This window comes from Brucella haematophila (assembly GCF_005938105.1).
GTDB classification, from domain to species: domain Bacteria; phylum Pseudomonadota; class Alphaproteobacteria; order Rhizobiales; family Rhizobiaceae; genus Brucella; species Brucella haematophila.
In genome coordinates this window covers 1-115,343 of record NZ_VCPE01000012.1, presented here as the reverse complement: position 1 = coordinate 115,343, position 115,343 = coordinate 1, and the positions used below count along the sequence as shown (strand labels likewise).

Below are 115,343 nucleotides of genomic sequence, written 5' to 3'. Positions count from 1 at the left end.
GTCAGCCCGGGCATTGCTTTCATCACGGTTGGCGCGGTTTTCCTCGCCATGACGGGTGCGGAAGCGCTTTATGCCGATCTCGGCCATTTCGGACGCAAGCCCATCGTGCGCGCCTGGCTGTGGATCGTGTTTCCGTGTCTGGTGCTCAATTATTTCGGGCAGGCTGCCTTCATCCTGTCGCATGGCGAGGCGGCTGCGTTGCCGTTCTTCCAGATGTTGCCGAGCTTCGCGCTTTTGCCGATGGTGCTGCTGGCGACGGCTGCAACTGTGATCGCCAGTCAGGCCGTCATCACCGGCGCTTATTCCGTGGCGCGACAGGCGGTGCAGCTCAATATTTTGCCGCGTCTTGAAATTCAGCATACGTCTGAAAAGCTGCATGGGCAGATCTACATTCCGCGCGTCAATCTGCTGCTCGGCCTTGCCGTGGTCATTCTGGTGCTGGGCTTCGAGAAGTCGACCAATCTGGCCGCTGCCTACGGTATCGCGGTTACCGGCAATATGCTGGTGACGACCGTGCTGCTCTATATCGTCATGACGCGGATTTGGAAGTGGCCCGTAGGCCGCGCCCTGCCTTTGATGCTGGGTTTCCTGCTGATCGACATCATGTTCTTCAGCGCCAACATCATCAAGGTGCATGAAGGCGGCTGGGCTTCGATTGGCATTGCTGCCGTGCTTGTCATCATCATGTGGACATGGGTGCGGGGCACGCGACACCTGTTCCTCAAAACGCGCAAGGGCGAAGTTCCGCTCGATCTCATCGTCGAGCAGATGGCCAAGCGTCCACCAACGATTGTGCCGGGAACAGCGGTCTTTCTGACAGGCGATCCGAAAAGTGCGCCCACCGCGCTGATGCACAGTCTGAAACACTACAAGGTTCTGCATCAGAACAATGTCATTCTGACCGTTGTCACAGCTTCCAAGCCGTGGGTCTCAAGTGCGGATCGTGCGCGCGTCTCGCAATATAACGAGCGCTTCATGCAGGTGACGCTCAAATTCGGCTATATGCAGCAGCCGAATATTCCGCGCGCTCTCGGCCTTTGCCGCAAGCTCGGCTGGAAGTTTGACATCATGACGACGTCTTTCTTCCTGTCGCGACGTTCGCTCAAGGCGTCGGTGCATTCGGGCATGCCTTTGTGGCAGGACAAGCTGTTTATTCTGCTGGCGCGCACGGCATCGGACGCGACCGAATATTTCCAGATTCCAACCGGGCGCGTGGTGGAAATCGGCACGCAGGTGAATATCTGATCCGGAATTTGCTTTAATCACCGTCTGTCTATGAGGGCGTCATCTGAGAATTTGATTCCGGATGACGTCCTAATTTTTTGTTTTTCCTACTATTTTTACGCGAGTGTATGGTTCAATCGCGCTATCGGCAACGGCATCTTTAGTACAAGCCTTTACCGTCCTAATTTTTCAAAAATCTCGCTTGACCGTCCATGTGGCAAGGTCTAATAGAATGGGAACCGTACCGTACGGTACAAGAGGAGGAAGTGACCCGTGACTGATGGTAGCGACGAATTGCAGGCTCAAAAGCAGCAGGCTCTTTCGCCGCGTCAGAACGATGTTCTGGAGCAGGCGTTGCGCCTTCTTGTCGAGGGCGGAGACCGCGCTTTGACAACGGCGAGCATTGCGCGTGCCGCCAACTGTTCCAAGGAAAGCCTCTATAAATGGTTTGGCGACCGTGACGGTCTTCTGACGGCGATGGTTCGCTGGCAGGCCTCCAAGGTTCGCGTTGTGCCGCTGGCGCGCGAGAAGCTTGATGCGGAGTCGCTTTTCTCAAGTCTGGAGCACTTCGCCCGCGACTGGTTGCTGGTGCTTTCGGGGCGCACGTCGATCGCGCTTAACCGTCTGGCGGTCAGCCATGCGGCATCGGGCAAGTCGGCGCTGGGCGATATCGTTCTCTCCAATGGACCGGTGGCCATGGCCAAACGCCTGAAGCCGATCCTTGAAATGGGGATGGAAGCCAAGCTGCTTGCTTTCGACGATATCGATGAAGCATTTCGCACGTTCTTCGGGCTTGTGGTCCGGGACATGCAAATCCGGTTGCTGTTGGGCGACCGGTTGGAACTGACTGACGACGTGGTCATCCGGGACGCCCGGCGCGCCACCAAGCAGTTTTTCGCTCTGTATGGAGCCTAATCAGATCGGCTGACGCAAGAAGGCCAGAGAATAAACTGGAAACGAAGGGAATAGGAAATGCGCGTTTATTACGACCGGGATGCAGACGTTAACCTGATCAAGTCCAAGAATGTGGTTATCGTCGGCTACGGCAGCCAGGGCCGCGCCCATGCGCTGAACCTGAAGGATTCCGGTGCTGCCAACGTGCGCGTCGCCCTTCGCGAAGGTTCCGCAACCATCAAGAAGGCTGAAGCTGACGGCTTTCAGGTGATGAGCGTTGCCGATGCCGCCAAGTGGGCCGACCTGATGATGATGGCGACCCCGGATGAGCTTCAGGCTGACATCTACCGCGACCACATCCACAGCAACCTGCGCGACGGTGCTGCGATTGCTTTCGCACACGGCCTCAATGTTCATTTCGGCCTCATCGAGCCGAAGAAGTCGGTCGACGTTGTCATGATCGCACCGAAGGGCCCAGGCCACACGGTTCGCGGCGAATACCAGAAGGGCGGCGGCGTGCCTTGCCTGATCGCCATCCATCAGGATGCTTCCGGCAATGCCCATGACCTCGCTCTGTCCTACGCTTCGGGCGTTGGCGGCGGTCGTTCGGGCGTCATCGAAACCACCTTCAAGGAAGAGTGCGAAACCGATCTGTTCGGTGAGCAGGCTGTTCTCTGTGGCGGCGTGGTCGAACTGATCCGCACCGGTTTCGAAGTTCTGGTTGAAGCCGGCTACGCACCGGAAATGGCTTACTTCGAGTGCCTGCATGAAATGAAGCTGATCGTGGACCTGATCTACGAAGGCGGCATCGCCAACATGAACTACTCGATCTCGAACACCGCTGAATGGGGCGAATACGTCACCGGCCCGCGCATCATCACTGCCGAAACCAAGGAAGAAATGAAGCGCGTTCTGAAGGACATTCAGACCGGCAAGTTCACCTCCGATTGGATGCAGGAATATCGTGCAGGTGCTGCTCGCTTCAAGGGTATCCGCCGCAACAACGATGCGCACCAGATCGAAGAAGTTGGCGAAAAGCTCCGCGCCATGATGCCGTGGATTGCAGCGAACAAGCTGGTGGACAAGGCTCGCAACTAATCGTTCGAGCTTCCATGACGAGCAAAAAGAGGGGGCGTTTCAAACGCCCCTTCATTACTTGACGCTGAATGGTTGGATTGATCGCGATTAAGCCGCGAACGAAAAGAACCAAAACACAGCGCCAGCTTTCCGTTTCATGCACGTCGAAGGCTAAAAGAATTTCGAATAGCTTTATTCCATAGAAGCATGGGAAAAGCTGTTCTCGTTGGTTTAAAATTGCGCTAGAGCTTCCCCCTATTAGCTAGGGTTTGAGGAGATCTGGCGAGTGGATTGAATTTGACGTTTGAACCCCGGTTGACATAGATGCTGCTTCAAACGTCAAATTCGAAAAATCCACTAGATACATAAACTTGCTAGTGGTCTTTATGATTCCAACATTTGCTCAGCGCTTGAGCCGAGGGATGCAAATGTTGGAATCAGACCACTAGTACGAATTCCATCAGATGGATGGTTAAGTCTAATTGAGGAGATTTCCCGTGTTGGACTGGGAAAATGTTTTTGCAACGCGCTCCAAACGCATGCGCGCATCGGAAATCCGTGAACTTCTAAAGCTTCTGGAACGTCCGGACATTATTTCTTTTGCCGGTGGCATTCCCGATCCGGCGCTGTTTCCGCATGAAGCCTTTCAGGCTGCCTATAAGGAAACGCTGACGGGTGCCGAGGCAAATGCCGCACTGCAATATTCGGTATCCGAAGGCTACAAGCCGCTGCGCACATGGCTCGTCGGCGAGCTGGCCAAGATTGGCATTCCCTGCACTGAGGACAATGTTTTCATCACCTCCGGTTCGCAGCAGGCGCTCGATTATCTTGGCAAGCTGTTCATTTCGCCCAATGATACGGCACTGGTGACTGCGCCGACCTATCTGGGCGCTTTGCAGGCATTCAATGCCTATGAGCCGACCTATGACACGCTGTCGATCACCGGCAACCGCACGCCTGCATCCTATGCGCAGGCAGCTGAAAAGGCTGGCGGCAAGGTGAAGTTCAGCTATCTGTCGGCTGATTTCTCGAATCCGACCGGCGAAACCGTCGATCTGGCTGGCCGTCAAAAGCTTCTGGCGCAGGCCGACGAGCTGAACATCCCGATCATTGAAGACGCAGCCTATCAATATCTGCGCTACAATGGCGAAGCCATCCCGCCGATCCTTTCGCTCGACATCGCCCGCAATGGTGGCGACATCGAAAAGACCCGCACCATCTATTGCGGCTCGTTCTCCAAGACCCTCGCACCGGGTCTGCGCGTTGGCTATGTGGTTGCCTCGAAGGATGTTATCCGTAAGCTCGTGCTTATGAAGCAGGCGGCTGACCTTCATTCTTCGACCATCAACCAGATCGCGATCTATCATGTCGCGACGCATGGCTTCGATGCGCAGGTTACCAAGATCGCCAAGGTCTACAAGCATCGCCGTGATCGCATGCTGGAAGCCCTTGCCAAATATATGCCGGAAGGCACCAGCTGGACCAAGCCTGAAGGCGGCATGTTCATCTGGGTCACGGTGCCGGAAGGTATGGATGGCGCGCAGCTGCTGGCATCGTCCATCGAGACCGAGAAGGTCGCTTTCGTTCCGGGCAAGGCATTCTTTGCCGATGCCAGCGGCGCGAACACGCTGCGTCTCAGCTATTCGTGCGCCAATGACGAAATGATCGACGAAGGCATCATGCGGCTTGGCCGCCTGATCCGCACGCACAGCAAGTCTGCTGCTGCTTGATAGTCGGAGAATAACGAAAAAAGGCCGGGTTCGACCCGGCCTTTTTTATTGGTTCGTCTTTTACTGAAATGGCGAGTTGCAGCTGGTGCGCGGTCCGGCGAGCGGCTGATAGGTGTCATCGGAGCTGCGATAGCTCCGATAGCGGTTTGAGCACCACTGCATGTGATTGACGCTCGGTCCGAAGCGCTGAACTTGCGGACGGGTGGATGGGCGCACTTCCAGCGGTTCGCCGTTCTTGTAGCGCAACACGCCTTCGCCGGAGATATAGCTTTCGCTGTTGCGGCAGGTGACCGAGCCGTAGCATCCCGGCGAATTCGGGCCCGGGCGATTGGTATTCGAATTCGGATTGACGATTGGCGGCCTGGCTGGCTGCAATGAAGGCAGATAAGGGGTCTTGCGCAATTCGACAGCCATGGTTGGCGCGGCAAAGCCGACCGCAAACAGGCTGGAAATCATGGCTGCGCATAGGGCTTTCTTGAGCATTCCGACCTTTGCCTTTCGTGCATGGCGTGCGGGCATTCGCTATCGCCATACACCCAATATGGGTGTTTTATCTTCCAAAATCATCCGCTCGGGAGAAAAATCCCGGCGCGGCCGAGAAGTCCTTGCCAATCGCGATGCAAGTGGCGAGATTGCTCGCACATGTTTACGATAGCCACATTCAATGTCGAGAATCTGATGCGCCGGTTCGATTTTTCCGGCTTCCGCAATGAATTGCATCAGGACCGCAGCCTGCAATTGTTCGAAATCGGTGACGAGGCGCAATACCGTCTGCTGGAGCAGGCGCGTGCTGTCGCCCATGCCGACGATACAAGGCAGATGACGGCGCTGGCAATCGCTGAAACCCGTGCTGACATTCTGTGCTTGCAGGAAGTCGATAATCTGGCCGCGCTCAATGCTTTCGAATATGGCTATCTTTTCAAGATGATCGGCCATGGCTACCGGCACAAATATCTGATCGACGGCAATGACAGCCGGGGCATCGATGTGGCCGTCATGATCCGGGATACGACCCGCGACGGCCAGCCCATCGAGGTGGGCGAGGTCACCAGCCACGCACATCTGACCTATAATGATTTCGGACTTTACGAGCCTGTTCTGGCCGAGCTTGGCATTGAGCCGCACGACCGCATTTTCAAGCGGGATTGCCTGAATGTGGATTTGCGGATTGCGGGCAAGCCGGTGTCGCTTTTCGTGACGCATCTCAAATCCATGACCGGTGCGCGCAACGGCTTTGACGGGCGCACTGCGTCCCTGCCGGTACGCCGCGCCGAGGCGCGGGCGATCCGCCGCATTATCGAAGACAAGTTTGGGCCGGCCAAGGCAGCCGATCGGCGCTGGCTGATCTGTGGCGATTTCAACGATTATCGCGAGCGCATCCTCATCGGCGGCGATGAATGGAACGGTTATGAATTTACGCCGGTCGAGGAAGAGGAAAGCGCGCTCGACGTGCTGCTCAATGACGGCTTTGCCGTCAACCTCGTGGAGCGCCGCCCGGTCATGGATCGCTGGACGCTCTATCACACACGCGGACCACAGGAGCGACATCTTTGTCAGCTTGATTACATCCTGGCGTCACCATCCTTTGCTTTGAAGAATGAAAGCGCGGTGCCGCAGATCGTCCGGCGCGGCCAGCCATGGCGCACGGTGTTTCCACCGGACCAGCAGGTGGAACGCTATCCACGCACGGGCTGGGACCGGCCCAAAGCCAGCGATCATTGCCCGGTTGCCGTGACGTTGAACATTGTCTGAGAAGCAGGACCAAATTCTTATGGAACATGTGCGGGAAAATACGGTTCATGTCATCGATGACGTCGATGTCCGTGTTGTTCCGGGGCCGCTCGAATATACGCAGCAGCATGAACAGACGATTGCGCTCAACTGGAAGCGTGAACAGGCTGCAAAGCCAGCCCTGTTCGACGGCGAAATCTATCTGGCGCCGGAGGCGATACTGGCCGATGGTGTCTTGCAGGCGGGGTTCAAGCGCAGCAGTTTCGCGACGCTGATGCATTGGCGTAACGATCCCGAGCCAATCCGTCCTTGGCACATCTTTGGCGTGGGCGTCATCGTTTCGGGCGAGGGGCACCTGATCGCGGCTCGCATGGGCATGCAGAATGCTGGTGGCGGTCGCATCTATTTCCCGGCAGGATCAATCGACGATAATGACATTGTCGAGGGACGCGTGGACTATGTCGCCAACATGCAGCGCGAGGTGCAGGAGGAAACCGGGCTTGATCTGGCCGACGCTGAAGGCGAGGCGCAGCTCAATCTGGTGACCGGCAATCGTAGCATTGCCCTGTTCCGCCGTTACCGGTTCGATGCGCCGTCGCGGGAGCTGGTTTCCGGGATCGAAAATTTCGTGGCTTCGCAGGCGGAACCAGAACTGGCCGAGATCATTCCAATTATGGGTGCGGGCATGATGGGCGATGCGACGCCGTCTTATGTTCGCGCTTTTGCCGACTGGCATTTCAGCCATTGAACAAATAAGCCAGACTTGTTGATGACAGAGCCGATAATTTGGCTATGCTCGCACTGAATTCTATAAATGTGATGCTTGAATATAATTGTTGAAGACACTGGTCCCGGTTGATTTCCAGAAAAGTGTCGAGGGGAGAATGAGGGATGAGCGAAGCCGCCGTTTCCGGCCGTTTTTATGAGGTTTTCGACGTTTTTGCCGAGAAAGCTCTGGCGGGAAATCCGTTGGCCGTTGTCCATGACTGCGAAGGGCTGAATGATGCGCGCATGCAGGCCATCGCGCGCGAGTTCAATCTGTCCGAGACGGTTTTCATCTTTCCACCCGCCAATCCAGCCCATGAAGCTGCGGTGCGGATTTTTACTCCCGATTACGAACTGCCTTTCGCTGGTCATCCGACGGTGGGGGCAGCCGTTTCGCTGGCGCGCCGCCGTAATACGGGCGACGAGGCTGACCGGCTAGTCGCGCTGGAGGAAAAGGTTGGCATTGTGCGCTGCGGCGTCATTCTGGGCGACAACAGTGCTTTTGCCGAATTCGATCTGCCGCGCTTGCCGGAGAAGGTCGACGTGCGGGTCGAAAAGGAAGAGGCTGCCGCTGCCATCGGGCTTGGAACCCACGAGATCGGTTTCGAGAATCACGTGCCCGGCATCTGGAGTGCAGGCACGCCCTATCTGCTCGTGCCGGTTCACAATCTCATCGCTGCGGCCAAGGTGTCGATCGACCCGGTTTATGTGACCGAAAGTCTGCCGCATGTCGATGGCCGCCCGCTGCCGATCTATGTCTATTGTCGCGAGACGATCCTCTTCAACAGCAATTATCATGCGCGCATGTTCGTGACCGGCGCCAATGTCTATGAAGATCCGGCGACCGGTTCAGCAGCCGCTGCCTTTGCCGGGATGATCCAGCAGAACGACAAGCCGGTCGACGGCAGTTCGCAATGGTGGGTTGAGCAGGGCATGGAAATGGGGCGTCCGTCGCTGATCCGTCTTGAACTCGACGTCAACGGACAGAAGCTCACGGGCGCGCGCATTGGCGGCACGGCGGTGAAGATCGCCGAGGGCCGCTTGTTCATCTGACGCAAATTGCTTTCGCGCCATTGATCGCTGTCAAGGCAATCTCACTGCCCTATGTATTAGAGTATTTCCAGCAAAAGTGCGGAGCGGTTTTGCGTAGGAAAATACTTGAAAACAAATGGCCAGAGCAGTTCCGATGATCCCGTCAAACAGGAACTGCTCTAGCAAGTGCAGCAGAGCTTTTTCAGGAGACGACACGCCATGATGATCAAGGAAATGTCGGACTACGATCTTCGGGAGATGATTCAGAATTCGCATGTGGGGCGGCTGGCTTATATTCTGGACGACCGCCCCGTTATTGTGCCGATGAGTTTCCGGTTTAACGGTGGGTCGCTCTATTCCTTCACGACCGATGGGCAGAAAACCGCAGCCATGCGCAAGAACGATGCTGTCTGCATCCTGTTCGATCACATTGTATCGCGTACCGAATGGAAAACCGTGGTGTTGCACGGTCGTTATCGCGAGATCGCCCGGGAAGACGAGAAGACGGCCATTGTCAATATCATGTCCGCAGAACCGACATGGTGGGAACCGGCCTATACGAAGACGGTCACCAAGGACGGCGGCACGCGCAAGCTGGAGCCGGTTTTCTTCCGGGTCGATGTTGAAAGCGCCAGCGGTCACCAGACAAGCTGACCGCCGCGATTTTTTATCAGATCGAGCCTATCGAACGACGAGCACCGGAACGGTGCTCCGCGTGACGACTTCATAGGTCTGGCTGCCAAGCAGCAGGCCCTTGAAACCGCGTCGCCCGTTCGAAGCCATGACGATGAGATCGCTGCTAAGTTCCGTTGCAGAATCGATAATGGCCGTTGCCGGGTGTTGGGCAACCACATGCAGCGTGTGGATTTCCGCACCGGTTTCCGCTGCCAGTTCACGCGCGCGCGTTAGCGTCGTCTCGGCAAATTCATTCCATTCCTGTTCGAAACGTTCGATGAAAGCGGGACTGTCAGTCCAGCCGCCCGGCAGGCCGGAAACGGAATAGGGAGCGGTGACCGTCACGACCGTGACCTTTGCGCCAACGGCTTTGGCCAGCTGGAATGCGTGCACGAGACCGCGCTCAGCAAATTCCGATCCATCGGTCGTGGCGACAATATTCTTGTACATGTTTCCTCGCTTCTTCAGATTCTGCTTAGAGCGCGTTTCAATCTAATTGCATCAGATCGGCGCTCCAAGCCTTTATATTTCAAGCATAATATTATCGACCTTCGTTTCACTCCGGTCGGATTATGCGCTAAGCTAATGCCTAAAATGACCATATCCAAGCCTCGGAGTGCCGGATAAGGCTGGAAATGGAAAATCAAAAGCGGAATGCCCATGCCTCTCGACATATCACCGCCCATGTCCTCTCAATGTGATGCGTTTCAGGCAAGCTGGATCGCGACCGTTCTCAATCTCGACTGGCCGTCGCGCGCGTCATCGAAAATCGAGAATGACGAGGAACGTGTCCGCCGACAAAAACAGGAACTGGTGAAGCTGTTCGACGAAGCGTCGGAACACGGAATCAATGCGGTGGTGTTTCAGGTGTCGCCAGCGGCGGATGCATTTTATGCATCATCTTATCTGCCGTGGTCGTCCTATCTCACCGGGACGCTCGGCAAAAATCCGGGCTTCGACCCGTTGCAGTTTGCCATTGAGCAGGCGCACAAGCGCGGTATCGAGCTTCACGCATGGCTCAATCCCTATCGGGTTTCGATGGACGTCAAGGCATCGACGCGCAAGGAGCTGAAGAATTCACCCAAGGATTCGCCGTCGAGTGTCTACAAGACCCATCCGTCATGGGTGGGTGTGTCGGCGGATCGCTATGTTCTTGATCCGGGCATTCCTGCCGTGCGTCAGTGGGTGACGAATATCACTGCCGAGGTCGTACAGAAATACAATGTCGATGGGATTCAGTTCGACGATTATTTCTATTACGAGACCGCGTCCTCGCCTCTCGATGACGACAAGACCTATGCCCGTTTCGGTACCCGCTTTGCCAGTAAATATGACTGGCGACGCTACAACACCTATACGCTGGTTCAGGAGATTTCCGACAAGATCAAGTCGATCAAGCCGAATGTGCGTTTTGGCATCAGCCCCGGCGGCGTCTGGCGCAACAAGGCTGATGATCCGTTGGGGTCGGCCACGCGCGCGGGCAAGACGAACTATGACGGCGACTTTGCCGATACGAGACGCTGGGTCAAGGACGGTCTGATCGATTACATCGCGCCGCAGGTTTACTGGTCGTTCGACCGTAAGGCGGTGCCCTATGATACAATCGTGAAATGGTGGGCGGATACGGTTCGCGGCACGAAGACAGATCTCTATATCGGCATGGCGCTCTATCGCGCCGGAACGGTCACCGCATCGGAGCCGGGCTGGCAGGCAGGTGGTGGGCTAAACGAGATCAAACGTCAGCTGGAACTCAACCGGTCATTGCCAGAAGTGAAGGGCAGCATCCTGTTTCGGCAGGGTTTTCTGTCCGAGCCGAAGCTCAAAAACGTATCCAATCATTTGAAGAAGACCTGGCGCAAGTGCGGCAAGTAATGGTGAATTTCTGCGGGCAACTTTGATCCTGATCAAAGTGCGCTTCTCGCAGAATTGCTATTGCTTCTGCCGTTGCTGGTTTCCACCAGAATCGGCGACCCGGGATGCCCAGGCCCTAAACGGCATCCCGGCTTTCATCCATCTGTCGAGCGCATATCAGCGCGATCTTCCGTAACGCCGTCTTCGGCAGCCAGCGGGTGCTGTCGGCGCTACCCCTCTATTTCACCAAATCGGCACCCGCGCTTCTCATTCACTCTGAATTCAGAGGAAATCGCCAGAGAAGTTGCGAGTATTTCAGCATCAGTTGATTGAGGTCAAAGCGATAGAAAATCGGGACCTGTATGCAGAGCGGTGACGGCATTTACTTTATCACGCGTTAATTAGCATTTGCTGGTTGTCAACTTGCGCAGTTGTTCCATATCCTCAACCGAATGGTTCTCCGATTATTATCGAGCGGGGCGGTGGGTATGCGAACAGCCCGACAGGTGAGAACCGCCTGCCAATGCTTTGAATTAATTCGAGAATAATGCCGGCATTTTAGATATTGCAAAGAGGGTGTTTCGCATGAGTTCCAACCGCAAGCAATGGATTGTGGCTGCAGTGGTGGCGGCGCTGGCCGTCGGTGGTTACTATGCCTGGAAGGCCATGAACGGCAGCGGATTGCCCGACGGAATTGCCTCTGGCAATGGCCGTATCGAAGCCACCGAAATCGATATTTCGACCAAAAGCGCCGGTCGTATCCGTGAAATACTTGCGAATGAGGGCTCTTTCGTCAAACAGGGCGAAATCCTTGCGCGTATGGATACTGACCAGCTTGAAAGTCAGCGCGCGCAGGCCGAAGCGCAATTGCGCCGCGCGCAGATCGGTATCGAGACGGCGCAAGCCCTCGTCACGCAGCGCGAAGCGGAATTTGCGGCCAATCAGGCGACGGTTGCCCAGCGCAATGCGCAGCTCGATGCAGCTCAGCGGCGTTTGGCGCGCTCGCAGGCTTTGACCCAGTCGCGGACCGTTTCCGAACAGGTTCTCGATGATGATCGTGCCAGCGCGCAGGGTGCGCAGGCAGCGGTCGAGGCTGCGAAGGCGCAGCTTGCGGCCAGTGAAGCGGCCATCAGTGCTGCCAAGGCGCAGGTTATCGATGCAGAGGCGTCGGTGGAAGCCGCCAAGGCGGCGATTGCCAGCATCGTTGCAGATATCAACGACGCAACCTTGGTCGCGCCGACGGCGGGACGTGTGCAGTACCGCGTTGCCCAGCCCGGCGAAGTGCTTTCGGCGGGCGGGCGTGTGCTCAATCTCGTCGATCTTGGCGATGTCTATATGACGTTCTTCCTGCCGACCGCGCAGGCTGGCCGTGTCGCAATCGGTGCCGAAGCCCGCATCGTACTGGATGCCGCGCCGCAATATGTTATTCCCGCATCGATTTCCTTCGTTGCCGATGTCGCCCAGTTCACACCGAAGACGGTTGAAACCGAAGAGGAACGTCAGAAGCTGATGTTCCGCGTCAAGGCAAAGATTCCGTCGGAGTTGCTTCAGAAATATATCCAGCAGGTGAAGACCGGGCTGCCAGGCATGGCCTATGTGAAGCTCGATCCTGCTGCTGAATGGCCGAAGAACCTCGCGGAAACCGTAAAATGAGTGAAGCTTCGGTCCAGTCTGGGGCGGGAGACGACAGCTTTGTCGTTCGCGCGAAGGGCGTAAAGCTATCCTATGGCGCGGCACAGGCACTGCGCGACGTTAATCTCGATATTCCTGCCGGGCGCATGATTGGTCTGATCGGTCCTGATGGTGTCGGCAAGTCGAGCCTATTGTCGCTCGTTTCGGGTGCGCGCAGCATGCAGGAAGGGCATATCGAGGTGCTTGGCGGCGATATTGCCGACCGGAAGCATCGCGAATCCGCCTATCCGCGCATCGCCTATATGCCGCAAGGCCTCGGCAAGAACCTTTATCCGACGCTTTCGGTTTTCGAGAATATCGACTTTTTCGGAAGGCTGTTCGGCCATGACCGGCAGGAGCGGGAACGGCGCATTGCCGATCTTCTGGCCCGCACGGGCATGTCGCCCTTTGCGGATCGCCCGGCAGGCAAGCTCTCCGGCGGCATGAAGCAGAAGACGAGCCTCTGCTGTTCTCTCATTCACGATCCGGACCTTCTGATCCTCGACGAACCGACCACCGGTGTTGATCCCTTGTCGCGTCGCCAGTTCTGGGAACTGATCGACGATATCCGCAAGGATCGTCCGGGGATGAGTGTCATCGTCGCCACGGCCTATATGGAGGAAGCAGAGCGCTTCGACTGGCTTGTCGCGATGAATGACGGGCAGATATTGGCGACGGGTACGCCGAAGGAACTGCTGGAACGCACAGGCACCCCCAATCTGGATGCAGCCTTCATTGCGCTGCTGCCGGAAGAATTGCGGCAGGGGCACAAGGAAATCGTCATTCCGCCCCGCGCGCCAGGTGCGGATGCGGAGATCGCCATTGAAGCCGAACATGTCACGGTTCGGTTTGGCAATTTCACGGCGGTCGATAATGTGAGCTTCCGCATTCCACGCGGCGAAATCTTCGGGTTTCTCGGCTCCAATGGCTGCGGCAAATCCACGACCATGAAGGTGCTGACCGGCCTTTTGCCTGCAAGCGAGGGCATTGCGCGCTTGTTCGGGCGTGAGGTCGATCCGAAGGATATCGATATCAGGCGTCGCGTCGGCTACATGTCGCAGGCCTTTTCGCTTTATTCCGAGCTGACCGTTCTTCAGAATCTGGAGCTTCACGCCAAGCTGTTCGGCATGGAGCCGGAACTGACGGCGCGGCGCATCAAGGAGCTTTCCGCGCGTTTTGATCTGGCCGAAGTGATGGATGAACTACCGGATTCCATGCCGCTCGGCATCCGCCAGCGCCTGTCTCTGGCGGTGGCGCTGATCCATTCGCCGGATATCCTCATTCTCGATGAGCCGACCTCCGGTGTGGACCCGGTGGCGCGCGATGCATTCTGGGAAATTCTTGCCGATCTGTCGCGCAAGGACAATGTGACCATCTTCGTCTCGACCCACTTCATGAATGAGGCGGAGCTGTGCGACCGCATTTCATTGATGCATGCGGGCAAGGTGCTGATCAGCGACACGCCGAAGGCGATCACGGCAAGCCGCAATGCGGCGACGCTGGAAGAAGCGTTTATCGCCTATCTGACCGAAGCCATCGGCGAGACGGCTCAACCGGCCGCACTCGTTGTAGAAGAGACGCCAGCGCCGGTTCAGGCTCCGACCGGCCATGCCAAGCCTTCTTCAAGCTGGCTTCCCAATCCGCGCCGAATGCTTGCTTACACGCGGCGCGAGGCGCTGGAACTGAAGCGCGATCCGATCCGCGCAACGCTCGCCATTCTTGGCACAGTGATTTTGATGTTCGTGATCGGTTATGGCATCAATCTCAACGTTGAAAACCTGACATTTGCGGTGCTCGACCGTGACGATACGACAGTCAGCCGCGATTACACGCAGCAGATTGCCGGTTCGCGCTATTTTACCGAAATGCCGCCGATCACCGACTATGACGATCTCGACCGGCGGATGCGCAACGGCGAAATCAGCCTTGCCATCGAGATACCGCCGCGCTTTGGCGCAGATATCGCGCATGGGCGGCCGGTTGAAGTGGCAGCGTGGATTGACGGCGCCATGCCAACCCGCGCCGAAACGGTGCGTGGATATGTGCAGGGCATGCATGCCAACTGGCTGACGCAAAAGGCGCGTGAGCTTTATGGCAATGCGGCGACGGTTGGCAATTTCAATCTGGAAATTCGCTACCGCTACAATCCCGACGTCCAAAGCCTGGTGGCGATGGTTCCGGCGGTCATTCCGATGCTGCTTTTGATGATCCCGGCCATGCTTGCGGTTTTGAGCGTGGTGCGCGAAAAAGAGCTTGGCTCGATCATCAATTTCTATGTGACGCCGGTGACCAAGTTCGAGTTTCTGTTCGGCAAGCAATTGCCCTATATCGCGCTCGCCTTCCTGAACTTCCTGATGCTCACAGCCTTTGCGGTCTTCATCTTCCGGGTGCCATTTACGGGAAGTTTCCTCACCTATGCAGCGGCGGCGCTGCTCTATGTCATCATCGCGACCGGTATGGGACTGGTGCTTTCTACCTTCATGAGCAGCCAGATCGCGGCCATTTTTGGCACGGCGTTGCTGACGCTCATTCCCGCAGTGCAATATTCCGGCATCATCGATCCGGTTTCGTCATTGCAGGGCGCTGGCGCATTCATCGGCAAGATCTATCCCACGACCTATTTCGTGACTATTTCGCGCGGGGTGTTTTCCAAGGCACTGGATTTTGGTGATCTTGCCGGGTCGTTCATCCCGTTGCTGATCGCCATTCCGGTGCTGATGGTGCTGGCCATTCTCCTTCTCAAAAAACAGGCGGGCTGAGATGCGGATAGCCAACATACTTCAGCTCGGCATCAAGGAATTGCGCGGTCTCGCCCGTGATCCGATGCTTCTGCTCCTCATCGTCTATGCGTTCACGCTGGCAGTCTATACGTCCGCGCGAGCGCAGCCGGAAAACCTCAGCAATGCGGCTATCGCCATTGTCGATGAGGACCAGTCGCCGGTCTCCAGCCGTATTACGGCGGCTTTTTATCCGCCTTATTTCGTGCCGCCCAAACTCATTTCGTCCTACGAAATGGACAGTCGCATGGATGAGGGGCTGGACACGTTTGCGCTGAATATTCCGCCGAATTTCCAGCGCGATCTGTTGGCCGGGCGCTCACCGACCATTCAGCTCAATGTGGATGCGACGCGCATGAGCCAGGCCTTCACGGGCGGCGGTTATGTCCAGTCCATCGTTTCCGGCGAGGTGAACGAGTTTTTGAACCGCTATCGCGGCGCGGCGGATACGAAGGTCGATCTCAATTTGCGATCCCGCTTCAATCAGGATCTGAACAAGAGCTGGTTCGGCGCAATCAACAATGTCATCTCGTCGGTCACCATGCTGTCGATCATCCTGACGGGTGCTGCGCTGATCCGCGAGCGCGAACACGGAACCATCGAGCATCTGTTGGTTATGCCGGTCACGCCTATCGAAATCATGGTCAGCAAGGTCTGGTCCATGGGGCTGGTCGTGCTGGTAGCCTCTGCTTTTGCGCTGATCTTTGTCGTGCAAGGCCTGCTGGCCGTGCCGGTTTACGGGTCGGTTCTCCTGTTTCTGGCCGGTGCCGCATTGCAGCTTTTCGCAACGACAAGCCTCGGGATTTTCCTGGCGACAGTTGCTGGCTCCATGCCGCAGTTCGGCATGTTGCTGATGCTGGTGCTGATGCCGTTGCAGGTACTTTCAGGCGGGATGACCCCGCGGGAAAGCATGCCGGACATCATCCAGAACATCATGCTGGTGGCGCCCAACACGCATTTCGTCATCTTGGCGCAGGCAATCCTGTTTCGAGGGGCGGGGATCAGCGTGGTGTGGCCGCAATTTTTGGCTTTGATCGTCATCGGATCAGTGCTGTTTTACTTTGCGCTGCAACGCTTCCGGGCGTTCCTGCGCTAGAGCGGTCGAAACCGCTCTAGCCATTTGTTTTCACGCATTATCCTACGCAAAACCGCTGCGCACTTTTGCTGGAAGTGCTCGAACCAAAGATGTTTGAAAACAATGCCCTGAATCGCTTCGTTGAGAATGCGATTCAGGGAGAAGCCTTTTTGGCGCATTGCCAATCGGGATCAGCCTTGCTAACGCTGGAAACAGGAAACGGTTTCGCTATAAAAGGCGGATGAAAAGGGAACGCGGTGAGGCCATCTGGCCAATTCTGCGACTGCCCCCGCAACTGTAACCGGAGAGTTATCTTCCATAATCGCTGAGGCGATTAAGCCACTGAGTGCAGACGCATTCGGGAAGGCGGAAGAACAGCGGCGACCCGGAAGTCAGGAGACCTGCCGTATCTGGTCACCTAGTTTCGACACGGGGCGTGTCGGGGCGCGGCTTTCCGTAGCGGTGACATTGAACAAATGTTGCCGCCGGAACGAGAAACAGGTTTCCCCCTTATTTCTTCGACCTGCGGTCAGGCGACGCTGCCTTGCAGGAGAAGATACAGGTGCATATTTCAAAATTATCCATTTTGCTGGCTGCGGCTTTTGCGGCTGCAAATCCGCTCGCCGCTTCGGCCCAAACCGCCAGCGCCACGGACGATGCCGGCGCAGGCGTTGTTCTCGACACGGTCGTCGTCACGCCGCTTCGCCGCGCGACTTCGCTGCAACGATCCACATCGTCGGTGACGGTGATCGACAAGGCCGAAATCGAGCGCTCGGCAGCACCTGATCTGCAATCGCTGCTGAAAACCTATAGTGGCGTTTCGATCAAGACGAATGGCGGGCAGGGGTCCAAATCCGACATTTATCTGCGTGGCATGTCGTCCAAGCAGACGGTTGTGCTGGTCAATGGCGTGCGCACCGCATCGGCGACGGACGGCACCACGGCGCTGGCCAATATTCCGCTGACCTCCATCGAGCGCATCGAGATCGCCAAGGGCGGTCATTCCGCCCAATATGGCGCGGATGCCATGGGCGGGGTCATCAACATCATCACCAAGCAGGGCGGGGCCTGTGGCGAGCGTTCATGGTGCGGCAGCCTGACCACAGGCGTCACCCACCCCTGGGGCGGCTATGCATCCGGCTCGATACAGGGACAAAGCGCTGCGGGTGTTGATTATGCCTTTGGCGCGGCGATAACCGGCACGCAGGGCTATGATTTCACCAGCCCTGATACGTTTGGGCACGAGCCGGATCGGGACGGCTTCCTGCAAGGCTCGTTCAACTTCTCGCTTGGAAAAGACTTCGACTGGGGCAGGCTCTATGCGGACGGGCTTTTGAGCCGGGGCCGCAACCAGTATGATTCCGAATATCCTTCCGCCAATCAGGCTTACAACACCGCGTTTGCGGGAAAAATCGGCACGCGGATCGATCACACGGATGACTGGTCGTCAAAAATTGAATTAAGCACCGGCGTCGACAGCAGCCGCAATTTCCGCAAGGGCGTGTCCGGTTCAGACCGGTATGAAACCAAGCGCTATGGCGTCTTCGCGTCCACCGAGAAGAATTTCGAGACGGGTAAGGCAAAGCACGTTGTGACCGGCGGTGTAGAAGCCTATCGCGAGACCATCGATTCCACCGTCGACTATGATGAGACGGGACGCAATCTCGCGGCAGTGTTCGGACAATATTCTCTGGAATATGAAGCACTGCGCGTGGATGGCGGCGTGCGTTATGACCACAACCAGCAATTCGGCGACATCACGACTTATAATATCGGCGCGAGCTATGAGATTGTTCCCGATCTCGTTGTGCGGTCCTCTTATGCGACCGGCTTTCGCGCACCGACATTCAACGAGCTTTATTATCCCGGTTTCGCCAATCCCGATCTGGAACCGGAAAAGTCGCACTCCTACGAAGTGGGGCTGAACTGGCAGATTTCGGCAGCAACCAGCCTTGATCTTGCGCTTTATCGCAACGAACTGCGCGATGCGATCATAAGTACTGCGCCTTCCTATCTGCCCTATAATGTGGCGCGTGCGCAGATTACAGGCTTTGAGGCGACGCTGGGCCATCGCTTCAATGACCAGTGGGGTGTGAAGGGGGTGCTGGACTTCAAGCGTCCCATCGATGAAGAAAACGACACCGATCTTGCCTATCGCGAACGTTTCAAGGCAACCGCCGAAGTGAACTATACGCCGTTTGAGGGGCTCGACCTGACGGGTCGCGTCTTCTATGGCGGCTCGCGCTATGCCGATGCCGCGAATACACAGAAGCTCGGCAGCTATGTGACCGCCGATTTCGTGGCGCTCTATGCCATCGACAAGCAGTCCCAGCTCAAGTTTTCGGTCGAGAACATCTTTGACAAGGACTATCAGACAACCTCCGGCTATATTGCGCCGGGCCGTACCTTCAATATCGGCCTGACGCGGAATTTCTGAGGTTTTTTCGACGGATGATGAGAGCGACGATCCTTGGCAGAAACTGGTTTCTGGCGCTGGCAGCCACGGTTTCGGTCGCTCTTTCGTCTGCCGAGGCAGCACCGCCGCAGCGCGTGGTGTCGATCAATGTTTGCACCGATCAGCTGGCGATACTTCTGGCTGCGCCGGGGCAGTTGCAGTCGGTTTCTCATCTGTCGCGCGATCCGCAGCTTTCCGTGCTGGCCGGGCAGGCGGCGCAACTGCCGGTCAATCAGGCGCAGGCGGAAGAGGTTTTCCTCATGAAGCCGGATCTGGTGCTTGCGGGCACGTTTTCATCGCAGGTGACGGTCGATCTCCTGCGCAGGCTTGGCCTGCGCGTGGAACAGTTTGCACCCGCCCGCTCCTTTGACGATATCGAAACACATCTGCGGCGTATGGGTGCGTTGCTGGGGCGCGAAGAGCAGGCGGATGCGCAGATCGCTTCCATGCGGGCAGGGCTTTCGGCAATTGAAAAGCCGCAACATCGCAAGACTGTGGCGCTTTATTTCGCCAATAGTTACACCTCCGGGCGCGGCACGCTGATTGACGAGGCGGTCAAACTGGCAGGGCTGGACAATATTGCCGACCGGGCTGGCGTCAACGGTCCTGCGGCGCTGCCTCTGGAAATGCTGGTGATGGAAAAGCCCGATATGCTGATCCTCAGTGCGAATGAGCGTGCACCGGCGCTCGCATTTCAAAACTTCCAGCATCCGGCCTTGCGCGCAATAGAACGCGAGGCAAAAGCAATGACGCTTCCTGATAATCTGACCGTTTGCGGCGGGCCGTTCAGTGTTGAAGCCGTGGCAAGACTAAGCGAGGCGGCGCGTGACTGAAAACGCTCGTTTCGTTCTTTTGCTTGCAGTCCTTGCCTTGCTGGTTGCGGTTCTCTTCGCATGGTCACTGCTGACCGGGCCAGCCAATATCAGTATGAGTGACAGTCTCCGGGCGCTGTTCAGCGGCGAGGGCGATGCCATCGTGCTGGTCATGCGCGAAATCCGTCTGCCGCGCGCCTTGCTGGCGCTGCTGATCGGAGTATCGCTCGGCCTGTCAGGGGCGGCACTTCAAGGCTATCTGCGAAACCCGCTGGCAGAACCGGGGTTGCTTGGCGTCAGTGCTTCCGCTTCGTTTGGCGCCGTCATCGCCATCTACACGGGGCTGTCTCTGTTATTTCCCTTGGCTTTGCCATTGCTGGCGCTGGCCGGTGCATTCGCGTCGGTTTTTCTCGTCAAGCTTCTGGCTGGGCGCAATGCCGGAACGCTGGCGGTCATTCTGGCCGGTGTTGCGGTGACCAGCCTTGCTGGTGCGCTGACTGCTCTGGCGTTGAACCTGTCGCCCAATCCCTTCGCAGCCATGGAAATCGTTTTCTGGATGCTCGGCTCATTGGCGGACCGTTCGATGACTCATGTGATGCTGGTGGTTCCGTTCATCCTCGTTGGCTGGATCATGCTGCTGTCGCTTGGGCGGGCGCTCGATAGCCTGACGCTCGGTGCCGATGCCGCAGCAAGCATGGGCGTCAGTCTGGCGCGTGTGCAACTTCTGGCCGTTCTCGGCACGGCACTTTGTGTCGGCGCGTCAACAGCAGTGGCAGGTGCTATCGGGTTCGTTGGCCTTGTCGTGCCGCATTTGCTGCGGCCGCTGGTTGGCGCGCGACCGTCGCGGCTGCTTGTCGCGAGTAGCTTGGGCGGCGCTGCTTTGCTGCTTGCTGCCGATGTTCTGGTGCGGGTCGCCATGCCTGGAAGGGAACTGAAGCTTGGCGTTGTGACGGCCCTGATCGGCGCGCCATTCTTCCTGTGGCTGGTGTTCAAATATCGAAGGCAACTCGTATGACGGCGCTCTCGGTCCAAAATATCAGCGTGTCGCTGGGTGGGAAAACCGTGCTGGATCGGGTTGGCTTCGATGCGGAGGCGGGCGAGTTCATCGGTCTCATCGGTCCGAATGGCGCGGGCAAAACCACGCTTTTGAAAGCAATGCTCGGCCTTGTCCGCGCAGGTGGCGCAGTTTCGCTGGATGGCCGAGCGATCGGTAGTCTCAATGCGCGCAATAAAGCCGCGGCGATTGCCTATCTGCCGCAGGAGCGCGATGTGGCCTGGCCCGTTTCCTCCCATATGCTGGTGTCATTGGGACGTTCTGCGCTGAAACCAAGCTTTGCTTCACTGGATGCTGCTGATGAAGCGCTGATCCGCTCGGCGATGCAACGCATGGATGTTGAGGCTTTCTGCGAGCGCCCGGCCAATGCGCTTTCCGGCGGCGAACTGGCGCGGGTGCTGATCGCGCGTGTTCTGGCGCAGGATACGCCGCTCATTCTCGCCGATGAGCCTGTGGCCGGGCTTGATCCGTCGCATCAACTGGCCCTGATGGAAAATTTTGCAGCCCTTGCGCATGAAGGCCGGACGGTGATCGCGTCACTGCATGAGCTGAGCCTCGCGGCACAATATTGCACGCGGCTGATCATTCTCGATAACGGGTGTCTTGCGGCAGATGGTCCGCCGCAGGATGTGCTGACGCCGGAGCGGCTACGACAGATTTATGGGATCGAGGCACATATCCTGCACCTCGACGGCCAGTTCATCGTGCAGCCGAAATCCCGTGCTTAAACATTGCGCCACTGCCTTTCGCGTGCTGAAGCGTAGATCGTTTCCAGTGTCTTTTGCACTTCATAGCCTTCGCGGAAATCGGCATGGCCGGTATTGTGACCCGCAATGGCCAGCAGGAAGTCGCGCACTTCGATAGTCTTGAGGTCGTTGAACCCGATCTGGTGCCCAGCCGCCACGCAGAACGACCCATAAGGTTCGTGATCAGGACCGGCAAAGATCTTGCGAAAACCCTGCTGTCCCTTTTTGTCGGCATAGAGAAACAGGTCCAGCTCGTTGAAGCGCTCCTGCGAGAAGAAGATCGCGCCTTTCGAGCCGGAGATTTCAAAGTCGTGCTGCATTTTGCGCCCGCTGGCGATCCAGCTTGCTTCCAGTGTCCCGGTCGCCCCATTGGCAAAGCTGACCATGGCGTGACAGACATCATCCACTTCAACCGGTTTGTTCTGTGAGGGATTGGCACTGTCCGGGCGCTCGCGAATGGCGGTGACAGTCTTGCCCATGACTTCGGCAACCGGCCCGACCAGATAACGCGCGGCGGCGATGATATGACTGCCAATATCGGCAAGAGCGCCGCCACCGCCTGCCGGGTCCAGTCGCCACGTCCATGGGATGCGCGCATCGGCCATGAAATCTTCCGCATGGATGCCACGAAAGTTTCGAACCTCTCCAATTTCACCGCTGTCTATAATGTCTTTCGCCAGCCTGATCATCGGGTTCTTGAGATAATTAAATCCAACGGCTGTCTGGATGCCTTTCTTCTCTGCCGCCAGCGTCATCTCCAGACAGTCGGCTGCGCTGGGGGCGAGAGGCTTTTCGCAATAGACATGCTTGCCCGCATCAATCGCCGCCAAGGCCATTTCTTTGTGAAAGCGGTTGGGAGTGGTGATATCGATGAGATTGATTGCCGGATCAGCAATCAGGTCGCGCCAGTTGCCGGTCGCGTGGGCAAAGCCCAGCTGTTTTGCAGCTTTCTGTGCCGTTGTTTCATCAATATCGGCCAGCGTGTGCAGCTCGACCTGCACGGGCAGATCGAAGATGCGATTGACGTTGGCAAGTGCCAGCGCATGGGTCTTACCCATAAAGCCGGACCCGATCAGACCTGTAACGACTGCCATGCCTTCCTCCCAAGCGCTGACATTGTACATGCTGGCAAAGCCGCACCTGCAATACACATCGTCCAGCCGGAAAATATGCATTTCAGGGAGAGCTTATGCGATTGACATGAGCTAGCAGAAATGGAATTATAATTCCACGAGAATTTTCTAATGATTGTTTCATTCTATTGAGTAGCCGAAATCGGTTTATGTTGCGGGTCATGGCTTGGAGGAAGTCACCGCGAAAATACCGGCAAGGCTGAAAAATCGAGAAAACCGGCGGGGAGCGTCGGGCAATGGGAGGAGTGAACATGAAATCTCTTTTGAAATCGGCAGTTGCTGGCGTGGCCCTCATGGCGGCGTCATTCGCTGCGCATGCGGCTGACATCAACATTGTTGTCGTCAGCCATGGTCAGGCATCGGATCCGTTCTGGTCCGTGGTGAAGAATGGTGTAGCGGAAGCTGCCAAGGATACGGGCGCCAAGGTTGACTATCGTGCGCCGGAAACCTTCGACATGGTGCAGATGGCGCAGCTTATCGATGCGGCCATCAACCAGAAGCCGCAGGGCATTGTCGTATCGATCCCGGATGCAGATGCGCTCGGGCCGTCGATCCAGCGTGCTGTTGCGGCGGGTATTCCGGTTATCTCGATGAATTCCGGTTCCGACGCTTCCAAAAAGCTCGGTGCACTGCTGCATGTCGGTCAGGATGAGGCCGATGCGGGCAAAGCTGCCGGTGAAGCCTTGAAAAAGGCTGGCGGCAAAAAGGGCATCTGCGTCAATCAGGAAGTGGGCAATGTCTCGCTTGATCAGCGTTGCGCCGGTTTCAAGGAAGGCTTCGGTGACGTAACCGTTCTGCCGACCTCGACCGATCCGGCTGAAAACGAAGCCAAGGTGCGTGCAGCGCTCGCTTCGGATACGACGATTGATACGATCCTGACGCTCAATGCCACGCTTGCCGGTGAACCTGCAGTGAAGGCGGCTGGCGAAAGCGGGCGCAGCGGCATTCATGTCGCAACCTTCGATATGTCTCCGGGTTTCCTTGAGGCAGTCGAGAACGGCAAGGCAGACTTTGCCATCGACCAGCAGCAGTTTCTGCAAGGCTATCTGCCGGTCTCGTTCCTTGCCCTCAATGCTAAATACGGCCTGATGCCCGGCGGCAATGTGCCTTCCGGTCCGAACCTGATTACCAAGGATAAGGCCAAGCAGGTTGTGGAGTTGTCCGCCAAGGGCATCCGCTAGAACCGGCAATATTTCGGCTCTGGCGGCCTGCAAATGGCACTGTTTTGGGGATTTATGCGCATGATCTTGTCTGAAAAGTCTAAAACTTTTCAGGATCATGCGTATCCGCTGCTCATGTACCCAAAAGTACACTGCGCTCCGGTTCTCAAACTGCACCATTTTCGGCTCGCCAGAACCAAAATCTCCTCCGGTTCTAAATAGCTTATTGTAGCACCCGCCCATTGCGATGGGCGGGAACGGGTGGTCGCACCCGAAGCTCGACGGCTGCGCATGGCGCAGCTGCGAGACGGCTTCAGGAGAAAATCATGAGTGAACCAATGTCCGAACCGAAGCCCGCGACGATTGCGGAGCAACGAGACGAACGGCTGAAAACGGCAAGTCCGATCCAGCGGCTCTTGAGCCGACCTGAACTTGGTGCCGTTTCCGGGCTTATTCTCATCACGGCTTTCTTCCTGACCACAGCCAATCCGGCAATGTTCACGGCTGCGGGCATCATGAATTTCATGGCGCCCGCGTCGCAGCTCGGTATTCTCGCAGTTGCCGCCGCGCTTTTGATGATCGGTGGAGAGTTTGATCTTTCCATCGGCTCGATGGTGGCCTTTGCGGGTCTGATTTTTGCCGCAGCACTCGTCGTCTGGCAGGTGCCGCTTGTCGTGGCGATTATTCTCACTCTCGTCTTTGCGGCGCTGGTCGGCGTGATCAATGCCCAGATCGTCATCAGGACGGGGTTGCCGTCCTTTATCGTGACGCTGGCTTTTCTGTTTATTCTGCGAGGCCTGTCGCTGGTCGGCCTCAAGTGGGCAACTGGCGGCGCAACGCAGCTTCGCGGCGTCAAGGAAGCTGTCGGCAACAGCATGATTGCCGGTTTGTTTTCCGGCGATGCGTTTCAGGGGCTGTTCGCCTGGATGGCCGAGCGCGACCTGATCGCTAAATTTCCCAATGGCGAACCAACCGTAAAAGGCGTTCCGGTCGAGGTACTATGGTTCGCCGGTGTGGCGCTGATCGCCACCTATGTTCTGGTGCGCACCCGCTTTGGCAACTGGATTTTCGCAGCGGGTGGCGATGCTTTGGCGGCGCGCAATTCCGGTGTTCCGGTGCGCCGCGTCAAGACCACACTCTTCATGTGCACGGCCATGGCCGCAGCGCTGGTCGCGATCCTCACCGTGCTTGATGCCGGATCGACCGATGCACGGCGCGGCTTCCAGAAAGAGTTTGAAGCCATCATCGCGGCTGTCATTGGCGGGTGCCTGCTGACGGGCGGTTACGGCTCGGCCATCGGTGCATTCTTTGGCGCCATCATTTTCGGCATGGTGCTGATCGGCCTGACCTACACGCAGATCGATCAGGACTGGTATCTCGTCTTCCTCGGCGGAATGCTGCTGATCGCCGTTCTCTTCAATAATTTCATTCGCAAGCGCGCCACGGGCGAGCGCTGAGCCGGGAGGTTGCCATGACAATGACAACGACGACGCCGACGATTGAAATCCGTAATCTTGTCAAACATTTCGGACCGGTTATTGCGCTGAATGGCGTCTCGCTGAGCGTCGAGCCAGGACAGGTTCATTGCCTGCTCGGCGATAATGGCGCGGGCAAATCGACACTCATCAAGACCTTATCCGGTGTGCATAAGCCGACCAGCGGCGACTTCTTTGTCGAAGGCAAACAGGTTGTGTTTAACAGCCCGCGCGATGCGCTCGACCATGGTATCGCGACGGTCTATCAGGATCTGGCGATGATCCCGCTCATGTCGGTGATGCGCAACTTCTTTCTGGGTCGCGAACCGACCAAGGGGATCGGGCCGCTGCGCTGGTTCGACACGCAGTTCGCCGAGGATGTGACCCGCGAGGAAATGCGCCGGATCGGCATTGACGTGCGCGATCCGCAGCAGGCCGTCGGCACACTGTCCGGTGGCGAGCGACAATGCGTGGCCATTGCCCGTGCGGTTTATTTCGGGGCGAAGATACTGATCCTCGACGAGCCGACCTCCGCGCTTGGCGTCCGCCAGACGGCAATGGTGCTCAAATACATCAATCAGGTGCGCGCTAGAGGGTTGGGCGTGATTTTCATCACCCACAATGTCCGCCATGCCCATGCGGTGGGCGACAAGTTCACCGTACTCAATCGCGGCGTGACACTGGGCACCCGCACCAAGAGCGAAGTCGATATGGATGAATTGCAAAGCCTGATGGCTGGCGGTCAGGAATTGTCCGACCTGTCAGCCGAGCTGGGCGGTAGAGTTTGATCGGGTTTCGGAGATGGCGATGAGCGAGCAGTTGAAAGGCAAGGTTGCTGTCATCACTGGCAGCACGCAAGGATTGGGTGCGGCCACGGCTAAGCTGTTTGCTGAGCGTGGAGCCGCCGGTCTGGTGATTTGCGGACGGTCCGTAGAAAAGGGGCGGGCGCAGGTTGATCTGCTTGAGGCAATCGGCACGCGCGCGGTCTTTGTTCAGGCCGATCTGGAGAAAGTCGATGATTGCAGAAAGATCATCGCTGAAGCTGATCGTGCATTCGGGCGTCTCGATATTCTGGTCAATGCGGCCGGGCTGACCGACCGTGGAACCATTCTGGATACCTCGCCAGAACTTTTCGACCGGCTGTTTGCAGTGAATACCAGAGCGCCTTTCTTTCTCATTCAGGAAGCCATCAAGCTTTTCCGTCGCGATGCGGTGGAGGGGGCTATCGTCAACATATCCTCCATGTCATCAATGGGCGGCCAGCCTTTCATCGCGGCTTATTGCGCGTCCAAGGGCGCAGTCGACACGCTGACCCGTAACGTTGCCTATTCGGTCCTGCGCAATCGCATCCGCGTCAATTGCCTGAATATCGGCTGGATGGCGTCGGACGGCGAGGACCGTATCCAGCGCGAGTTTCATGACGCGCCCGCCCACTGGCTTGATGACGCCGCCAAGGCACAGCCCTTCGGGCGCTTGATCGACCCTACGGAAGTTGCGCGCGCAATTGCGTTTCTTGCTTCGGAAGAATCGGGGCTGATGACCGGAGCCATCGTCAATTTCGACCAGTCGATCTGGGGCGCTTATGATGGTTCGCCGCACCCGCAAGCGCCGCTCTGATGTGAATTACTGTGGCGTTTCTAGCGCGATCTACCAAAAAACTATGGATTTAATTGGGGGTATGCCGAAAAATCAGGCAACAACTGCCGTTCCTGCTTGCGCATACAATTACAGGTAGTTAGACGATGCTCTAAACCGTTGTTTTAGCCGTGTTTCTGCAAACCACGACTTTTCGTCTGGTTGCACGATCCCAAGGCGATAGCGGCTGACACAACTACCGTTTCAATTGCGCTGAAAGGACGAATATCGTGGAGCAGGCAAAGAACGGGACCGGCAAGGGTGGACGCAAGGCGCTTTGGGCAGCCGTTGCGGTCATCGCGATAGCTGCCGCTGGTCTGACCGGATACAAGATCACGCTTCAGAACACCATCACGTCACAACTGGAAAAGCGCGGCGGCAAGGCTGCCTCCGTTGAAGCCGATTTCTTCGGGCGCATTCATCTGCGCGACGTGACGATGCCGCTCAAGAACGGCTCTGAAGTGCGCATCGGCTCGATTGAAGGTCGTCCGAAATTTCTGTTCCTGACGGGTATGCTTGATGCGACAGACATCAACACGCAGGTCGCCAATTACAAGATCTCCATTCCGAATGTGAAGATCGACGATGCGAATTTCGATATTTCGACATTGCGCGAAACCTTTGGCAACAGCCAGCTGACCGTGCCTGAGCGCGTTGGCCGGTTCTCGGCCAAGAGCGTCGTCGCGCCGGAAATCAATCTGGTTCAGACCATTGCGGGCAACGAGCAGAAAGTCTCCTACAAGGACGTGAAGCTCGAAGACATCAAGCAAGGTCACGTCGCCCGTTTTTCCGCTGCAGGCACGACGTTTGAATTTGCGTTTGAAGTGCCCAAGGAAGAAGGCGAACCAGTCCGCGACCAGATGCAAGGCTCGATGGGCCTGACCGAAGGCAAGGACATTGACGCCGTTTATCTGGCCCGTCTCTACACGGATAAAGCCGGACCGGACGATAAGGGCGCCAAGCCGGTCTATGGTCCGTTCTCGGCCAAGAATATCGTCATGAAGAGCCGTGAAGTGAATTTCAGCTATGACGAGATTCGCAGCAATGGCTTCAGCATGCGCATGCCAGCCGAGCCGCTGCTGGACATGGTTCAGCAGATCGAGGCGGTTAAAAACCCGGAAGATCTGACGCCAGCCGAACAGCGTGAATTCTTCCTGCGCCTGCTGTCGATTGTGGATACGATCGGCAAGGGCGATATGGAGTTGCTGGGCCTCAAGATCGAGCCTTCCGACACCACCAAGGGCAAGGGCGATATCGCACAGATCTCGATTGCCTTCGACAACAGCAAGGTGGACGCTACCGTCAAGGGTATCAACATCGGTGATGGCACGGATCACGTGAAGGTCGATGAAGCTTCCATGCAGGGCTTTTCCTGGGCTCCGACCGCCGAAGCTTTGAAGAAGCTTGCCGCGCTCAGCGATGAAGAAGCGGAAAACTTCCCCTTTACAACGCTGCTGCCTGAATTCGGCACCATGCGTATCGCAGGCGTTGACGCCGATCTGCCTTATGAGCCGGAAGTCGTCAATGAAATGACCGGCAACGACGAAACCACAGACGACGCGGGCGATCAGGAAGCCGTCGATGCGGGGGGCGATGCGGCTGGCGATAATGCCGCAGTCGCTACGGATGATCAGGGTGTCGATATTGCGGGTGCTCCGCAGGATTCGACAGAAGAGCCTGCGACCGAAGGTGAAGATGCTCAGCCGGAAGCGACTGAAGAAACACAGCCAGAACCTGCTGAGGAAGCCAAGGCTCCGACGGTTCCGGAGCGCATCAAGTTCTCTTTGAAGAACTACGAAGTCGCGCTCAACAAGCCGCAGAACGGTATCCCGACCGATATTCGCGTTACCTATGAGGACATGACGCTTCCGGTGCCGCAATCCGGCAATGACGAGATTTACGACCAGTTGCGCAAGCTTGGCTATGACAAGGTGACAATCTCGTCCAACATGGCGATGAACTGGGATGAACCGAACCAGAACCTCGTCATTTCGGATATTTCCGTCAGCGGCAAGGATATGGGCAGCGTTTCGGTCAATGGCCTGATGGGCGGTTTCACCAAGGAGTTCTTCTCGGGCGACAAGGTGATGACGCAGGTTGCGGCTCTTGGCCTCAAGGCACGCGAAGTGAAGGTGAAGGTTGAGGAAAAGGGTCTGATCGCCAAGGCGCTTAAGCTCTATGCGGAAGAAAACGACATGACGGAAGATGAAGTGCGCAGCACCTTCTCCATGATCGCCGCCGCATTCCTGCAGGAACTGGCAACGGATCAGCCGAAGCTTCAGGACGCGGTAACCGCATTCTCCACCTTCCTCGCCAAGCCGAATATTTTCGAGCTGACGGTCACATCGAAGGCGGAGAAGGGCATTGGCGCGCTGGAGATGATCTCTGCGTCTCAGGACCCTCTGTCGCTGCTGGACAAGGTGAATATCGAAGCCAAGGCCGAGTAAGCCATCTTTCGATAATGATTGAGACAAACGCCGGCTGCATCGCAGCCGGCGTTTGCATATGGGCAGCCGTTTGAATAGATTTTCGCATCGAAGATGCCTCAAATCTGGAATCAGACACTATGCTGAAAAACATCAACCCTTTGCTGACCGGTTCGCTCCTCTCCATTCTCGCAGATATGGGGCATGGCGACGATCTTGTGATCGTGGACGCAAACTATCCGGCGCAAGCCTCGGGCGTGCCAGTGCTTGATTTCCCGGGCATCAGTGCAACCGCCATGGCTGAAGCGGTCTTGTCGGTGCTGCCGCTTGATGATTTTGTCGACAAGCCTGCTGCGGTCATGAAGGCGCCGAATGAGACACCAGCCATTTATGGCGAGTTTGAAGCGGTCATTGCTGTGGCCGAGGGGCGAAAGATTGCCGTTGATCCGTTGGAGCGATTTGCGTTCTACGACCGCGCCACGGAAGCATTCGCCGTGATTCGCACTGGTGAGCGGCGGCTTTATGGCAATATCATCCTCAAAAAGGGCGTGATCCGCTCCTGATCGTCCAAGGCGAACTAATAAAAAGCCCGGGCCATTGCGCCCGGGCTTTTGTTTCAGGTGTTATTCCTGAGGCTTTTCTTTCTGGTCCTTCATTGGACCCTTATGGTCGCCACCCTTGTGGTGCTGTCCCATACCGTGACGGCCATGATTTGGGCCCATGCCTTGACGGCCCATATGGGCGGCACGCATTTCCTTGCGGTCGAGCACGCCGTCATCGTTTCGGTCCAGCGCGGCGAATTCCTTCTTGCGCTGGTTTTCGATGTTCGACAGGGTGATCTTGCCGTCACCCTTCACGTCGAGACGACGTTCCAGACGATCAGCCTCGCGCTTCACGATACGCTTGAGCGCCAGAGCTTCAATTTCATCGCGAGATAGGACGCCGTCGCCATTGGTGTCGGCAGCCTTAAGCTCTTCCATGCGGGAGAACTTCTCCAGATCAATTGGTCCGCGCTTGGTCTTGACGTCATTATCCTGTGTAGCAGCCGCTTCCGTTGCCGGCTTTGGTGTATTCGCATTGCTGCTTTCCTGTGCCAATACAGGTCCAGCAAGCATAGTAGATGCGATTACAGCGAGAATTGCGGTTCTATATTTCATGGTTGTTTGACTCCATTACTCTTTACAGGGGCGCCGTCAATTGGCGTGCCAGTAATGTGTTTCTTTTTAGATGAACCGCATATGAATATGCCAATTAATTATATGTAATGAATTTGTAATGTGCCCGCAGTTTTGGTGCGACTACCCCCGGCGCTGTGTGGGTGACAGGGCAATTCTGCCAATCCGAGAATCACGGCAGAGCCCGGTGCAACGCGCGTGCATTCAAGCGTGCAGATTGGGTGCGCGATGATATCCAGACGGGAAGGGGAAACGAGTATTTTTTGATGCGATCTCGCGATCACTTCGGCCCCGGTCGTTACGGGGTCAATCAGCGGAAGCGTTTGTTTTCAGAAGAGAAAATGGTGGGTGATGTAGGGATCGAACCTACGACCCGCTGATTAAGAGTCAGCTGCTCTACCAACTGAGCTAATCACCCACTCGCTTTGCCGAGGCAGCGGCCCCGGTGAAGTGAGCGGGTGTATACCGGTCGATTTTCCAGCTGTCTACCCTCCAATCGAAATTTTTCGAAAAAAACTTACATCTTTGTTCAAAACCCCTGAAACGCTGGGTTTTGAGAAATCCGGCTTTGCATCTTTGTCGGGAATTTCGTTCCCATTTACGCAAAAGTTGTGATCGTGCTGGCGAATCCTGAAGAATCGAATGCAAAAGATTCTTGATTTGATTCATTTTTTTGCGCTTCGAGCGTTGTAAGCGCGCATGGCCGACTCCATATTCGCGAAATACTGGATTCGTGCTTGCGGATATATCCGTGTGAGAGGCGAAGCAGTTTAGGCTTGGGGGCGTAGGTTCACGCTTCAAATGTCGCAGCCATGTCATCATTTTTTGATGCTTGTCTGAGAAGTTAGAGCATATAAATGTCTTGATCACCGGGTAATCAAATCTCGATCACGAACCCGTGTTGATCATTTGGCATTAAAATCCGAGCAAGGCGCGTCATGCACCGGGTAGCCTTTGCAGAGAAAACCGAGGCGGGTAAATCGCTTCAAGATCCGGTTCGCGGCATTTGAGGAAAGCATGGAAAGCATTATCAGCAATCTCGGGCATTTCATTTCCGATCATCGGGTATGGGCCGGCCCTATTGTTGGTGTCATTGCGTTCGGCGAATCTCTCGCGATTATCGGGATGTTCATTCCAGCTACCCCGATCATGATTGCCATTGGCGGCCTTGTTGGCGCCGGCATCATCGAGCCGCTGCCCGTCATCATCGGCGCCATCATCGGCGCGGTGATTGGCGATATCATCTCCTATTTCCTCGGCTGGTGGCTGGGCCGCAACATTATTCACAAATGGCCATTGAACAAGCATCGCAGCGGTGTGGCGCGTGCGCGCCTGCTGTTCCGTCGCTATGGCTTTTCCGCTGTCTTCCTTGGTCGCTTTTTCGGGCCGGTGCGCTGCACGGTGCCGATGGTCGCCGGTATGATGTCGATGGACCAGACACGCTTCCAGACCGCAAACGTGCTGTCCGCGCTGGTTTGGGCTCCGCTGATGTTCCTTCCTGGCTGGCTGGCCGGGCGTGGCGCAGGTATCTTTGCCAAGATGGATAGCGATCACATGTTCTGGTTCGCCATCGGCATTACAGTGCTGACGCTGATCTTCACCGTTATCGGTGTTCGCTTCTTCAAGGCGCGCCCGCCGCGCCGCGAGCGTAAATCGCGGCGAGTACAGGTTTCTCCTGCCGAGTAACGGCCGAATAAGGGAATAAGGCGGACGCTCTTGCCTGATCGGTGATCGTCTGCATAATAAGGCAACGCTGGCAGTTGTTTGTTTGATTTAGGCCGCCAGACTGCTGAGTATATTGCGAACAACAATCGTATGTTTCGTATAGCAATTGGTGCCCGCGGTCGGCGATAAAGCCGATACAGCGCCCTACAAAAGGTTCATCGCGCTTAATGCCCGACGACAGTTCTGACGATTCGTCTTACCGAAGTACCGGTTCCCTCGCGGGAACCTGTTGCTTTCTAGGCTCAAAGCCTGCCTCCGCCGCCTGTGGATTTTTTCGGCTGGATCGCAATTTCGCGTTCCGGCCTGAAAACATTTGCGACGGTTTCTCTGAATTCCATTCTTTCTGACCCGCCTGGGGTGCTGTCTTTTTGATTCAAGACGGCGCTCTAAGCATCTGTTTATTCTCACATCTCCCCCGAAAATAGTCTTCCGGGATGTGCTTTAAAGGAGCCGACATATCATGGACTGGTCCATGGACTGGATTGCCGACCCCAATGCCTGGATAGGTTTGGTGACATTGGTGGTGCTTGAGATCGTTCTCGGCATCGACAATCTCGTCTTTATCGCCATTCTGGCCGATAAGCTGCCGCCGCATCAGCGTAACCGCGCGCGCGTTATCGGCCTTGCCCTTGCGCTTCTCATGCGCCTTGTCCTGCTTGCCTCGATCTCGTGGATCGTGACGCTGCGCGAACCTTTGATCGAAGTGATGGATATGTCGTTCTCCGGACGCGATATCATCATGCTGATCGGCGGTCTGTTCCTGCTGGCCAAGGGCACGATGGAACTGCATGAACGCCTGGAAGGCGCTCACGGCGCGAAAAGCTCACGCGTGGTCCATGCCGTGTTCTGGCAGGTCATTGTCCAGATTGTCGTCCTTGACGCGGTTTTCTCGCTCGACAGCGTGATCACGGCTGTCGGTATGGTTCAGCACCTGCCCGTGATGATGATCGCCGTCATTATCGCAATCGGCGTCATGATGCTGGCTTCCAAGCCGCTGATGGACTTCGTCAACAAGCATCCGACGGTGGTTATCCTCTGCCTTGGCTTCCTGATGATGATCGGTTTCAGCCTGGTGGTGGAAGGCTTTGGCTTCCATATTCCGAAGGGCTATCTCTACGCGGCTATCGGCTTCTCGGTGCTTATCGAAGCGGCCAATCAGATGTCGCGCCGCAATCGTGAAAAGCTGGTCACGACCAACGATCTGCGCGAGCGGACGGCAGGCGCGGTTCTGCGCCTGCTTGGCGGCGGACGTGGCGAGAACCCGCTTTCGGATACGGTTGACGTGATTGCGCAGCAGACCGCCGCCAATGACGTCTTCCTTCCCGAAGAAAAGGAAATGATCCGCGGTGTTCTGGATCTGGCGGATCGCCCGGTGCGCTCGATCATGTCGCCGCGCAATGAAGTCGAGTGGCTCGATATCGATGAAAGCGAAGAGGAATTGCACGAAGCGATTCGCAAGCTTTCGCATTCGCGCGTTGTGGTTGCCCGCCGTCAGGTCGATGAGTTTGTCGGCGTGGCTTCGGTCCGCGATCTGTTGCTCGACATGACCGACAAGAAGTCTATCAACTGGGATCAGGTCGTCAAGCAGCCGCTCGTTGTGCATGAAAGCGCCAATGTGCTGCGTGTGATGGAACAGCTGCGTGTGTCGCCGGTCCAGCTCGCTGTCGTGGTCGATGAGCACGGCTCATTCGAAGGTGTTGTCACGCCGACGGACGTTCTTGAAGCCATCGCTGGCGAATTCCCTGATGAGGACGAAGAAGCATCTGTCGCCGAATCGGACGGGCAGGGCGGATACATCGTCGATGGCTTTGTCGATATTCGTCGCCTGAGCGGTCTTCTGGAACGCGATCTGGTGGATGATAGCGACCGTTATACGACGCTGGCCGGCTATGTGCTCTGGCATCTTGGCCATCTGCCGCTTGGGGGCGAAAGCTTCACTGCGGACGGCTTCGAGTTCAGGATTGACGCCATGAAGGGGCGCAATGTGGACAAGGTCCATATCAAGCCCGTCAACGACTACGAGGTCTAAAGCGGTATGATTTTGCGGGCGGCGGCCTGTCGCTCGCAAAATATTTCATCCTGTTAACTCCGATAAAATGAGTAGGTTATTGACTTCTGCGTAGAAGCCTTCAAAATTAACACATCGTTCATTGTTGCGGCGAAAGCGTGTCTGGAAACAGGATGTGCTTTGAGGCGACGATGTAGAGATGGGGACGCGATAACGCGGACAGGAGGCCTGGTTTGATGCGAAACTTGCAGGTGCTGACCACCGGATTGAAAAACGCCTTCTTGGGCATTCCCGCGTTTTTGGCGCAGCCGTGGCGGGAAATGAAATTGAGCGCTGAGGAAATCGCAGCGCGTCGACGCAGCCGGCTTGAGCGCAGTGAGCATAATTTTCTGTGGTGCTGGCAGCATCGCGGTTTCTGGTAAGGTTTTACGCAGAAAAAAATCGGGGCCGGAGGCGAAATTCTCCGGCCTTTTTGTTTTCTCATTTCTGATTTAGGATGTTCCGAGGAATATTTTTCTATATCGCGAATGCCGCTTGGGCACATGTTCCAAGGAGTTGCTCGAAAGTAGTTTATTCATTTAAATCAATGATTTAGGTTGATTTTGAACCACCATTCGATAGGTTTTCTTTCCAAGTTCAATCGTCTGTATGAACGCTTTGCAGGTGCAGGGCGGTGGGGATGTGTCTAATGCGGAAAATTTTTCTCTATGCGGCTGTGGCGCTCGGACTGGGTGCAGCACCGGTCAAGGCTGAAGAGCCGAAGGAAATCCTGAACGTTTCCTATGATATCGCTCGCGAACTTTACGAGCAGGTCAACAAGGCGTTCATCGCGGACTGGAAGGCGAAGACCGGCGAAGAGTTGACCGTCAACCAGTCACATGCCGGTTCTTCCAAACAGGCCCGCTCTATTCTCGAAGGCCTTGAAGCCGATGTGGTGACCTTCAATCAGGTGACCGACGTGCAGGTGCTGCACGACAAGGGCAATCTGATCCCGGCTGATTGGCAGAAGCGTCTGCCGAACAATTCGTCGCCTTATTATTCCTTCCCGGCATTTCTGGTGCGCGCGGGCAACCCGAAGAACATCAAGAACTGGGATGATCTCGCCCGCGACGATGTGAAGGTTGTCTTCCCGAATCCGAAGACCTCGGGCAATGCGCGCTATACCTATCTGGCGGCGACGGCCTATGCGAAGGAAGCGTTTAATAACGACGACGCCAAGGTGCGCGAATTCGTCGGCAAGATCTTCAAGAATGTGCCGGTCTTCGACACCGGCGGTCGCGGCGCAACGACTACCTTTGCGGAACGCGGTATCGGCGACGTGCTGGTCACCTTCGAGGCAGAAACCCGTGGCACGCAGAAGCAGCTGGGCGCAGACAAATATGACGTCGTCGTTCCGCAGGTCAGCCTGTTGGCCGAGTTCCCGGTCACGGTCGTCGACAAGGTCGTGGACAAGCGCGGCTCGCGCAAGATCGCTGAAGCCTATCTGAACTATCTTTATGCACCGGAAGGTCAGGAGATTCTCGCTCAGAACTTCAACCGCGTGCATGACAAGGCGGTCATCGAAAAGCACAAGGATATCTATCCGGATGTGCGTCTCGTGACGGTCGAAGATGTGTTCGGCGGTTGGGACAAGTTGCAGAAAGAGCATTTTGCCGAAGGCGGCGTGCTTGATCAGCTCTTCACCAAGAAGTAAGCGATCATTTAGCCAGTCCGAAGGAGCGTGCGGCGACGTGCGCTCCTGCCGTTATATGGAATAATTCAGTGTCGCTTCTCAGCATGAAACGCAATTCGGTACTGCCGGGGTTCGGTCTGACCCTCGGCTGTACGCTGTTTTATCTGACGGTCATCGTGGCTTTGCCATTGCTCGCCATGATCATGAAAACAGCGAGCCTCGGCTGGAGCGATTTCTGGTCCATCGTCACCTCTGACCGTGCACTGGCCACCTATCGCATCACGCTCGGCACAGCTGCACTTGCGACCGTATTCAACGGTCTGTTCGGCCTGCTGCTGGCATGGGTGTTGGCGCGGTATGAGTTTCCCGGCAAGCGCCTGATGGATGCTGCAGTCGACCTGCCTTTCGCGCTGCCGACGGCGATTGCCGGTCTCGCACTGGTGACGGTCTTTGCGCAGAACGGCTGGTTCGGCCAGTTTCTGGAACCGCTCGGCATCAAGGTCGCCTATGCGCCGCTCGGTATTTCCGTCGCCATGGCTTTTACGAGTATTCCCTTCGTCATCCGCACGGTGCAGCCCGTGCTGGAAGATATGAATGCCGATGTGGAAGAGGCCGCGCGCAGCCTCGGCGCGAAGCCCTGGCAGATTTTCGCCTATATCGTCTGGCCGACGATTTTCCCGGCCTTTCTCGCGGGCGCATCGCTGTCCTTTGCACGCAGCCTCGGCGAGTTCGGCTCCATCGTTTTCATTTCCGGCAATCTGCCGTTTGAGACAGAAGTGACATCGCTTCTGATCTTCATCCGGCTTGACGAATATGATTATCCGGCCGCAGCAGCGCTGGCCTTCGTCATGCTGGCCGCGGCATTTCTGATGCTGCTCATCACCAATCTCATTCAGGCAAGGCAGCTTCGTTATGCAGAGCGCTAATCTGGCACGCAACGCGCCGGGGCCGGTTCGCAGCCTGTTGATCTGGCTGGCCGCCGTCTTGTCGGTCTTGTGCATCGGTGTGCCGCTGGCGATCATCTTCACCTATGCATTCAGCAAGGGCGTGGGCGCGTTCTTCGGTGAAATCCTCAAACCCGATACGCTGCATGCGATCTGGCTGACGGTGCTGGTCGCAATCGTGGTTGTGCCGATCAATATGGCGTTCGGCGTCTGTGTCGCGTGGCTGGTGACGAAGTTTCGTTTTCCGGGGCGCAGGCTGCTGATTACCTTTGTCGAGATTCCCTTCTCGATCTCGCCGATTGTCGCGGGCGTGACCTATCTCTTCCTCTATGGCTCGCAGGGCCTGCTCGGGCCGCTGCTCGAAAGCTATGATCTCAAGATCATGTTCACGGTCCCGGCGATTTTTCTGGTCAGCCTGTTCGTCACGTCGCCCTTTGTGGCACGCGAATTGATCCCGCTGATGGAAGTGCAGGGCAGCGATGAAGAAGAAGCGGCGATGACGCTCGGCGCCAATGGCTGGCAGACATTCTTCTATGTCACGCTGCCCAATATCAAATGGGCGCTGCTTTACGGTGCCGTTTTGTGTAATGCGCGTGTGATGGGCGAGTTTGGAGCGACATCTGTCGTGTCCGGGGCCATTCGTGGTAAGACGAACACCTTGCCGTTGCAGGTGGAGCTTCTGTTCAACGATTATAATGTCGCCGGAGCCTTCGCTGCGGCTTCCACACTCGCATTGATTGCTCTTCTGACGCTGGTGCTGAAATTCCTGCTGGAACGCAAGCAGCACGTTTAACGCCGTGCGCCCGGAAGGTCACACGGCGTTAAAATGATCAGGCTGCCAGTTGTGCAGCCTGGGAGGGGAGGATTGCCTTTTGCGGCTCCCTTTGCAGGGATGAGGCGAGAATGACGCCTTCCGGCCAGCGGCTGAAACCGCTTGCGACATTGATGTGACCAGCATGGCCGATATCGACAAAGCCAGAGCCCCAGACATTCGCCAGAGCCTCTGCCTTGGCAAAGCGCATATATTCGTCGTTACGGCTGGCGACGACGATGGATGGGAAACCCAGCTCATGGCGCGGCAGTGGGGCGAAGCTCTGAAAACGGCTATCTCTGGAGGCCATGGTTTCCGCATCGGCAGGGGCGACGAGAAGCGCGCCCGCCACATGTGCGGCAGCCGGACGGCTTGCCAGATGAGCAACCAGCACACAGCCAAGGCTATGGGCAACCAGAACCGCACCGGGATTTTCGGCCAGTTTTGCTTCGAGCGCATGCATCCAGTCGGATAGCACTGGATAATGCCAGTCGTCCTGTTCAACCAGTAATGCTGACGGATCGTCATGCAACCATTGGCGCTGCCAGTGGCCTGCTTCCGATCCCTTGTAACCGGGGATGATAAGTGTCGCAGGCATGCGTTGTTTCCTTTTCCGGCAATTGCAGCAAAAGCACGAAACGGCTTTGCTACAATTGCGACATCACAGAGATCAGAGCCTTGGGAGGGCTTTTACTGTTTCGCTTTTCGTTCCGATCTGGATACGTCTTGCGAAGCAGTTTCCAAAATAGGCGCTGAAACCTGCTATTTTAAGGAAAAGGAATTCAAATTCAGGCGGGTAAGTGAAAATTATTCTCCGCCTGAATGGTAGTCACTTGTTGTGCTTTTCGTTCCAGCGTAGCAGGAACTGCGACTTCTCGAAAACCAGCACCACCACGAGCGACATGGCAAACGGGATCAGGAGATAGAGCAGGCGGAACACGATCAGTGCCGCCAGCACATCGGCCTGGTTCATATCCGGAAGGCCGGTCAGGAAAACCAGTTCAAGCACGCCAAGGCCGCCCGGCGCATGCGAGATGAGTGCTGCCGAGAAGGAAACGAGGAAAATGCCGAGCACAATCAGGAAGCCGGGATTACCCGCTTCGGGCAAGGCGAAATAGATGATGCCCGCAGCGCCGATCAGTTCGAGGGGCGCGACGACCAACTGCTGTACGACGACCGACATACGCGGATATTCAAGCCGGAACTTGCCGATTTGAAGAGGGCGCAATTGCATCCAGCTGCCCAAAACATAAAGCAGGACGAAGGCCAGCATGATCAGGGCGATGACCATGGCAACGGTGGGTGTCAGGTCTTCGTTGAAACGCATGAGAACATGCGGCTCCAGCAACAGGACCACGCTGGAGGTGATGATGACACCGAGTATGAATGTAAACGAGCAGAAGGCGATGAGGACGGCGATCTCGCTGCCCGGCATGCCTTGCGAGGAATAGGCGCGGTAGCGAACAACAGCGCCGGAGACCACGGATGCACCGATATTGTGCGACAGGGCATAGGTGGTGAAGGAACAAAGCGCGATGAAAAGCCAGGAAATCTTGCGCCGGAGGTGGAGTAGCGCGATCCGGTCGTAACCGGCAAGCGAGCTATAGGCGAGAAGGGCTGCCGCCGCTGCCAGTACCCAGTGATGCGCGCGAATGGCGTAGAGGCTGTCCAGAACATCATCGAGCGAAATGCTGCGAAGTTCACGATAGAGAAGCCAGGCTGAAACGCCGACGGCGCAGACACCGATGACTGGCCAGATATAATCCTTTGCTTTCATTAACCGATTACCGCCCCTTCAGCTCTCATCATGTTCCCCTTATATGGCCTGTGCTTCGCCATCAGCCGCAACCACCGAACTGTCGTCCTGTGCCTGAGCGTGCTGCTGTGGCGGCCGGGCGGAAGCATTGCCGCCCGTATTTGAAACCTCTGCTCCGATGGCCTTGGCGATTGCTTTTGCAATCTCTTCTTCGCCAAGAATGACGGAGGTTGCACCAAGATCGGTCAGATATTGTGCTTCGGCCTGCGAACTGGCCTGTGCAACGATGTGAATATCCGGGTTGGCCGCATGGGCCAGAGCGGTCGCGCGTCCAGCCTCGAAGGCATTTGGAATCGCAATGACCAGATTTTTGGCAAGCCCCGGATTCGCTGCATTCAATATTTCGGTATCGGAGGCATTGCCTGCAATAGCTTCGATGCCTTTTTCCCGCAATGCGGTGCAAATTTTCGATGAGTCATCAATGACGAGGAACGGCATCGCACGTTCCTGCAAACTGCTGGCCAATCTGCTGCCGATATGTCCGTAGCCGGCAATGATTGTGTGGCCAGTCAGGCGCGTCTGCGGCAATGGTTCCGGCTCGGAAACATCGATGGCGGTGTCACCCGCATTTTCACTGCCGCTTTCGGATGCACTGCGCTTTTCGATCCAGGGTCGCATCCGCTCGGCGACGATGAACATCACCGGATTGAGGAATATGGAAAGGATCGCGCCTGCCAGAATGAGGTCGCGCCCGGCGGGCGGCAGCAGATTGAGGCTGACGCCAAGTCCGGCGAGGATGAACGAGAATTCGCCGATCTGCGCCAGACTTGCGGAAATCGTCAGCGCCGTGCTGACCGGGCGGCGGAAGGCCCGCACAATAAAGAAGGCCGCGACGGACTTGCCGATCAGAATGATCGCCAGCGTGCCCAGCAGGGGCAGGGGGTCTTTCAGCAGGCTCATCGGGTCGAACAACATGCCGACCGAAATGAAGAACAAAACCGCGAAAGCATCGCGCAGCGGCAAGGATTCTTCAGCGGCGCGATGGCTGAGTTCGGATTCGCTCATCACCATCCCGGCAAAGAAAGCACCAAGCGCGAAGGAAACACCGAAGAGATGCGCCGCGCCGAAGGCAACGCCGAGCGCAATGGCCAGAACGCCAAGGCGAAACAATTCGCGCGAACCGGTTTGTGCGACGACGTTAAGAAGCCAGGGAATAACCTTGCGCCCGACGACCAGCATCAGGGCGACGAACAGAACCACCTTGGCGATGGTCAGAAGAATGATACCGCCAATGCCGAGGCCAAGCCAGGCTGCGAGCGGGTCGCTGGCCGCGGCACTTGTTGCGCGGCCGGTGACGCTGGCGACGGCTGGCAGCAGCACCAGAGCCATCACCATGGCGAGATCTTCAACAATCAGCCAGCCGACGGCGATGCGGCCGCGTTCGGTATCGATGAGGCGGCGCTCCTGCATGGCGCGCAAAAGAACAACCGTACTGGCCGTGGAAAGGGCGAGGCCGAAGACAATGCCTGCTTCAACGTCCCAGCCGAGCATCAGCCCAAGCCCGGTGCCCAGGGCAGCGGCAGTGGCGATCTGCGCCAATGCGCCCGGAACGGCGATGGCTTTGACGGATAGCAGGTCTTTCAGAGAAAAATGCAGGCCGACGCCAAACATCAGCAGGATGACGCCGATTTCGGCGAGCTGCAAAATGAGGCCCTGATCGGCAACGAAACCCGGCGTATGCGGACCGGCGATAACGCCAGCCAAAAGATAGCCGACCAATGGAGAAATCTTGAGGCGGGTGGCTACGGCACCGAAGATGAAGGCAAGGCATAACCCGATGACGATCGTCGCAATCAAAGGCGTGTCATGGGGCATAGGGTGCCGTTTCCCTCTGTTCTAGCATGTCCTTGTCCCAAAACCGGTTTTGCCTTTTGGGGGACGTGCTTCTGTCACATCATGAATGGAGCCGGGCAGGACGGAAATCCTGCCCGGCGATTGGATTACTTCTGCGCGATGGCCTTTTCCTCGGGCTGCTTGTGAGCCTCTTTGTGGTGCTGCCACCAGTCACCCAGCAGGAGCAGTATAGGCGCTGCGATGAAGATCGACGACGACGTCGCAATGACGATACCGAACAGCATCGGCACGGCGAAATTATGGACGGCGCTGCCGCCCCATACCGCCATCGGGAACATACACAGGAAAGTCACGACCGATGTGTAGATACAGCGCACGAGCACCTGATTGATACTCATGTCGATGATCTCGCGCAGCGGCTTCGACTTATAGAGGCGCATGTTTTCACGCATACGGTCATAGACCACGACCTTATCGTTCACCGAGTAACCGATGATCGTCAGAAGGGCCGCGATAGCCGTCAGGTTGAAATCGAGCTGCATCAGCGCGAAGAAACCGACGATCTTCGTGGTGTCGAGAATGAGCGTGATAATCGCACCGAGCGCGAAGAACCACTCGAACCGCCACCAGAGATAAATCAGCATACCAAGTGCCGAGAGCACGACCGCGATGAAGCCGGAGCGGGCAAGTTCGCCGGAGACCTTCGGCCCCACGACTTCCGTCCGTTCGATCTTCACACCCGGATCGAGTTCGGTAACGGCTTCGCGCATCTTGTTGACGGCCGCCGTCTGCGCTTCTTCGCCGCCATCCTGACGCTGGATGCGGATCAGCACTTCATTGGCGCTACCTGCGCTTTGAAGCGCGACTTCACCCAGTTCCAGCGCCCCGAGCTTGGAGCGAAGCTGCGCAAGATCGGCAGGCTGCGACGTGGTGATTTCGGCCTGGATACCGCCCTTGAAGTCGATGCCGTAATTCAGGCCCGGCTTGAAGAACAGCACGATCGAGGCAATCGACAGCACGATGGACACACCGATGCCGACGAAACGCGCATTCATAAAGCGGTAGTTGGTGTTTTCGGGCGCGAATTTGAGGATCGGCTCGATATGCAGAACCTTCAGCTTGCGCTTGCGCACGAACCAGCCCATCGCCATGCGCACGAGCGTTACGTCAGTGAACATCGAAATCGCGATGCCGAGCATCATGGTGATGGCGAAGCCGCGAACCGGGCCGGTGCCGAACATGAACAGGAGCAGCGTCGAAATCAGCGACGTGACGTTGGAGTCGATGATGGTTGCAAAGGCGCTGTGGAAGCCCTTGTCCAGCGCTGCCATGGCGCCGAGGCCCTTGCGCGTTTCTTCGCGGATACGTTCGTTGATGAGAATATTCGCGTCGACCGCGATACCGATACCCAGAATAATACCTGCGATACCGGGCAATGTCAGTGTTGCGCCGATGAGGCTCAGCGCGGAGAAGGTCAGCAATGTGTGCAGAAGAAGCGCCACATTGGCGATCATGCCCCAGAGGCCGTAGAGCAGAAGGATGAACACGGCCACGAGCGCGAAGCCGATGATGCCGGTGATAAGGCCCATCTTGATAGCGTCGCCGCCAAGATCAGGACCAACCGTGCGTTCTTCGATGACTGTCAGCGGTGCGGGCAGAGCGCCAGCGCGCAGAAGCGCGGAGAGAACAACGGTGTCCTGAACCGTGAAGCTGCCGCTGATCTGGCCCGAACCGCCCGTGATCGGCTCACGAATAACCGGTGCGCTCAAGACCTTGCCGTCGAGAACGATGGCGAAAGGACGGTTCACGTTCTTGGTGGTGATATCGGCAAACTGACGTGCGCCAAGGCTGTCGAACCGGAAGGAAACGATTGGTTCATTGGTACGCTGGTCGAAACCGGCGCGCGCATCGGTCAGGCGTTCGCCCGACAGAGCGATCTGATCCTCAATCGGATATTTGACATTCGGGTCCTTGGAATCCGGCATGATCGTCACGCCCGGAGGCGGCGTATCGTTCGGATTGGCGTCCGCGACCATGTGGAAGCTCATCTTCGCCGTGCTTCCGAGAAGCTGACGGAGCTGGGCCGGGTCCTGGAGGCCTGGCAGCTGAACCACGATACGGTCGGAACCGACGCGCTGGATCGAAGGTTCGGCAACGCCAACCTGGTCAACACGTTGGCGGATGATTTCAAGGCTCTGCTGCAGCGCTGCATCGAGGCGGTAATTGAAGCCCGCTTCAGTCAGCGTCAGGCGAATCTGGTTATCGGTCGAATTGACGTCGATATCGTTGATCGCCGTGCCGAAGCCGCTGGTGTTGACCTGCGAGATGAGCGTGCGCAGGGCGGTTTCCGCCTTTGCGCGCTGGTCGGCATCGGGAATTGCCACGATGACGGCATCACCCACGGCGCGGATCGACTGCGGCTGGATGCGCTCGGTGCGCAATTTGCTGCGCGCATCGTCCAGCAGCGCACGCAGGCGGTCCTTTTTGAGGCCGGCTGCGTCCACTTCCAGCACGAGATACGAACCGCCGCGCAGGTCGAGGCCGAGCGTCACCTGACGCTTCGGGAACCATGACGGCATCCCATCGAGTTGCTTTTGTGTGAAGAAGTTGGGCAAGGCGATGATAAGCCCGATCACGACGATCAGGCTATACAGCGCTACGACCCATTTCGAAGTACGCATGGATTGTGGTTCCGGGTCTGCGCGTCATCTCAAATCCCGATTGGCTGACCGAAATGGAAAGCCACAATCTTTGTGGGGGCAGATGACGCTGTTTTACGTAAAAGGGTTCGGGACTGGATAGTGCCAGTCCTCCGGTGGTGCCTATTATGCGCTAACAGGAGGCGCGCGGGCAAAACCAAAATATTGCTGGGCAGCCGTGAAGTGCTGAAAGCCGCGCTCTGCCTCTGCGGATTTCGCATTGGCAAAGGAAAGGCCAGCTCCAGTAACGGTCAGGGCCGTGTCGCCACCCAGCGGGTAAGCTGCCTTGATTTTCGCGGCGATAGCTTCGATGAGGATAGCGCGCATGGGCTGCGGCGCCGGTGCCGATTGCTGTCGGACCGGGGTCGTGGGTGTGCTTTCAGCCTGTCTGGCCGCAAGCATCTTGTGCAGGCTGCGCGAAGTGTCGTCGCTTGCCTTGTCGTTGAGTGCTGAGAAGTCCACGGCGAACAATAAGGCCGCAAAAGACAGCACGCATGCCATCAACAGCATGAAGCCATGCTGTCTATGATGCCCTGTGCTGTTCATGCCTATCATAAAACCGCCCAGACTTTCGTTAGAGTCTCGCTCAGGATTTGAGCCAGCTTCCGCACTGTCCACGAATCCTCATTAGCCATTTGTGCCGGTGCGAACAAGGAAATACTGGCGTTTTGCCGTGGTTTCGTTGTTGTTCCGCAGCTAGGGCTGACGAAATGCACCATTGGGGACTTTCGGGCGCAAATGGGATTCTCTCTTGCAACCCGCCTTGTTTCCGTTCTACGGCGCTTTATGTTGAAACAGTGATCTTCTTAACGGCAGATTTGAAATTGGCTTATTTATCGACGTTTCGGATTCTTGCATTTTCTCTTCTGATCGGTGCGCTTTCGTCGGGCGGCATGGCGTCCGCCATTGCGCCTGCCAGCGCGCAGGATAACAAGCCGCAAGCGCAGCAGGCTGCGCAACCGGCTCCAGCCAGTCAAGCACCTGCCAGCCAATCAGATGATGGTGCCGATGCAGCGCCCGCAAACGGTGAGCAGCAGCCCCAGCCGCCAGTGTCGGCCATCGTGCAGCAGCAAAAGCCGATCATCGACGATCTGAAGCAGCAGGCGCAGAAGATCGGCGAACAGTTGCAAAAGTCGGGAACCAGCGACGAAAATCTGGCGAATCTGAAGCTTCAGCTGGACGGGCTTTCCAAAAAGCTTCTCGATGCAGGTGTCGCTTTTCGTCCGCGCCTGACCGAGATCAACACACGTCTGGAACAGCTAGGCCCTGCGCCGACCGGCGAGGCAACCGAACCCACCATCGTCACCGACGAGCGCAAGAAGCTCACCGCTGAAAAAGCGGCGATCAACGCGATGATCGGTGACACGGAAGATACCTCGCTGAACGTCAATCAGATGTCGGCGAAGATCGGCGATCTGCGTCGCGATCTTTTTGCGAAAACACTGTCCCAGCGCGTCAATCTCGACTCCGCGCTCGGTACAGAGGTTGCATCGGCGGCGAACAATCAGGTCGTGTCGTTCTGGCGTATTATCCAGTCATGGTGGCGTTTCGTCGTCACCTTCAAGCTGAACTCGTTCCTTGCCGCAGCGTTTTTCGCATTCGTCGGCGCGCTGGTGATCCAGCTTGGCGCGCGGCGTGTACTGGGCACGCTTTATCAGCGTGACCCGACAATCGAATCACCGTCCTATCTCAGCCGTCTTCTGGTTGCCTTCTGGTCCACCGTCATTCCGTCAGCAGCAGTTGGCGTCTTTCTGGCGACGACATATTTTTTCCTGAATTATTTCAATGTTCTAAGGACGGACGTTGCGTCGATACTGGAATCGCTGTTCATCGTCCTCGGTCTCGTCTTCTTCATCCATCGTCTGGCTGCGGCCTGTATCAGCCCCGACATGCCGCAATGGCGGCTCGTGCCGATTGCTCCGCGCCCGGGGCGTATTCTGGGCCTGCTCATAACGGCGACAGCGCTGACAACGGGCGTCGATTCCTTTGTCGGGACAGTCAACAAGCTGCTGTCGTCGCCCCTGTCGCTCACCATGGCACAAAGCCTGCTGGCGACCATGATGGTTGGCATTCTCATTCTGGCGATTGCCTTCCTGAAGCCCGTGGAACGGCAGGATGACGAGCGCGTGCGTTCATGGCCGCGTGCGTTCAAGGTCTTCCTGATCATATTGGGACTTCTGCCCATTCTGGCTGCCGTTTTCGGTTATATCGGTCTGGCGCGTTTTCTGTCGCAGCAGATCGTCGTCACTGGCGCCTTTCTGGTCACCATGTATCTGGGTTTCCTGACGGGCCGTGCCATTTCCGAAGAACAGGCATTTGCGTCCAGCAAAATTGGCGCGGGCCTGCGCGAGCGCTTTCGTTTCGATGATGCGACACTCGACCAGCTTGGGCTCGTCGCAGGCATTCTCATCAATCTGGTCGTCGCACTGATTGGTATTCCGCTGGTGCTGATGCAGCTCGGCTTCCAGTGGGCCGAACTGAAAAATGCCTTCTTCAAACTGATGACCGGCTTTGAAATCGGCAATATGTCGGTTTCGCTGATGGGTCTGCTCACCGGTGTTCTGCTGTTCGTGATCGGTTATCTGTTGACGCGCTGGTTCCAGAACTGGCTCGACAACAGCGTAATGGCACGAGGCCGCGTCGATTCCGGCGTGCGCAACTCCATCCGCACGGTGGTCGGTTATGTCGGGCTCTGTCTTGCGGCCCTGATGGGCGTCTCCGCAGCCGGGTTCAATATGTCCAATCTGGCGCTGATCGCCGGTGGTCTTTCTCTCGGTATCGGTTTTGGTCTCCAGAATATTGTCCAGAACTTCGTTTCCGGTCTCATTCTTCTGGCAGAGCGTCCGTTCAAGGTAGGCGACTGGGTAGAAGCGGGTACAGTCAGCGGCATCGTCAAGAAGATCAGCGTGCGCGCAACGGAAGTGGAAACTTTCCAGAAGCAGTCGATCATTGTGCCGAACTCGACACTGATCAACGGCAATGTCGGTAACTGGACGCATCGCAACAAGCTTGGCCGCATCGATATCAATGTGCAGGCCTCCTATACGGAAGAACCGCGACGTGTGCACACGCTGCTGATGGATATCGTGCGCGCCCACCCGTCCATTCTCAAAAATCCCGAACCGTTTGTCGCTTTTCAAAGCATGACCGACTCGCTGATGGTGTTCGATATCTACGCCCATGTCGCGGATATCACCGCGACCGGCGGCATCAAGAACGAGCTGCGGTTTCAGATCGTGGAGCGGTTCCATGAAGAGGGCCTGCATCTATGCTCGTCTTCGACCGATCTGGTGCTGAGCCTGCCGGAAATCGAGAAGCTTTCGGAACTCGTGCAGAAGGTGCCGACAGCCGCGCCGAAAAAGAAAGAACGCGAGGAGAAAGCCAAGGCATCGGACGACAATGACGATAAGGCGTGATGAACGCGTCGTTCAGTTGCAGTTCAGTTTTGTCCATCTATAAATGAGCCATGGAACGGCGGGCCGTTCTTCGAGGATGGAAGCGGGGCACCTGTTTTCATCGGGGTTGTAGAAGCGGGAGCGGTGGAAACGCCGAAACGATATGAACGTAATTCAGATCAACAAATTTGGTACGATCGGTCTTGGCGCAGTCATTATGCTTGCAGCTTCCATGGGTGGTTCCTACGCCGCCAAGATTTCCAACAAGGACAGCGCCGCGCAGACCATCGTGGTCACCGAGGGTGCGTCCAAGCGTGAAATGGTTGTCGCACCCGGCGATACGGTCGATTTTTGCGCGTCCGGCTGCTTCGTGACCTTTCCGAACGGCGACCGTGAAGCGCTGACGGGTGATGAGACCATCACTCTTACCGGCGGCAAGGCGACGCTGAAATAAGATCGGTGAATTGTAGAATTGAAAAAGCCGGGCGAAGTGCCCGGCTTTTTGTTTGTCTCTCGGTTGGATCAGCTGCGTGGCTTGAGGTTTTCCGGGTCGTAAAGCGGCTTGTAGCCAACGGAGGCCACTTCAACCGGATAGGTTTCGCCGAAATATTCGACGGTCAGCTTGCGGCCTTCCTGGCAATGGCTCCATGGCAGATAGGCAAGTGCGATATTCTTGCCGATGGTCGGGCCGAAAGCCACCGATGAGGTGAATGAGCGGCGGCCCAGTTCATCAACCAGCGTTTCGCCGGTTTCCGGTTCCATGACTGGCATGATGCCGACAGGATAACGGGCCACACCTTTCGAATCGACATTATCGGTCATGACCAGCGTGCAGAGCATGGCAGGCTGATTTTCGCGAGCGCGATATTCGACATGCTTGGCCTTGCCGCGGAAATCGGCTTCCTTGACCTTCGGGCGAGCCAGATCGGCTTCAAGGAGATTATACTCCGTCAGCAGGTCGGCATTCTGAAGGCGCAGGCTTTTCTCCATACGGCGGGTGTTGGCATAGGTTTCGACACCAACAGCAATCGTGCCGGTGGAGCGCAGCGCATCCCAGACGGCGAGGCCGTCTTCATAACGCATGTGCAATTCCCAGCCCTGTTCGCCGACATAGGAAATGCGGAAGGCGGTCACGTCCTTAGCTGCAATCCTGATCGGCTTGATTGCCGCAAAAGCGAAGTTTTCGGCATCCAGACCTTCCGGATTTTCGACAACCTTCTTGAGGTTTTCGCGAGCATTCGGACCCCAGATGCCGATGGTGACATATTTCTCGGTCACATCGGTGATGGTGACGTCAAATCCCTTATCCTCGGCCACGCGGCGCATGTAATGGAAATCGCGGGGGCCAGCATCGGCGCCGTTGATCATGCGAATACGGTCCGCCATGCGGATTGCCGTGAAGTCGGCGCGCACCATGCCTTCATCATCGAGGAAGTGCGTATAGATGCCCTTGCCGATATTGGCGTCGCCGCCAATCTTGGCCGCGCAGAGCCATTCCATCAGCTCGACATGGTCAGGACCTTCAATGTCGTACATCGCGAAATGCGAGAGATTGATGATGCCGCAATTTTCCGTCAGTTCGAGATGTTCGGCATTTGAAACACGCCAGAAATGGCGGTTGTCCCATTCGTTTTCGCGCACCGGAACGCGGTTGCCGTATTTTTCCAGCAGATGCTCATTGGCGGCGTAGCCATGCGCACGTTCCCAGCCGCCGAGTTCCATGAAATGGCCGCCAAGCTCAACTTCGCGCTCATAGAACGGTGAGCGACGGATATTGCGCCCCTTGGAGAATGGCTCACGGGGGTGCACGGCCGGATTATAGACCTTCATTGCCGTTTCGGTGCAGCGATCCCAGATGAACTGCTCTGTCATCTGGTGCGGATAGAAACGGGAATAGTCGATGGCGTGATGGTCGATGGATGTGCGACCGTCGGTCATCCAGTCGGCAATGAGCTTACCCATGCCGGGGCCGTCCTTGACCCAGATTGCGACCGCATACCAGAGACCACGCACCTTCTGACTTTCACCCATGGAGGGGCCGCCATCGGTGGTGACTTGCAGGAAGCCGTTGAAGGAATGGCTTTCATTATAGCCAAGCTCGCCGAGAATAGGGGTCAACTCGATGGCGCGTTCGAGAGGTTCCAGAATCTGCTCCATATCGAGGTCGCGCTGCGACGGCGAAAGGCGTGCTTCGTGCTTTTCCAAAAGGTCACGCGGGTGGCAGAGGCGCGGATTGGTCTCTTCGTAATAGCCCCATTCGATCTGGCCGCCTTCGGCAGTCTTCGGATCGCCGGTATCGCGCATATAGGCCGAATTGCCCTGATCGCGCATGAGCGGCCAGCCGATTTCCTTTCCCGTGCCTTCAAATTCAGTATAGGGGCCGAAGAATGTCAGCGGATGGTCAATCGGCATGACGGGCAGGTCTTCGCCAACCATTTCGGCAATCAAACGTCCCCAGAGACCGGCGCAGATCACCACATAATCGGCTTCGATGGTGCCGCGATGCGTGACCACACCCTTGATGCGGCCATTCTCGATAAGCAGCGACTGGGCGGGCGTATTGGCAAAGCTCTGCAATTTGCCAGCAGCTTCCGCCTGATCGATCAGCTTGCCAGCGACTGTCTGCGAACGCGGGATGACCAGACCGGCATCCGGGTCCCAGAGGCCACCCTGAACCATGCTTTCTTCGATCAGCGGGAATTTTTCCTTGATCTCCGCCGGTTCAATCAAACGGGCGCGGGTGCCGAAGGCTTTGCCGGAAGCGACCTTGCGCTTGATCTCATCCATGCGGCCATCGTCGCCGACACGGGCGACTTCAAGGCCGCCGACGCGGGCGTAATGCCCCATCTTTTCGTAGAAATCGATGGAATAAAGCGTGGTCCAGCAGGACAGAAAATCGTGGCTGGTCGCATAGCAGAAATCCGATGCGTGGGCTGTCGAGCCGATATCCGTTGGAATGCCCGACTTGTCGATGCCGACGATGTCGTCCCAGCCCCGTTCGATCAGGTGGTGCACGACGGATGCGCCGACGATGCCGCCGAGCCCGACGATTACGACCTTCGCCTTCTTAGGAAACTCTGCCATTTTATGTGACCCTGGTTGGTATTTGACAGAACCATAATCGCTGATGGGGCAGGATATTTGCCTTTATACGACATATTCGCTGCCTGACACGACTGTGTCGATTACCGGTCATAGCCGGGGTTTTTCGCATTAAGCCTGTTCTGCAAGCGACATGCCCAAATGGGCCAGACACGATCTTGCGAAATTGATTCCGAAAGACGCGTTACGGTTCTGATTTTCTTATCTTTTACACGAATACCGGTCGGCTCTATCAATCGACATTCCTATTCGCTGTACTGATCCAGCCTATGCCGCGATGAGCATTTTGCGATCTGCACGCTCCTGTTGCGGCGAGCGCCCATAGAGTTCGCGATAGCATTTGGAAAAATGCGACGCGGAAACGAAGCCGCAAGCCACTGCCACTTCCACGACAGGCATGGACGACTGCAAAAGCAGGTGGCGTGCGCGGTCGAGGCGGATTTCCAGATAATAGCGGGCCGGGGAACGCCCCATTTCCTGCCGGAACAGGCGTTCGACCTGACGGCGCGACAAGCCGATCGTGTGGGCGACATTGATCAGCGCCTGCGGCTCAGACAGGTTGGCTTCCATCATCTCGATGATGGTCAAAACCTTGGAGTTCTGGATGCCGAGGCGCGCGCGCAGCGGCAGTCGCTGCCTGTCTTGCGGGCTGCGGACGCGGTCGGTCAGCGCCTGTTCGCAGATCTTGTTGACCAGATTGGCGTCGAAATCATCGCCGATCAGCTTCAGCATCATGTCGAGCGAAGCGGTGCCGCCCGCACAGGTGTAGATATTGCTGTCGAATTCGAACAGGTCGGCATAGACCTCGGCTTTGGGGAAAGCTTCCGCAAAGCCCGGCAGATTTTCCCAATGAATGGCGCAGCGCTTTCCGGAAAGAAGTCCGGCTGCGGCGAGGATATGCGCGCCGGTGCAAAGGCCCCCGACCGCCACGCCGCGATTATATTCTTCGCGGAGCCAGGCGAAGACCGACTTGTTGCGGAAATCCTCGACATAGACACCGGAGCAGACAAACACCATGGAAGGGCGCTGTTCGCGTTGCAGATAGCGTCGTTCGTCTTCCAGCGAGGCATTGACGGCGCACACGACGCCGTTGGATGCTGTGACCGGTTGGCCATCCGTTGACGTGAGGCGCCAGTGGTAGGCTTCGTAACCGAGCATACGATTGGCGATGCGCAGCGGCTCGATGGCCGTCGCAAACGCGATCATCGAAAAGTTCGGCACCAGAAAAAAGACAATAGACCGCTTGATCGATGAAGCCTGGTTCATAACCGGACCGTTCCCATTTTTTGAAGCAGATGCCGCGGTTCCCGACGCGGTGCTGCTTACGTCTCCGTCACGACTGCGGGGTCGATTTTTGCCCCGCATTTACCGGTCGCTATCAGACCGGCGATCCCGGTATCATTGCCCGCAAATGCTAGGGGAGGGCAATGACGCAAACGGGATAGTGCTTTATTGAGACACAGAACAGTTAGGTTGCAAAGTGCGGCTAAATGCCTGCCGCGAGAAGGTATTTTTATGTCGTGAAAATGAGGGCGAAACAGGCTCGCCCTCATTCGAAGAGCAATTATTGTCGCAAATCAGCCCTTGCGCGCTGTGTTCGGGCTCGCGGGGCGGCCTTGTCGCATGACCGGAAGGCGGTCGTCGATTGCCGGCCAGCCAATGTCCTGCCGGATATGTTCGGGCAGATTCTGGATCGAGAGGCGGGTGCGGGCGATCTTGCGGTCGAGCAGCCATTGATCGATCTGGCTCCGCAGTTCGAGATAAGCCTGGCGCAACCAGACAAGCGAAGTGCCGGATGTCGATGGCGTCGGACGGCGGGCACGGTTTGCAGTTTGGCCTGCGGTTTGGCCCATGGTTTGGCCCACGATTTGGCATTGTACGGTCATTTTCGGTCTCCTCGGGCGAGAATGGATTGGTTTGAATGCCTGCTGCAGCGGGTTGTGTGTTTTCGATGGGGTTAATGTGCGCTGTGCTTGACGTTCAATCAAACGAAATATAAAAAGGCTTAAGATCAGAAAATTTGATTTATCATCACCGGAGTCCCGTCATGACAGCGCCCGTCCAGCATCCTTTGCCAATGCTCGATATCGATGTCCTTCGCACTTTCGTTGCGATTGCAGACACGGGCAGTTTTTCTTCTGCCGCTAATGCGGTTTTTCGCACGCCATCGGCTGTGTCGATGCAAATCAAGAAACTTGAAGAGCAGATCGGCGTCGCCGTGTTCGACCGCGATGCCCGTTCCGTCACGCTGACCAGCGACGGTGAGGTTCTGCTGGGCTTTGCTCGGCGTCTTCTGGCGCTCAATCGTGAAGCGGTTTCGAAATTTGTCGCACCGACCGTCACTGGCGTGGTGCGGCTCGGTTCACCGGATGATATTGGCGAATGCGTTCTGCCGCTCGTTCTCAAGCGCTTTGCGGAAACACATCCGGGCGTGACGGTCGATGTGGTGATTGATCAGAGCAGCAATCTGCGCAAGCGTCTGGATGAGCGACGTCTTGATGTTACGCTGGTCAATATCTCGCATACGGTGCCCGGCAAGGGCGACACGGAAGTGTTGCTCGACGAGGAACTCGTCTGGGCCGGGGCGAAATGCGGAACGGCTTACCGTCGCGATCCGCTGCCGCTTTCCATCTGGGAAGAGGGTTGCGCGTGGCGCGGCAATGCGCTGGAAGCGCTCGAAAGCTCGGGCCGCCCTTATCGCATTGCTTATATGAGTTCTCACTCCACCGGACAGCGCGCCGCCATCATGGCCGATCTCGCCATTGCGCCCTTTGCGAAGACCTTGCTTGGCGAGGGCATTGTTGCCCTGGGTTCGGAGCATGACTTGCCTGAACTGGGGCGCTATCAGCTCGGCATGATTATCAGGCCTGAAGCCGGGCCGCATATTCATGCTGTGGCGGAGAATTTGCGCAACGTCTTTGAAGCTTATCGCCGCACGGGGCGTTTCGAGACTTTTCGTTCCTGCTGATACAGCTCACAAGAACTTGTGAGTGTAAGTAATGCCTTCTCTTGTCAGGACAAAAGGTTGCGCTAGGTTTCCTATATGACAGCCGGATGAAAACGGCTTCATGGCCAGCAGACAGAGGCGGGGTTCGGGGTGGGCCGATGGAACGCTGGTGCAATCAAAGCATGTGTGCCCATTCTTTCGGGCTGTAACGACATCCTATCGGAGAGACCGCTATGAAACTGACCCGCCTTGTCCCAGTTGCTATTGTTCTCTGTGCCTTCACACTGGCTTCTTGTGCCAATACGGTTCGCGGCGTTGGGCGCGATGTAAAAGGCACAGCGCACGCCGTTCAACAGACGGTGGAATAAGAATTTAAGAAAAAGGCCCGGGATCATATCCGGGCCTTTTCATTCGTGGTCGTTCAGACGCTCGTCAAAGCGCATATATGATGTTTTACTGCGTATTGACGAGGAAATATCCCACGGGCATCTGCATATCAGGGCGCGTTTTATAAGCGATGCTTGTGGTCATGATGCCTGTCGTTGGAACTGGAATATTTGCATTCGCCAAAAGACCTGCAATATGCGCATTGGGCGTGGCATCGCCAAACCACATGACCAGAATTGGCGCTCTGATCTGCTTGGCCCCATCAGGCGTTTCGGGGTGCACCACTTTCAGTGACGGATCGAACAGCCGGAAATTGCCCGGTATCTGCGCATTATCCGCCACGATGGTCTTGAATGGTCCGTGGCTGCTGATTTCCGTATAAAGCTGACGATAGTCCAGCTGCCCATAGGGCGGAGCGCTGGATCCATAGATGAGATAATAGGACAGAACCGGCGGAACCAGCAGCGCAACCACCGCGCCCATGGCCGCGTATTCAGTAACCGGGCGGTTGCCGATACGGAAACGCTCCAGACGAAAAGCCAGGACGGCGGGCAAAAGAAACAGCACGGGCTGAAGCCAGCGGTCCTTGACGTCATTGGCACCCGTCACAACGACGCCGATGAGAACGATAAGCAGACCGACAACCACCAGACGGCGCATGAATGTCTCGCCGGGCGTATAGGGCGTGGTCGGCACTGTGCGCTTCTTCTTATGGATCAGCGCGATAATTGCTGCGATTGCCAGCGCCAGAACCGAAAACAGGAAGGCTGCTTCAACGAAGCTTTCAATGCCGTTCAGCCGGTCGAAAAACAGATTTCCCGATGCGCCCATCTGCAACTTGCCGGAACGGGCGATGACGCTCGATTTGTGAGCGAACATCCATGTCGCCGTCGGTCCGACGCAGATTGCGAAGGCGAGCAGGGTGACGGCCGAAAGTTTCGACAGAAGCACGGCCCGATATTCCGGGACTGAAAGCCCGGTTACGATCACCATGATCAGGAAGAAAGATGCGTTGAACTTGCCCAGAAGCGCTGCGGTCATGGCAACGCCAAGGAGAGCAGCCGAAATCACGCTACGCTTGCGCATGTGCCAGGCAAAGGCCAGGAAGGTCCAGCCGCATCCTGCCGTACCTGCCACCGAATGGGTCAAAGCGCGCTGCGATTCCCAGCCGATCTGTGGAATGAGAAAGAGGCCGAGCATACTGGCCGAGGCCACGGAGCGCGAAAAGCCCAGAAGCCGCATTGCGCCAAAGACGCTGAGGAAGAGACTTGCCAGCATGCCGAACTTCACGATTTGAAGCGTCAGCATCGAGGTGCCAAGCACGGAGGCGGCAAGATTGGTCGTCCATGTATAGAGCGGTGGCTGCGAGCCGCCATAGCCCCAGTCGAGATAGCCTATATTGGCAAGCTGCTCCGCATCATCGAGTCCAGCGCCATTGGAGATATAAGTCACCAGAACGGCCTGAAGCACGAAATAGCACACTATAAAAAGAACGGCCCAAGGCAGTCCCAGTATTTCTTTGTCTGCGGTAGACGCGGTTTGTCTTAATGCGGTCAAGCTTGAAAGTCCCGATGCTGAACGAAATGCCCCAGATAGGCGCAAACAGGCTGCTACATGTCACAGGATTATGTTCGGATTTCAATCCGCGTAGCGCCAATCAATCGAAATATGCGGACAATATCTGATAAAATTTTCGTTTACGGCAAAAACCGCGCTGCCTTTCGGTGCACGGTTTTGCCAAATACGCATGGCAATCCCACCGAAAAACGCTGGTGAGAGATACATAAAGCTCCGGTACGCAATACCAGATCCGGAGCATCGAGAGAGGCTCAGCCTGTCTCGAGCTCCTTTTTATCCGAACATCGTTACCGTACGGTTAGCAGACGATTAAGCAAATCTAAACATCGCCTTTTTGAGGCAAGTTTTTTCATGCATGTGATCTTTTTTTACTTTGTATCGGACTTTTCGCGCAGATGGTTGATAATGCCGGAAAAGTCGTCGCCGCCATGGCCTTCACCGTCGAACAGCGAATAAATCGCCTCCGCATGGGCGCCAAGCGGGGTTTCCGCGCCAGCACTCTTCGCCGCTTCCTGCGAAAGCTTCAGATCCTTCAGCATCAGCGCTGCGGCAAAGCCCGGCTTGTAGTCGCGGTTTGCTGGCGAGGTCGGGACCGGACCCGGGACGGGGCAATAGGTGGTGAGCGACCAGCACTGCCCCGACGATGTGGAAGCAACGTCGAAAAGCGCCTGATGTGAAAGGCCGAGTTTCTCGGCCAGCACAAAGGCTTCGCTGACACCGATCATCGAAATGCCGAGAATCATATTGTTGCAGATCTTGGCGGCCTGTCCGGCTCCATCGCCGCCGCAATGGACGATCTTGCCAGCCATCGGCTTGAGGATTTGTTCGGCACGCTCGAAGGCCTTGTCGCTACCGCCTGCCATAAAGGTCAGCGTGCCTGCGGCTGCGCCACCCGTGCCGCCCGAAACCGGCGCATCGATGGAGAGATGTCCATGACTTGCCGCAAGCGCGTGCGCCTTGCGGGCGGAATCGACGTCGATTGTGGAGCAATCGATAAAAGCTGAATCTTTTCGCGCCTTAGGGGCGATTTCCTCATAAACGGCGAGAACATGCTTGCCCGCAGGCAGCATGGTGATGACCGTGTCGACATCCGCAACGGCATCCACAGCGCTGGTCGCGATCTGCAATCCATTGGCGCGCGCTTCTTCAAGATGCTGCGGCAACAGATCGAAGCCGCGCACCGTGTGTCCGGCCTTGACCAGATTTGCCGCCATCGGGCCGCCCATATTGCCGAGGCCGATAAATGCGATAGTGGCCATGATAAACTCCTCCGTATAAGTGCTGTTCAGCGACCGATCATATGCCTTGCAATGATCACGCGCATGATTTCGTTGGTCCCCTCCAGAATCTGGTGCACGCGCAGGTCGCGGACCAGCTTTTCGATCCCGTAATCGTGGAGATAACCGTAGCCGCCAAAGAGCTGCAGCGCTTCGTTGGCGACATTGAAGCCGGTGTCGGTGACAAACCGCTTGGCCATGGCCGACCATTTGCCCGCATCGTGGGTTTTGCGGTCAAGCTTGCTGGCGGCTGCGTAAAGCATCACGCGCGCTGCCGAAAGTTCGGTCTCCATATCCGCAAGGCGGAACTGCAGGGCCTGAAAACGGTCGATCGTTTGTCCGAAGGCTTTTCGCTCTCCGCAATATTCCAGCGCCTTGTCGAGTGCGGATTGCGCGCCGCCGAGCGAGCAGGCTCCGATATTCAGCCGCCCGCCATCAAGGCCCGCCATGGCGATCTTGAAGCCTGTGCCTTCGTCGCCAAGCCGATTCTCCACCGGTACACGGCAGTTGTCGAAAATGACTGTTCGTGTTGGCTGGCAGTTCCAGCCCATCTTGTATTCGTTAGCGCCGAATGACAGCCCGGGTGCATCTTTCGGCACAACGAGGGTGGAAATGCCTTTCGGACCGTCCTCGCCGGTACGCACCATGGTGACGTAAATATCGGTCTCTCCGGCACCGGAAATAAACTGCTTTGCACCGTTGATGACATAATGGTCGCCATCCCGCGTGGCGCGGGTGCGAAGGGCGGCTGCATCCGAGCCGGAACCCGGTTCAGTCAGACAGTAACTGGCCAACCAATCCATCGATGTCAGACTGGGCAGAAACTGCTGGCGTTGCGCTTCGTTACCGAATGTGTCGATCATCCACGCAGCCATGTGGTGGATTGAGACAAAGGCCGAGAATGACGGGCAGGCGGCGGCGAGCGCCTCGAAAATCAGCACTGCATCCATGCGTTTCAGCGCTGATCCGCCAACATCTTCGCGGACATAGATGCCGCCCATGCCGAGTGATCCGGCCTCGCGAAGCGCATCAACAGGGAAATGCTTGTCGCGGTCCCATTGCAGCGCGTGGGGTGCAATCCGGTCACTGGCGAAGCCGCGCGCCATCTCCTGAATGGCGAGCTGTTCTTCGTTCAGCTCGAACTGGTTCTGTTCGGCAGCATCCATGGTTTCCTCCCTATGAGTACCGCTCCTCTGACCTGGACTAGAGCATAAGACCGAAGGACTGCCAACGCTCCATTGGAATAATCTTGCTCACATTTGTAATAAACTGATGCGCATTTTTGCATAGAAGGTGCATCGCTGAGCGCATTGGATGTGCTGTGAGGCGCAAGCTTAGACCCAGATTGCCATGGCTTGTCGTTTGAGCTACGCAGGTCAAATGGTACGGGCTATTATGTTTCAGGGAACGGGGTCTGATGTCGGCAAGAGTGTGCTTGTCGCGGGGCTCTGTCGTGTGGCGCGCAATCGCGGATTGAAGGTCCGCCCGTTCAAGCCTCAGAACATGTCCAACAATGCTGCGGTCAGTGATGACGGTGGGGAAATCGGTCGCGCCCAGTGGCTACAGGCGCTGGCGTCGGGCATTCCGTCGTCTGTGCATATGAACCCGGTTTTGCTGAAACCGCAGACCGATATGGGCAGCCAGATCGTGGTGCAGGGCCAGGTGCGCGGCGAAGCCCGCGGGCGCTACTATCAGGAACTAAAGCCTCAGCTGATGGCCTCGGTGATGGAGTCCTTTTCTATCGTCAGCGAAGGCGCCGACCTTGTCCTGATCGAAGGGGCGGGTTCGCCAGCGGAAATCAATCTTCGGGCTGGCGATATCGCCAATATGGGCTTCGCAACACGGGCAAATGTACCGGTGGTGCTGGTCGGTGATATTGATCGGGGCGGGGTGATTGCCTCGCTGGTCGGAACCCATACGATCCTTCCGGAAGAAGACCGCGCCATGGTGCGCGGTTTCATCATCAACAAGTTTCGCGGCGATATTTCGCTGTTCGACGACGGGCTGGAAGCAATCGGGCGCTTCACCGGCTGGCGGTCGTTCGGTGTGGTTCCGTGGCTCAAGGCTGTTTCCAGATTGCCCGCCGAAGATTCGGTGGTTCTGGAGCGTGCGGTGCGCAGCGCTGACAAGGCGCTGAAAGTTGTGGTTCCGATGTTACCGCGCATCGCCAATTTCGACGATCTGGATCCGCTGAAAGTTGAGCCCGCGGTGGAGGTGGTGATGGTGCCGCCCGGCACGCCGCTTCCACCCGATGCAGGGCTGGTCGTGCTGCCCGGAACGAAGTCCACCATTGCCGATTTACTGGCGTTTCGCGAAAACGGATGGGATCGCGATCTGGCGGCGCATGTGAAGCGCGGCGGACATGTGCTCGGTATCTGCGGCGGTTTTCAGATGCTGGGGCGCAACATCCGCGATCCGCACGGGATCGAAGGACAGGTGCGCGAAGCGGAAGGGCTGGGGCTGCTGGATATTGAAACCGTCATGGAGCCGGAAAAAGTCGTGCGTAATGTGGAGGCAAATTCATTGCTCTATGATGCGCCGCTCGAAGGATATGAAATTCATATCGGTCGCACGACAGGGGCCGATTTATTCAGACCTTTCGCCCGCATCGGGGATCATGATGACGGCGCGGTCTCTGCGAATGGTCGGATTATGGGGACTTATCTGCACGGCGTTTTCGGCGCGGATCGCTTTCGGCAGCAATTTCTCGCTACGCTGGGCGTTGAAGGTGCAGCGGGCAATTATCGTTTGACCGTTGAAACGGCGCTGGATGAGTTGGCGGAAGGGCTGGAGGCCTGTCTCGATATCGATGCGCTGTTTTCTTTAGCCTGACACGGCGTGCGCGCCCATCATTTGGCCCGCAACTCTGCCCACAGGCCCGATTGACGGTGCTTTAGCAAAGGCCTAATGTCCAACTATGTGACAGGTTTTCGCCGGACGAATCCGGTGGGACCAAGAGGGAATGCGAAGGACGGACCCAATCCGGGCGTCTTTATCGCAGCCGACCCCGCGACTGTAGAGCGGAGAGGAATGAAGCCATGCCGGGCAACCGGCAGCCACTGGAACGTAAAGTTCCGGGAAGGCGGTGACATTTCCGACGACCCGTGAGCCAGGAGACCTGCCTGTTGCAGAAGGGTATTATACCCGCGCCCCATGGGAGGTTTTTCCCTGCTGCCTGCACGGAGGTTGTCATGGCTGCACGTATAAATAATTCTGTTTCCACCACTGTATCTCTGCCTTTGGCTGCGCGCCTCGGTACGGCTGTGGTTTCCCTGCTTCTCGGCGCCTTTCTCGTCTATGGCGTTGGCCTTGCGCATTCGGATACGCTGCACGATTCAGCGCACGATACCCGCCATTCTTACGGCTTTCCCTGCCATTGATGCATTAGCATCGACATTGCGAACCGCGTTTGTGCGCCGGTTTGCGTGGGGAAATAAACGTATGTCTGTTTTTCAAGGAAGCTGACACTGCTTTGCGTCCGATGGCTGTGGCTATCGGCGATTTTTTGCAGTTGGGGGACTGAAATGTTGATCCGTTATCTTTTGGCTACGCTTGCTGCGGGCCTTCTGGCAGGGCTTCTGGTGACGCCTGCCATGTATCTCAAGACCGTGCCGCTCATTCTGCAGGCGGAAGTTTATGAAGAGGCTGGTGGCGGTCATAGCCACGATCTGGGTCATGGACCGGCGGAAACTGCGCCGCATGCACAGGCGACTGCCGAAGCCCCTGCCCATGATCATACGGCAGCTGCCGCACCAGCCGAAGAAGAAGCCGGGGCGGAACTGCCGTTTGGCCGTCTTGGCAATACGATCCTGGCCAATCTCGTTGCCGGTTCTGGTTTTGCTCTGCTGCTCGGTGGTATTGCGCTGCTGCTCGGTCGCCCGATCACGGTGCAGAACGGCCTTTACTGGGGCATGGCCGGTTTCTTCGCGGTGGCGTTCATGCCTGCGCTCGGTCTGTCGCCGGAACTGCCTGCCATGCCTGCGGCTGATCTTGCCCAGCGCCAGCTTTGGTGGATTTCGACGGTCGTTCTGAGCGGCGTCGGTCTTTATCTGATTGTGCTGCGCGGAGAAATCTGGGCAAAACTGCTCGGCCTCGTCGCAATTATTGCTCCGCATATCTATGGCGCGCCGCATCCGGAGGATATCACGTCGCCAATTCCGTCGCTTCTCGCATCGCAATATGCGGTCGCTTCGCTGGCGACGAACCTGTTCATGTGGGCGGTGATCGGTCTGGCGCTGGGTTGGTTCATCCAGCACTACGCCGCATCGGAACTGGAAGGCTGATAGCGTGGCTCTGCCCGGAAAAATAACCTTTGTTCTTGGCGGGGCCCGTTCGGGTAAGTCGTCCTATGCTGAAAAACTGGTTGAAGCCTCGGGGCTTCAGCCGGTCTATCTGGCGACGGGGCGCGCCTTCGACGGAGAAATGGAAAGCCGTATCGCGGTGCATCGTGATCGGCGCGGCACGCAATGGCAGACCGTAGAAGAGCCGCTCGATCTGAAGAGCGCACTTCTGCAACAGGCACAATCATCGAAATTCGTTCTGGTTGACTGCCTGACCCTATGGGTCACCAATCTCATGATGGCTGAGCGCGACATCGCTGCGGAATCACACGATCTGGTTGCCGCGCTTCCGGCCCTCGGCGGGCCAGTGGTTTTTGTGTCCAACGAAGTGGGGCTCGGCATCGTGCCGGAAAACCGCATGGCGCGGGAATTTCGCGATCATGCAGGCTTTCTGCATCAGGCCATCGCTGCTGCGGCAGACGAAGTTTATTTCATGGCGGCAGGCCTGCCGCTCAAGATGAAGGGATAATATCATGCAGGGTCAAAAGATACCGGCTACCGTGATCACCGGCTTTCTCGGATCGGGCAAGACCACGATGATCCGCAATCTGCTCGAAAACGCCAATGGCAAGCGCATTGCGCTGATCATCAATGAATTTGGTGATCTGGGTGTCGATGGCGGCATTCTGAAAGGTTGCGGCATCGAGACCTGCCGCGAGGAAGACGTGATCGAACTCAACAATGGCTGCATTTGCTGCACCGTTGCCGATGATTTCATCCCGACCATGACCAAGCTGCTCGACCGCGCAGATCGCCCGGATCACATCGTCATCGAGACGTCCGGCCTTGCGTTGCCGCAGCCGCTGGTTGCCGCATTCAACTGGCCGGAAATCAAGACGCAGGTCACGGTCGATGGCGTGGTTACGGTCATTGATGCCGCCGCCGTTGCCGAAGGCCGCTTTGCAGACGATCATGACAAGGTGGATGCGCAGCGTGCAGCCGATGAATCGCTTGATCATGAAAGCCCGCTTGAAGAACTTTTTGAAGACCAGATTCATGCCGCCGACCTGATCGTGCTCAACAAGGCTGACCTGATTGACGCCTCGAGCCTCGACAGCGTGAAGGCTGACGTTGCCGAGCGTTCCTCCCGCCGCGTCAACATGGTGCCTGCAAGTTTCGGCAAGCTTGGCGCAGATGTGCTGCTCGGCCTTGGCGTCGGCACGGAAGACGATATCGCCAACCGCAAGTCGCATCATGAAATCCATCATGCCGATGGTCATGAGCATGATCACGATGAATTCGAAAGCTTTGTGGTCGAAGCCGGTTCTGTTTCGGACCCGAAGGCCTTTGCCGAAAAGCTGAAGACCATCATCGCGGACCATGATGTTCTGCGTCTCAAGGGTTTTGTCGATGTGCCGGGCAAGCCGATGCGTCTGGTGGTGCAGGCTGTCGGCCCGCGTATCGAATATTACTTTGACCGCCCGTGGGGCAAGGATGAAGCCCGCTCGACGCGGCTCGTGGTCATCGGTCTGCATGAGATCGATGAAGCCGCCATTACCAAGGCCGTGAAAGACGCAGTTTTGTAATGCATCTTCTGCTTGCCCAGAAAGGAACGATCAGCGACGGCAATGAGGCCGTCGATCTCGGCCAGACGCCGGGCGATATTCTGTTCCTTTCCGCCGCCGACACGGAGCTGGCCAGTCTTGCGCAGGCGCATCGCGCTGAGCCTGACGGGCCAAGCCTGCGGCTTGCCAGTTTTCTGAGCCTTACGCACCCGATGTCCGTCGACGCCTATGTCGAGCGGACGGCGCGTCATGCAAAGCTGATTGTCGTGCGCATTATCGGCGGCGAGACTTATTGGCCTTATGGGCTGGAAGCGCTTCATGCCTGCGCCGTGAACCATGGCGTCAAGATTGCGGTGCTTCCCGGTGATGACAAGCCCGATCATGGGCTGGATCGGTTCTCGACAGTTGCGAGCGCCGACCGTGACGCGCTGTGGCATTATCTGATCGAGGGCGGTGCTTCCAATATGCGCGCCTTGCTCGATTATTGCGCAGCATTGATTGATGGCGGCGAAAAACCAGCCGAAGCTGCACCGCTGCTGAAAGCGGGTCTTTGGTGGCCCGGTGAGGCGGTGGTATCGCTCGATCTCATCCGCAGCCGCTGGACCAAGGATGCAGCCGTTGCGGCAATCGTCTTCTATCGTGCGCTGGTGCAAAGCGGCCAGACCCAGCCGGTTGAGGCTTTGATTGCGGGTTTGCAGGCGGAAGGCATCAATCCGTTGCCTGTGTTCGTCTCCAGCCTCAAGGACCGGCTGTCTGCTGCCGTGGTGGATGGCGTTTTTGAGGATTGTCCGCCGGATATTGTGTTGAACGCGACCGGGTTTGCCATTTCGTCGCCGGGCGCAGAACGCAAGCCAACCGTGCTCGACAAGCGCGGCAATATGGTTTTGCAGGTGATTTTTTCCGGCACGCCAAAGGCAATCTGGCAGGCTTCCCAGCAGGGATTGCTGGCGCGTGATCTGGCCATGAATGTTGCCCTGCCGGAGGTGGACGGGCGCGTTCTGTCGCGCGCGGTTTCGTTTAAATCGGCACGGCAGTTCGATGCGGCGGTGGAGGCGAATATCGTCACCCACGAGCCGGATGAAAACCGTGTGGCTTTTGTGGCGAAGCTTGCGGCGAACTGGGTGCGACTGAAGCGGAAGAAAGCTGCGGAGCGGCGTGTGGCGTTGATCCTCGCCAACTATCCCAACCGCGATGGGCGGCTTGGTAATGGCGTCGGGTTGGATACGCCTGCCGGAACGGTTGAAACGCTCAAGGCCATGGCTGTTGCAGGCTATCAGACTGGCGAAGTGCCTGCCGATGGTGATGCGCTGATGCAGCTTCTGATGGCCGGTCCGACCAATGCTGCACGCGATGGCCGGGAGATTCGTGAGACCATTTCGCTCAATCAATACAACGGCTTTTTCAAAAAGCTTCCCAATGCGATTCAGGCGGAAATCACAGCTCGGTGGGGTGAGCCGGAAGCCGACCCCTTTTTCGACGAGGAGCGCGACGCCTTCGCGCTGCCATTGATGCGGTTCGGCGAAACGCTGACCGGCATTCAGCCCGCGCGCGGCTACAATATTGATCCGAAGGAAAGCTATCATTCGCCGGATCTGGTGCCGCCGCACGGCTATATCGCTTTCTATGCCTATCTGCGCGCGATAGCGGATGTTGATGCCATTGTTCACATGGGCAAGCACGGCAATCTCGAATGGCTTCCGGGCAAGGCGCTGGCGCTGTCTGAAAACTGCTATCCCGAAGCCGTTTTCGGGCCGACGCCGCATATCTATCCGTTTATCGTCAATGATCCGGGCGAGGGCACGCAAGCCAAGCGCCGTGCGGGCGCGGTGATTATCGATCATCTGACACCGCCTTTGACCCGTGCTGAAAGCTATGGCCCGCTGAAGGATCTCGAAGCGCTCGTCGACGAATATTATGAAGCGTCGGGCGTCGATCCACGCCGTCTGTTACGCCTCAAGGGGCAGATTCTCGATCTGGTGCGCGATATCGGTCTCGACCGTGATGCAGGCATTCACGACCATGACGACGAAGACATGGCGTTGCAAAAGCTCGATGCCTATCTCTGCGATTTGAAGGAAATGCAAATCCGCGACGGGCTGCATATTTTCGGACAAGCGCCGCAGGCCCGGCTTTTGACCGATCTTCTGGTGGCACTGGCCCGCGTTCCGCGTGGCGTGCCGGTTTCGCTGGGCGGAAGTGCTGGTGACCAGAGCTTGCAACGGGCCATTGCTGCTGATGCCGGGCTGGATGAGGATTTCGATCCGCTCGATTGCAACATGGCCGATCCGTGGACAGGGCCGAAGCCAGCATTGTTGGTTGAGGTTAGTCCGGCAACCTGGCGCATAACGGGCGATACGGTGGAGCGTATTGAGCTTCTGGCGGCAAAGTTCGTTTCGGGCGAGCAGGCTTGTCCGCAAGACTGGCAACAGACCAGTTCCGTGCTGCAAGCGATAGTCGATCATTTGCGCCCCAGCGTTATCGCCTGTGGCCCCGCAGAAATCGAAGGATTGTTGACCGCGCTCGATGGATGCTTCGTGCCGCCGGGACCATCCGGTGCTCCAACGCGCGGACGGCCCGATGTCTTGCCGACGGGACGAAATTTCTTCTCGACCGATAGCCGTGCCGTGCCGACGCCAGCCGCGTGGGAACTGGGACGCAAATCGGCGGAACTGCTGGTTACCCGCTACACGCAGGACCATGGCGAATGGCCGACCTCGTTCGGTCTCACAGCCTGGGGCACGTCCAATATGCGCACGGGTGGTGACGACATTGCGCAGGCTCTGGCATTGATCGGCGTCAAACCTGTATGGGATATGGCCTCGCGCCGCGTCACCGGATACGAAATCGTACCGCTTGCCATGCTCGGGCGTCCGCGTGTCGATGTGACCTTGCGCATATCGGGCTTTTTCCGTGATGCGTTTCCCGAACAGATAGCCTTGTTCGACAAGGCGGTGCGTGCGGTGGGAGCACTGGACGAAGACGCGGAAGACAATCCGATTGCGGCGCGCATGGCGGCAGAGCAGGCGCGTCTCGTCGCCAGTGGAGCCGATGAAAAGACGGCGCAACGCCGCGCGGGCTATCGCGTGTTCGGCTCAAAACCGGGTGCCTATGGCGCTGGATTGCAGGCGCTGATTGACGAAAACGGCTGGGCCGGACGCAATGATCTGGCGGAAGCGTGGCTTGTCTGGGGCGGCTATGCCTATGGCGCGGGCGAGGAGGGGCAGGCAGAACGCGGTCTTCTCGAAGAGCGCCTGCGTTCGGTGCAGGCCGTCGTGCAAAATCAGGATAACCGCGAACATGATCTCCTTGATAGCGATGACTATTATCAGTTCGAGGGCGGCATGGCCGCGACGGTTGAAAACCTGACCGGTGCTATGCCGACCGTTTATCACAACGACCATTCGCGACCGGAAAAGCCGGTGATCCGCACGCTTGAGGAAGAGCTCTCGCGTGTGGTGCGCGGGCGTGCCTCCAATCCGAAATGGATCGCAGGGGTGATGCGCCACGGATATAAGGGTGCGGCGGAAATCGCGGCGACGGTCGATTATCTGTTCGCCTTTGCTGCGACCACCGGCAAGGTTGGCAACCATCATTTCGAAGCGGTCTATCAGGCCTATATCGCCGACAAGGCGGTTCATGATTTCATGGCTGAAAAGAACCCGGCAGCGCTGGCGGAAACCGCCGCGAAGCTGAATGATGCAGTCGAGCGCGGTTTCTGGACGCCGCGCTCGAATTCGGCGCGGTTCATATTGGAAAATCTTCAGAAGTTGAATCCGGAAAGGGCGACAAATGGCTGAGAAATCTGAAAAACTTCTGTCGATGACCGAAGATGAGCTGAATGCGCGCCATGCGGACAAGATGCGCAAGAAGAAGGCCGCACGCGACAAGATTCAGGCCACGAAGACCGAGGAAAAGGGTCTTGTGATTGTCCATACGGGCAAGGGCAAGGGTAAATCCACTGCCGGTTTTGGCATGGTGTTCCGTGCGCTCGGTCACGGCATGAAGATCGGCGTTGTGCAGTTCGTCAAGGGATCGTGGGATACGGGCGAACGCTGGGTTCTGGAAAAATTCCCCGATCAGGTGACGATTTCGGCACTGGGTGAAGGCTTTACCTGGGAAACACAGGATCGCAGCCGCGATATCGCCATGGCGCGTGGCGCATGGGACCAGGCCAAGGCCATGATCATGGATGAAGATATCGACATGGTGCTTTGCGACGAGCTGAATATCGTTTTGCGCTATGATTATCTTCCCGTGGAAGAAATCGTCGAAGTGCTGAAAGCCAAGCCTGAGATGAAGCACGTCATCGTGACCGGCCGAAACGCGAAAGATGAGCTGATCGAGGTGGCCGACCTTGTCACAGAGATGGAAATGATCAAGCATCCGTTCCGTTCGGGCGTGAAAGCCCAGAAGGGGATCGAGTTCTGATTATGGTAGCAAGCTGGCAGTTCTGGGCCCTGATGTCGGCGGTATTCGCCGCACTGACCGCGATTTTCGCAAAGGTTGGCATTCAGGGCATCAATTCGGACTTTGCAACACTGGTCCGCACCTTTGTCATTATCGGCGCGCTGTGCCTGTTTCTGACGATCACCGGCCAATGGCAAAGGCCGGGCGAGATTTCTGCAAAGTCGTGGCTGTTTCTCGTCCTGTCCGGTCTGGCGACCGGGGCGTCCTGGCTTGCCTATTTCCGCGCCTTGCAAATTGGCGATGCGGCACGCGTTGCACCCGTCGACAAGCTTTCGGTTGTGCTTGTGGCGCTGTTCGGCGCTGTGTTTCTCGGCGAGCGCATGTCGACCATCAACTGGTTCGGCATTGTGCTGATCGGCTGCGGTGTCGTGCTGGTGGCGCTGAGGGTTTAGAGCATTTCCAGCAAAAGTGCGAAGCGGTTTTGCGTAGGATAATGCGTAAAAACAAATGGATAGAGCGGTTCCGATGCTTCAGCTAAACTGGAACCGCTCTAGAACCCGACCCATTGCCGGAGCGGATTGGTAGGGTCCATCAAAAGACGCACGGCCAGCGCGAGGCTGACCACGATCAGCAATGGCTTGATCATGCGCGAGCCGACCTTCATCGCAAGGCTTGCACCGATCTGCGCGCCGATGAATTGCGCAATGCCCATGCAGATGCCGATTTTCCAGTTGATGACGCCGACCGCTGCGAAGGTCGCTAAGCCGCCGACATTGGAGGCGCAGTTCAACAGCTTCGTATGGGCGGTGGCTTTCAGCACGCCGTAACCTGCCAGCGCCACAAAGGCCAGCATGAAGAACGATCCCGTGCCGGGGCCGAATACGCCGTCATAAAAGCCGATCAGCGGCACGATGGTCATGCCAAACAGGAACGGGCCGATGCGGCGGGAACGGTCGATATCGCCGATATTCGGTTTCAGGGCGAAATAGAGGGCGATTGCGATCAACAGCAGTGGCAATGCGGTGCGCATGATTGCGACTGGCAAAACTGTGGCAAGCAGTGCGCCGAAAACAGAACCGACCAGTGAGGCAAGCGCTTCCTGCCATTGCTCGCGAATATTCACATGTCCCTTGCGGGCATAGGCGATCGTCGCCGACGATGAGCCGAATAGTCCTTGCAGCTTGTTGGTGCCGAGCGCTTCCACCGGAGGAATGCCCGCAAGCAGCAAAGCGGGGATGGTGATCATACCGCCACCGCCGGCAATGGAATCGATGATGCCAGCGATGAACGCGGCAGCCGTCAGGAGCAGGGTAAGTGAGTCGAGAAATTCTGGCATGGGGAGGGTCCGGGAACTGTTGTCGCAACATAACGTTGTTTTCCCGATGCGCCAGCATTAATGATGTGCATCTAACCACGAACCCGGAGGGGCGCCTATGAGCGAAAGCATCTTCGACCGCATTAGCGCATTTTTGAACAAGAAGAGTGCCGTGCAGCGTGTTGCCGATGATCCGGCGCTGGCTTCGGAATTGCTGCTGCTTTTGCATGTTGTGTTCGCCGATGGCGACCAGCATCCCGCTGAAATTGCGGCCTTCAAGGAAATCGCCTTCAAGAATTTCGGTATCGCAGCGGAAGATATTCCGGAAGTGGCCGAATATTTGAAGGATTTCGCTTACGAAACCACGACCAAGCAGGCCGCGAATATGCTGGCCGAAATGGCCCCCGAACGTCGCCTGTCGCTGTTGCGCGATCTGATGACGATTGCCTGCGCCGATAACCGTATCGACAAATCGGAAACGGTGCTGATCCAGCGCGTTGCGGATGTGCTGGGCATCAAGCATGAAGAATTGCAGCAGGCGCAACGGGGCTCGCCCTGTGGGGCGTAAGGCTCGGCTTTCCGTTCTGGGAATGGGCAGCTCTTCAGGCGCGACGCTTGCAGAGCTGATGGCCCTTGCAGGGAGCGTTTTATCGCAATGCGGACTGCGTAAGCCCGACATGATCGCCACGCTGGCATCGAAAGCAGGTGATTCCATATGGACTGAACTGGCGGCTCATTATGGGTGCGCCTTGCGCTTCTATGAAGCCGGGCGTCTGGAAGAAGAAACCCCACGTCTCGCCAACCCTTCCGAAGCTGTGTTCAGGCGCATTGGTTGCCACGGGGTTGCCGAAGCTGCTGCTCTTGCCGGGGCGGGACCTTCCGCCAGGCTGATCGTTTACAAGACCGGTGTGCTTCACGCCACCGCCGCAGTTGCGATGGCGTGAAGCTGGATCGTCGTATTGTCGTTTAGACAGTGACTGCCTTACGGCGACGCTGCACAAAACACGTTGCAATTGTTGCAAACAGCAACAGCGCTGCGGTCGCGACAATCACCGCCACATAGGCATTCTCGAAAGCGCTTGAGGCCAGAGCAACGAGGTTTTCTGCCTCCAGCTTTGGCAAATTCTGGGCGACCAGAAGCGCCTCGTCCAGACTGTCGCGGACGACGGGCGCGATGGTGCTGCCCTCCGGTAGCACGATGCTTGCCGTATACGAGGCCGACAGGATGCCGCCGAAGATCGTGACGCCCAGCGCATTGCCAAGCTCATAGGACACTTCCTCAATGGATGCCGCCATGCCGACCTTGTCGGCAGGGGCATTGCCCATGATGGCGGAGGAAGCCGCGGTCATTGCGGCACCTACGCCGAAGCCCAGCAGGGCGAGGCCGATGAGATAGCTGTAGCCTGACGCCTTGAAGGTCAGGATATAGACAATCACGCCAAGCGCTGCGGTGGCCAGTGCCCCTGACAGCAACCGCCCGGCACCAATGCGGGGCAATTGCATGCCTGCCAGTGGACCGGCCACGAAAGCGGCAAGCGGAATCGGCAGAATCGCCAGGCCAGCCTGTAAGGGCGAGAAACCTTCAATCAACTGTAAGCGCTGGCTGAAAACCAGTTCCATACCAGTGATGGCTCCAGAGGCGACCAGCGCTGCGAACACGCCTATCGAGAACAGCCGGTTCTGGAAGAGCGTGAAATCGATCAGCGGTTCTCTGCCGGAAAACTGTCTGCGTACAAAGATGAAGGCAGCAATAGCCCCGACCGCGAATACGGTTGCGAAGACAGTCATTGAAGCATCGCGCTTCGCCAGTTCCTTGACCGCATAAGTCAGTGCAATCAGCGCAACCATGATCTGGATCGAGCCGACCAGATCCCACTTGCGCGCGGAGCCGAGCGGACGATTTTCCAGATTGTAGGCGGATAGCAGAAACGCAATCGCAACAACCGGCACGTTGATGAGGAAGACGGAGCCCCACCAGAAATATTCGAGCAGAACGCCGCCCGCGACCGGGCCGAGAGCCGCGCCGCCGGAAGCGATCGCCGACCAGATGCCAATGGCAAGCGCGCGTTCACGCTCGTCGGTGAAGGTCAGGCGGATGATCGAAAGCGTGGCAGGCATCATCATGGCTGCACCACAGGCCAGAAAGGCCCGCGCGGCGATGAGCGCTTCCGGAGTGGGCGAATAGGCTGCGCAAAGCGACGCCAAACCGAATACGACGAGACCGGTCATGAACATGCGCTTGTGCCCAAGTTTGTCGCCCAGCGTGCCGAGGCCGGGCAGCAGGCCCGCCACGACCAGCGGGTAAATATTCATGATCCAGAGCTTTTCCGAAGCACTGGCTGCCAGATCGTGCGTCAGGTGCGGCAGGGCTGTGTAGAGCACAGTCATGTCCACGACGATCAGGAACAGCGCGCTGGAAACGATTGCAAGAACCAGCCAGCGATTTTGCGGCAACATCGGAGTTCACCTTTTCAATACGGTTGTATTTAAACTTGTCGAGCGGGGTGACATAATATAAATCCATCCGTATGGAAAGTAATAAGTTGCACAAGATGGGACGTCCCCGCACGATTGATCGCGATCACGTGCTGGACATGGCTGAAAAACTCGTCACGGAAGGCGGCGTCGCGGCTCTGACGATGGATGCGGTGGCTCAGGCTTCAGGCGTGACCAAGGGCGGCGTGCAATATTGCTTCAAGAACAAGGACGGGCTGTTGAAGGCCATGATCGCGCGGTGGGGGGATCGCTTCGATGCGGAGGTCGATGCCGTTAAAGGAGGCGAGGCCGACGCGCTGGCGCATATCGCGGCGCATATCAAGGTGACGCGCGATAGCGATGCGGAAGACAATTCCCGTTTCGCGGCAATGATGACGAGCCTCACCCCCAATACCGAGCATCTGGACGATACCCGCGACTGGTATCGCAAACAGTGGAGCGGGCTTGATGTTTCGACGCCTGAAGGTCGCCGGGCGCGTCTCGCTTTCATTGCCAATGAGGGCGCATTTCTGCTGCGCAGTTTCAACTTCTTCGAGCTGTCGCCAGAGGAATGGCAATCGATCTTCGACGATATTGAGGATCTGATGCCGAAAGGCGCTGAAAAGTAATTGACTTTGTTCTCGCGCAGAAGGCATTCGAAGGGCAGGAGAACAAGGAAAAAGACGTGACCGTTCATTTCATTGGCGCCGGTCCGGGTGCGGCAGACCTCATCACTGTGCGCGGCCTGCGGCTGATCGAAAAATGCCCCGTCTGCATTTATGCGGGATCGCTGGTGCCAAAGGATGTGGTTGCCTCCGCACCGGCGGATGGGCGGCTTGTCGATAGTTCCTCCATGACGCTCGATGAAATCATCGCTGAAATGGCGGCGGCGCATGCGAAGGGGCAGGATGTCGCCCGCGTTCATTCCGGCGATCCGTCCATCTATGGCGCTGTTGCCGAACAGATGCGCAGGCTTGATGCGCTAGGCATTCCCTATGATGTGACGCCGGGCGTTCCGGCCTTTGCCGCAGCCGCTGCTGCGATGAAGCAGGAACTGACGATCCCTGAAGTCAACCAGACGATCATTCTCACGCGAACATCGATGAAATCCTCGGCCATGCCGGAAGGTGAAGACCTCGCCACGCTCGGTCGTTCGGGGGCCACCTTGGTCATCCACCTGTCGATCCGCAATCTTGGCAAGATCGAACGTGAGCTGACGCCGCTTTATGGTGCGGACTGCCCGGTGGTTGTGGCCTATCGTGTCGGCTGGCCGGATGAACTCATCCTGCGTGGCACATTATCGGACATTGCCGGAAAGATCGAAGCGGCCGATCTGAAGCGAACTGCGATGATTTTTGTCGGACGCGGGCTTGATCCGAAGAATTTTCGGGACTCGGCGCTTTATCATGAGGCGCATAGCCACGCGGCCCGGTCAAAGTCCGAACTGTAAGCGGATCAGTCGGACCGTTTCTTCCACCGTTGTAGCGACATGTTCAGCCACGACCGCTGGGCGGGCGATCATCATGACGGGCAAGGCGAGATCGCGCGCGGCCCTGACCTTGGCATAGGACGTGTCGCCGCCTGAATTGCGACAGACGATCAGCCCGATACGCTTTTCTGTCAGGAATTGCTTTTCCTGCGCATAGTCGCCCGGTCTGGCCAGCAGGATTTCACAATCCGCAGGCAAAGGGGCATCGGTCGGGTCGATCATGCGCATGATGAAATGCGCGTCAGCACGGGTTGCGAAAGGCGCAATATGCTGACGCCCAAGCGCGAGGAAGACGCGTTCCCCGGTCGGGATCAGTTCTGCTGCCTCTTCTTCATCGGCCACGATGATCCATTGATCGCCGCTCTGCTGCACCCATTGCGCCCGTTCAAGCCGGAGCAGGGGCGTTCCGGTCGAGGCGGTTGCCGTCACTGCATTCTGAGAAATGCGCGTGGCATAGGGGTGGGTGGCATCGATGACGTAGTCGATTTTCTCAGCCGCGATATAGGCGGCGAGGCCGTCCGCGCCGCCAAAACCGCCGCTGCGTACAGGGCCGGGCAAGGGTGCCGGATTTGCGGTGCGTCCCGCAAGCGAGGTCACGACTTCGATTGGCAGCGTCGAAAGCTCCTGCGCCAGCTGTGCTGCTTCGGTCGTGCCGCCGAGAATGAGGAGCTTAGGCCTAAACGCGGGCAAGGATGGTTCCCACCCGGTCGGTCATGATGATTTCCACATCGACAGGCGCACCGCGCAAGGTTGCGAGCGATGTTTCCTTCGCCTTGATGGCAATCGGCGTGGCGATATCGATGCCGATTGCTTGAGTCATATCAAGCACTTCCTTGGCAGTGTTCGCAAAGAGAATCCGGTCCTTGAGGTTTCCCGGCGCGCCAGCCTGTTCGGCAATCTCTGCCAGAAAGCCCATATCGACCTGACTCCGGGCCGAATGCAGGTCGAGCGCGCCTTGTGCAAGTTTGGTAAGCTTGGCAAAACCGCCAGCGATTGTCAGTTTGTCGATCGGATGGTCGCGCAGATATTTGAGCACGCCGCCCGCAAAATCCCCCATGTCGAGAATGGCGAAATCCGGCAGATCATAGATCGCCTGCGCGGCATCTTCCGAGGTCGAGCCCGTCGCGCCAAGCACATGTTTCTGGCCTGCTGCGCGCGCCACATCGATGCCGCGATGAATGGAGTGAATCCAGGCAGAACACGAAAAGGGATGTACGACGCCGGTGGTACCGAGGATGGAAATACCGCCGACAATGCCAAGGCGCGGGTTCCATGTTTTCTTGGCGATTTCTTCGCCATCAGGCACGGAAATGGTGATGACGAGATCGGCGGGCAGGCCGTACTTGGCACAGATTTCTTCGCAGATTTCGGTCATCATGCGGCGCGGAACCGGGTTGATCGCGGCTTCACCGGGCGGAATTGGAAGTCCGGCCCGCGTGACGGTGCCAACACCTTCGCCAGCGCGAAAGACCACGCCAGTTCCGGGCGGTGCGGGAAAGACGGTGGAAATGATCGTCGCGCCATGCGTGACATCCGGATCGTCGCCCGCATCCTTGACGATGCCCGCCATGGCATAGCCTTCACCAAGCCCCTCATAGGCCAGCTGGAAGTAAGGCACTTCCCCCTTTGGCAGAATGATTCCGACCGGGTCGGGGAATTCGCCGGTGATAAGCGCCGTCAGCGCCGCCTTGGTCGCAGCGGTTGCGCATGCGCCCGTGGTCCAGCCACGCCTAAGCTCGCTTTTTCCAAGCTTTTTATTGGTATCTGCGGTTTCGTCGGTCATGGATGCCTTATAAGGTATCTGATAGCAGTGCCGCTAGTGGTCCGATTTCGACATTTGCTTTCGGAGTTATCAGCGCTGGGCAAATGTCGAAATCAAGAGGACCACTAGTAGCTTTTTGACTCTGGTGGATTTTTTGAATTTGACGTTTGATCACCGCCTCATAAACACGCAGTTTCAAACGTCAAATTCAGTCCACCAGATGAAATAATGGTCCAAGAGAATGAGCGGATTCGAGCCGAAAACAAAATGGGACGTTACCCTGCCAGCGATGGTGCCGGGCCATGTCTGGCTTGTCGGTGCCGGGCCGGGCGATCCGGGATTGCTCACGCTTCATGCTGTCAATGCGCTGCAACAGGCAGATGTCATCGTTTACGACGCGCTGGTGGACGAAGCCTGTCTTTCGCTGAAAAACGAACAGGCAGTGCTGGAATATGCGGGTAAGCGGGGCGGCAAACCGTCGCCGAAGCAGCGCGATATTTCACTCCGGCTGGTAGAACTGGCGCGGCAGGGCAAGAAAGTCCTGCGCCTCAAGGGTGGTGATCCCTTTGTTTTCGGTCGGGGGGCTGAAGAAGCGCTGACGCTGGTGGAACATGGCGTGCCATTCCGCATCGTCCCCGGCATCACGGCGGGGATCGGCGGATTGGCCTATGCTGGCATTGCCGCCACGCATCGCGATATCAACCAGTCGGTGACTTTCCTGACCGGGCATGACGCGACGGGATTACTGCCTGACCGCATTGATTGGGATGGCATCGCAAAATCGTCACCGGTTATTGTCATGTATATGGCGATGAAACATATCGATCTCATCACGGCGCGGCTGATCGCCGCCGGACGGTCGCCGGACGAACCGGTCGCTTTTGTTTGCAATGCCAGCCTGCCAGAACAGACCGTTCTCGAAACGACGCTGGCGCACGCTGCCACCGATGTTGAAGCTTCAGGGCTTAAGCCGCCTGCCATCGTGGTGGTTGGAGAGGTGGTGCGGTTGCGCGGCGGTCTTGACTGGATCGGTGCTGCGCAAGGCCGCCAGCTTGTCAGCGATCCGCTGGATAACAGACGCGGAGGCCAGAGCGCATGAAGGGTTTTATGATCGCCGCGCCCGCATCCGGTTCGGGCAAGACGACGGTTACACTTGGTTTGTTGCGCGCTTTGAAGCGGGCCGGTGTGGCTCTGGCACCGGTGAAAGCCGGGCCAGACTATATCGATCCCGCCTATCACAAGGCGGCAAGCGGTGCGGAATGCTTCAATCTCGATCCATGGGCGATGCGCGTGGAATTGATCAGCGCCCTGTCGGCCCGAATGACCGAAGGCGGAAAAGTGCTGATCGCCGAAGGCATGATGGGTCTTTTCGACGGCGCTCTGGACGGGCAAGGTTCTTCTGCTGATCTGGCAAAGCTGCTCGATCTGCCGGTAGTGCTGGTGGTCGATTGCGCAAAACAGTCCCATTCCATTGCCGCGCTGGTTTCCGGCTTCAGCCGGTTCCGCAAGGACGTGTTCGTTGCAGGCCTGGTGCTTAATCGTGTCGGTAGCACTCGTCATGAAACCATGTTGCGCGATGCCCTCAAGCCGCTGGGCATTCCGGTTCTGGGAGCATTGCCGCGCGATGTTGCACTGGTTTTGCCGGAACGCCATCTGGGGCTTGTGCAGGCGGGCGAACACGCCGATCTGGAGCATTTCCTCGACCATGCCGCAGATGTCATAGAAGCTCATATCGATCTTGCCGCGCTGAAACATATCTGGTCGGCGCCGAAGCGCTTCGATCCGATGGCCAATGTGCCGCGCCTTCCGCCACTTGGCAGCCGCATTGCTGTTGCACGCGACGACGCCTTCGCCTTTGCCTATACGCATCTTTTCGAGGGATGGCGCAGGCGTGGCGCAGAGATTTCCTTTTTCTCGCCTCTTGCGGATGAAGCGCCGTCGCCGGAGGCGGATGCGATCTATCTGCCGGGCGGCTATCCTGAACTCCATGCGGAACGGCTTGTCGCCGCGCAGAATTTCCAGAGCGGTATCAAGGCTGGGGCGGCGCGCGGTGTCACCGTCTATGGCGAGTGCGGCGGCTATATGGTGCTGGGCGAGACGCTGGAAGATGCCAGCGGCAAACAGCACCCGATGCTCGGTCTTTTGCCGCTGCAAACCAGTTTTGCCAAACGCAAGCTGCATCTCGGCTATCGCGTTCTGGAGCCGTTGGGTGGGTCGCCCTGGCAGGTGCCGTTGAAAGGCCACGAGTTTCATTATGCCAGCATCACGCGCGAAGGCGCGGCGGACAGGCTTTTCAAAGTCCGCGATGCGGCGGGGGATGATCTGGGCGAGGCCGGGCTGCGGGTCGGATCGGTCGCCGGTTCTTTCATGCATGTCATCGATTTTTCCGGAGAGCATGCGTGACATCCAACATTGAACATGGTGGCGCGCTGGACAAGGCGATTGCGCGTTTTGGCGGCATGCCGGGCAACTGGCTCGACCTCTCGACCGGGATCAATCCCGAGCACTATCCATTGCCGCACATACCAGCCGAAGTCTGGAACCGCTTGCCGGATGATCGGCTATTGCAGGGCACGTGCAAGCTTGCGCGCGACTATTACGGGCTGCCGGAAGGCGCACCTATCGCCGCCGCACCCGGCACGCAAGCGCTGATCCAGATCATTCCGACGCTGACGCGGCCTGCGACCGTCGCTATTTTGACGCCGACCTATCAGGAACATGCGGCTTCTTTCGCTGCTTCCGGCTGGCAGGTCGTGGAATGTGCTGGCATCGCCGATATTCCGGACAATGCGACGGTGGCGGTGATCGTCAATCCGAATAATCCCGATGGAAGGGTGATTGCTGCGGATGAATTGCTCGCTCTGGCCCGAATTTTGGGTGCGAGAGGTGGCTTTCTGGTAGTGGATGAGGCTTTTGCCGATCCACATCCTGAAGGAAGCGTCGCAGCGCTGGCGTGCCATGAGCCGCTGATTGTGCTGAAATCCTTCGGCAAGTTTTTTGGTCTCGCCGGTGTGCGTCTGGGCTTTGCCATCGCGCAGGCTGGTATTGTTGAGACGATAGCGCGGCGATTGGGCCCATGGGCTGTGCCGGGACCAGCGCTTGTTATCGCTTCCGATGCCTTTGCGGGCGGCGAGACATTGCAGGCTTTTCGCGCGCGGATAGACATTCGGCGCAGGGGACTATCGGAGGTGCTGGCACGGTGCGGATTGTGGGAAGTCGGCGGCACCGCGCTGTTCTCACTGGTGGCCCACGACAACGCACACGGATTGCACAAAGCCTTGTGCGCGGAGCATATTCTTGTTCGCAAGTTTGCTTATGCTCCGCATTGGTTGCGTATCGGTCTTGCCAATGACGATGCCGATCTCGCGCGTCTGGAAACTGCGCTCAAGCATTGTCTGGGAAGAGCAGCTTGAAAAAGTGATTCATGAATCTCGGTTAAACCCATGGAAATAAAGCTGATTATCCTGTCGCTGGCGCTCATTCTTGATCGCGTTGTGGGTGACCCGCCGCAGCTCTGGCACAGACTGCCGCATCCGGTTGTGCTGTTCGGTAAGGCCATCTCCTGGGGTGAAAAGCGTTTCAATGACCGCACGCTGCCGGAAGCAGTTTTGCGCCGGAATGGCATGTGGCTAACCATCGCGCTGGTCGCGGCCTGTATTCTGGTGGGGCTGATGATTGAAAGCCTGCTGCCCTTTGCTGGCTCTGCCGGGGCGGTGGCGGAAATCCTCATCGTTGCTGTGTTACTGGCGCAGAAGAGCCTCGCCGATCACGTCGGTGAGGTTGCACGCGGGCTGCGCGACGACGGTATCGAAGGTGGGCGCAAGGCGGTTTCGATGATTGTCGGACGCAATCCCGATCAGTTGAGCGAAGGCGGGGTCAGTCGTGCAGCCATTGAAAGTCTGGCGGAAAACGCCTCGGACGGCATTGTTGCTCCGGCATTCTGGTTTCTTGTTGGCGGTCTGCCGGGGCTGTTCGCCTACAAGATGATCAATACTGCCGATTCGATGATCGGCCATCTCAATGATCGTTATCGCCACTTCGGGCGTTTCGCTGCGAAACTGGATGATGTTGCCAATTATATTCCGGCGCGCCTGACCGGCCTTCTGGCGGCGCTGGCGACCGCGCTGACCCGCAGTAAAGGTGCAGCGAAGGCTGCTTTGTCAGTCATGCGCAGCGATGCGCGGTTGCACCGCTCGCCCAATGCCGGCTGGCCGGAATCTGCCTTTGCCGGTGCGCTTGATCTGGCGCTCGCCGGTCCGCGTCAATATGGCGAAGAAAAAGTGGAGGGGCCGATGCTCAATGCATCGGGCAAGCGCGAAGCCGAAGCGACCGATATCGACGCGGCGCTGGACCTGTTCTGGGCGACCATGAGCCTCATGACAGGGCTGTTGATCGCCGCCAGCCTCGTAGGACTTATTGTCTGATCTAAAAGTCGCCATGCCGGTCTGCAAATGGCAATTTCTGTGCTTCCGGTGCTCACGTACCCAAATGTACGCTGCGCTCCGGTTCTCGAAATCACCATTTTCGCCTCGGCCTGCCGCTTTTTGCTTCAGACATTTATCTATCGGCTGGTATGAAGCGCGAGCCTTCATAGCGCTGCAAACGGTTCGGGTTGTCCGTCCGCATACCGTTACCATCGAATTTGATCGTGCCGAGCACTGTTTCAAACGACGCACTGCGCAGCGTGTCGAGTAATGGCTGCTTTTGTTCGTCGGCTTTGCTGACGGCATCGGCGGCGATCTGCACGGTTGCATAGCCGGTGATCGCATAGGCTTCGACAAGGCGGCCTGCCTGATGCAGCGCGTCGATTGCCGGTTTTGCGGTCGGCAAATCCTGTGGCTTCAGCGGTGCTGTCATCAATGTGCCGTCGCTCAATCGCTGTGCGCCGGGAGGCGCGTCGAGTAAACTACCGCCTGCAATCACCAGCGGATAATTGAGCGAGGCCGCACTTGCGCCAATGGCGGCAATGTCGTCGCGCTCGCCGCCGACATAAACATGTGTCGCACCAGCGCGTTTCAGGCGGGCAACGAGAGCATTCTGGTTTTCAAGCCCCGGACGATAAGTGTCGGTGAAAACCGGCTGCAGTTGCTGTTCTTTCAAGCTGGCCAGAACCCGGCTTGCGCGCTCGCGCCCTTCAATGGTGCCGTCATCAATCACCGCGAAAGGCTGTGCGCGCCAGAGACTGCCGAGAAAACTCGCCGTCGCCTGCGTTTCCTTCTCCAGTCCCGTGCTCAAGCGGAACACCGGCAAGGGCGACGCGGCGCGACGCTCGACCAGTGTTTGTTCGCTGACACCCGACACGATAACTGGAATGTTGCGCTCTGCCAGAACGGGTACTGCCGCTTCCAGCGCTTCGGCACAGAGAAAACCCGATGCAATACGGACATTTTGCGCGATGAAGCGTTCTGCGGCCTGTTTGCCGCCTTCCGCATCGCAACGATCATCGAAGATGACGAGATCTGCGCTCTTTGCGTCAGCGGCGGCGCGTGCGCCTTGCGCAAGCTGATTGCCCAAAGGTGCAAAGGTGCCGGTCAAAGGTGCGGCCAGACCAATCCGTATATTATCCGCATAAGCAAATCCCGATCCCGCCAGCAACAGCATGGCAAGGCTTGTCAGAGCGGCGACGGGAAGCTTCCCAGACTCAATCACGTTATTGGTCTTCTTTATACAATTCGTGGCAATGTGATCGAAAAGTGGGTAGCGGTTTCCGCGCCTTTGTGCAATGCCCGTAATCTATGCCAGTATTTTGGCTAAATATTACGGTCGGCAACGGATCGATTCTGACGTGCAAACGATAAACAACATCATCTCCAATGCGGCATCTGTGGAGCCGAAGGCTTACCGCGATGCCATGAGCCATTATGCCGGTGCGGTGCAGATTGTGGCGACCGATGGCCCGGCAGGACGACGCGGCCTGACTTTGACGGCGGCCTGTTCGGTATCCGACGCTCCGGCGACAGTGCTGATCTGCCTTCAGAAGGTTCACGAAGACAATCGCCTGTTCATCGAAAATGGCGTTTTCTCCATCAACACGTTGGCTGGAACGCATCAGCAGCTGGCGGATGCCTTTTCCGGGCGCATTGGCCTGACACAGAATGAGCGTTTCGAACTGGCGACGTGGGACACGCTTGCCACCGGCGCGCCAGTGCTGACCGATGCACTGGCGGCTTTTGACTGCCGGGTTGTCAGCATTCAGGATCATTCGACGCATCATGTGCTGTTTGGCGAAGTGATTGCCTTGCGCTCAAACCCCGATGCATCTGCGCTCATCTATCTGAACCGGCGCTATCACACACTTGATTTGTGATCGGCTAGCCGGAGGGGAGGAGGCAGAATGAAGAAGCGATTAAACGCAACAGCGCGGGCCGGGTTTGGCGGCATTGCAGCGCTGCTATTGTCTGTGTCTCTGGCTTGCGCACAAGGGCCGCTGCCGCCCTTCAAGGACGATGCGTTCGCCTATCCCGGCGTATTGAGCAGCGCGGATAACGGCGATTATAAAGTTATTGATTACAATGAGATGCGCGACATTAACGGTCGCGACAGCGTGCCGGAAAAGCGCGTCAAGGACAGCTATATCTCGCTGAAGGCGCGCGCCTACCAAAAGGATGCCACCTTTCAGACTGCGGCTGGGCCGGTCAAGGCGATGGTCGCTGGCAAGCAGCAGGGCGCGTCCTTCATTGTCATCTATCTGCACGGGCGCGGCGGCAATCGCTTGCAGGGTATGAATGATTTCACCTTTGGCGGCAATTTCAATCGCGTCAAAAATCTCGCTGCGTTAAATGGCGGTCTCTACGTCACGCCGGATTTCAAGGATTTCGCCGATACCGGCGAAGCGCAGATCGCTGGGCTGATCGACGCCTTGAAAGCAACATCGCCTTCCGCACCGCTGATCCTGTCTTGCGGCTCGCAAGGTGGTTCGCTGTGCTGGCGCATCGCGTCCAATGAAAAGGCTGGTGCTCAGCTTGCCGGGCTCATCCTGCTCGGTTCGCTTTGGGACGATGGTTTTTTCACATCGGCGACATTCAAGCGGCGTGTTCCGGTCTTTTTCGGGCATGGCAGCCGCGACCCGGTTTTCGCCATTGACCGGCAGGAAGCATTCTATCGTGATATCCGCAAGCGCGCACCGGGCTATCCAGTGCAGTTCCGGCGGTTTGAGTCCGGCAACCACGGCACGCCGATCCGCATGAGCGACTGGAGGGAGATGTTGAACTGGATTCTCGCAAAACAGTGACGACAGTTTTGTGGATGCGAATCGAAATTCCGGCTCTGTGGCGTTCCTGCCACTCGACAATCGGCTAAAAGCGAATAGTTATCGAAATTAAAATTTTACCTATCCAGCAGACCTTATGAGGTAGACCATTATGTACGGACGAGTCCGCACCGGAGCCCGTTTCTTTGCAATCGCCATGTTGGCGCCGCTTGCTGCCGCCTGTACGACGACTGCACCGGTTGCCATCACCCCCGGTAAAACCGATTCGCCGGTGCCTGCGGCCAGCTCTTCGCTGCCGAGCTTCATTCCCGCTCCGGTGAAGACGGTTGACTATTCTCTGGCACAGCCTTGCATCACGGCTGCAGCCAACAAGTACTTCCTGCCGGAGCACGCTATCAGCGCTGTCGATTCCCGCCCGGGCGCCAATGGCGGCACGGATGTGGACCTGAAGGTGGATCTGCGCACTGCAGTTTGCCAGCTGACCGCCAAGGGCGGCGTGCGCGCCGTTATCGACACCTCGCCGAAGAGTGCCGATCAGGTTGCCGCTGAAGCCGCAGCCGCCAAGGCGGACGCTGCCGCAGCAACCGCGCCGAAGAAGACCAAGGCGAAGAAGAACTGATTCAATAAACTTGGATAAGTTACGAAAAAGGCAGGGATTTCCCTGCCTTTTTGTTTGTTCACTTGTCCGGCTTTTCGCCATACCAGCGCGGGGTATAGACCCATTCGCCGCCTGTTGCGCGCTCAAACCGCTGCGTATGGGACGAGCCGACGATTACCACCGTGCGCATGTCCACATCATCGGACGTCAGCTGCCCAAGCGTTGTGACGCGGGTGGTTTCTGCCGGTCTGCCGATGTCGCGACCGAGCACGACCGGGGTTTGCGGCGCGCGATGCTGGCGCAGGATTTCCAGTGCGCGGCCAAGCTGATGCGGGCGGGCCTTGGAAATCGGATTGTAAAAGGCCATGGCGAGATCGGCTTCTGCCGCCAGAGCCAGACGCTTTTCGATCACGTCCCATGGCTTCAGATTGTCGGACAGCGAGAGAATGCAGAAATCATGGCCGAGCGGTGCGCCACTGCGGGATGCTGCGGCCATCGCGGCTGAAATGCCGGGCTGAATGACCAGTTCGACACCACGCCAGGCAGGATTGTCAGTTTCATGCAGCGCCTCGACCACAGCAGCTGCCATGGCGAAAACGCCCGGATCGCCGGACGATACCATCACCACGGTGCGGCCTGATGCGGCCAGTTCGAAGGCATGGCGCGCGCGCTGGATTTCCTCGCGGTTATCGGTCATATGGACTGTTTGACCGGCATGAAACGGCCCGGCCATACGCACATAGGTTTCGTAGCCGAGAATATCTTCCGCCTGTTCGAGTTCGCGCTGCACGGCAGGCGTCATCAGATCGCGTGCGCCGGGACCAAGCCCGACCACGACCAGCTTTCCGCGTTTGCGCCCGACCCGCAGCACATCGGCTGGGGTGGGGGCGACGGCCAGTGCGACGCCGTTGGTTTCCACCACGCGCAACGGCTGCTCGACCGAAAGATGGGCGAGAGCAAGGGCAGTCTCAGCAGACGGCACGAAGCGCAGTTCTGCGCCGAGCGCGCTTGCCGCTTCATGGACTTGCGGTTTAGCGCAATGGCGCTCATGGGCAAGCAGCAGCGCGAGTGATGACGGAGCGAGACCCGCTTCGTCGAACGCCCGCGTAATTGCTTCGGCAAGATTGTCGGTCGGCTGGTCGATTGCGAAGGCCACGACCTGCGGATGATAGATAAGTTCATCCGGCAGCGGCGCGCGGTTTTCCGGCGTGATGCTGATGGCAAGCCTGCCGTCGTCGGAGAACGGCAGCTTGGATGTTTGCAGCCAGCGAGAGTGTCCATTGAAGCGCAGTTTCGCGCCTGCCAGCAGGTCGGAGGTAAAGGCTTTTGCCGCATCCGGATTGGCAAGCGTCAGTTCCGCTGGCGGGTGCAACAGATTGATCCCGAAGCGCAATTCACCGGATGTGGTGATTGCCGGGGCGACCTCAAGTGCAGCGGCGATGGTTCGCGCCATGTCGTTGACGCCCGACAATCCGCCGAGAAGCGGCACAACGGCACTACCGTCTTCGGCAATCGCCAGAACCGGTGGCTCAATGTGCTTGTTCTGCAAAAGAGGGGCCAACGCGCGAATGACGATACCGGCGGCGCAGAGCGCGATGATCGGTCGGCCTTCTTCGTAGAGGGTGCGTATGGTGTCGCCGAAATGGGCGAATGTCCTTTCTGCACCCGTGACGCGGTCCTGAAGTCCAAGCACTTCGGCCTGATCGAGCGCGACGGCAATACGGCGCGCCGTCGGGATCGCCGCTTCCGCCAGCGCAACGATAGCCGGCTTCATGCGCCGTTCCATTTCTGGCCGGGAACGAGAATGATCGAGAAATAAGGACAATCGCTGCCGCTGACATCCGATAGCGGTACAATGCGCTGATTGGCCATGGTGGCGCGCTCGACATAGAGTGCGCGGTCCATCAGGCCCAGATCGGTCAGCACGTCGCGCACCTTGTCGAGATTCTTGCCGAGTTTCATGATTGCCGCAGCACCGGTAACGGCAAGCCTGCGCTTCAATTCGTCGGCTTCCATGACGCCGGAGAGGATCGACAGTGTCTGGTTGCGATAGACCAGCGGCGCGCCTAGCACAGCCGAAGCGCCGAGAACCGAACAGACGCCCGGAACCACTGTGGTTTCATAGGTCTCGGCCAGCCGGTCGTGGATATACATGAACGAGCCGTAGAAGAACGGATCGCCTTCCGCGATCACGGCGACATCCTGTCCCTGATCGAGATAGCCGGCAATCGTTCCGGTAATCTCACCGTAAAAGTCGCTGACGATCTGCTCATAATCCATATGTGCAGGCAGCTTTTCCGTCGTCACCGGATAGATAAGCGGCACCAGAACCTGTTCCGGCGAAAGATAGTCCTCAACGATGGTGAGGGCATTGCCCTTTTTGCCCTTGGCGGCGTGGTAGGCCACCACGGGCGCTGCCTTGAGCAGTCGAAGCGCCTTGAGCGTGATGAGTTCAGGATCGCCGGGGCCGACACCCAGACCGAAAAGCTTGCCTTTTGCTGTCATTATTCGCGCTCCGAAGCCAGAGCATTGACTGCTGCGGCGGTCATGGCGCTGCCGCCGCGACGTCCGCGCACAATGACATAGGGCACGCCGCGACTATTGGCGGCAAGTTCGTCTTTCGATTCCGCTGCGCCGACAAAGCCAACCGGCATGCCAATGATGAGCGCTGGCTTTGGCGCTCCGGCGTCCAGCATTTCGAAAAGCCGGAAGAGAGCGGTTGGTGCATTGCCGATGGCGACGATACTGCCTGCGAGGTGCGGCATCCAGAGATCGAGCGCTGCCGCAGAACGCGTATTGCCGATTTTCTTCGCCAGCTCAGGCACGGAAGGCTCGTTCAGCGTGCAGATGACCGGGTTGTTGGCAGGCAGACGCGAATGGGTGATCCCTTCGGAAACCATACGCGCATCGCAAAGGATCGGCGCGCCTTTGGCCAGCGCCTGCTTGCCCGCCAGACCGGCGCCGTCCGAAAAGGCGATGTCGCTCACCACATCCACCATGCCGGAAGCATGGATGACGCGCACGGCGAGTTTTTCGAGATCGGCTGGGATATGGCTCAGATCCGCTTCAGCGCGGATGATGGCGAAGGAACGGTCATAAATGGCCTGCCCGTCGCGAATGTAATCTGTCATGGTTTCCGCTCTGGTGAATTGATAAGGCGCGCGGCAGCGTCGATGGTCACATCTGTCGCCAATAGCCGCCCGAAACGGGATGGTCCAGCCTTGTCTGCAAAAAAGACATCGTAGCGGCCCGGAGCACGGGCCAGAAGCGTGTGCGGGAGCGGCGCAAGCGCCGCGCAGGACTTGGTACAGCCGGTGAGATGGACGGCATCGATTGTGTCACCGTCGAGGAGCAACGCCAGTTCTTTCGCATCGGCCTGCGTGTCGGAAAGGGCCGAGGCGCAGCCCTTCGACCCGGTGCAGCTGCGCAGTCGTGATTGCGGCGCTTGCGCGTCGGTCGCAAGGCCCAGCGCGTGCAGTTGCCTAATGGCATCGTCGCAGTTTGCTGCATCGACATTTGGCAGGATCACGCCTTGCCACGGTGTCAGCCGGATTTCGCCGCCGCTGATTTGTTGCGAAAGAGCGCCAAGCGCCCGCAGTTGCGTCGTATCGAGCCGCCCCAAAAGCGGCATCGCACCAATGTAAAAGCGTCCGTCCGCCTGAATGTGGGCTCCGAGATGCGCGCGCGCGCGCGGCTGCCGTCGCTGCCAGTGGGGCACTGGCTTGATCGGAAAAGGAAGACTGGCAGTCAGTTCGTTCAAAAACTCTTCGACAGCAATGACTTCGAAGAGCTGCTTCATACGCGCTACGTCTTTGAAACGGGCAAGAAACATGCGCAGCACAGCTTCCACAAAGGGCAGGGCATGATCGGCCTCTATACGTCCCAATGCCGTTCCATCGGGGGGCGAAGCGAATCCGAACGCAAAGTGACGACCATCATCCGTTGCCGTTAGCCAGATGTCTCCCGGATGCGAGACAATCGCGCAGGCTTCGCCGCCATCGATCTGGAACGAGAATTTCGGCGAAAGCGCGTGGTAGTCGGTATTGTTCTCAAGCGTTGTCAGCAGTTGGAGCGCCAGCGGTGTGACATCGCACATTTGATCGGGGTCGATACCGGACGTGGGGCTGACCATGACATTGCGAATATCATCCGCCGCGGGATTATCGGCACCAAACCCGGCTTGATATAGCGCTGTGACCGCTTGTTCCCAGTTTTCAGGCGCTATGGCGCGCAGCTGAAAATTGGAGCGAATCGAAAGCTCTACTGCAGGCGTGGCAAATTCTTCGGCAATTTCGGCCAGTGCAAAGACCTGACCGGCGTTCACTCGTCCGAGCGGCAGTTTTATGCGCGCAATGGCACCGTCGCGAGCCATAACCATGCGCGACAGGCCGGGACAGGCATTTCGCCTGTCAGACGGTTCGGTGTTTGTCGCTATGGTCTTTTGGTTCAACATAATTGCCTTATACGCCCCCAGTGACAGGCCGGAAAGTGGGAACCGCTTTCGGACTTGCACTTGCCATCGCCGCACCCTACGAACGAAGAAAACGGAGCGAAGAGCATGGCTTGCTGGCTAACGGTCATCGGCATCGGCGAAGACGGATTGAATGGGCTTGGCGAGACTGCGCGGCAGGCTCTCGCTTCGGCAGATGTGATCTTCGGCGGCAAGCGGCATCTCGAACTGGTTGGCGAAACCACAGGTGCCCGGCAGATTGCCTGGCCGTCACCCTTCGACGATGCGTTTCCGATGATTGCCAATGAGCGAGGCAAGTCGGTGGTGGTTCTGGCCAGCGGCGATCCAATGCATTACGGCATGGGTGCTTCTCTGACCCGGCACTTTTCACCCGAAGAAATGCTGATCCTGCCTTATCCATCTTCGTTTTCGCTGGCTGCGGCACGGATGGGCTGGTCGTTGCAGGATGTGCGCTGCCTCAGCGTGCATGGGCGTCCGCTGGAAGCGCTGGCAAAGCACATTCTGCCCGGCGTGAAGCTTTTGATCCTCAGCAATGACGGTTCTACGCCGGATAAAGTGGCACGGATGCTGAACGCTTGCGGCTTTGGACCAAGCCGCATCGCTGTATTGGAACATCTGGGTGGACCGAAAGAAAAGCGCAGTTGCGGTATTGCCGGGACATGGACGGTTCCAGCCGGTCCTGATCTGAATATCATCGCCGTGGAATGTCTTGCGGAGCCGGATGCTAAGATCCTTCCTGCTGTCATCGGTTTACCTGATGAAGCCTTCGAAAATGACGGGCAACTGACGAAGCGCGACGTTCGAGCCGTGACATTATCGCGGCTGGCACCGCTGCCCGGCGAAGTTCTGTGGGACGTCGGTGCGGGATGCGGTTCTATCGGCATTGAATGGATGCGCACCCATGCTTCCTGTCGCGCCATCGCCATTGAGGCGAATGAGGGACGGCAGGGCATGATCGCGTGCAACCGCGACGCTCTCGGCGTGCCGGGTTTGCAGATCGTGGCCGGTGAAGCGCCGGGGGCTCTTGCGGGGCTGGAAGCACCCGATGCGATTTTTATCGGCGGCGGCGTTACGGATGAAGGCGTGTTGCAAGCCTGCTGGGATGCGCTGAAACCGGGCGGACGGCTGGTTGCCAATGCTGTCACGCTGCAAAGCGAAATGCAGCTTTTTGTCTGGCGGCAGCGCTTCGGTGGCGAGTTGATACGGCTCTCCGTGGCGCAGGCAGCAGGGCTTGGCTCGTTCGATGTATGGCGGCAGGCGCTGCCCGTTACACTTTATTCCGCACGCAAAGATAAATGATGACTTGAATTGTCATCTTATATTCAGGTAAGGCTGACGCATCAGTTCATCCTACAGGAGGACGGGTCGTGTCCGCACTCAATGCCAATACCCGCTTTGCGCTCAATAATGCCGGTCATATCGTCAATCAGCTGCTCGACCATTTTGTCGAACACGCCGATGTACAGCGCGATGGAACGCACGCGAAGCTCGTTTTGAGCTTCGGTCAGGCCGATGTTCAGTGGGATGACGAGACGGTCAGCGTTGATGTCAAAAGCGATGACGAGACCGGTCTTGCCTATATGAAATATTCCATCGCCGAGCATGTGCTGGAGTTTCTGGAAAAGGGCAGCCCAACGCCGAAAATCATTTGGCAGGGCGATGGTGCAGCAGGTCTGCCGCTGCCTTATTTCCGCGAAATGCAGGTGATGGCCGTGACCAATGTCACGCCGCATATGCGTCGTGTACGCCTGAAGGGCGACAATCTTCTCCGGTTCTCGCATACCGGACTGCATATCCGTCTCCTGTTTCCACCCAAAGCTCTGGCGCAGCCGGAATGGCCTGTGACGGGCGAAGACGGGCGTCCGGCCTGGCCGGAAGGCGATGCGAAGCTCGCAACGCGTGTTTATACGATCCGCAATATCGATGTGGATGCGGGCTGGGTCGATATCGACATGGTGGTGCATGGTGATGATTGCGACGCACCGGGTTCGGGTTGGGCGCTTAACGCCAAGCCGGGCGATATTGTCGGCATGACTGGTCCGGGCGGCGGCGATGCAGGCGATGCCAAATGGTATCTGCTTGCAGGCGATGAAACCGCGCTGCCAGCCATCGGTCGTATTCTCGAACGACTGCCGGAAGATGCAAAGGCTGTCGTGCGCATCGAAATTGGCGACAAGGCCGAGGAACAGAACCTCGTGTCGCGGGCGGATGTTGACGTGCAATGGCTGAACCGCAACGGTGCCGAAGCTGGCACCACAACGCTCTTGCAGGATGCGGTGCGTGCGGTTGAGCTGCCGGAAGGCGAGGAAGATATCTTCGTCTGGGCGGCTTGTGAATTCAACGCTTTCCGCAATATTCGCAGCTACATGCGCAAGGAACGCAATGTTCCGAAAAATCGCCAGCTGATCGTGGCCTATTGGCGTCGCGGACTCGATGGCGATAATGCCCGGAAAGCTTCGGAGGAATAAAGCATTTCCAGCAAAAGTGCGAAGCGGTTTTGCGTAGGATAATGCGATGAGAGTAATGTAAAAAAGGGGACCAGAAGGTCCCCTTTTTAGTTGCGTCATGCGGGTCGGTTCAACGCCGAAAGCCTTCGCTGGCCCGCATCAGGTTCTTCGTATAGTCGGCATGAATATTACCGGTGACGAGATCGCCAGCCTGCAATTGTTCGACTACTTCACCATTGCGCATCACCGCGAGGCGGTCGCACATATGGGTGACGACACCGAGATCGTGGCTCACCATGATAAAAGTCAGGTTACGGTCGCGGCGAACCTGTTCCAGCAGGTTGAGCACTTCAGCCTGCACCGATGCGTCGAGTGCCGATGTTGGTTCGTCGAGAAGCAGAATGCTCGGCTCGACGATCAGCGCGCGGGCAATGGCGATGCGCTGGCGCTGGCCGCCCGATAGCTGGTGCGGGTAGCGGAAGCGGAAGCCCGAACCGAGCCCCACTTCATCCAGCGCACGCACGATGCGCTGTTCGGCATCGCTTACACCATGAATGGCGAGCGGTTCCAGCAGAAGCCGATCCACCGTCTGGCGAGGGTGCAGGGAGCCGTAAGGGTCCTGAAACACCATCTGCACATTGCGATAGAAGGCCTTGTCGCGAGGTGTCTTGAGGGGCTTGCCGTCGATGCGGATTTCTCCGTTCTCAACCGGTGCAAGTCCTGCGACTGCGCGCAGAAGCGTTGATTTGCCGGAACCGGATTCGCCGACGAGCCCATAAGACTCCCCACGCGCCACATTGATGGTGACGGATTTCAACGCATGGAAGTGGTCGAAATAGACGTCAACATCATCGACGCTGAGTGCGGGCGCGGTCGCCTGAACTTGAGCTTGCGTCATGCCTTCCAAGCCTCCTCACGCTGCAAGGTTGGCAGAGGATGGCGATCGGCTCCGATTTTCGGCATGCAGTTCAGCAATCCTTGCGTATAGGGATGTTTCGCATTGGCGAGATCCTTGGCCGCGATTTCTTCGACGATACGGCCCGCATACATCACGATGACGCGGTCGCAGAAGGACGAAACGAGGCGCAGATCATGGCTGACGAAGATCAGCCCCATGCCGCGTTCGGCCACCAGCTTGTCAAGAATGCCGAGCACTTCGAGCTGCACCGTCACGTCGAGCGCCGAGGTTGGTTCGTCGGCAATCAGCAGTTCGGGTTCCGCCACCAGCATCATGGCGATCATCACGCGCTGGCCCATGCCGCCCGAAACCTCGTGCGGATAGAGCTTCATCACCCGTTCCGGATCGCGAATCTGCACCGCTTCCAGCATGGCTGCCGAGCGAGTGCGGATCTCCGCGCTGCTGTATTTGCCATGCGCTTTTAGCGTTTCGGCAATCTGCTTGCCGATGGTCATCACAGGATTGAGCGAATATTTCGGGTCCTGCAACACCATGGCAATGCGACCGCCACGCAAAGCACGACGTTCGCGGGCCGAAATGTCGAGAAGATCGATACCGTCGAAATTGAGCGTCTTGGCCGTGATCTGCGCGTGGAGCGGCGTTAGTCCCATGATCGCGCGACCGGTCTGGGACTTGCCCGAACCGGATTCGCCGACGATGCCGAGACGTTCGCGGCCCAGCTCAAAGCTGACACCGCGCACCGCTTCAATCGCGCCAGTGCGGGTCGGGAAGGTGACGCGCAGGTCTTCAACTGTCAGAAGTGGCTTCATTGGTTGTTACCCCGCGGATCGAGCGCATCGCGCAGGCCATCGCCCAGAAGATTGAAGCCGAGGCTGACGATCAGGATCGCAATACCGGGCATGGCGGCAACCCACCACTGGTCGAGAATGAAACGGCGACCCGATGCGATCATCGCGCCCCATTCCGGCAATGGCGGCTGTGCGCCGAGGCCGAGGAAGCCCAGGCCCGCTGCCGTCAGAATGATGCCGGCCATGTCGAGCGTCACACGGACGATCAGCGACGAGGTGCAAAGCGGCATGATGTGACGCACGACGATACGGATCGGCGAGGCGCCCATCAGGCGGACTGCCGAGATGTAGTCGGAGTTGCGAACGGTCAGCGTTTCGGCACGTGCAATACGCGCATAAGGTGGCCATGAGGTGATCGCGATGGCGATGATGGCGTTCTCGATGCCCGGTCCGAGAGCTGCCACGAAGGCGAGCGCCAGAATGAGCTTCGGGAAAGCGAGGAAGATGTCGGTGATGCGCATCAGAACGGCATCGACCCAACCACCGGCATAACCGGCCACGGTACCGACCAGAAGGCCGATGGGGGCTGCGATGATGGCAACCAGCAGCACGACATAGAGCGTGAGCCGGGAGCCATAGATCAGGCGCGAGAGAATATCGCGGCCCTGATCGTCGGTGCCGAGCAGATAGCCGGGCGTGCCGGGCGGCAGCAGGCGTGCATTGGCCAGATCGCCGATAACCGGCGAATGCGGTGCCAGCACATCGGCCAGAGCTGCAACAACGAGCAGTCCGATGATGATCAATAGGCCAAGAACAGCCAGCTTGTTGGCGGTGAACCGCCGCCAGACCATATAGGCGCGACCGAGGCGGGCCTGCGTGCGCGACTGCGGCCGCTCGGTGAGTAGCCATTCGCGCCATGAGAGGTTGGAAGTATCTGTCATTTGGCTCATCGTGCGCGCGTCCTTGGATCGAGAAGCCGATAGAGAAGATCGGACACGAGGTTGAGCGCGATAAAGACCGACCCGATAACGATGGTGCCACCGAGGACGGCGTTCATATCAGCGTTTTGTAGTGAGTTGGTGATGTAGAGTCCGAGACCCGGCCATGAGAAGATGGTTTCCGTCAGAACTGAACCTTCCAGAAGTCCGGCATAGGAAAGCGCAATCACGGTCACAAGCGGCACGGCAGCATTGCGCAGCGCGTGACCCCAGATGATGCGTGTTTCCGAAATGCCCTTGGCGCGCGCCGCGACGATATATTCCTGATCAAGCTCGTTGAGCATGAAAGAACGCGTCATGCGGCTGATATAGGCCAGGGAAAAATAGCCCAGCAGAGCCGATGGCAGGATAAGGTGGGAAACAATATCCTTGAGCGCAGGCCAGTCGCGCTGGAGGATCGCGTCAATCAGGTAGAATCCTGTGATCGGCGTGAATGTGTATTCGAAGGTGATGTCAATGCGTCCGGGACCAGAAGTCCACCCGAGACGGGCGTAGAAGACCAACAGCGCCAACATACCCAGCCAGAAGATTGGAACGGAATAGCCGACAAGGCCGACCACGCGTACGATCTGGTCGATGATGCTGCCACGTTTAACGGCGGCGAGGACGCCGAGCGGAATGCCGAACAGAGCCCCGATGATCGTGCCGATGGTTGCCAGTTCCATGGTGGCCGGAAAGACGCGGCGAATGTCGGTCATGACTGGATTGGTTGTGAGCACCGAAGTGCCGAAATCGCCGTGCAGCACGCCTTTCACGTAAAGATAGAACTGCTGGTAATAAGGCAGATTGAAACCCATCTCTTCGCGCACGCGGGCGACGACATGCGCGGGAGCGCGGTCACCGACGATGGCCAGCACGGGGTCAATCGGCACGACACGGCCGATAAAGAATGTTACGGCCAGAAGGCCCAGATAGGTTGTGACGACAATAACCAGAAAACTGGCTATCGACGCGGCAAGGGCCGTTGAACGCCGCGGCGCTCGCCTTACCTTTTTGGTAGTTCCGGTGTTACTCAATGTTTTGACCGCTTCCGATAATGAGGCGTTCAGAACAGTTTCGGTCTGAAGTCTCAGTCATCTTTGCTTGAAAAGCTCTGGAGCGGCTTTCCTTCTTGATTCAGAAAACCGCTCCATCTCTTTGTTTAAAAACCGCTTAGGCACATTCATGCGCCAAGGCGCGGCCGACTATTCTTTGCTGACATTTGCCAGAAAGTTGGAGTCGAATGTCGGGCCGAGCTTGTAGCCCTTTACATTTCCGCCGATACCGGCAACTTCAACCTGCTGGAACAGCATGACGAAGGGGCTCTGGTCGAGCGCTTCCTGTTGAAGCTTCTTGTACTGTTCAGCGCGCTTGTCGTTGTCGCGCTCGAGCAGGGCAGCCTGCGTCTGCTTGGTTAGTTCAGGAATGTCCCAGGCGTTGCGCCAAGCAAGCGTCTTGGTGGACGCATCGTCCTTGTTATCCGGATTGCTGGTGAAGGCTTCCGCGTTCGAATTCGGATCCCAATAGTCCATGCCCCACTGGCCGATATACATGTCGTGGTTACGCGCACGATATTTGGTCAGTGTCTGCTTGCCGTCGCCAGGGATGATCTCGATCTTCACACCGGCCTGTGCAGCAGTCTGCTGGAACGATTCGGCAATGCCGGTGACTGGCTGGCCATTACGGACGTCGAATGTGACCGAGAGGCCGTCCTTCAGGCCTGCCTTGGCGAGGAGTTCCTTCGCCTTCGCAACGTCGAGCTTGTACGGCGCTGCATCAAGAGAACCAAGAACGCCCTTGGCCTGATAGGTCTGACGGATTTCGCCGATGCCCTTGATGAGGGTCGAGCCGATTGCGTCGTAATCGACCAGATACTTGAACGCTTCACGAACTTCCGGCTTGGCCAGATTCGCGTTCTTCTGGTTAAGGCTGATGTAATAGACCGTGCCCTTGGGCGCGCTGGCCGTGGTCAGCTTGTCGTTCTTCTGAACGGCTTCGTAGTCGCCCGGTTCCAGATTGCGCGCAACGTCGACGTCGCCGGATTCAAGCATCAGACGCTGCGTCGCGCTTTCCTTGACGTGACGGTAGAATACGCGCGCCAGCTTGGCCTTTTCGCCGTAGAAATTGTCATTGCGTTCCAGAATGACGACTTCATTGGCGCGCCATTCGCGGATCGTGAACGGGCCGGAGCCTGCCGACTTGGTTTTCAGCCATGCGTTGGCATAGTCGGTTTCGTATTTGTAATCGTCGGTTGGCGTGACCTTTACGGCATGCTCTTCGAGAAGCTTCTTGTCGACCACTGCAGCGACCGTAGCGGTCAGGCAGTTCAGCACGAAGCTCGGTGCGTATGGCTTGTCGACAGTGAAGACGAAAGTGTTGTCGTCTACCGCTTTCGCTTTTTCGTTGACGTTGTCCTTGGTCAGGCCAAACTGCGTCAGAATGAAAGCCGGGCTCTTGTCGAGGCGCACAGCGCGCTCAAACGAGTAGGCGACGTCAGCCGAGGTGATCGGGTTGCCCGAAGCGAACTTTATGTCCTTCTTCAGCTTGAACGTGTAGGTGAGGCCGTCGTCCGAAACGGTCCAGCTTTCAGCCACGCCCGGCACGACTTTCGACGTGTCATTGATGTCGAGGCGAACGAGCATGTCATAAGAGTTACCGATGAATTCAGCCGGGCTGAGTTCGAAGGATTCTGCCGGATCGAGCGTGATGGTGTCATCGATTGCCCATGCCTGAACGAGCGTGTCGGCAGGCGTTGCCGACAAGGCCGGATTTGCGGCCAGCACGGCGGCAAGCGCTGCGCCCGCAGCGAGAATACGAAAACGTCCGAAATGCATCATGATGTTTGTTCCCTTTCTGTATTTTTGTTGGGATTTTGTTAGATTGTATTCGTGTTTCAGGCTTCGTGCCATGCCTGCTTCAGGACCCTGATCCAGTTGTCCCGGCAAAGCTTTGCCAGTTCCTCGTCGTTATATCCGGCCTCTCGCAAGGCCGTGACAAGGTTCTGGGTCCCGGCGGCATCGGAAATTTCTGCTGGGATGGTCGCGCCGTCATAATCGGAACCGAGTGCGACGCAGTCGATCCCCATGCGCTCGACCATGTAATCGATATGGCGCACCATATCGGACATCGGCGTGTTGGCATCTTCCTTGCCATCGGCGCGCAGCATCGTGGTCGCGTAGTTCAAACCAGCGAGGCCCTTGCTTTCGCGAATGGCGTCCATCTGCTTGTCTGTCAGGTTGCGGGCAACCGGCGTTAGGGCATGGGCATTGGAGTGGCTGGCGATCAGAGGCTGGTCGCTGAGGCCCGCAACGTCCCAGAAGCCCTTTTCGGTGATATGCGCGAGATCGATCAGAATGCCCTTTCGGTTGCACGCCTTGACAAGGCGCTTGCCCGCTTCCGTCAGGCCCGGGCCGGTATCGGGGCTCATCGGATATGAGAAGGGGACGCCGTGACCGAAAATATTGTTGCGGCTCCACACAGGGCCGAGAGAACGCAAGCCAACGGCGTAGAAAAGCTCAAGCGCGTCAAGATCGGCGTCGATTGCCTCGCAGCCTTCCATATGAAGGACGGCGGCAAAGGTGTCGCTGTTCAGCGCCGCATCAAGCTCGCGGCCATTACGGCACAGCTTCCACGCGCCAGCCTCTTCAAGGCGGAGCGCGATGGCTGCAATTTCCACGGCGATGTCGAGGGAAGGGCTGCGCTGAAGCGGCGGCGAAAGCGGCGTGTCGTAGTGGCCGTTGGCATCCGGCTTGCCAAGCTCGATATGGTGGCCGGATGGCACATAAATGGCGCAAATACCGCCGGCGAGACCGCCTTTGCGGGAGCGCGGCGCATCGATATGGCCGGTTTGCGTTCCGTCGATGAATTCCCGGATGGGATCGTCGCCGTTTCTGGAATTCTCCCAGAGCCTCAGAAGGACATCATTATGCCCATCGAAAACGCGCTGCATGCTATCTTCCTGGCTGAGTGATAAAGCATTACTTTAGCACCCTATTAAATAATCTTACGCGACGGGAAGAATTTGTATCGGCCTTATTGCATAAAATTTAAACAAAAATGCCACGCGCCTAATCCCCAATCGTACTTCCCTATAAGATAGGAGACGTAGTGGGAGTCAAGAGATGAGGGTGCGCTCAAACCTATCTGAAAGCAAAGAAACTGGTGCAAAAAGAAAGGGCTACGGTTGAACCGCAGCCCTTGTGCAAAAATGGAATTGCCTTATGCAAAAACGGTATAAGACCTGCCACGCTTAGAAGCGATAGTTCAGGCCGGCCTTGATTGCGTGGTTCTTGAGGTTATTGCGCTGCGAAACGCCATTGACTTCAGACTTCACATCGCCAAAGCGCTGGAAGTCATATTCAGCCTTTACGGACAGCGGGCCGGTCAGGGCCTGTTCAACACCAGCGCCAACCAGCGCGCCGCCTTCCCAACCCGGGCCAGACGTGGTGTTGTCCTTTGCCTTGAAGCGGGTCACGCCGTAACCGGCTGTGCCGTAAACAAGCGTCTTGTCGAAGGCGTAACCGGCCTTGATCTTGGCATTGGTATTCCAGGACTGCTGGAGGCTGCCGCCATGACCGATACGGTGCTCGGCTTCTGCGAAGTTGGCTTCGACTTCACCGCCAACAACAAAATTGCCGCTCTGGATGTTTTTACCGGCTACAACGCCACCGAGCACGCCAGCGCGGTTCGTGAACGGGCCTGGGATCTTCGACGAAGATGCGCCGACCTGTGCGCCGACATAATTGCCGGACCAGTCGTGCGGGCCTGCGGCAACCGGTTCGTTGTAGGAATAGTCGTTCGAGCCCATCATATCGGCAGCGAATGCCGGGGCTGCGATGGCGAAGATGCCGGCGCTGAGCGCCACTGCGGTAAAGGTACGCTTCAACATTTTGTACTCCGTTTTTCCATCCGGAACGCTGATGGAAAATATGCAAGATCTGTTCGACAAAAGACGGTGACTGCCGCCTTCGGTTGGTTCCCGTGTGACGGTGGTCTTCTGTTGGGTGATTGTGACTAAATTTAAGAAAATTCGAGCGAATTCCACCCGTCGCACAGCCATTCTTCGCGCTATGCTTAACAAGTGGTAACGATCTGCGGCTGGCCCGTTTCAGGCGAGCGTTACATCAGGTTCAGTCTGCGGAAGCTGATGCATTTTTGTTTGCCGACGATGATGTGGTCATGCACGATGATTTTCAAAGGCTTGGCGGCCGCGATCAATGCGTATGTCATGTCGATATCGGGTCGAGATGGCGACGGATCGCCTGAAGGGTGATTGTGCACGAGAATGATTCCCGACGCGGCAAGCTCCATCGCGCGGTGAAACACCTCTCTTACATAGACCGGCGTATGGTCGACCGTGCCTTTTTGCTGGACCTCGTCGGCAATGAGTCGGTTTTTCCTGTCCAGAAACAGAATGCGGAACTGCTCGCGCGTCTCATGGGCCATGGCCGCCATGCAATAATCCATCACCTTTTCCCAGATGCTGAAAACCTCGCGTTTCATGACCTTGCTGCGCGCACTGCGTTTGTGAACAGCTTCGATGATCTTGAGGTCACGCGCCACAGAGGGACCCGCGCCGGGCACTTCGGCGATCAGTAATTCGGAGGCACCCAGCACTTCGGCAAGCGTGCCGAAGCGGGCCAGCAGCGCTTTTGCCACGGGTTTGGTATCCGCACGCGGGATCACGCGAAAGAGCAGCAGTTCAAGCAACTCATAATCGGCCAGCGCATCGGGCGCAGTCTGGAAGCGTTGCTTCAGACGATCCCGGTGGCCGACATGATGTGGCTGCTTCGCGACTTTCGGCGACAGCTGAAGTGTGTCGCTGAAACCGGGGATGTCATAGCTCCCCGGCTTGTCTTTCTTCTTTGTCATTCTGTTTAAACCCCCGCAAAAACAGATGAGACTATATTTTGGGTTTTACCGCATCGATGCCGGGCCAAACACATTGGCCGGAGACAATGTGAATATTTCACAGCCGTCCTTGGTCACGCCGACCGTATGTTCATACTGCGCAGTCAAGGAGCGATCACGCGTCACGGCGGTCCAGCCATCGGCCAGCACCTTCACATGCGGCTTGCCGAGATTGATCATCGGCTCGATCGTGAAAATCATGCCTTCCTTGATTTCCACGCCTTCGTTGGGTGTGCCGTAATGGAGAATATTCGGCGCGTCGTGGAAAAGCTGGCCGACGCCATGGCCGCAGAAATCGCGAACCACGGAGCAGCGCTCACCTTCGGCAAAGGTCTGGATCGCTGCGCCAATGGCGCCCGTCTTCACGCCCGGCTTGACGACGGCAATACCGCGCAGCAGGCTTTCATAGGTCACTTCGAGCAGACGTTCGGCTGCGCGCTTGATTTCGCCCACCGCATACATGCGGCTGGAATCGCCGTGCCAGCCGTCGAGCAGATAGGTCACGTCGATATTGACGATGTCACCTTCGCGCAACGGCTTGTCGTTTGGAATGCCGTGGCAGACAACGTGGTTGATCGACGTGCAGGTCGACTTGGTATAACCGCGATAGTTGAGCGTTGCCGGAAAGGCGCCATGATCCATGCCGAATTCGAAGACGAAGCGGTCGATCTCGTTTGTGGTGACGCCGGGCTTCACAATGTCGTTCAGCGCGTCCAGGCAGCGTGCGGTCAGATTGCAGACCTTGCGCATCGCCTCGAAGGCATCCGGGCCATAGAGCCTGATCTGGCCGGTATATTTCATGGGGGCGCTTGTCGCTTCGATATAAGTAACCATCACTCGATCCGTCTTTGTCTATTCAATTGGCACCAGCTCGGTGGCGACAATGCTTTTATCCGTTATGTGGCATCGAACGGCCCATGCCTCAACCCCGGATGCAATGGCGCGCTCAAAAGCGCGTACATAGACAGGGTCAAGATCGCCGGAAATGCTGAATTTGCTGCAATCACTTCGCTGGATAATAAACAACATCACACCACGATGACCAGCGGCAACACTGTCGGTCAGCTCATTGAGATGTTTTGTCCCGCGTGCCGTCACCGTATCGGGAAATTCTGCCAGACCGGGGGTGCGGATAAAGTGCACATTTTTCACTTCCACATAGGCGCGGGGCAGGGCGCCTTCATCGAGCAGAATGTCGACGCGGGAATTCTGTCCATATTTCTGTTCGCGCTTGAGATTGGCATAGCCGCTGAGGCTCGGAATGAGACCGGACACAATTGCTTCCTCGGCAATCTTGTTCGGCAGGCCGGTATTGACGCCGACCAGCGTGCCGTCAGCCTCGACGATCTGCAATGTGTGGGCATATTTGCGGTGGGGCGCATCGGAAACGCTCAGCCATGCGCGTGAGCCGGGCGTCGTGAGGCCCATCATCGAGCCGGTATTGGGTACTGCGGCCGTAATGAAGCGGCCATCATCAAGCGTTACGTCTGCGAGAAATCTTTTATAGCGGCGTTCAAGCCTGCCGGAGACGAGGGGCGTTTGGAATAACATAAAGCTTCTGAAGAGTTCGGACGGAATGGCGAGATGTTTGTCTGCCTAAAGTCACAAAAAGTCAAAAGCACTATCGGGCGATCATGAGCTGGTTCTAGAAGAGCGCCTTGATAACGTCGGCCCAGCTCAGATCCGCACCAAGCGCCATCGCTGCGGCGACAAAGCCTGCACCGAGAAAGGTGAGAGTGGTTCTTGTTTCGCTGGTCATCATATATTTCCCCATCAAATCGGTCGTTTGAAGTTGTGAGGAATGTCGCGGGGGAATGAGCCCGGAATGTGATGCGATGATGGCTATTCCGGGCATTTTGCGGGCAATTTGCAGATAAGGTAAACGACGGCTGTTAAGCCTGCGTCTGCTCCCAGTTGAACACCAGTTCCTCGCGGAAGGCGAAGCGGACGATGTGATTCACAACCACATCCTGCAAGCGGTCAAGATTTTCGGCTGCGGTTTTCACCGTCACGGTGAGTTTTTCCGAATCGGCATCCAGAACCACCAGACGGTCTTCGCCGAGATCGATCTGGCCGTGTTCTGGTGTGAACTCGACGGCAAATTTATGCGCCCAGTGTTTGCAGAGCTGCTGGAGGTAGCGGCTGGCATGGGCGGTGGGAACGATGGCTGTAGCTTGCGACATGAGCAGTATTTCCCTTTGAATTGCGAAATGGGTGCAGATGCGCGTAGCAATATACCGGCAGAACGACCAGTATTGTTTCCATCAATTTTTTGGGAAAAGAAAAACCAGCAAGTGGTACGCCCAAGGGGAATCGAACCCCTGTCTGCGCCGTGAAAGGGCGCTGTCCTAACCGCTAGACGATGGGCGCCTGCTGGTGTGGGGCGCTTATAGTCAGGAAAATTCAGACATGCAAGCCCCTTTTTCAGCATCTGTGAAATAAATTCAGATGGCGCAAAACGACGCGCGAAATCGCGCTCGCTAAGAGCTAATGGCTTGATATGTCTGGGAAAAGAAAAACCAGCAAGTGGTACGCCCAAGGGGAATCGAACCCCTGTCTGCGCCGTGAAAGGGCGCTGTCCTAACCGCTAGACGATGGGCGCCTGTTGCTGGTGTGAGTGGGCTTATATTCAGGAAGGTACTGACTCGCAAGCCCCTAAAATCAGTTTTCTGAAAAAAGTCGCAGAAGCGCTTATTTAGTGGAGTGAAGCCTGTGGATTTCTTGGCTATGGCCTTGAAATAGATGGCAAAAAGAAAGGCCGGCTCCAACGGGGCCAGCCTGATTATTGTTGAGAATCGTGCCGCAGATCGTCAGATCAGCCCTTGCATTTCCAGTTCCAGTCGCGCTCCGGGCCAATATCCACATGGATCGATGTCGTATGGCAATAGGTGCCGACGCCACCACGTCCCGGCATGGAACGGGCGAAGCGGGCCATTTCCCACTTGGAAACGCCGTCGATCTGAATATCGGCTGCGGCGCAGATCATATGCAGCGATTTACGAGCGCCGTTGACCTTGCGGTTATAGGAAGGACTGCGATAGCCGGACGTCACCATGACCGGGCGACGGAAGTGTCGCTCCATGTTCTTCAGCATGGAAACGAGCTGCGGCTTGAGGCAGGCGACATCCACAGTCTGGCGCTGCACCTTCAGGCCGTTCGGCGCGAGACGGGCGAGGCCAGGGGCCGAAGCAAGCGTGACATTGGGCGAATCGTCATATTCGTTCGCGTCGATGTCAGTGTCGTCATAAAGGCTGTTGCGATGCTTGATCTCGATGCCGCCATTCGCGCGCACGCCCGGCAATGTGTAATTGTAATCGTGCTTTGCAGCGGGTGAAACAGGCTTCGCCATCGCCAGCTTCTTGTTCTCCGTGCGGTCAGAGCGCGAGCCTGCCGATTCGTCGGAGAAGAGCCGCGAGATGCTGCCCTGAGAGGCGGTGGGGCGCTGCGGCGTTGCGTAAGCATTGGCATTTTTCGGTGTGCCAAAAAGCGAGGCAACCTGCACCGGCTTTTCCGGCTGGGCTGGTTTGGCGGCTTCCTGTGGCTGCTCCTTCGTGTCTGCCGCAGCTGCCGCTTCCGACTCAGCGGCCTGTTGTTTTGCTTCGGCGCTTTCGCTCTTTGGCTTCTCGGTGCTAGCCGCTGCCGTTGTCGCCGCTGGCTCGGTTGCCTCGGCAGGCTTCGATTCGCTGGTGTCTTTTCCACCGAACAAGCCGAAGAGCGAATTGCTCTTCTTTTCTGGCGCAGCCGCTGCCACTTGTGCGGGGTGCGTTTCGCTTGCCGTATTTTCCGCAGTCGCGGTTACGGCAGTATTTTTCGGATTTTCTTTCGCGGGTGTAGTGGCAGTCGCAGGGTTCTGTGCCGTTGCAGCGGCTGCGACCTGTTTTGCGTCGCCGGGCTTTTCTTCTGTCTTTGTTTCAGCGGCCTTGGCTTCAGCGCCAGATTCGGCGGCGACAGTCTGATCGGCCGCGCTTTGCAGCGTATCTGTCAGCATCGAGCCATTGGTATTGGCCGTCATTTGCAACGGCTTGCCGTCAGGGCCGGTCCCGGTAGAGGTGCAGGACGACAACAGAAGCGCGAGCAGAGCTACGCTGCCTGAAAGTCGTCGGCCGGTTGTCCGGTGCGCAGAAGGTACAAATTTCAATAGTCCGCTCCAGCTCGATTTCCCTGACCAGCTTGGCGAACCGGACAAGTCCGAGCCCACCTGGTTTCGGGAGATCGGCTCTCCCGTGCGGGTTGAACCAATCACAGAATGTGATTTCTCCCGCAGTCCCCTAATAAAAGCCTTACATAAGCCTTGGGAAACAAACTCCATTATATCAATGCGTTGAAGTGGCCTCTGCAGTTTTGCGGCAAACCAATTTTAGCATTGTGCAAATCACCCGATCTACAATTGTTGCCAATTTTTAAGTTTTTTATGCTGTGAAGGCAACTATCGAAGTGCATTTTGTACGACAGACCGTCTGCATTATTCGAGAAGATTGAGGATTAAACCTTTAGTAACGAAATATTACTTTGTGTAATCTTTCGAGGGGTGTGGCGCTGCAAAGCCGAAATAAGCGGTGTCGGCAAGCCAAATGTCGGAATTGGACCAATCGCTTGTTGACATGGTGCATCGACTTGGTGCTATCCCTTCGGAAGTATATTCTGTCGTGACTTATGCGGCAGCCTCAACGGCAAAACCGGGATCAGACATATGACCAAGAGCACGCGGCAGATCGCCCATCTCATGCTGGCAATAACAGCCGCAGCGATGCTCACTGCCTGTGCCGGTGGCAAGGAATTTCAGGGTGTTCCGCAGGAAGGCGCATTGCGCACCGGCGTCTACCCGACATTCGGCCATATGCCGAAGGCTGCGACCGAGCAGATCACGCCGGAAGAAAAGCAGCAGATGACTGCGAAACTCGATTCCGATCGCACGCGTCTCGCGGCGTCGAAAACCACTGGCGGCGGCTTTACCCCCGCACAGGCTGCGGCCTTGCGCAAGCAGGCGCAGGATGAATCGGATGCTACCCTGAAGCAGATCGAATCCGGGGAAGAATAACCCCTTCACAGACACGGAAGGCCACGTCTCAAACGGCGCGGCAAGAAGTCTCGACCCGATTCGATATCAGGTGTATAGCTCCTCCTACGGCGCAATGACGCGCCCTATTGTTAACTCTCCTTTTGGAACAGGATCATGTCGGAAGAATTCCATAAAGTCCGTCGCTTGCCCCCTTATGTCTTTGAACAGGTCAATCGCCTGAAGGCATCGGCGCGAGCGGGCGGGGCCGACATTATCGATCTTGGTATGGGCAATCCCGATCTGCCGACACCACAGAATATCGTCGACAAGCTGTGCGAGGCCGTCCAGGACCCGCGCGCGCATCGCTATTCCTCGTCGAAAGGCATTCCGGGGCTGCGCCGTGCGCAGGCTCAGTATTATGCGCGCCGTTTCGGCGTAAAGCTCAACCCGGACACGCAGGTCGTGGCCACGCTCGGTTCCAAGGAAGGTTTCGCCAATATGGCGCAGGCCATCACAGCGCCGGGCGACGTGGTGCTTTGCCCGGACCCGACCTATCCGATTCATTCGTTCGGCTTCATCATGTCGGGCGGTGTGATCCGTTCAATTCAGGCCAAGCCGGATGACAGCTTCATCCCGGCTCTGGAACGCGGCGTAAAGCACTCGATCCCGAAGCCGATTGCGCTGATCCTCAATTTCCCGTCCAATCCGACGGCTTATGTGGCAACGCTCGACTTCTATAAGGATGTCGTGGCCTTTGCGCACAAGCATGACATCGTCATTTTGTCGGATCTGGCCTATTCGGAAATCTATTTCGACGGCAACCCGCCGCCGTCCGTGCTGGAAGTACCGGGCGCTATGGATGTGGCCGTTGAGTTCACGTCCATGTCCAAGACGTTCTCGATGCCGGGTTGGCGCATGGGCTTTGCGGTCGGTAATGAACGCCTGATTGCGGCTCTGACGCGGGTTAAGTCCTATCTCGACTACGGCGCATTCACGCCGATCCAGGTGGCGGCAACGGCAGCGCTTAACGGCGACGGTTCCGACATTGCCTATGTTCGCGATGTGTACAAGCAGCGCCGCGACGTGCTGGTCGAAAGCTTTGGCCGCGCAGGCTGGGATGTTCCCCCGCCGGCAGCGACGATGTTTGCCTGGGTTCCGATTCCGGAACGCTTCCGCCCTATGGGCTCGCTGGAATTCTCCAAGCTTCTGGTGGAAATGGCCGATGTGGCCGTTGCTCCGGGCATCGGCTTTGGCGAACACGGCGATGATTATGTGCGTATCGCCCTGGTCGAAAACGAACATCGCATTCGTCAGGCGGCGCGCAACATCAAGCGCTTCCTCTCCACCAAGGATGAGAATTTGCACAATGTGATCCCACTGGAAGGCCGCCGCTAAGCGCCATTCCGGGTTCTTCCTTTCTGGCCGTGCCAAGCGTGCGGCCAGAACTCCCACCTACCGAAAATCCACTACATCCAGACAATCAGAGTCAGAAGGTCGATATAATGAGTGATGCATTGCGGATCGGCGTTGCGGGCCTTGGCACCGTTGGCGCTTCAGTGTTGCGTATCCTGCGTGACAAGTCCGAAATGCTCACGCGCCAATGCGGTAAACCGGTGACTATTACCGCCGTCAGCGCCCGTGATCGCTCGCGCGACCGTGGCGTTGACCTGAACGGCATCGACTGGTTCGATGATCCGGTCGAACTGGCGAAGTCGGCTGATATCGACGTCTATGTCGAGCTTATCGGCGGTGATGATGGTCCTGCGAAAGCTTCCGTTGAGGCGGCTTTGCGTGCCGGTCGTCATGTCGTGACCGCCAACAAGGCGCTTCTGGCTCGCCACGGCGTTGCCTTGGCGAAGATCGCTGAAGACAAGGGCGTTCTGCTCAACTTCGAAGCGGCGGTTGCTGGTGGCATTCCGGTCATCAAGGCGATGCGCGAGTCGCTGACCGGCAATACGGTTTCGCGCGTCTATGGCATCATGAACGGCACCTGCAACTACATCCTGACCCGGATGTGGGAAGAGGGCATTTCATTCGAGTCCTGCCTCAAGGATGCGCAGCGTCTTGGTTACGCCGAGGCCGATCCGACTTTCGATATTGAAGGCAACGATACGGCGCACAAGCTTGCGCTGCTGACCAGCCTTGCTTTCGGCACGCAGATTGCCGCCGACGATATTTATCTTGAAGGCATCAGCAATATTTCGCTGGCCGATATTCGCGCCGCCGATGAACTGGGCTACCGCATCAAGCTTCTGGGTGTCGCGCAGAAGACCGATACGGGCATTGAACAGCGCGTGCACCCGACCATGGTTCCCACCTCGTCGGTCATTGCGCAGGTGCATGGCGTCACCAATGCTGTGGCCATCGAGACCGATTTGCTGGGCGAACTGCTGCTTTCGGGACCGGGCGCTGGCGGCAATGCGACGGCATCTGCCGTCATCGGCGATATTGCCGATATTGCCAAGAGCCGTCCGGGCTTCCAGCATGGCCCGGTATTCGGCACGCCTGCCAAGGCGCTCCAGCCTTATAAGCGCGCCAAGATGCGTAAGCATGCAGGCGGTTATTTCATCCGTCTGACGGTTCTCGACCGCATCGGCGCTTTCGCCGGTATCGCCAAGCGCATGGCCGAGAACGACATCTCGCTTGAGTCGATCGTGCAGCGCCCGCCCATGGGCGACACGCAGCAGGAAGGCATCAAGACTGTGATCCTCGTCACGCATGAGACAACGGAAGCAGCCGTCAAGAAGGCGCTGGAAGCAATCCTCAAGGACGACCATCTGGTGGATAAGCCGCAGATGATCAGGATCGAGCGCGCCGGCTGAATCGCGAGTCGCTTTCCGCAACCTGTCGTGGTTATTCCGGGGCAGGTTGCACCATGATGTCGGGCATGCCAGTTCACGTCCGGCCATGGTATGAAACGAAGCGTGTAGTTCTTAAATCGATTAAGCATTTGAGCGCACATAGTTTTTAGCTTTCGGGCTCTTGCAGGGTGCCGGGGACTTTGACAAAAGGTTCGCATAATGCCGCTATAAACGCGGCATGGCGCCCTTTGCGGCGCATCAACGCAATTCGAATTCAGGACTTTGTTCAAATGGCCAAAACCGCAGAGCAGCACCCCCACGGACTGGATCGCATTCTCACACTGGAACTGGTCCGTGTAGCCGAACGCGCAGCAGTGGCAGCAGCGCGGCTGCGGGGACGCGGCGATGAAATGGCTGCCGATCAGGCCGCCGTTGACGCCATGCGTCAGGAACTGAACCGTCTGCCGATTGCTGGCACGGTTGTGATCGGCGAAGGCGAACGCGATGAAGCGCCGATGCTCTACATCGGTGAAGAAGTCGGGACCAAGCAGGGACCGGACGTCGATATCGCGCTCGACCCGCTGGAAGGCACGACGATCTGCGCAAAGAACCTGCCGAACTCGCTGGCTGTCATTGCCATCGCCGAGAAGGGCAACCTGCTTTATGCGCCTGACGTCTATATGGAAAAGATCGCCGTTGGCCCGGGCTACCCGAAGGGCGTTGTCGATCTCGATGCCAGCCCGACGGAAAACATCAACTCCATCGCCAAGGCGAAGGGTGTGAAGCCGAACGAAATCACGGCTTGCATTATGGACCGTCCGCGTCACGCACGCCTGATCGAAGAAGTGCGTGCAACCGGCGCTGCAATTCGCCTGATCGGCGACGGCGACGTTGCAGGCGTGATGCACACGACCAATCCGGATGAAACCGGCATCGACATTTACATCGGCATCGGCGGCGCACCGGAAGGTGTTCTGGCCGCGGCAGCTCTGCGCTGCATCGGCGGTCAGATGCAGGGCCGTCTCCAGCTGAACACGGACGAGAAGATCGCCCGCGCTCTCAAGATGGGCATTACGGACCCGAAGAAGGTCTACACGATGGAAGAAATGGCCAAGGGCGACGTGCTCTTTGCCGCTACCGGCGTGACCGACGGCAACATGCTTTCCGGCGTGAAGTTTGCTCGCGATTACATCCAGACGCATACGATCGTTATGCGCTCCAGCTCGCAGACGGTGCGCGAGATCAAGGCTCGTCATCAGGATCTGTCGAAGTTCTAGTTTTTCGCGTCATATGTGATGATGAAGCAAACAAATCCCGGAAAGCCCCGCGCTTTCCGGGATTTCTGTTTATGGAGCCTTGCTCAGCTGCTTTGGCCAAAGATTTGTCATTTTGATCGCGACTGTATTCAATCACCTTTGATGAAAAATGGAGCGGGCATGACTGAAACGCCGAACAAGCTACGGATCGCGGTACTCTTTGGCGGACGTTCCGCCGAGCACGAAGTGTCGATTCTTTCCGCAACGAATGTCATGAACGCATTGGACCCGGCCAAATACGAAGCCATTCCAATCTATGTCACCCATGAGGGGCAATGGCTGCTGACGAGCTTTGCAGGCGGCAAGCTGGAACGGCCCGAGCACGGCACTGAAGTGTCATTGCTGCCTGGCGGCAAGGGGCGCGCTGTTGCGCTGCCCGAAAACGGTTTGCCTTATGAACTGGCGCGGATCGACATTGTGTTTCCGGTCTTGCACGGACTGCATGGCGAGGATGGCAGCGTGCAGGGGTTGAGCGAAGTGGCGCGTGTGCCGATGGCGGGTTGCGGCATTTGTGGTTCGGCGAATGCGCTCGACAAGGATATTGCGAAGCGCCTGCTGACCGAAGCAGGCATTCCCGTGGCGCGCGCCATGACGATTATGCGCGAGACGGTTCCATCCTTCGACGCGATGACCGAAGCGCTTGGCCTGCCGGTCTTCATCAAGCCTGCCCGTCAGGGGTCGTCCGTTGGTGTCAGCAAGGTGCAGACAGAAGCGGATTATGAGAAAGCGCTTGCGGAAGGTTTCCGGCACGATGCCAAGCTTCTGGCGGAAGAGTTCATTCAGGGTCGCGAGATTGAGTGCGCAGTGCTTGAGGACGAGAATCACGGCCTGTTCGTATCGCGAACCGGTGAAATCGTGCCCGCGCAAAGCCATGGTTTTTATAGCTATGACGCCAAATATATCGACGAAGACGGCGCGGCGCTGAAAGTTCCGGCGGACTTGCCGGTGCAAATCGAGACTGAAATTCAGGCGGTTGCAGCGCGGGCCTTTCGGGCGCTTGGTTGTGACAGTATGGCGCGTGTCGATTTCTTCGTGACGCCGGACATGCGGTATCTGCTCAATGAGCTGAATACCATTCCGGGCTTCACCAATATCAGCATGTATTCGAAAGTCATGGCAGTGAGCGGCGTCAGCTATCCTGAAGTCATTGACCGGCTCGTAGCGCATGGTCTGGCTCGTGCGGCGCGTGACAATTAAGATGAAGCGCAGCTTATAAATTGCGGGCGGCATTGCAAAGATGCCGCCTTTTGTGTCTTTAAGAGCTTATGACGACAGATCGCCTTTTCCTTGGAATAAAACAATCTGCAACCGGCCAGAAATGGGTGGATCGGCTAGGCCTGCGCGAAGCGAACACAGCGCTTGCCATTGCCCAGCATCACGGTATTTCCGATCTGGTGGCGCGGGTGCTGGCGGGACGAGGCGTAACGGTTGAAGGCGCGCCGGAATTCGTTGATCCGACGCTGCGCAATCTCATGCCCGATCCGTCGACGCTGACCGATATGGAAAAGGCGGCAAGCCGCATTGCCGACGCCATTGAGCGCGGCGAGACGGTAGCGATCTTCGGCGATTATGATGTGGACGGCGCATGTTCTTCTGCGCTGATGGCGCGCTTTCTAAAACATTATGGCATTCAGCACTCGATCTACATACCGGACCGGATTTTCGAGGGCTATGGCCCCAATCCCGATGCCATGCGCGAGCTGGTTTCCAAGGGCGCGAGCCTGATCGTCACCGTCGACTGCGGCACGAACAGCGCTCCGTCGATCACTGCGGCCAAACAGGCCGGAGCGGATGTTGTCGTGCTTGACCACCATCAGGTGGGCGGCGATCTGCCGGAAGATGCGGTGCCTATCGTCAACCCCAACCGCGAAGACGATATTTCGCAACAGGGTCATCTTTGCGCTGCGGGCGTCGTGTTTTTGACATTGGTGCAGGTCACCAAGATATTGCGTGAGCGCGGCAAGGGAGCAGCACCGGACCTGCTGTCGCTGCTTGATCTTGTCGCGCTGGCAACTGTCTGTGATGTGGTGCCGCTTCAAGGCGTCAATCGCGCTTTCGTCGTCAAAGGTTTGCTGGTTGCGCGTGCGCAGAGCAATGCTGGTCTGGCAGCGCTTGCGCGGGTGTCGCGCATCGGCGAACCGATCAATGTTTTCCATCTTGGCTATCTCATCGGCCCGCGCATCAATGCGGGCGGTCGTATCGGGGATGCCGGGCTGGGTGCGCGGCTGTTGACGCTCGACGATCCATCGATGGCAGACCGTATTGCAGTCGAACTTGACCGGCTCAATCAGGAACGACAGGCGATGGAAGCAGAAATGCTTCTGGAAGCGGAAGCGGAAGCATCGCTCGAGATTTCAGGCGGTGAGGGCGCTTCGGTGATCGTGACGGCCAGCGAACGCTGGCATCCGGGCATCGTTGGCTTGCTGGCTTCGCGCCTGAAGGAAAAGGCGCGACGACCCGCTTTCGCCATTGCCTTCAACGCCAATGGCATCGGCTCCGGTTCGGGGCGTTCGATCAGCGGCCTTGACCTCGGCAAGCTGGTGCGCGGTGCGGTGGAGCGCGGGTTGCTCGTCAAGGGTGGTGGCCACGCCATGGCAGCCGGTATTACCATCGAACGCGCCAAGCTCGGCGCGCTGAGAGCCTATCTTGAAGACGAATCGGCGCATGTCGTCGCACGCCTGCGCGAAAACCAGAGCCTCTCGATAGACGGTGCGCTGGCTGCTTCAGGCGCGACGGTTTCGCTTTATGAAGCCTTGCAGAAGGCTGGACCTTACGGTTCCGCCCATCCGCAACCAACCCTGGCTCTGCCGCATCATGTGCTGGCCGATGTGCGTGGTGTTGGTCGCGACCATGTGCGTGTTGCCTTGCGCGGCGCGGATGGCAAGCGGGTCAATGCCATCGCGTTTCGCGTGGCAGAGGGCGATCTCGGACGCTTCCTGTTCAACAATATCGGGCAGAGCGTTCATGTTGTCGGCAACCTGTCGCTCAATCATTGGAACGGCTCGGTCTCGCCCCAGATCCAGATTCTGGATGCAGCAAAGCCGGTTTGAACCGCATTTGAAATTTCTCGATTTTTTTGCGTTCACGCCCTTGTGAAGAACAGGGGGCAATTCCCATATGAGCAATGATTTAAACATTCAGTCATGTCGCCAGAGCAGTTCCGCTCTGGCGTTTGTTTGTACGCATTTCCGAACGCAAAACCGCTTCGCACTTTTGCTGGAAATGCTCTAAATGGGAGTAAACAATGCCGGGTTTCGGAAACCGCCTGACAAAACTGACCGCTGCGATGGTCCTGGGCCTGATCGCCTCATTCGCCGCTGTCGATTTCGCCGAGGCTCGCCGTGCAGGCGGAGGCGGTTTTGGCAGCCGTGGCGCGCGTACCTATCAGGCGCCTGCGCCGACGCGTACCGCACCGAATAATGCAGCTCCGATTGAGCGCTCGATGACGCCGAATACTGGCGCAACGCAGACGACCCGCCCTGCCGCCGCTGGCGCGCAGAATGCGGCTCCGGCGCGTGCAGGCGGCATGTTCGGCAATTTTGGTCGCTCCATGCTGGGCGGCCTGCTCGTTGGTGGTCTGATCGGCATGATGCTCGGTAACGGCCTTGGCGGTCTGGCTGGCATGTTCGGTCTTCTGTTGCAGGTGGGCGTGATCGCGCTGATCGCAATGTTTGTCATGCGCATGTTCGCCAATCGCCGTCAGGGCGCAACGGCAACGGCAGGCGCTGGCAATGCAAATGCGCAGCCTTTCGGTTCGGCGCAGCCGTTTGGCGCTGCAAAGGATGCCGCGCCGCAGCAGGCAGGAAACTTTGGCGGTCGCACACCTTCGGTCAATCCATTTGGCGCAAGCGCCAAGCAGGCAGAAGCGCCGGTTGCCCCGGCGGTTGAAGAAGAGCCGATGGATGTTGGACAGGAAGAGCTTGATCGTTTCGAGCAGATGCTTTCGGAAGTCCAGAGCGCCTATGGCCGCGAAGATTATGCTGCGCTGCGCAAGCTGACCACGCCGGAAGCCATGTCCTACCTCGCCGAGGAACTGGGCGAAATCGCTTCCAGCGGCATGCGCAACGAAGTGAAGGACGTGAAGCTGCTTCAGGGCGATGTTTCGGAAGCCTGGCGTGAAGGCAATGTCGACTATGCGACCGTGGCGATCCGCTACTCCGCAATCGACGTCATGCTCGACCGTAACACGGGCGCGGTTGTCGAAGGCAACCCGAACGAGCCGGTCGAAAGCACCGAAATCTGGACCTTTACCCGTGTCGATGGCGGCGATTGGCTGCTCGCGGCAATTCAGGGAACGGAATAAGCGTTCTAATCAACAAAAAAGCCCGGTCTCGCGACCGGGCTTTTTCTATTTGAGCATTTCCAGCGAAATTGCGAAGCGGTTTCGCGCAGGATAATGCGTGAAAAGCGAGTTCTTACCAGCTGCCGATATTCTCGGCGGAAGCCCAGGGTTCCTGCGGTGCAAGGCTCTCGCCCTTCTGGATCAGCTCAATGGAAATGCCATCCGGCGTCTTGATGAAAGCCATGTGGCCGTCGCGTGGCGGGCGGTTGATGACGATGCCTGCATCGTGAAGCTTCTGGCAGGTGGCGTAGATGTCGTCCACTTCATAGGCGAGATGGCCGAAATTGCGTCCGCCCGTATAGGCTTCCTTGTCCCAGTTATAGGTCAGTTCCAGCGTTGGCGCGCGCTCTGCCTTGGCACGTTCTGCATCGCCGGGGGCGGCAAGAAAGATCAGCGTGAAACGCCCTTTTTCGTTCTCGATACGGCGGGTTTCTTCAAGACCGAATTTATTCACGTAGAAATCGAGTGATTCGTCGATGTCGCGGATTCGAACCATCGTGTGCAGATAGCGCATTTAATTCTCCTGAAGCATATCCAGCATGTGCTGAAGCGTTTGGGGCTCGCGAAGGGATATAGCAAATAGCAGGCGCTTTTCCACGTTCCACTTTTTGTTTTGCGGTTTCGGACAAGCGCAGACCTGCAATGTCGTCAAAAAACATCAAAGAGGGAATTGCCCTCGGCCGGCATTGCCATATGTCCCGAAATGAAGTCGGTTTCAGGACTTTGCGGCAGGTGCGGTAACCATGGAAACACAAAGTCTGTGATGATCGTGGGGGAGAACAAAAGTTTAGGCTTGCCGCCTCCGGTTAATGAAGTGTTATTCTTTGATTAAGAATCAGCTTTGAATCGCAACGGAAGAATAGAGGAGGGGCGAACGCATGGCGGACAAGTCTGTGTCGAATGACCAGTTTCACAGCCAGCACGCCTCGGAAGAGCTGGGCGATATCATTGAAATTTCGGGCCACATCAAGTGGTTCGACGTGGCCAAGGGCTACGGTTTCATTGTGCCGGATCAGCCGGGCCTGAACGATATCCTGCTTCATGTGACGTCGCTTCGCCGCGATGGCTTCCAGACGGCGCTGGAAGGCGCACGTATCGTTTGCGAAGTTCGCAATGGTGATCGCGGCATGCAGTGTTTCCGCGTTCTTTCGATGGACACATCCACAGCCGTTCATCCAGCGCAGATGCCGCCGCAGCGGACGCATGTGACAGTCACGCCGTCGAGTGGTCTTGAGCGCGTCATCGTCAAGTGGTTCAACCGGACCAAGGGGTTCGGCTTTCTCACCCGCGGCGAGGGCACCGAGGATATTTTCATTCATATGGAAACGCTACGCCGTTTCGGCATGATGGAATTGCGTCCCGGTCAGGTCGTGCTCATTCGCTTCGGCACGGGCGACAAGGGCCTGATGGCTGCTGAAATTCACCCGGATATCGGTACGGCTATCCCGGTTTCACACTGATTTTCCAAGCAAGTTGAACCTGTCTTCCGAACGTGAAAGCGCTTTGGGAGGCAGATATGCGTGAAAACGGCCTTATGGCGCATCGTGCTCGGAACTGTCTCTGACTATTGTAGTCAAAAGGCGGTGAGGGGTGGCCGTCCACCCTTGTCCCCATTCTGTCGCGTTGATAATCTCCCCGCCCGAATTGCAGGTTTTTGGCGTGGGTTGAGTATGGCTCGGTTCTTTTTCGTTTTTGCATTTTTATTCGCAGCTTTCGGCGCGCAGGCGCAAGAAAAGCAGCCGATGCGCTTGCCGGTCGACGCCGCGCCGCTGACCTTTATTACGGCCAAGGGCAATAAACTCCCCTTTGCGCTGGAAGTGGCGGATTCCGACGATGCCCGTGTGCGCGGGCTGATGTGGCGCACCGATTTTCCCAAAGACCGCGCCATGATCTTCGTCTTTGGTGAGATGCGTCGCGTCATGATGTGGATGCAGAACACCCCACTGCCGCTGGACATGGTTTTCCTTGACGAAAAGGGCCGTGTCACGGCAATTCACGAGAATGCGGTGCCCTATTCGGAAGATATCATTTCATCCGAAGTACCGGCAGCCTTTGTGGTCGAGCTTCTCGCCGGTACGGTAAAGCGTACCGGCATCAAGAAGGGCGACAGGGCCGTCCACCGCGTGATATGCGGCGAGTGTCGATCCTAATCGCGCCAGACATCGCCGACGGAACAATCAAAAGGAATGAACAGTTGAGTGCCCTCGATATCGAATATTTCGAAAATGACGGCTTGCGTCTTGCATATCGTCAGGATGGAGAAGGCGATCCGATCCTGCTGATCCACGGCTTTGCGTCTTCAAGTCTCGTCAATTGGGTTTCGCCGGGCTGGTTCCGGACACTGACCGAGGCGGGCTATCGCGTCATCGCCATCGATGATCGCGGGCATGGTTTTTCTGCCAAAAGCCACAATGCGGAAGATTACACGCCGACCAAGATGGCGGGCGATGCGGCAGCACTGCTCGATCATCTGGGTATCGAGAAGGCGCATGTGATGGGCTATTCGATGGGTGCGCGGATCACCGCGTTTCTGGCCATCGAGCACCCGGAGCGTGTTCACAGCGCAATCTTTGGCGGATTGGGCATCGGCATGGTCACCGGTGCTGGCGACTGGGAGCCGATTGGCGAGGCGCTTCTGGCGGAAGACCCGACGACCATCACCCATGCGCGCGGGCAGATGTTCCGCAAATTTGCAGACCAGACCAAGAGCGACCGCGTTGCACTTGCAGCCTGTGTGATCACCTCGAAGGAACTGGTTCCGGCGGCAGCCATCGCACGGATCATGCAGCCGGTATTGGTTGCGGTCGGCACGACGGACGACATTGCTGGCAATCCGCAGGATCTGGCCGATTTGCTGCCAAACGGTCAGGCACTCGATATTCCGGGGCGCGACCACATGCTGGCTGTCGGCGACAAGGTCTACAAGAAGGCAGTGCTGGAATTTCTCAAGGAAAATCCGCTCTGATCGCCGCTTAAGGCCTGTGTCAATTTCTGCGGTGTCACGGCAAAGCGTTTTCAGTTATGCTGCGCGCCGAACTCGTATTGCGGTGCGGAGCCATGCCGGAAAATTCGGCTTTCGTCTGGCCCGCGCGGTGCAAAACCGGAGTATATCCATGTCTGTTCGCTCAACTGCGAAATTGAATGCCAGCCTCGGGCAGGTTGATCCTATCTGGCACTCCATCCGCGCCGAAGCGGAGGAAGCCGCCAAGTCCGATCCGGTGCTTGGAACGTTTCTTTATGCGACGATTCTCAATCAGCCGAGCCTTGAAGATGCTGTCATGCACCGCATTTCGGAACGTCTCGGCCATGCGGACCTGAGTGCCGATATTCTGCGCCAGACATTCGATGCCATGCTGGACGCCAACCCGGAATGGTCACAGACGGTGCGCGTGGATATTCAGGCCGTTTACGACCGTGACCCGGCCTATAGCCGCTTCATGGACCCGATCCTTTATCTGAAGGGCTTTCATGCGATCCAGACGCACCGCCTGGCGCATTGGCTCTATCATGAAGGCCGCCGGGATTTTGCCTATTATCTGCAGAGCCGTTCGTCTTCGATCTTCCAGACTGACATTCATCCGGCGGCGCAGTTGGGCAGCGGACTTTTCCTTGATCACGCGACGGGGCTTGTCGTCGGCGAGACCGCACTGATCGAAGACAATGTTTCGATCCTGCATGGCGTCACGCTGGGTGGCACTGGCAAGTCGAGCGGAGATCGCCATCCCAAGATTCGCCATGGCGTGCTGATCGGTGCGGGCGCGAAGATTCTTGGCAATATTGAAGTGGGACATTGCTCGAAGATCGCGGCAGGGTCTGTCGTGCTCAAGCCTGTTCCACACAATGTGACGGTTGCCGGTGTGCCTGCCAAGATCATTGGCGATACGGGCTGCGCCGAACCGTCCCGCGTCATGGACCAGTTGCTGGGTGATGGCGTGCTGGGTGAAGGCATTTAATCGCGCAGACGCAGAACGCACAGAAACCGGGCCGCTTGCTGGTTTTTTTCCGCAAGCGGCCTATATTTTGTCGAAAGCGGTGGTTAGGCGCTAAAACCCCGAAGGACTGGCTCCCCAGGGGTTTACATCACAAAAGACCGGGTGCAATAAACCGGCCTCATTCAAAATCAGGAGAAGCCGGTTGAAACCCGAAGAACTCAAAAAACTGGACGCCTATTTCAAACGGACTTTCAACAATCAGGGCCTTCAGGTGAAGGCGCGCCCGCGCAAGAACGACTCGGCCGAGCTTTATCTTGACGACGAGTTTCTGGGCCTGATCTACAAGGATGAGGACGAAGGCGAACTGTCCTACAATTTCTCGATGGCTATTCTCGACGTCGATCTCTAAGGCGCTGCTTCGAAAAATCACAGGATTTTTCGAGTGCGATGCATGATGATCCGTCACGGCCTGACGATCTGACGCCCTTTTCGCATTGCGGAGAGGGCGTTTTGTTTCATGAGAAGAAAACCTTCGCCTCTGGCGGAGGATTGGAAGAGTTTTACGCTGTATGAAAGAAACCTCCGGCTTGGATCACGAAGTGATCGAAACCG

Annotated in this window: 102 protein-coding genes, 3 tRNA genes and 2 riboswitches (1 of these 107 running past the window's edge); of the genes, 65 read left to right on the top strand and 40 right to left on the bottom strand. The window is 57.4% G+C overall.

Annotated features, from left to right (window positions below; genetic code table 11):
* The 4 genes from FGI60_RS17790 to FGI60_RS17770 all read left to right on the top strand — a co-directional run.
* Positions 1–1,245, top strand: partial view of a potassium transporter Kup gene (locus tag FGI60_RS17790; RefSeq protein ID WP_138786389.1) — the 3' portion only. The gene continues 600 nt to the left of window position 1, outside the view; 1,245 of the gene's 1,845 nt are visible here — the last part of the coding sequence; its start codon lies off the left edge, out of view; it ends in the stop codon at positions 1,243–1,245.
* A 252-nt stretch (positions 1,246–1,497) separates the two neighbouring features.
* A complete protein-coding gene (locus FGI60_RS17785) occupies positions 1,498–2,139 on the top strand; it encodes a TetR/AcrR family transcriptional regulator (RefSeq protein WP_078339363.1) in 642 nt (213 codons plus the stop codon).
* Positions 2,140–2,196: 57 nt separating this feature from the next.
* The gene (gene ilvC, locus FGI60_RS17780; protein WP_078339362.1) at positions 2,197–3,216 is read left to right on the top strand and encodes a ketol-acid reductoisomerase; all 1,020 of its coding nucleotides are present in this window, start codon (positions 2,197–2,199) and stop codon (positions 3,214–3,216) included.
* A gap of 476 nt (positions 3,217–3,692) precedes the next feature.
* Positions 3,693–4,925: an aminotransferase-like domain-containing protein gene (locus FGI60_RS17770; RefSeq protein WP_138786338.1), complete on the top strand. Its 1,233-nt coding sequence runs from the start codon at positions 3,693–3,695 to the stop codon at positions 4,923–4,925.
* 60 nt (positions 4,926–4,985) lie between these two features.
* Here FGI60_RS17770 and FGI60_RS17765 read toward each other — a convergent pair whose 3' ends face one another.
* Positions 4,986–5,408, bottom strand: a complete 423-nt coding sequence (locus FGI60_RS17765) for a BA14K family protein (protein ID WP_138786337.1) — start codon at positions 5,406–5,408, stop codon at positions 4,986–4,988.
* Positions 5,409–5,567: 159 nt separating this feature from the next.
* Between FGI60_RS17765 and FGI60_RS17760 the strand changes: the two genes are divergently transcribed.
* The 4 genes from FGI60_RS17760 to FGI60_RS17745 all read left to right on the top strand — a co-directional run bounded on the left by FGI60_RS17760 (position 5,568) and on the right by FGI60_RS17745 (position 9,107).
* Complete coding sequence (locus FGI60_RS17760) at positions 5,568–6,677, top strand: endonuclease/exonuclease/phosphatase family protein (protein WP_138786336.1); 1,110 nt, start codon at positions 5,568–5,570, stop codon at positions 6,675–6,677.
* 19 nt (positions 6,678–6,696) lie between these two features.
* A complete protein-coding gene (locus FGI60_RS17755; RefSeq protein WP_138786335.1) occupies positions 6,697–7,404 on the top strand; it encodes an NUDIX hydrolase in 708 nt (235 codons plus the stop codon).
* A 143-nt stretch (positions 7,405–7,547) separates the two neighbouring features.
* On the top strand, positions 7,548–8,474 hold the full coding sequence (locus FGI60_RS17750) for a PhzF family phenazine biosynthesis protein (protein ID WP_138786334.1): 927 nt from the start codon (positions 7,548–7,550) through the stop codon (positions 8,472–8,474).
* A gap of 198 nt (positions 8,475–8,672) precedes the next feature.
* Positions 8,673–9,107 (top strand): pyridoxamine 5'-phosphate oxidase family protein, encoded by a 435-nt coding sequence (locus FGI60_RS17745; RefSeq protein ID WP_138786333.1) that lies wholly within the window; start codon positions 8,673–8,675, stop codon positions 9,105–9,107.
* A 27-nt stretch (positions 9,108–9,134) separates the two neighbouring features.
* Here the strand turns inward: FGI60_RS17745 and FGI60_RS17740 are convergent, their stop codons facing one another.
* Positions 9,135–9,578, bottom strand: a complete 444-nt coding sequence (locus tag FGI60_RS17740) for a universal stress protein (RefSeq protein ID WP_138786332.1) — start codon at positions 9,576–9,578, stop codon at positions 9,135–9,137.
* Positions 9,579–9,788: 210 nt separating this feature from the next.
* Between FGI60_RS17740 and FGI60_RS17735 the strand changes: the two genes are divergently transcribed.
* The 8 genes from FGI60_RS17735 to FGI60_RS17700 all read left to right on the top strand — a co-directional run bounded on the left by FGI60_RS17735 (position 9,789) and on the right by FGI60_RS17700 (position 21,551).
* A complete protein-coding gene (locus tag FGI60_RS17735; RefSeq protein ID WP_235889852.1) occupies positions 9,789–11,000 on the top strand; it encodes a glycoside hydrolase family 10 protein in 1,212 nt (403 codons plus the stop codon).
* Between the two features lie 564 nt (positions 11,001–11,564).
* Entirely contained in the window at positions 11,565–12,632 is a 1,068-nt protein-coding gene (locus FGI60_RS17730; protein WP_138786331.1) for an HlyD family secretion protein, read from the top strand.
* Complete coding sequence (gene rbbA / locus FGI60_RS17725) at positions 12,599–15,409, top strand: ribosome-associated ATPase/putative transporter RbbA (RefSeq protein WP_374843784.1); 2,811 nt, start codon at positions 12,599–12,601, stop codon at positions 15,407–15,409. The genes FGI60_RS17730 and rbbA overlap by 34 nt, the downstream gene beginning before the upstream one ends.
* Position 15,410: 1 nt before the next feature.
* Positions 15,411–16,523 carry an ABC transporter permease gene (locus tag FGI60_RS17720; protein ID WP_138786329.1) on the top strand — a complete coding sequence of 371 codons (1,113 nt, stop codon included), beginning with the start codon at positions 15,411–15,413 and terminating at the stop codon, positions 16,521–16,523.
* A 182-nt stretch (positions 16,524–16,705) separates the two neighbouring features.
* Positions 16,706–16,925, top strand: a riboswitch (cobalamin riboswitch).
* A gap of 139 nt (positions 16,926–17,064) precedes the next feature.
* Positions 17,065–18,939, top strand: a complete 1,875-nt coding sequence (locus FGI60_RS17715; RefSeq protein ID WP_138786328.1) for a TonB-dependent receptor domain-containing protein — start codon at positions 17,065–17,067, stop codon at positions 18,937–18,939.
* Positions 18,940–18,953: 14 nt separating this feature from the next.
* The gene (locus FGI60_RS17710) at positions 18,954–19,790 is read left to right on the top strand and encodes an ABC transporter substrate-binding protein (protein ID WP_138786327.1); all 837 of its coding nucleotides are present in this window, start codon (positions 18,954–18,956) and stop codon (positions 19,788–19,790) included.
* On the top strand, positions 19,783–20,784 hold the full coding sequence (locus tag FGI60_RS17705; protein WP_138786326.1) for a FecCD family ABC transporter permease: 1,002 nt from the start codon (positions 19,783–19,785) through the stop codon (positions 20,782–20,784). Before FGI60_RS17710 ends, FGI60_RS17705 begins: the two co-directional genes overlap by 8 nt.
* Positions 20,781–21,551 carry an ABC transporter ATP-binding protein gene (locus FGI60_RS17700; RefSeq protein WP_138786325.1) on the top strand — a complete coding sequence of 257 codons (771 nt, stop codon included), beginning with the start codon at positions 20,781–20,783 and terminating at the stop codon, positions 21,549–21,551. The genes FGI60_RS17705 and FGI60_RS17700 overlap by 4 nt, the downstream gene beginning before the upstream one ends.
* Here FGI60_RS17700 and FGI60_RS17695 read toward each other — a convergent pair.
* A complete protein-coding gene (locus FGI60_RS17695) occupies positions 21,548–22,663 on the bottom strand; it encodes a Gfo/Idh/MocA family protein (RefSeq protein ID WP_138786324.1) in 1,116 nt (371 codons plus the stop codon). The genes FGI60_RS17700 and FGI60_RS17695 overlap by 4 nt on opposite strands.
* 290 nt (positions 22,664–22,953) lie before the next feature.
* Between FGI60_RS17695 and FGI60_RS17690 the strand changes: the two genes are divergently transcribed.
* The 6 genes from FGI60_RS17690 (at position 22,954) to FGI60_RS17665 (ending at position 29,961) form a co-directional block, all read left to right on the top strand.
* Entirely contained in the window at positions 22,954–23,883 is a 930-nt protein-coding gene (locus FGI60_RS17690; RefSeq protein ID WP_078339347.1) for a sugar ABC transporter substrate-binding protein, read from the top strand.
* A 305-nt stretch (positions 23,884–24,188) separates the two neighbouring features.
* Complete coding sequence (locus tag FGI60_RS17685) at positions 24,189–25,319, top strand: ABC transporter permease (RefSeq protein WP_138786323.1); 1,131 nt, start codon at positions 24,189–24,191, stop codon at positions 25,317–25,319.
* A gap of 20 nt (positions 25,320–25,339) precedes the next feature.
* On the top strand, positions 25,340–26,125 hold the full coding sequence (locus FGI60_RS17680) for an ATP-binding cassette domain-containing protein (RefSeq protein ID WP_171058801.1): 786 nt from the start codon (positions 25,340–25,342) through the stop codon (positions 26,123–26,125).
* 19 nt (positions 26,126–26,144) lie between these two features.
* Positions 26,145–26,954 (top strand): SDR family oxidoreductase, encoded by an 810-nt coding sequence (locus FGI60_RS17675; protein WP_138786321.1) that lies wholly within the window; start codon positions 26,145–26,147, stop codon positions 26,952–26,954.
* Positions 26,955–27,202: 248 nt separating this feature from the next.
* On the top strand, positions 27,203–29,419 hold the full coding sequence (locus FGI60_RS17670; RefSeq protein WP_138786320.1) for a prolipoprotein diacylglyceryl transferase: 2,217 nt from the start codon (positions 27,203–27,205) through the stop codon (positions 29,417–29,419).
* Between the two features lie 119 nt (positions 29,420–29,538).
* The gene (locus tag FGI60_RS17665) at positions 29,539–29,961 is read left to right on the top strand and encodes an RbsD/FucU family protein (protein WP_138786319.1); all 423 of its coding nucleotides are present in this window, start codon (positions 29,539–29,541) and stop codon (positions 29,959–29,961) included.
* A gap of 60 nt (positions 29,962–30,021) precedes the next feature.
* Here FGI60_RS17665 and FGI60_RS17660 read toward each other — a convergent pair whose 3' ends face one another.
* The gene (locus FGI60_RS17660) at positions 30,022–30,555 is read right to left on the bottom strand and encodes an EF-hand domain-containing protein (RefSeq protein ID WP_138786318.1); all 534 of its coding nucleotides are present in this window, start codon (positions 30,553–30,555) and stop codon (positions 30,022–30,024) included.
* 360 nt (positions 30,556–30,915) lie between these two features.
* Positions 30,916–30,991: transfer RNA gene (locus tag FGI60_RS17655), tRNA-Lys, on the bottom strand.
* Positions 30,992–31,590: 599 nt separating this feature from the next.
* Between FGI60_RS17655 and FGI60_RS17645 the strand changes: the two genes are divergently transcribed.
* From FGI60_RS17645 to cysW, 6 genes are all read left to right on the top strand, one after another.
* Positions 31,591–32,259 carry a DedA family protein gene (locus FGI60_RS17645; protein ID WP_078339340.1) on the top strand — a complete coding sequence of 223 codons (669 nt, stop codon included), beginning with the start codon at positions 31,591–31,593 and terminating at the stop codon, positions 32,257–32,259.
* A 499-nt stretch (positions 32,260–32,758) separates the two neighbouring features.
* The gene (locus tag FGI60_RS17640) at positions 32,759–34,327 is read left to right on the top strand and encodes a TerC family protein (protein WP_113533809.1); all 1,569 of its coding nucleotides are present in this window, start codon (positions 32,759–32,761) and stop codon (positions 34,325–34,327) included.
* Between the two features lie 215 nt (positions 34,328–34,542).
* Positions 34,543–34,728, top strand: a complete 186-nt coding sequence (locus tag FGI60_RS17635) for a hypothetical protein (RefSeq protein WP_078339338.1) — start codon at positions 34,543–34,545, stop codon at positions 34,726–34,728.
* 266 nt (positions 34,729–34,994) lie between these two features.
* Positions 34,995–35,999, top strand: a complete 1,005-nt coding sequence (locus FGI60_RS17630) for a sulfate ABC transporter substrate-binding protein (protein ID WP_078339337.1) — start codon at positions 34,995–34,997, stop codon at positions 35,997–35,999.
* 83 nt (positions 36,000–36,082) lie between these two features.
* Complete coding sequence (gene cysT / locus FGI60_RS17625) at positions 36,083–36,904, top strand: sulfate ABC transporter permease subunit CysT (RefSeq protein WP_138786387.1); 822 nt, start codon at positions 36,083–36,085, stop codon at positions 36,902–36,904.
* Positions 36,891–37,715: a sulfate ABC transporter permease subunit CysW gene (gene cysW, locus FGI60_RS17620; RefSeq protein WP_078339336.1), complete on the top strand. Its 825-nt coding sequence runs from the start codon at positions 36,891–36,893 to the stop codon at positions 37,713–37,715. Before cysT ends, cysW begins: the two co-directional genes overlap by 14 nt.
* 37 nt (positions 37,716–37,752) lie before the next feature.
* On the opposite strand, the gene FGI60_RS17615 is transcribed toward cysW, so the two are convergent.
* The 5 genes from FGI60_RS17615 to FGI60_RS17595 form a co-directional block, all read right to left on the bottom strand.
* Positions 37,753–38,331 (bottom strand): alpha/beta hydrolase, encoded by a 579-nt coding sequence (locus tag FGI60_RS17615; RefSeq protein ID WP_138786317.1) that lies wholly within the window; start codon positions 38,329–38,331, stop codon positions 37,753–37,755.
* 231 nt (positions 38,332–38,562) lie between these two features.
* Positions 38,563–39,510, bottom strand: a complete 948-nt coding sequence (locus tag FGI60_RS17610; protein ID WP_113533810.1) for a lysylphosphatidylglycerol synthase domain-containing protein — start codon at positions 39,508–39,510, stop codon at positions 38,563–38,565.
* 39 nt (positions 39,511–39,549) lie between these two features.
* Complete coding sequence (gene ybaL, locus FGI60_RS17605) at positions 39,550–41,364, bottom strand: YbaL family putative K(+) efflux transporter (RefSeq protein ID WP_138786316.1); 1,815 nt, start codon at positions 41,362–41,364, stop codon at positions 39,550–39,552.
* A 125-nt stretch (positions 41,365–41,489) separates the two neighbouring features.
* Positions 41,490–44,024, bottom strand: a complete 2,535-nt coding sequence (gene secD / locus FGI60_RS17600) for a protein translocase subunit SecD (RefSeq protein ID WP_138786315.1) — start codon at positions 44,022–44,024, stop codon at positions 41,490–41,492.
* A 144-nt stretch (positions 44,025–44,168) separates the two neighbouring features.
* Positions 44,169–44,597 carry a hypothetical protein gene (locus tag FGI60_RS17595; protein WP_138786314.1) on the bottom strand — a complete coding sequence of 143 codons (429 nt, stop codon included), beginning with the start codon at positions 44,595–44,597 and terminating at the stop codon, positions 44,169–44,171.
* 269 nt (positions 44,598–44,866) lie between these two features.
* Here FGI60_RS17595 and FGI60_RS17590 point away from each other — a divergent pair, with 269 nt between their 5' ends.
* Both FGI60_RS17590 and FGI60_RS17585 read left to right on the top strand, forming a co-directional pair.
* Positions 44,867–47,458: a mechanosensitive ion channel family protein gene (locus FGI60_RS17590; RefSeq protein WP_138786313.1), complete on the top strand. Its 2,592-nt coding sequence runs from the start codon at positions 44,867–44,869 to the stop codon at positions 47,456–47,458.
* Between the two features lie 142 nt (positions 47,459–47,600).
* Positions 47,601–47,891: a hypothetical protein gene (locus FGI60_RS17585; RefSeq protein ID WP_138786312.1), complete on the top strand. Its 291-nt coding sequence runs from the start codon at positions 47,601–47,603 to the stop codon at positions 47,889–47,891.
* A 68-nt stretch (positions 47,892–47,959) separates the two neighbouring features.
* Here the strand turns inward: FGI60_RS17585 and FGI60_RS17580 are convergent, their stop codons facing one another.
* The 3 genes from FGI60_RS17580 to FGI60_RS17570 all read right to left on the bottom strand — a co-directional run bounded on the left by FGI60_RS17580 (position 47,960) and on the right by FGI60_RS17570 (position 52,425).
* Positions 47,960–50,521, bottom strand: a complete 2,562-nt coding sequence (locus FGI60_RS17580) for a GcvT family protein (protein WP_138786311.1) — start codon at positions 50,519–50,521, stop codon at positions 47,960–47,962.
* Positions 50,522–50,806: 285 nt separating this feature from the next.
* Positions 50,807–51,805: a GlxA family transcriptional regulator gene (locus tag FGI60_RS17575; RefSeq protein WP_078339328.1), complete on the bottom strand. Its 999-nt coding sequence runs from the start codon at positions 51,803–51,805 to the stop codon at positions 50,807–50,809.
* Between the two features lie 311 nt (positions 51,806–52,116).
* Positions 52,117–52,425 (bottom strand): hypothetical protein, encoded by a 309-nt coding sequence (locus FGI60_RS17570; RefSeq protein WP_138786310.1) that lies wholly within the window; start codon positions 52,423–52,425, stop codon positions 52,117–52,119.
* A gap of 161 nt (positions 52,426–52,586) precedes the next feature.
* On the opposite strand from FGI60_RS17570, the gene FGI60_RS17565 reads away from it, so the two are divergent.
* Both FGI60_RS17565 and FGI60_RS17560 read left to right on the top strand, forming a co-directional pair.
* A complete protein-coding gene (locus FGI60_RS17565; RefSeq protein ID WP_078339326.1) occupies positions 52,587–53,507 on the top strand; it encodes a LysR family transcriptional regulator in 921 nt (306 codons plus the stop codon).
* A 212-nt stretch (positions 53,508–53,719) separates the two neighbouring features.
* Positions 53,720–53,854, top strand: coding sequence for an entericidin A/B family lipoprotein (locus FGI60_RS17560; protein WP_078339325.1), 135 nt, complete (start codon positions 53,720–53,722; stop codon positions 53,852–53,854).
* Between the two features lie 85 nt (positions 53,855–53,939).
* Here the strand turns inward: FGI60_RS17560 and FGI60_RS17555 are convergent, their stop codons facing one another.
* The 3 genes from FGI60_RS17555 to FGI60_RS17545 all read right to left on the bottom strand — a co-directional run bounded on the left by FGI60_RS17555 (position 53,940) and on the right by FGI60_RS17545 (position 57,894).
* The gene (locus FGI60_RS17555) at positions 53,940–55,325 is read right to left on the bottom strand and encodes an ArnT family glycosyltransferase (protein ID WP_235889850.1); all 1,386 of its coding nucleotides are present in this window, start codon (positions 55,323–55,325) and stop codon (positions 53,940–53,942) included.
* Positions 55,326–55,819: 494 nt separating this feature from the next.
* The gene (gene mmsB, locus FGI60_RS17550) at positions 55,820–56,710 is read right to left on the bottom strand and encodes a 3-hydroxyisobutyrate dehydrogenase (RefSeq protein WP_138786308.1); all 891 of its coding nucleotides are present in this window, start codon (positions 56,708–56,710) and stop codon (positions 55,820–55,822) included.
* A 26-nt stretch (positions 56,711–56,736) separates the two neighbouring features.
* Positions 56,737–57,894, bottom strand: coding sequence for an isobutyryl-CoA dehydrogenase (locus tag FGI60_RS17545; RefSeq protein WP_138786307.1), 1,158 nt, complete (start codon positions 57,892–57,894; stop codon positions 56,737–56,739).
* A gap of 214 nt (positions 57,895–58,108) precedes the next feature.
* Here FGI60_RS17545 and FGI60_RS17540 point away from each other — a divergent pair, with 214 nt between their 5' ends.
* The 8 genes from FGI60_RS17540 to FGI60_RS17505 all read left to right on the top strand — a co-directional run bounded on the left by FGI60_RS17540 (position 58,109) and on the right by FGI60_RS17505 (position 67,432).
* Positions 58,109–59,560: a cobyric acid synthase gene (locus FGI60_RS17540; protein ID WP_138786306.1), complete on the top strand. Its 1,452-nt coding sequence runs from the start codon at positions 58,109–58,111 to the stop codon at positions 59,558–59,560.
* A 75-nt stretch (positions 59,561–59,635) separates the two neighbouring features.
* Positions 59,636–59,868: riboswitch (cobalamin riboswitch) on the top strand.
* 51 nt (positions 59,869–59,919) lie between these two features.
* Positions 59,920–60,108: a CbtB domain-containing protein gene (locus FGI60_RS17535; RefSeq protein WP_078339321.1), complete on the top strand. Its 189-nt coding sequence runs from the start codon at positions 59,920–59,922 to the stop codon at positions 60,106–60,108.
* Positions 60,109–60,252: 144 nt separating this feature from the next.
* Positions 60,253–61,011 carry a CbtA family protein gene (locus FGI60_RS17530; RefSeq protein ID WP_138786305.1) on the top strand — a complete coding sequence of 253 codons (759 nt, stop codon included), beginning with the start codon at positions 60,253–60,255 and terminating at the stop codon, positions 61,009–61,011.
* A gap of 4 nt (positions 61,012–61,015) precedes the next feature.
* The gene (cobU, locus tag FGI60_RS17525; protein ID WP_138786304.1) at positions 61,016–61,537 is read left to right on the top strand and encodes a bifunctional adenosylcobinamide kinase/adenosylcobinamide-phosphate guanylyltransferase; all 522 of its coding nucleotides are present in this window, start codon (positions 61,016–61,018) and stop codon (positions 61,535–61,537) included.
* Between the two features lie 4 nt (positions 61,538–61,541).
* Complete coding sequence (gene cobW, locus FGI60_RS17520) at positions 61,542–62,594, top strand: cobalamin biosynthesis protein CobW (protein WP_138786303.1); 1,053 nt, start codon at positions 61,542–61,544, stop codon at positions 62,592–62,594.
* On the top strand, positions 62,594–66,370 hold the full coding sequence (gene cobN / locus FGI60_RS17515; RefSeq protein WP_138786302.1) for a cobaltochelatase subunit CobN: 3,777 nt from the start codon (positions 62,594–62,596) through the stop codon (positions 66,368–66,370). Before cobW ends, cobN begins: the two co-directional genes overlap by 1 nt.
* Entirely contained in the window at positions 66,363–67,001 is a 639-nt protein-coding gene (gene cobO / locus FGI60_RS17510; protein ID WP_138786301.1) for a cob(I)yrinic acid a,c-diamide adenosyltransferase, read from the top strand. The genes cobN and cobO overlap by 8 nt, the downstream gene beginning before the upstream one ends.
* A gap of 2 nt (positions 67,002–67,003) precedes the next feature.
* Positions 67,004–67,432, top strand: a complete 429-nt coding sequence (locus FGI60_RS17505) for an EamA family transporter (protein WP_138786300.1) — start codon at positions 67,004–67,006, stop codon at positions 67,430–67,432.
* Positions 67,433–67,530: 98 nt separating this feature from the next.
* Here the strand turns inward: FGI60_RS17505 and FGI60_RS17500 are convergent, their stop codons facing one another.
* The gene (locus FGI60_RS17500) at positions 67,531–68,316 is read right to left on the bottom strand and encodes a TSUP family transporter (RefSeq protein ID WP_138786299.1); all 786 of its coding nucleotides are present in this window, start codon (positions 68,314–68,316) and stop codon (positions 67,531–67,533) included.
* 97 nt (positions 68,317–68,413) lie between these two features.
* On the opposite strand from FGI60_RS17500, the gene FGI60_RS17495 reads away from it, so the two are divergent.
* Both FGI60_RS17495 and FGI60_RS17490 read left to right on the top strand, forming a co-directional pair.
* Positions 68,414–68,863: a tellurite resistance TerB family protein gene (locus FGI60_RS17495; protein ID WP_078339313.1), complete on the top strand. Its 450-nt coding sequence runs from the start codon at positions 68,414–68,416 to the stop codon at positions 68,861–68,863.
* Positions 68,864–68,885: 22 nt separating this feature from the next.
* A complete protein-coding gene (locus FGI60_RS17490) occupies positions 68,886–69,239 on the top strand; it encodes a cobalamin biosynthesis protein (RefSeq protein WP_138786386.1) in 354 nt (117 codons plus the stop codon).
* A 22-nt stretch (positions 69,240–69,261) separates the two neighbouring features.
* Here FGI60_RS17490 and FGI60_RS17485 read toward each other — a convergent pair whose 3' ends face one another.
* Positions 69,262–70,752, bottom strand: coding sequence for an MFS transporter (locus tag FGI60_RS17485; protein ID WP_138786298.1), 1,491 nt, complete (start codon positions 70,750–70,752; stop codon positions 69,262–69,264).
* Positions 70,753–70,838: 86 nt separating this feature from the next.
* Between FGI60_RS17485 and FGI60_RS17480 the strand changes: the two genes are divergently transcribed.
* Entirely contained in the window at positions 70,839–71,399 is a 561-nt protein-coding gene (locus FGI60_RS17480) for a TetR/AcrR family transcriptional regulator (RefSeq protein ID WP_235889849.1), read from the top strand.
* A 56-nt stretch (positions 71,400–71,455) separates the two neighbouring features.
* Positions 71,456–72,220: a precorrin-4 C(11)-methyltransferase gene (gene cobM, locus FGI60_RS17475; RefSeq protein WP_138786296.1), complete on the top strand. Its 765-nt coding sequence runs from the start codon at positions 71,456–71,458 to the stop codon at positions 72,218–72,220.
* Here the strand turns inward: cobM and FGI60_RS17470 are convergent.
* Together FGI60_RS17470 and FGI60_RS17465 are read right to left on the bottom strand one after the other, a co-directional pair.
* Positions 72,203–72,949 carry a cobalt-precorrin-6A reductase gene (locus FGI60_RS17470; protein WP_138786295.1) on the bottom strand — a complete coding sequence of 249 codons (747 nt, stop codon included), beginning with the start codon at positions 72,947–72,949 and terminating at the stop codon, positions 72,203–72,205. The two genes, cobM and FGI60_RS17470, sit on opposite strands and share 18 nt — an antisense overlap.
* Positions 72,936–74,042, bottom strand: coding sequence for a cobalt-precorrin-5B (C(1))-methyltransferase (locus FGI60_RS17465; RefSeq protein ID WP_138786294.1), 1,107 nt, complete (start codon positions 74,040–74,042; stop codon positions 72,936–72,938). The genes FGI60_RS17470 and FGI60_RS17465 overlap by 14 nt, the downstream gene beginning before the upstream one ends.
* 220 nt (positions 74,043–74,262) lie before the next feature.
* Here FGI60_RS17465 and cobA point away from each other — a divergent pair, with 220 nt between their 5' ends.
* Genes cobA through cbiB form a run of 4 tightly spaced genes read left to right on the top strand, consistent with a single transcriptional unit; the run spans position 74,263 to position 78,445 of the window.
* Positions 74,263–75,120, top strand: coding sequence for a uroporphyrinogen-III C-methyltransferase (gene cobA, locus FGI60_RS17460; protein WP_138786293.1), 858 nt, complete (start codon positions 74,263–74,265; stop codon positions 75,118–75,120).
* Positions 75,117–76,424 (top strand): cobyrinate a,c-diamide synthase, encoded by a 1,308-nt coding sequence (locus tag FGI60_RS17455; RefSeq protein ID WP_138786292.1) that lies wholly within the window; start codon positions 75,117–75,119, stop codon positions 76,422–76,424. The genes cobA and FGI60_RS17455 overlap by 4 nt, the downstream gene beginning before the upstream one ends.
* Positions 76,421–77,434: a threonine-phosphate decarboxylase CobD gene (gene cobD / locus FGI60_RS17450; protein WP_138786291.1), complete on the top strand. Its 1,014-nt coding sequence runs from the start codon at positions 76,421–76,423 to the stop codon at positions 77,432–77,434. Before FGI60_RS17455 ends, cobD begins: the two co-directional genes overlap by 4 nt.
* Before the next feature lie 30 nt (positions 77,435–77,464).
* Complete coding sequence (gene cbiB, locus FGI60_RS17445) at positions 77,465–78,445, top strand: adenosylcobinamide-phosphate synthase CbiB (RefSeq protein ID WP_138786290.1); 981 nt, start codon at positions 77,465–77,467, stop codon at positions 78,443–78,445.
* Between the two features lie 133 nt (positions 78,446–78,578).
* Here cbiB and FGI60_RS17440 read toward each other — a convergent pair whose 3' ends face one another.
* Positions 78,579–79,670 carry a branched-chain amino acid ABC transporter substrate-binding protein gene (locus FGI60_RS17440; protein ID WP_374843796.1) on the bottom strand — a complete coding sequence of 364 codons (1,092 nt, stop codon included), beginning with the start codon at positions 79,668–79,670 and terminating at the stop codon, positions 78,579–78,581.
* Between the two features lie 136 nt (positions 79,671–79,806).
* On the opposite strand from FGI60_RS17440, the gene FGI60_RS17435 reads away from it, so the two are divergent.
* The 3 genes from FGI60_RS17435 (at position 79,807) to FGI60_RS17425 (ending at position 81,850) form a co-directional block, all read left to right on the top strand.
* Positions 79,807–80,328: a flavin reductase family protein gene (locus FGI60_RS17435; protein ID WP_138786289.1), complete on the top strand. Its 522-nt coding sequence runs from the start codon at positions 79,807–79,809 to the stop codon at positions 80,326–80,328.
* A 27-nt stretch (positions 80,329–80,355) separates the two neighbouring features.
* A complete protein-coding gene (locus FGI60_RS17430) occupies positions 80,356–81,252 on the top strand; it encodes an alpha/beta hydrolase (RefSeq protein ID WP_138786288.1) in 897 nt (298 codons plus the stop codon).
* Positions 81,253–81,382: 130 nt separating this feature from the next.
* The gene (locus FGI60_RS17425) at positions 81,383–81,850 is read left to right on the top strand and encodes a hypothetical protein (protein WP_138786287.1); all 468 of its coding nucleotides are present in this window, start codon (positions 81,383–81,385) and stop codon (positions 81,848–81,850) included.
* A gap of 58 nt (positions 81,851–81,908) precedes the next feature.
* On the opposite strand, the gene cobJ is transcribed toward FGI60_RS17425, so the two are convergent.
* The 4 genes from cobJ to cobG are packed head-to-tail and all read right to left on the bottom strand — an operon-like array spanning position 81,909 to position 86,282.
* A complete protein-coding gene (gene cobJ, locus FGI60_RS17420; RefSeq protein ID WP_171058795.1) occupies positions 81,909–83,603 on the bottom strand; it encodes a precorrin-3B C(17)-methyltransferase in 1,695 nt (564 codons plus the stop codon).
* On the bottom strand, positions 83,600–84,334 hold the full coding sequence (locus tag FGI60_RS17415; protein WP_138786285.1) for a precorrin-2 C(20)-methyltransferase: 735 nt from the start codon (positions 84,332–84,334) through the stop codon (positions 83,600–83,602). The genes cobJ and FGI60_RS17415 overlap by 4 nt, the downstream gene beginning before the upstream one ends.
* Complete coding sequence (locus FGI60_RS17410; protein WP_138786284.1) at positions 84,334–84,960, bottom strand: precorrin-8X methylmutase; 627 nt, start codon at positions 84,958–84,960, stop codon at positions 84,334–84,336. The genes FGI60_RS17415 and FGI60_RS17410 overlap by 1 nt, the downstream gene beginning before the upstream one ends.
* Positions 84,957–86,282 (bottom strand): precorrin-3B synthase, encoded by a 1,326-nt coding sequence (gene cobG / locus FGI60_RS17405; protein WP_138786283.1) that lies wholly within the window; start codon positions 86,280–86,282, stop codon positions 84,957–84,959. The genes FGI60_RS17410 and cobG overlap by 4 nt, the downstream gene beginning before the upstream one ends.
* A 105-nt stretch (positions 86,283–86,387) precedes the next feature.
* Here cobG and cbiE point away from each other — a divergent pair, with 105 nt between their 5' ends.
* Positions 86,388–87,599 carry a precorrin-6y C5,15-methyltransferase (decarboxylating) subunit CbiE gene (cbiE, locus tag FGI60_RS17400; RefSeq protein ID WP_138786282.1) on the top strand — a complete coding sequence of 404 codons (1,212 nt, stop codon included), beginning with the start codon at positions 86,388–86,390 and terminating at the stop codon, positions 87,597–87,599.
* 68 nt (positions 87,600–87,667) lie between these two features.
* Positions 87,668–88,768 carry a siderophore-interacting protein gene (locus FGI60_RS17395; protein ID WP_138786281.1) on the top strand — a complete coding sequence of 367 codons (1,101 nt, stop codon included), beginning with the start codon at positions 87,668–87,670 and terminating at the stop codon, positions 88,766–88,768.
* A gap of 109 nt (positions 88,769–88,877) precedes the next feature.
* On the opposite strand, the gene FGI60_RS17390 is transcribed toward FGI60_RS17395, so the two are convergent.
* From FGI60_RS17390 to FGI60_RS17325, 14 genes are all read right to left on the bottom strand, one after another.
* Complete coding sequence (locus tag FGI60_RS17390) at positions 88,878–89,645, bottom strand: ABC transporter ATP-binding protein (RefSeq protein ID WP_138786280.1); 768 nt, start codon at positions 89,643–89,645, stop codon at positions 88,878–88,880.
* Positions 89,642–90,475, bottom strand: a complete 834-nt coding sequence (locus tag FGI60_RS17385) for an ABC transporter ATP-binding protein (RefSeq protein ID WP_138786279.1) — start codon at positions 90,473–90,475, stop codon at positions 89,642–89,644. Before FGI60_RS17385 ends, FGI60_RS17390 begins: the two co-directional genes overlap by 4 nt.
* Complete coding sequence (locus tag FGI60_RS17380; protein WP_010659865.1) at positions 90,472–91,404, bottom strand: ABC transporter permease; 933 nt, start codon at positions 91,402–91,404, stop codon at positions 90,472–90,474. The genes FGI60_RS17385 and FGI60_RS17380 overlap by 4 nt, the downstream gene beginning before the upstream one ends.
* A complete protein-coding gene (locus FGI60_RS17375; RefSeq protein WP_138786278.1) occupies positions 91,401–92,468 on the bottom strand; it encodes an ABC transporter permease in 1,068 nt (355 codons plus the stop codon). Before FGI60_RS17375 ends, FGI60_RS17380 begins: the two co-directional genes overlap by 4 nt.
* Positions 92,469–92,636: 168 nt before the next feature.
* Positions 92,637–94,268: an ABC transporter substrate-binding protein gene (locus tag FGI60_RS17370; RefSeq protein WP_138786277.1), complete on the bottom strand. Its 1,632-nt coding sequence runs from the start codon at positions 94,266–94,268 to the stop codon at positions 92,637–92,639.
* 56 nt (positions 94,269–94,324) lie between these two features.
* Complete coding sequence (locus FGI60_RS17365; RefSeq protein ID WP_138786276.1) at positions 94,325–95,380, bottom strand: dipeptidase; 1,056 nt, start codon at positions 95,378–95,380, stop codon at positions 94,325–94,327.
* A 300-nt stretch (positions 95,381–95,680) separates the two neighbouring features.
* Positions 95,681–96,319, bottom strand: coding sequence for an outer membrane protein (locus tag FGI60_RS17360; RefSeq protein ID WP_138786275.1), 639 nt, complete (start codon positions 96,317–96,319; stop codon positions 95,681–95,683).
* A gap of 230 nt (positions 96,320–96,549) precedes the next feature.
* On the bottom strand, positions 96,550–97,302 hold the full coding sequence (radC, locus tag FGI60_RS17355; protein ID WP_138786274.1) for a RadC family protein: 753 nt from the start codon (positions 97,300–97,302) through the stop codon (positions 96,550–96,552).
* Between the two features lie 45 nt (positions 97,303–97,347).
* Positions 97,348–98,175, bottom strand: coding sequence for a type I methionyl aminopeptidase (map, locus tag FGI60_RS17350; RefSeq protein WP_078339287.1), 828 nt, complete (start codon positions 98,173–98,175; stop codon positions 97,348–97,350).
* A gap of 18 nt (positions 98,176–98,193) precedes the next feature.
* Positions 98,194–98,892, bottom strand: coding sequence for a DNA/RNA nuclease SfsA (gene sfsA, locus FGI60_RS17345; protein ID WP_138786273.1), 699 nt, complete (start codon positions 98,890–98,892; stop codon positions 98,194–98,196).
* A gap of 341 nt (positions 98,893–99,233) precedes the next feature.
* Entirely contained in the window at positions 99,234–99,524 is a 291-nt protein-coding gene (locus FGI60_RS17340; protein ID WP_138786272.1) for a DUF2218 domain-containing protein, read from the bottom strand.
* Positions 99,525–99,636: 112 nt separating this feature from the next.
* A tRNA-Glu gene (locus FGI60_RS17335) sits at positions 99,637–99,711 on the bottom strand.
* A 157-nt stretch (positions 99,712–99,868) separates the two neighbouring features.
* A tRNA-Glu gene (locus FGI60_RS17330) sits at positions 99,869–99,943 on the bottom strand.
* A 213-nt stretch (positions 99,944–100,156) separates the two neighbouring features.
* The gene (locus tag FGI60_RS17325; protein WP_138786271.1) at positions 100,157–101,479 is read right to left on the bottom strand and encodes a YcbK family protein; all 1,323 of its coding nucleotides are present in this window, start codon (positions 101,477–101,479) and stop codon (positions 100,157–100,159) included.
* 552 nt (positions 101,480–102,031) lie between these two features.
* Between FGI60_RS17325 and FGI60_RS17315 the strand changes: the two genes are divergently transcribed.
* From FGI60_RS17315 to FGI60_RS17285, 7 genes are all read left to right on the top strand, one after another.
* Positions 102,032–102,379, top strand: coding sequence for a hypothetical protein (locus tag FGI60_RS17315; RefSeq protein WP_138786269.1), 348 nt, complete (start codon positions 102,032–102,034; stop codon positions 102,377–102,379).
* Positions 102,380–102,514: 135 nt separating this feature from the next.
* Positions 102,515–103,735, top strand: a complete 1,221-nt coding sequence (locus tag FGI60_RS17310; RefSeq protein ID WP_138786268.1) for an LL-diaminopimelate aminotransferase — start codon at positions 102,515–102,517, stop codon at positions 103,733–103,735.
* A 107-nt stretch (positions 103,736–103,842) separates the two neighbouring features.
* Positions 103,843–105,162, top strand: a complete 1,320-nt coding sequence (locus FGI60_RS17305; RefSeq protein WP_138786267.1) for a homoserine dehydrogenase — start codon at positions 103,843–103,845, stop codon at positions 105,160–105,162.
* Between the two features lie 269 nt (positions 105,163–105,431).
* The gene (glpX, locus tag FGI60_RS17300; RefSeq protein ID WP_078339280.1) at positions 105,432–106,418 is read left to right on the top strand and encodes a class II fructose-bisphosphatase; all 987 of its coding nucleotides are present in this window, start codon (positions 105,432–105,434) and stop codon (positions 106,416–106,418) included.
* A 159-nt stretch (positions 106,419–106,577) separates the two neighbouring features.
* A complete protein-coding gene (locus tag FGI60_RS17295) occupies positions 106,578–107,654 on the top strand; it encodes a D-alanine--D-alanine ligase family protein (protein WP_138786266.1) in 1,077 nt (358 codons plus the stop codon).
* A gap of 68 nt (positions 107,655–107,722) precedes the next feature.
* Positions 107,723–109,507 carry a single-stranded-DNA-specific exonuclease RecJ gene (gene recJ, locus FGI60_RS17290; RefSeq protein ID WP_138786265.1) on the top strand — a complete coding sequence of 595 codons (1,785 nt, stop codon included), beginning with the start codon at positions 107,723–107,725 and terminating at the stop codon, positions 109,505–109,507.
* A gap of 194 nt (positions 109,508–109,701) precedes the next feature.
* Positions 109,702–110,760, top strand: coding sequence for a Tim44 domain-containing protein (locus FGI60_RS17285; protein WP_138786264.1), 1,059 nt, complete (start codon positions 109,702–109,704; stop codon positions 110,758–110,760).
* Positions 110,761–110,872: 112 nt separating this feature from the next.
* Here the strand turns inward: FGI60_RS17285 and FGI60_RS17280 are convergent, their stop codons facing one another.
* The gene (locus tag FGI60_RS17280) at positions 110,873–111,313 is read right to left on the bottom strand and encodes a VOC family protein (protein ID WP_138786263.1); all 441 of its coding nucleotides are present in this window, start codon (positions 111,311–111,313) and stop codon (positions 110,873–110,875) included.
* A gap of 364 nt (positions 111,314–111,677) precedes the next feature.
* Between FGI60_RS17280 and FGI60_RS17275 the strand changes: the two genes are divergently transcribed.
* The 5 genes from FGI60_RS17275 to FGI60_RS17255 all read left to right on the top strand — a co-directional run bounded on the left by FGI60_RS17275 (position 111,678) and on the right by FGI60_RS17255 (position 115,140).
* Positions 111,678–112,259, top strand: a complete 582-nt coding sequence (locus FGI60_RS17275) for a cold-shock protein (protein WP_138786262.1) — start codon at positions 111,678–111,680, stop codon at positions 112,257–112,259.
* Positions 112,260–112,469: 210 nt separating this feature from the next.
* Positions 112,470–112,949 carry a DUF192 domain-containing protein gene (locus tag FGI60_RS17270; RefSeq protein WP_138786261.1) on the top strand — a complete coding sequence of 160 codons (480 nt, stop codon included), beginning with the start codon at positions 112,470–112,472 and terminating at the stop codon, positions 112,947–112,949.
* A gap of 44 nt (positions 112,950–112,993) precedes the next feature.
* Positions 112,994–113,764, top strand: a complete 771-nt coding sequence (locus FGI60_RS17265) for an alpha/beta fold hydrolase (RefSeq protein WP_138786260.1) — start codon at positions 112,994–112,996, stop codon at positions 113,762–113,764.
* A gap of 148 nt (positions 113,765–113,912) precedes the next feature.
* Entirely contained in the window at positions 113,913–114,752 is an 840-nt protein-coding gene (cysE, locus tag FGI60_RS17260; protein ID WP_138786259.1) for a serine O-acetyltransferase, read from the top strand.
* A gap of 181 nt (positions 114,753–114,933) precedes the next feature.
* Complete coding sequence (locus FGI60_RS17255) at positions 114,934–115,140, top strand: DUF3126 family protein (protein WP_138786258.1); 207 nt, start codon at positions 114,934–114,936, stop codon at positions 115,138–115,140.
* Positions 115,141–115,343 lie beyond the last annotated feature (203 nt).

Coding starts and splice junctions, on each gene's coding strand:
- radC (WP_138786274.1), bottom strand. CDS start 97,302: ATGACAAAGAAGAAAGACAAGCCGGGGAGCTATGACATCCCCGGTTTC.
- rbbA (WP_374843784.1), top strand. CDS start 12,599: ATGGCCGAAGAACCTCGCGGAAACCGTAAAATGAGTGAAGCTTCGGTC.
- FGI60_RS17675 (WP_138786321.1), top strand. CDS start 26,145: ATGAGCGAGCAGTTGAAAGGCAAGGTTGCTGTCATCACTGGCAGCACG.
- ybaL (WP_138786316.1), bottom strand. CDS start 41,364: ATGCCCCATGACACGCCTTTGATTGCGACGATCGTCATCGGGTTATGC.
- FGI60_RS17455 (WP_138786292.1), top strand. CDS start 75,117: ATGAAGGGTTTTATGATCGCCGCGCCCGCATCCGGTTCGGGCAAGACG.
- FGI60_RS17285 (WP_138786264.1), top strand. CDS start 109,702: ATGCCGGGTTTCGGAAACCGCCTGACAAAACTGACCGCTGCGATGGTC.
- cobJ (WP_171058795.1), bottom strand. CDS start 83,603: ATGAAGCCGGCTATCGTTGCGCTGGCGGAAGCGGCGATCCCGACGGCG.
- FGI60_RS17485 (WP_138786298.1), bottom strand. CDS start 70,752: ATGTTGCCGCAAAATCGCTGGCTGGTTCTTGCAATCGTTTCCAGCGCG.
- FGI60_RS17385 (WP_138786279.1), bottom strand. CDS start 90,475: ATGAAGCCACTTCTGACAGTTGAAGACCTGCGCGTCACCTTCCCGACC.
- glpX (WP_078339280.1), top strand. CDS start 105,432: ATGGCCAAAACCGCAGAGCAGCACCCCCACGGACTGGATCGCATTCTC.
- FGI60_RS17760 (WP_138786336.1), top strand. CDS start 5,568: ATGTTTACGATAGCCACATTCAATGTCGAGAATCTGATGCGCCGGTTC.
- FGI60_RS17275 (WP_138786262.1), top strand. CDS start 111,678: ATGGCGGACAAGTCTGTGTCGAATGACCAGTTTCACAGCCAGCACGCC.
- FGI60_RS17465 (WP_138786294.1), bottom strand. CDS start 74,042: ATGACCGACGAAACCGCAGATACCAATAAAAAGCTTGGAAAAAGCGAG.
- cysE (WP_138786259.1), top strand. CDS start 113,913: ATGTCTGTTCGCTCAACTGCGAAATTGAATGCCAGCCTCGGGCAGGTT.
- FGI60_RS17570 (WP_138786310.1), bottom strand. CDS start 52,425: ATGACCGTACAATGCCAAATCGTGGGCCAAACCATGGGCCAAACCGCA.
- cbiE (WP_138786282.1), top strand. CDS start 86,388: ATGGCTTGCTGGCTAACGGTCATCGGCATCGGCGAAGACGGATTGAAT.
- FGI60_RS17710 (WP_138786327.1), top strand. CDS start 18,954: ATGATGAGAGCGACGATCCTTGGCAGAAACTGGTTTCTGGCGCTGGCA.
- FGI60_RS17315 (WP_138786269.1), top strand. CDS start 102,032: ATGACCAAGAGCACGCGGCAGATCGCCCATCTCATGCTGGCAATAACA.
- sfsA (WP_138786273.1), bottom strand. CDS start 98,892: ATGTTATTCCAAACGCCCCTCGTCTCCGGCAGGCTTGAACGCCGCTAT.
- FGI60_RS17545 (WP_138786307.1), bottom strand. CDS start 57,894: ATGGATGCTGCCGAACAGAACCAGTTCGAGCTGAACGAAGAACAGCTC.
- FGI60_RS17310 (WP_138786268.1), top strand. CDS start 102,515: ATGTCGGAAGAATTCCATAAAGTCCGTCGCTTGCCCCCTTATGTCTTT.
- FGI60_RS17560 (WP_078339325.1), top strand. CDS start 53,720: ATGAAACTGACCCGCCTTGTCCCAGTTGCTATTGTTCTCTGTGCCTTC.
- FGI60_RS17645 (WP_078339340.1), top strand. CDS start 31,591: ATGGAAAGCATTATCAGCAATCTCGGGCATTTCATTTCCGATCATCGG.
- FGI60_RS17745 (WP_138786333.1), top strand. CDS start 8,673: ATGATGATCAAGGAAATGTCGGACTACGATCTTCGGGAGATGATTCAG.
- FGI60_RS17735 (WP_235889852.1), top strand. CDS start 9,789: ATGCCTCTCGACATATCACCGCCCATGTCCTCTCAATGTGATGCGTTT.
- FGI60_RS17690 (WP_078339347.1), top strand. CDS start 22,954: ATGAAATCTCTTTTGAAATCGGCAGTTGCTGGCGTGGCCCTCATGGCG.
- FGI60_RS17425 (WP_138786287.1), top strand. CDS start 81,383: ATGTACGGACGAGTCCGCACCGGAGCCCGTTTCTTTGCAATCGCCATG.
- FGI60_RS17270 (WP_138786261.1), top strand. CDS start 112,470: ATGGCTCGGTTCTTTTTCGTTTTTGCATTTTTATTCGCAGCTTTCGGC.
- cobG (WP_138786283.1), bottom strand. CDS start 86,282: ATGTTGAACCAAAAGACCATAGCGACAAACACCGAACCGTCTGACAGG.
- FGI60_RS17410 (WP_138786284.1), bottom strand. CDS start 84,960: ATGACAGATTACATTCGCGACGGGCAGGCCATTTATGACCGTTCCTTC.
- FGI60_RS17740 (WP_138786332.1), bottom strand. CDS start 9,578: ATGTACAAGAATATTGTCGCCACGACCGATGGATCGGAATTTGCTGAG.
- cobN (WP_138786302.1), top strand. CDS start 62,594: ATGCATCTTCTGCTTGCCCAGAAAGGAACGATCAGCGACGGCAATGAG.
- FGI60_RS17495 (WP_078339313.1), top strand. CDS start 68,414: ATGAGCGAAAGCATCTTCGACCGCATTAGCGCATTTTTGAACAAGAAG.
- cobW (WP_138786303.1), top strand. CDS start 61,542: ATGCAGGGTCAAAAGATACCGGCTACCGTGATCACCGGCTTTCTCGGA.
- cobO (WP_138786301.1), top strand. CDS start 66,363: ATGGCTGAGAAATCTGAAAAACTTCTGTCGATGACCGAAGATGAGCTG.
- FGI60_RS17765 (WP_138786337.1), bottom strand. CDS start 5,408: ATGCTCAAGAAAGCCCTATGCGCAGCCATGATTTCCAGCCTGTTTGCG.
- FGI60_RS17490 (WP_138786386.1), top strand. CDS start 68,886: ATGGGCAGCTCTTCAGGCGCGACGCTTGCAGAGCTGATGGCCCTTGCA.
- FGI60_RS17730 (WP_138786331.1), top strand. CDS start 11,565: ATGAGTTCCAACCGCAAGCAATGGATTGTGGCTGCAGTGGTGGCGGCG.
- FGI60_RS17640 (WP_113533809.1), top strand. CDS start 32,759: ATGGACTGGTCCATGGACTGGATTGCCGACCCCAATGCCTGGATAGGT.
- FGI60_RS17635 (WP_078339338.1), top strand. CDS start 34,543: ATGCGAAACTTGCAGGTGCTGACCACCGGATTGAAAAACGCCTTCTTG.
- FGI60_RS17610 (WP_113533810.1), bottom strand. CDS start 39,510: ATGAAAGCAAAGGATTATATCTGGCCAGTCATCGGTGTCTGCGCCGTC.
- FGI60_RS17370 (WP_138786277.1), bottom strand. CDS start 94,268: ATGATGCATTTCGGACGTTTTCGTATTCTCGCTGCGGGCGCAGCGCTT.
- FGI60_RS17665 (WP_138786319.1), top strand. CDS start 29,539: ATGCTGAAAAACATCAACCCTTTGCTGACCGGTTCGCTCCTCTCCATT.
- cysT (WP_138786387.1), top strand. CDS start 36,083: ATGAAACGCAATTCGGTACTGCCGGGGTTCGGTCTGACCCTCGGCTGT.
- cobA (WP_138786293.1), top strand. CDS start 74,263: ATGAGCGGATTCGAGCCGAAAACAAAATGGGACGTTACCCTGCCAGCG.
- FGI60_RS17575 (WP_078339328.1), bottom strand. CDS start 51,805: ATGAACCAGGCTTCATCGATCAAGCGGTCTATTGTCTTTTTTCTGGTG.
- FGI60_RS17720 (WP_138786329.1), top strand. CDS start 15,411: ATGCGGATAGCCAACATACTTCAGCTCGGCATCAAGGAATTGCGCGGT.
- FGI60_RS17565 (WP_078339326.1), top strand. CDS start 52,587: ATGACAGCGCCCGTCCAGCATCCTTTGCCAATGCTCGATATCGATGTC.
- FGI60_RS17500 (WP_138786299.1), bottom strand. CDS start 68,316: ATGCCAGAATTTCTCGACTCACTTACCCTGCTCCTGACGGCTGCCGCG.
- FGI60_RS17380 (WP_010659865.1), bottom strand. CDS start 91,404: ATGAGCCAAATGACAGATACTTCCAACCTCTCATGGCGCGAATGGCTA.
- secD (WP_138786315.1), bottom strand. CDS start 44,024: ATGCGTACTTCGAAATGGGTCGTAGCGCTGTATAGCCTGATCGTCGTG.
- FGI60_RS17660 (WP_138786318.1), bottom strand. CDS start 30,555: ATGAAATATAGAACCGCAATTCTCGCTGTAATCGCATCTACTATGCTT.
- FGI60_RS17630 (WP_078339337.1), top strand. CDS start 34,995: ATGCGGAAAATTTTTCTCTATGCGGCTGTGGCGCTCGGACTGGGTGCA.
- FGI60_RS17685 (WP_138786323.1), top strand. CDS start 24,189: ATGAGTGAACCAATGTCCGAACCGAAGCCCGCGACGATTGCGGAGCAA.
- FGI60_RS17430 (WP_138786288.1), top strand. CDS start 80,356: ATGAAGAAGCGATTAAACGCAACAGCGCGGGCCGGGTTTGGCGGCATT.
- FGI60_RS17540 (WP_138786306.1), top strand. CDS start 58,109: ATGGTACGGGCTATTATGTTTCAGGGAACGGGGTCTGATGTCGGCAAG.
- FGI60_RS17755 (WP_138786335.1), top strand. CDS start 6,697: ATGGAACATGTGCGGGAAAATACGGTTCATGTCATCGATGACGTCGAT.
- FGI60_RS17415 (WP_138786285.1), bottom strand. CDS start 84,334: ATGACAGCAAAAGGCAAGCTTTTCGGTCTGGGTGTCGGCCCCGGCGAT.
- FGI60_RS17615 (WP_138786317.1), bottom strand. CDS start 38,331: ATGCCTGCGACACTTATCATCCCCGGTTACAAGGGATCGGAAGCAGGC.
- FGI60_RS17295 (WP_138786266.1), top strand. CDS start 106,578: ATGACTGAAACGCCGAACAAGCTACGGATCGCGGTACTCTTTGGCGGA.
- FGI60_RS17585 (WP_138786312.1), top strand. CDS start 47,601: ATGAACGTAATTCAGATCAACAAATTTGGTACGATCGGTCTTGGCGCA.
- FGI60_RS17280 (WP_138786263.1), bottom strand. CDS start 111,313: ATGCGCTATCTGCACACGATGGTTCGAATCCGCGACATCGACGAATCA.
- cysW (WP_078339336.1), top strand. CDS start 36,891: ATGCAGAGCGCTAATCTGGCACGCAACGCGCCGGGGCCGGTTCGCAGC.
- FGI60_RS17695 (WP_138786324.1), bottom strand. CDS start 22,663: ATGGCAGTCGTTACAGGTCTGATCGGGTCCGGCTTTATGGGTAAGACC.
- FGI60_RS17390 (WP_138786280.1), bottom strand. CDS start 89,645: ATGACGCAAGCTCAAGTTCAGGCGACCGCGCCCGCACTCAGCGTCGAT.
- FGI60_RS17365 (WP_138786276.1), bottom strand. CDS start 95,380: ATGCAGCGCGTTTTCGATGGGCATAATGATGTCCTTCTGAGGCTCTGG.
- FGI60_RS17535 (WP_078339321.1), top strand. CDS start 59,920: ATGGCTGCACGTATAAATAATTCTGTTTCCACCACTGTATCTCTGCCT.
- FGI60_RS17595 (WP_138786314.1), bottom strand. CDS start 44,597: ATGATAGGCATGAACAGCACAGGGCATCATAGACAGCATGGCTTCATG.
- FGI60_RS17530 (WP_138786305.1), top strand. CDS start 60,253: ATGTTGATCCGTTATCTTTTGGCTACGCTTGCTGCGGGCCTTCTGGCA.
- FGI60_RS17680 (WP_171058801.1), top strand. CDS start 25,340: ATGACAACGACGACGCCGACGATTGAAATCCGTAATCTTGTCAAACAT.
- FGI60_RS17340 (WP_138786272.1), bottom strand. CDS start 99,524: ATGTCGCAAGCTACAGCCATCGTTCCCACCGCCCATGCCAGCCGCTAC.
- ilvC (WP_078339362.1), top strand. CDS start 2,197: ATGCGCGTTTATTACGACCGGGATGCAGACGTTAACCTGATCAAGTCC.
- map (WP_078339287.1), bottom strand. CDS start 98,175: ATGGTTACTTATATCGAAGCGACAAGCGCCCCCATGAAATATACCGGC.
- FGI60_RS17700 (WP_138786325.1), top strand. CDS start 20,781: ATGACGGCGCTCTCGGTCCAAAATATCAGCGTGTCGCTGGGTGGGAAA.
- cbiB (WP_138786290.1), top strand. CDS start 77,465: ATGGAAATAAAGCTGATTATCCTGTCGCTGGCGCTCATTCTTGATCGC.
- recJ (WP_138786265.1), top strand. CDS start 107,723: ATGACGACAGATCGCCTTTTCCTTGGAATAAAACAATCTGCAACCGGC.
- mmsB (WP_138786308.1), bottom strand. CDS start 56,710: ATGGCCACTATCGCATTTATCGGCCTCGGCAATATGGGCGGCCCGATG.
- FGI60_RS17750 (WP_138786334.1), top strand. CDS start 7,548: ATGAGCGAAGCCGCCGTTTCCGGCCGTTTTTATGAGGTTTTCGACGTT.
- FGI60_RS17305 (WP_138786267.1), top strand. CDS start 103,843: ATGAGTGATGCATTGCGGATCGGCGTTGCGGGCCTTGGCACCGTTGGC.
- FGI60_RS17505 (WP_138786300.1), top strand. CDS start 67,004: ATGGTAGCAAGCTGGCAGTTCTGGGCCCTGATGTCGGCGGTATTCGCC.
- FGI60_RS17360 (WP_138786275.1), bottom strand. CDS start 96,319: ATGTTGAAGCGTACCTTTACCGCAGTGGCGCTCAGCGCCGGCATCTTC.
- FGI60_RS17580 (WP_138786311.1), bottom strand. CDS start 50,521: ATGGCAGAGTTTCCTAAGAAGGCGAAGGTCGTAATCGTCGGGCTCGGC.